Below are 112,633 nucleotides of genomic sequence, written 5' to 3' on the forward strand. Positions count from 1 at the left end.
ACTCGGCCCCATGCACGAGGGCCGGGTGAATGTGATCGGCGGCGGCTCGATCGTCGTCGAGGAATTGGCCCGTGAGTTGTCGCAGCGCGCCGGCATCAACGAACTGGTGGTCAGCGAGCACGACATCCTGGACGGCATCGCGCTGTCAGTTTGACCGGTGTGGTCAGACCTTGCAGTTGGGGCGGTTGTGGCAGTGGTGACCTCCGCGGCACGCGTTGCACTGACAGCCACAGGTGGACTGATTGTTGGACTTTTCAACTCGCATTGCAGAACCCCTCGTCTGGCATCGGTTGATCAACATATGACTACTTCACGATAGTTCGACCGCTGCACGTTGGGAACCGGTACCGGACCTGACTTGACCGCGTACACCGGTGGGTCGGCCTGTGGTGCGGCGTTCCCTGGAGCTGTCAGCTTGTGTTGACAATGTCAGCACAAGCTGACAGCTCGTGGCGTGAGTTGTGTCTGCACACCACGCTCGACGGGTTACCGCCAGCCAGCCGGCGTCAGGCGTCGGCCAGCTTGTTGCTGTTGGTCTTCTTGGCCTTGGTGGCGGCGGGCGTAGCAACCGCAGGCACCGCCTCTACCGGCGCCGCGGGCGTCACTGCCCGAGGCATCACGGCGATCGGTCGGGACATTTCGATGGCCTTCTCGGTGTACACCCGGTAACCGAAATCCGGGTTGTAGCCATGGATTTCGGGAGTGTCCAGATCGCGCAGGAAGGTCAGGATCTCGCGGCTGAACACCTGGCCGGGCACCAGCACCGGGAATCCCGGCGGATACGGCGTCACAAATGTCGCCGACACCACCTCGATGCCGTTGTCCAATTTCTCGAAAACCTCGTCGGTGGAAAGGTATTCGCAATTGGTATCGGTGTACGACAGGTAGAACGCCCGACGCACATCGCCTTCCGGGGTGTCCGTTCCGTCGCGGAATGCCGGGTGAAAGCCGCTGAAGTTCGGCAGTGAAGCGGAACTGGTGGTCAACTTCCGCACCTTCTGCTCGAACCGGCCGCGCTCGCCCAGACCCATTTCGGACACCGCTTCGTCGAGTTCGGCGGCGATCTTCACCAGCACCTCCACCAGGAACGCCACCGAACTGCGCGTGGTGCCGATATTGGTCATGAACAGCACGGTGTTCCGCGATGTCTTGTTGATCTGCACACCGTGGCGGTCCATCAGCTGTTCGCGTTTGAAGGTGTCGCCGTCGTAGCCGGTGCGTCCGATCGACAACGTGATGCGGGACGGGTCGAGCACGAATTCGTCTTTGTCCCAAGCAGTCATCATGTTGCGCAGGCCGGAGCGTAGCGGCTGCTCGATGTGGCTGGCGCGGTACTCATCGGGGATCAGATCCGAGGTGCGCAGGCACCGCACGTACTTGCTCAGCAGCGGGTGGTTGTCGATGGCATCGCGCAACTGCATGGCGTTCTCGATCTGGCGTTGCACCAGCTCCACACCTTCAAGTGCCACCTGGCGCCGGCCCAGGTCCAGCGACGCCAGGATCTGGTAGTTGGGCGAGGTCGACGTGTGCGCCATGTACGCCTCGTGGAAAGCCTCGGACACCTTCTGCTCGAAGTCCTGGTCGAAAACGTGGATCATCGAGCCCTGGCGCAGCGACGTCAATGTCTTGTGCGTCGACTGCGCCGCGTAGACCCGTACCCGAGCTTTCGCAGGGTCCGGCGTGAGGCGGCGGTTCAGCAATTCCTCGTCGGTGGGCGGCTTTTCGGCGTCGGCGGCCAGCTGCTTCTCGTACTCGGCGATGTACGCGGGGTCGGCCAGCTTCTCGCGCAGCCGGCGGGCCGTCGCCATCGCAGTGCGGTGCCGGTACACCGGGTGGAACCGCGCGAAGGCGAACCATGCCTCGTCCCAGAGGAACACCAGGTCCGGCTTGATGGCCAGGCATTCCTCCATCACCCGCTCGACGTCGTACACGATGCCGTCGAATGTGCAGTTGGTCAGCGAGATCATCTTGACCCGGTCGAGCTTGCCGGCGGCCCTGAGCGCCAACAACTTCGACTTGATTTCGCGCAGTGGCACCGCGCCGTACATGGTGTAGTCCGGGAGCGGGTAGGCCTCCAGATAGATCACGTTGGCGCCGGCGAGCATCATCCCGTAGTGGTGGGATTGGTGGCAGTTGCGGTCCAACAGCACGATGTCGCCGGGTGCCACGAGCGACTGGGTGATGATCTTGTTGGCCGTCGAGGTGCCGTTGGTGACGAAGTAGGTGTGCCGCGATCCGTAGGCCTCGGCTGCGAGCTGCTGGGCCTCACGCAAGGGACCGGTCGGCTCGAGCAGTGAGTCCAGCCCGCCGCAGGTGGCCGATGTCTCGGCCATGAACACGTCCAGCCCGTAGAAGCTGACCATGTCTTTGATCCAGTGCGAGTTGACAATTGACTTGCCCTGGCTGATCGGCAGCGCGTGAAACACCCCGGTGGGACGGTGGCTGTACTGCTTGAGTGCGCTGAAAAACGGTGTGCGGTAACGCTCGGCGACGCCGTGCAGGATCGACAGGTGCAACTCCAGCACGCCCTCGCGGGCATGGAAGACCCGCCGGAAATGCGGGCCCAGCCGGCCGGCGATATCCTCCACCTCGATTTCGGTCATCAGATACAGGTCGAGTTCAGGCCGTAGATCCTGCAGCGACTTGGCGAGGATCTGGGCGCGCTCATCCGGTGACTTGTGGTCCTCCAAGTCCGCGGACACTTTGGTGTCGACGAACTGTGCCAGCGCAGATAGGTCGCGTTCGGACTGGTGGCTGAACCGCCGCCGGATCACCACTGCCTGCAGGTTGACGTTGAGGCGGGCAGCGATCAACGCTTCGTCACCGCTGGCGACGACCACCAGCTCGTAGACGAATTCGTCGTCGGGCCGGCGCCAGCTGCGCACCTCTGCCCGCAACGCCTGTTCCTGCGACTCGGTCATCTTCTCGACGATCAGCACCTCGAAGTACAGCTGTTCCTTCCGGTTGGCCGGCTGCTGTTCCAGCGTGCGCGGGTCGGTGGGGAACATGTCGGTGTCGTCCATGCCCGCGTTGTCGATGTCACCGGTGCGGTAGGACTCGGTGGTCAGCGCCCGGTTGATGCGGGCGACCACCTTGGCGAACTTGTCGTAGCTCCCGGCATTGAAGAGGCGCTGCACCTTGGCGAACTGTGGTGAGCCCGGATAGGCCCAATACGGCTCGAGCGGAGTCAGGGTGGCGAGCAAGTCCCGGCAGATGCCGATGTACTGATCCTTGAGATCACCGGTGGTGGTGGTCCGGGTCAGCCGGTCGGCTGCCTCTTCCAATCGGCACCAGGAGTCCCCCCGTAGTTGCCAGACACTGTTGTAAGCACGCGAATTATCGACCATTTCCAGCCTTCTCACAGGGACTTTCGCACGGGTGGCATCGAAGTCCAGCCTTCCACCGTGGGTAGCCGGTGTCAGACGAACAACAGGAGAACTTCTGGGTCAGGGTCTCGCCGAGATCCGCGTTCTGGCTGCTTCTACTCGCACTCGGCGGCCCGTTTGTCCGGTTGGGCGGAGTGACGCTACTCCTGGAAGCGGTAGCCCATGCCGGTCTCGGTCAGCAGATGCTTGGGCCGCGACGGGTCGGCTTCCAATTTGCGCCGTAGCTGGGCCAGATACACCCGCAGGTAGTGGGTCTCTTTGGCGTACGCCGGGCCCCACACCTCTTTGAGCAGCTCTTCGCGGCCCACCAGCTTGCCGCGGTTGCGGACCAGCATTTCCAGCATGCCCCACTCGGTGGGTGTCAGGTGCACTTCGTCGCCGCCGCGGGTCACCTTCTTGGCGGCCAAATCGACAGTGAACGAGGAGGTTTCGATGACGGGCTCGTCAGTTTCGGAGGCCGCCGCGCCGCGCCGTACCGCGGCTCGTAGCCGGGCCAGGAACTCGTCCATACCGAATGGCTTGGTCACGTAGTCATCGGCGCCGGCATCGAGCGCCTCGACCTTGTCCATCGAGTCGGTGCGGGCCGACAGCACGATCACCGGCGCGGTCAGCCAGCCACGCAGTCCGGCCAGCACGTCGATGCCCGACATGTCGGGTAGGCCCAGATCCAGGATCACCACGTCAGGTTTGTGCTCGGCGGCCGTCTTCAGCGCCTCGGCGCCGGTGGCCGCGACGGCCACGTCGTACCCGCGCACCGACAGGTTGATCCGCAATGCCCGCAGGATCTGCGGTTCGTCGTCGATGACCAGAACCCGGGTCATGGCTGCTCCTTCGCGGGTGCGGCGAGGTCGACCACTACGGTCAGGCCACCGCCGGGGGTGTCAGTGGCCGAGATGGTCCCGCCCATGGCTTCGACGAAGCCGCGGGCCACCGAAAGACCAAGCCCCACACCGGTGGTGTTGTCGTGGTCGCCGAGCCGTTGGAACGGCGCGAAGAGTTGTTCCTCGGTGCCGCGCGGGATGCCGGGGCCTTCGTCGACGATGGTGATCAGCACGCGGTCGCCGACGTTGCCCGCGTTGACGCGAACCACGCTGTTCGGTGCGTACCGCAGCGCGTTGTCGATCAGGTTCACCAGCACGCGTTCGAGCAGGCCGGCGTCGGCGAGTGCCACGGCTTCGTCCACCTCGCACTTGACCCGGTCGGGCCAGCGGTGTTCGTAACCGGTTGCGCCGCGGCTGATTCCGAGTAGTGCGCGCTGCACGACCTCTTCGAGGTATACCCGCCGCAGTTCCGGCTTGACCACGCCGGCGGCCAGCCGCGAGGAGTCCAACAGGTTGCCGACCAGTGCGGTGAGCTGATCGACCGATTCTTCGACGGTGGCCAGCAGCTCGGCGGTGTCCTCGGGGGAGAAGCCGACGTCCTCGCTGCGCAGGCTCGATACCGCGGCCTTGGCGGCGGCCAGCGGGGTGCGCAGGTCGTGGCTGACCGCGGACAGTAGTTGGCGCCGCAGTTCGTCGGCTTTGGCGATGGCCTCGGCGCGGCCGGCTTCTTCGGTCAATTTGCGCTGGCGGACCAGCCCCGCGGCTTGCCTCGCGACGGCGCCGAGCACCCGGCGATCCCGGGCCTCGGTCTTGCGCCCGGCCATCAGGAGCCAGTACTCGTCGTCGCTGACCTCGATGGCCGTGTCAGCGGAATCGACTGTCACACAGGGGTCTTTGCCTATGCAGGCGACAATGCCGTCGCCTTCGTGCAGCAGGCTGACGGCGCGCTGGGAGTAGGTCTCCCGCACGCGTTCCAGCAGTGTGGTGAGGTCGGCGCCGCGCAGCACGCTGCCGGCGAACAGGGCGAGCAACTCGGCCTCCTGCGAGGCGTGCCTGGCCTCCCGGGAGCGCTTGGCGGCACCGTCGACGAGCGCGGCCACCGCCACCGCCACCGCCAGCAGCACCACGATGGTCAGGGCGCTGTCCGGGTCGGCGATGGTGAAGCTGTATCGCGGGTCGATGAAGAAGTAGTTGAGCAAGAGCCCGGACAGCACGGCCGACAGTGCCGCGGGTGCCACACCGCCGAGCAACGCGACGACCAGGACGCCGATGAAGTACACCGCGCTTTCGCCGCCCACATGCAGGAACGGGTCCAGCAGCAGCGCAGTGATGGCGGTGATGGCGCACGGCACGATGATCGCGGCCAGCCAGGAGGCCAGGTGGCGTTGTCCGCGGGTGGCGGTGGACCAGGACCAGCCTGGTTTGGACTGCTCATGGGTGACCATGTGCACGTCGATCTTGCCGGAGTGCTGGACGGTCTTCGCGCCGATACCCTCTTCGAAGACCCGGGCCCAGCGCGAGCGCCGCGAGGTGCCCAGCACCAGCTGGGTGGCGTTCATCTCGCGGGCGAAATCCAGTAGGGCGCTGGAGACGTCATCGCCGACGACGGTATGCAGCGTGGCGTCCAGGCTGGTGGTCAGCTCGCGCACCTTGCCCATCTGTGGGGCTGACACCCCGGACAGGCCGTCGCCGCGCACCACGTGCACCACCATCAGCTCGGCGCTGGATTTGGAGGCGATGCGCGACGCGCGTCGGACCAGGGTTTCTGATTCCGGGCCGCCGGTGACCGCCACCACGACCCGCTCGCGGGCCTCCCAGGTATCCGAGATCTTGTGTTCGGCGCGGTATTTGGCCAACGCCGCGTCGACCTGGTCGGCCAGCCACAGCAGCGCCAGCTCGCGCAGTGCGGTGAGGTTGCCCTGCCGGAAGTAGTTGGACAGGGCCGCGTCGACGCGCTCAGGTGCGTAGACGTTGCCGTGGGAAAGCCTGCGGCGCAACGCCTCCGGGGTGATATCGACCAGCTCGATCTGGGATGCGCTGCGCACCACCGAATCCGGGACGGTCTCTTGTTGTTCGATGCCGGTGATCTGGGCAACGACGTCGTTGAGGCTCTCTAGGTGTTGGACGTTGACCGTGGAGATGACGGTGATGCCGGCGGCCAGTAGTTCTTCGACGTCCTGCCAGCGCTTGGCGTTCTCGGATCCGGGGGTGTTGCTATGTGCCAGCTCATCGACCAGCACCACCTCGGGGTGGCGTTCCAGCACCGCCGGCACGTCCAGTTCGGCGAAGGTTCCGCCGCGGTAGTCGATGAATCGTGGCGGGATCGTTTCGATGCCGGCCAGTGCCTCGGCGGTTTTGCGGCGGCCGTGGGTTTCCACGACCGCCGCCACCACGTCGGTGCCTCGTTCCAGTCGGCGATGGGCCTCGCCGAGCATCGCGAAGGTCTTGCCTACGCCGGGCGCGGCGCCCAGGTAGATGCGCAGTTCGCCCCGTTTTCCGGTGCCCGGCGTTCCCATGTCTCCCATCATCCAGTAGGTCAGCTGCGCGCCGGATACTTCTGGTCCAACGCGAGGTTCAATTGCAGGACGTTGACCCGCGGCTCACCCATGAAGCCCAGGGTGCGGCCGGTGGTGTTGTCGGCCAGCAGGCTCCGGACCTGATCGGCGCTGATGTGCCGGGCCTTGGCGACGCGCGCCACCTGCAGGTCGGCGTAATCGACCGAGATGTCCGGGTCCAGGCCACTGCCGCTGGCGGTGACGGCGTCGGCCGGCACCTGTGGGTCGGCGGGTGCCGAGCCGCGGATCGCGACGATCTGCCCGGCGGTGTAATCCTCGCCGTACTTGGCACATTCGACGTGCACGCCCTCGTAGGTCGCCGCGAACGGTGCCTTGGTGGTTTCGCACGGCTGGTTCACGCTGACCACCTGGGTGGGGGCGAGCACGTTGCCGGTGTGGTCGCGGGGACCGATCACCGACAGCACCGCACCGACGCCGTCGGAGGTGCAGAACGGACGGGCTCCGACCGCGTGGTCCAGCCCCTCGGTGTCGGCGACCCCGTAGCTACGGGTGCACACCTGGGTCAGCAGGCTGGCCTTGAAGCCGGCGTCACTGGCCGACTTACCGGCCTTGATCTGAGCCGGGTCGCCGGGGGTGTCGACAATGCTCTCGGGGCCAAGGTTGCCGGCGCCGCTGGCGGTGGGGTCGTACCCGTTGGTGCCCGCGTTGGACGGCCGACTCTGGAAATACTGCGGCAGCACATTGCCTTTGGCGTCGGTGAACAGCTGGCCGATCAGCGAGCTGCCGACGATCTTGCCGTTGGCGGTGAGGATCGAGCCTTCGGCCTTGTCTTTCAGACCGGGGATCTGGGCGATACCCCAGATCACCGCCGGGTAGGCCAGGCCGGTGATGACGGTCAGCACCAACAGTGCACGCAGCGCTGCCCAGTGCAGGCGAATCAGATTGCCAATGTTCATGTTAGGACATCCCTGGGACGAACTGGATGATGAGGTCGATGAGCTTGATGCCGATGAACGGGGCGACGATGCCGCCAAGTCCATAGACGTACAGGTTGCGGCTCAACAGTTTTGACGCGCTGCTGGGGGTGTAGCGCACACCGCGCAGCGACAGTGGGATCAGCGCGACGATGACCAGCGCGTTGAAGATGACCGCGGACAGGATCGCCGACTGCGGGCTGTGCAGCCGCATGATGTTCAGCATGTCCAGGCCAGGGAACAGCGCCACGAACATCGCCGGGATGATCGCGAAGTACTTCGCGATGTCGTTGGCGATGGAGAACGTGGTCAATGCGCCGCGGGTGATCAGCAACTGCTTGCCGATCTCCACGATCTCGATCAACTTGGTCGGGTCCGAGTCCAGGTCGACCATGTTGCCGGCTTCCTTGGCCGCCGAGGTGCCGGTGTTCATCGCCACGCCCACGTCGGCCTGCGCCAGGGCGGGGGCGTCGTTGGTGCCGTCACCGGTCATCGCGACCAGCTTGCCGCCGGCCTGCTCCTTCTTGATCAGGGCCAGCTTGTCCTCGGGTGTGGCTTCGGCGAGGAAGTCGTCGACCCCGGCCTCGTCGGCAATTGCCTTGGCGGTCAATGGGTTGTCGCCGGTGATCATGACGGTGCGGATGCCCATCTTGCGCATCTCGTCGAATCGTTCCCGCATGCCCTGCTTGACGACGTCCTTGAGGTGGATGACGCCGAGCACTTCGGCGTTGCCATTCTTGATCCGGCCGACGACCAGCGGGGTGCCGCCGGCCGCGGAGATGCCGTCGACTGACTGGCCCAGCTCCGGCGGCACCTTGCCGCCGGCCGAGCGAATCCAGTCGGCCACCGAGCTGGCGGCGCCCTTGCGCAGCTGCTGCCCGTCCTCCAGGTCTACGCCGGACATCCGGGTCATCGCGGTGAACTCGACCCAGTGGGCGCCGGTCAGCTCGCCCGGCGTGCGGGCGCGCAGGCCGTGAGTGGTCTTGGCGTACACCACGATCGAGCGGCCTTCGGGGGTTTCGTCGGCCAGGCTGGACAGCTGCGCGGCGTCCGCGAGCTCGTCGTCACTGACGCCCGGCACCGGGATGAAGTTCGACGCCTGACGGTTGCCCAGGGTGATGGTGCCGGTCTTGTCCAGCAGCAGGGTGTTGACGTCGCCGGCGGCTTCGACGGCGCGACCGGACATGGCCAGCACGTTGCGCTGCACCAGACGGTCCATGCCGGCGATGCCGATGGCAGACAGCAGCGCGCCGATGGTGGTCGGGATCAGACAGACCAGCAGCGAGACCATCACGATGCCGGTGACGCCGAAAGCGTCCAGCGCCTGGGTGTCCGGGACACCCGGGTTGTTGGCCTTCGAGTAGATGGCCAGCGGCTGCAGGGTCGCCACCGCGAACACGAAGATGATGGTCAGTGCGGCCAGCAGGATGTTCAGCGCGATCTCGTTGGGGGTCTTCTGCCGGTTGGCGCCCTCGACCAGGGCGATCATCCGGTCGATGAAGCTCTCGCCCGGCTTCTGGGTGATCTGCACGACGATCCGGTCGGAGAGCACCGTGGTGCCACCGGTGACCGCGCTGCGGTCACCGCCGGACTCCCGGATCACCGGCGCGGACTCACCGGTGATGGCCGACTCGTCAACCGACGCAATGCCTTCCACCACATCACCGTCACCGGGGATGACCTGCCCTGCCTCGACTACGACGATGTCGCCTTGCTGCAGCAGCGGTGCGGCGACCTCTTCCTCGGTGCCGGCGCGGCCCGGCGCCCAGCCGACCAATTTGCGGGCGACGGCGTCGGACTTGGCCTTTCGCAGGCTGTCGGCCTGGGCCTTACCTCGGCCTTCGGCGACCGCCTCGGCCAAGTTGGCGAAAATGACCGTCAGCCAGAGCCAGAACACGATCAGCCAGGCGAACCAGCTGGAGTGCAGCACCGCCAGGACGGTCGACCACAAGGCGCCGATCTCGACGATGAACATCACCGGGTTGCGCCACAGCGTTCGGGGGTCGAGCTTGCGGACGGCGTCCGGCGTGGCCTTCCACAGAATCTTCGGGTCGAGCAGGCCACCCTGTACGCGGCCCTTGTTGGCCTCGTTGGAGGTGGCGGGGTGGTCCGGGTCGGCCACCCCGAGGGTTGCGGATTGCGTTGACATATCAGTGAATTCCTTCAGCAAGGGGGCCGAGCGCCAGCGCCGGCAGGAAGGTCAGGGCGACCAGGATCAGCGTCACGCCGGCGACCATGCCGACGAATTGCGGCCGGTGGGTAGGCAACGTGCCCAGCGACGGGGGAGTGGCGCCCTGCTTGGCCAGTGAACCGGCCAACGCCAGCACCAGGATCATCGGCAGGAAGCGGCCGATCAGCATGGCCAGGCCCAAAGCCGTGTTGTACCAAACGGTATTGACCGAGATACCGGCGAAGGCCGAGCCGTTGTTGTTGGCCGCTGAGGTGAAGGCGTACAGCACCTCGGACAGGCCGTGCGGGCCGACGTTCGCCATCGCGGCACGCTCGCCGGGCAGCGCCATCGCCACCGCGGTTCCGGTCAGCACGATCAGCGGGGTGACCAGGAAATAGCTTGCGGCCAGTTTGATTTCACGCGGGTTGATCTTCTTGCCCAGGTACTCGGGCGTGCGGCCGACCATCAGGCCGGCGACGAAGACCGTGATGACCGCGAGGACCAGCATGCCGTACAGGCCCGATCCGGTACCACCTGGTGCGACCTCGCCGAGCTGCATGTTGAACATCGTCATCATGCCGCCAAGACTGGTGTACGAGTCGTGTGCCGAATCGATTGCACCGGTGGAGGTCAGCGTGGTGGCGTCGGCGAAGACCGCCGAATCGGCAACACCGAAGCGCTGCTCGACGCCTTCCATCGCCGAGCCGATCGCGGACGGAACGGTGCCGTGGTGCTGGATCTGGAACAGCATCATGAAGCCCACGCTGATTGACGCCAGGGTGGCCATGACTGCCACGATCGCGTAGCCCTGCTTACGGCTGTCCACCATCCGGCCAAACGTGCGTGGCAGCGAGAACGAGATCACCAGCAGCAGGAATACCTGGACCCAGTTGGTCCACGCCGTCGGGTTCTCGAACGGGTGTGCCGAGTTGGCGTTGTAGAAACCGCCGCCGTTGGTACCCAGCATCTTGATGGCTTCCTGGCTCGCGACCGGACCACCGGTGATGGTCTGTTGTGTACCCGCCAGCGTGTTGGCAATCTGGTCGTGCAGGTGGAAGTTCTCGATGGCGCCACCGGCGATCAGAATCAGCGCGGCAATCATCGCGAGCGGCAACAGGATTCGGATGGTGCAGCGCACCAGGTCGACCCAGAAGTTGCCCAGCTCGCTGGCATGGCGGCGAGCGAACCCGCGAACCAGAGCCACCGCCACCGCGATGCCGACGGAAGCTGAGACGAAGTTCTGCACCGTCAGGCCGGCCATCTGCACCAGGTGGCCCATCGTGCTCTCACCGGAGTAGGCCTGCCAGTTGGTGTTGGTGATGAAGCTGACGGCAGTGTTCCACGCCAGATCGGCTGTCATCGGGGTAGCCGGATTGTTTAGGTGCAGCGGCAGTTTGTCCTGTACCAGCTGGAGGGTGAACAGAAACAGTACCGAGACGGCGGAGAAGGCCAGCACGCTGCGGGCGTAGGCACCCCAGTTCTGTTCCGACTCCGGATCGGCGCCGACAGTCTTGTAAATGAGACGCTCGGCGCGCGAATGTTTCTCGGAGTTGAATACGCGGTACATATAGTCGCCGAGCGGTACGTGGACCGCGGCGAGGGCAACCATCAGGGCGATCAGGAAGATGATTCCTGCGGTGGTGCTCACTAGAAGCGCTCCGGGAACAGCAGGGCAGCGACGAGGAACAGCGCGGTCACCACACACAAGATCAGACCGACGATGTTGGCGAGGTTCACAGCCGTTCCACCGCCTTCTGGATCAGGCCGAGCATCGCGAACAGTGCGATGGTCAGCACGACGAAAATCGCGACAGACATCTTTTGGCTCCGTTTCGGGCGGGTTCTCGGCCGCGTTTCGGCGACACCCACGTGCGGAAGTAAACGCTCGTGGGAAGGGGCCGCCGGTGATCTTGACGCTTTCCATACGGGCCCGGCGGTTTCATTTACGGAGTCCTTGCAGCCGGCGTGATGTGGGTCATATCCGGGTGGGATTTTGAGCGCCAAACGCAGTGACTTCACAGGAATTTGCGCAGGTCAAATACCACAAACTGTTTTCTGTCGCTCGACAGGTGGGGCTGGTGTGACGGGTCTTTACACCCCCGCAATTAGGTGGTCGCGCGGCGTCAAGAACCCGCAAGTTTTTCGGCTTGGGGCGTCAAGACTGCGGCAGCGCGGGCTTTGATCCCTGGTAACGCAGGTACACCTAAAAATAGGTACTGCACTGGGAGGTTGAGATGTTGTCGGCGACACTGGGTTCGTTGTTGTCGGGCGTTTCAATACCCGGGCATCTGAGGCATCCGGCGCGGTTGGTGACCGCGGGTCCGCAGCCTTTGACACGCAACCTGCCGGGCGTCGAAATAGTCTGTTCCGCAGCATCTTTGGATGCTCCTGAGCTGGCGCGTTGGGTGGTGCGCCACCGGCAGTCGGTCAGCGCTGCCGGTGGAAGTGAGCTCGACGCCGCGCTGGCCGCCGGCGTGCAGCCGGCCAACATCGGCGTGCACTGCGACGATCTGACCGACAATCAAATACTTTGGGCGGCAAGTATCGGCGTCGGGCGGCTGGTCGTTTCGTCGCGACACCAGGCGGATCTGGTGTCGTCGGTTCGGGCGCGCGGCCCGCTGAATGTCTGGCTGCAATCGGGATGTGGTTTTGCTGCAGTGCGCGGGCGTCCGAGTCTGCGCCTGGCTGGGCTCGACGCCCGTTACGACGGTCGCGACTATGCAGCTCTTGTCGACGACCTGATGGCCGAACTGGCCGACATTCGCCGGGAGAGCGGTGTTGTTGTTGGGTACCTTGGGATTTCCGGCGTACATACCGACAGCGACGCCGTCTGGGCGATCGACGATGCGGTGACCGACGGGTGCATCAGATACCGCGTACCCCGGCCTCAACTGATGCTGTGTGGCGGCCTGCTCATCGCCTGATCTGGGCCTGGAGAATCTTTTCTTGAGTCGATGTCGAAATCGGCCCCACCCGTTCGACGTGTGTGTGAAGGATTGACACAACGACGAAAGGTCACGGCAATGCGCTACATGGGTTTGGTCATCATGGATCCCAGCCAGGGTCCGCCCACGCAGGAATTGATCGAAGCGATGGACGCCCACGTCGCCAAGAATGCCGCTGACGGCATCTTTCTCGATGGCGGCGGCTTGGGGCAGGGCGAGAACCGGATCGGCTACCAGGTTCGTGCCGGGCAGGTGAGCACCACCGACGGACCGTTCACGGAGGCGAAGGAGATTATCGGCGGTTACGCCATCCTGGAGTTCCGCAACCATGCGGAGGCGTTCGAGGGGGCTCGGCAGATGGCCGAGATCCACCGGCAGTTCTGGCCCGGCTGGGAAGGTCGGGTTGAGGTGCACCTGATCGAAGGCGGCCCCGAACACGAAGCGGGTGCCTGATTTTCCGGTGACCACCGCCGAGGCAGTGACCGCCGCTTGGCGTGCCGAATCAGCACGCCTGGTGGCGGCACTTGCCCGCATGACCCACGACATCGACCTTGCCGAGGATGCTGCGCAAGACGCACTCGTTGTCGCCCTTGAGGAATGGCCCGCACGAGGGATTCCCACGAACCCCGCCGCGTGGCTGATGACCGCGGCCAAACGCCGGGCCATCGACCACATCCGTCGTGCGGAGACGTTGCGGACCAAGACCGAGGCCCTGGGACACCGCTTTGAGGAGGTCGACATGCCCGATTTTGATGCGCAGGTCGACTTCATCGAAGACGACGTGCTTCGCCTGATGTTCCTGACCTGCCATCCGGCGCTGACTCCGGCTTCGCGCGCCGCGCTTACGCTGCGACTGGTGTCGGGGTTGAGCACGGCGGAGATCGCCCGCGCTTTCTTGGTGCCGGAATCGACGATGGGCCAACGGATCAGCCGGGCCAAGAAGGCTCTCGTCGGTATCGACATGGAGTTGCCGGTTGGAGTCGAGCGCCTCGAACGAGTCGACGACGTTCTCGCTGCTATCTACCTGACCTTCAACGAAGGGTACGTGGCGACCTCGGGTTGCGACTGGACGCGGCCGGACCTCTGCTTTGAAGCGGTTCGCTTGGCGCGCATGGTAGCGGCGATGGTCTCTGACATCCCGGATGTCCTTGGGCTGCAAGCACTTCTCGAGATCCAGGCTTCGCGGATTCCCGCCCGGGTTGATCGCGACGGGTCGCCGGTGTTGCTCGACGATCAAGATCGGGCCCGGTGGGATCAATTGCTGAGGCGTCGAGGGCTTTCGGTGCTGGCTCGCGCCGAGGCGCTCGCGGCGGCGGGTGCGCCCGTCGGCACCTACTTTCTGCAGGCCGGCATAGCGGCCTGTCATGCCCGCGCAGGTCGATCCGAGGATACCGACTGGCGGCGAATCGCGGACCTGTACGACGTGCTTGCCTTGGTCGCACCCGGCCCGGTCATCGAAGTCAACCGAGCGGTGGCCCATGGACGTGCCCATGGACCCGAAGCAGGGCTGGCTGTGCTCGATGCGCTGGGCCCCGATCCGCTACCCGGATCGCCGCTGCCGTCCGCGGTCCGCGGAGATCTGTTGGCGCGCTTGGGGAGAGGCGGCGAGGCGTCGGCTGCCTTTGCTCACGCCGCCTCGCTGACGGCCAACGACGCGGAGCGCTCGCTGTTACTTCGTCGCGCCGACGTGTGACGGGCGGGAAGGCCGGTCGGGCCCACACGTCGGACCTCCGGCGTGGCATCTCGGCCGCAGAGGCTAACGTCATGTCGGCGCTGTCGCGGCAGTGCTCGCCCCCATAGCCCAATTGGCAGAGGCAGCGGACTTAAAATCCGCACAGTGTCGGTTCGAGTCCGACTGGGGGCACTGTGAAAGGCCTGCTTATGAGCTATTTTTGATAGCTAGCTGGGCTCGATGCCCACAAAAATACCGGCGGTTTGCCGGTGAGCTTGGCGGGCGCTAGCTAACTCAATGTCCCCTTGATCCCAAAGGTCACTTTCGCAACAGGGGTATCAAGTTAACCAGATTGCAGTCAAGAATTGGGGAGGTGGATTCGGCGTGTCGTTGCTCGGTATTGCTTCGCGCGGCCATAGTCTTCATTCGTGGCCAACCCAGCCGTCCTACTCTTCAACACACTCGTGGGGTGGAATCCCCCGAACGTGTCCGCGACCACTATCCCGGATCGGTACCGCAGTCTCGCGACGAATCGCGATCATGTGCTGCGGATGCACGAGATCGCTCTGGGATACATCGGTCAGATCCGTGAGCTGCTTGACACGCTGGAGCAAACATCGGCGTTCGACGTGGACGAATACCGCCGCGAACTGCCGAATTGGACCGCGATGGTGCTGTCCTACCCGAATGGCTGGAACCAGGCCCAGCCGTTCGACGAGACGTCGATGCGGTTTCTCAAAACTCTCGGCCCACTGGTGGACTCTCTCGTTCCGAAGTATGACGACGACGACGTAGCCGCTCTCTCGGGTGGTCTGACCGAACTCATGGAGTTGATCTCCAAGGAAAAGACGGTCAACAAGAACCTGACGGTCTATCTACTGACCCTGATCAATCATGTCCGATATGTGTTGCACGACTACCACATTCGTGGCGATTTTGAACTAGCGCGTGCGACGACGTTGCTCCGCGACGCAATCAGGACTGCAGACGACACGAGTACAGATCCTGAGCTCAAGCCTTGGTACAAGAAGCTACTAAGTCTGTTCTCTCAGAAGGAAGTCGTTACGGGCACCCTTCAACTGGGCACGGCTATGACTAAGGCACTTGAGGCGTCTCAGGGGATGCTCCCACCGGGCCACGGCGGCGGCTAGCTTCGATCATCCTGTTCCCGGCCCGACGAGGGCCCGGGAACGCGACGTTACGGGAACGGCAGACCCGCCCGCGCGTAGGCCAGGCACGCCTCGCAGCACTCGAAGACCAGCACGCACCCGGCGCGGTCGGGCAACAGTTGGGTCGGGCCGTCACAACTCCGGCTGACCTTGATGTTGCATTCGCGGGGCCAGACCGTGGACACCTCGCGCAGCTCGATCATTAACCGGAGCATGTCCGCGTAGTAGTCGACGCCACGTATCGGTTGGCCGGCCCCGACCGTCGCCCGGTCGAATGCGTCGACAGGCTTTGGTCCGCGGATGACGTGACCCAGGCTGCTATCCACGAACCACACATACACGGCGGGGTCATCGACGCTCAGCGGCGTGAACTCGTCACCCGGCCCTTCGTGGTGGTCGAACCGCACACGCTCTAATGGTGTGTCATCGAGACCAAAACACCGCATGCCCGTCGCCGGTCTCGGCGGGCTCACCCATCCGCGCATGGAGTTCTCGCAATGCGGCCTGGTCAACCTCGTTCATCTGCGGACTACGTACAGGGTCGAACAGCTCACCGGTGTCGCGAGTGAACAGACCGCCATACAGACGTTCAGCCGCCAGCACCCGATCCGCGACCGCGTTATTCGCTTGTGGCGGGGCGTCCATCTGGAACTTGCGGCGAAGCTCTGCGGCGTACTTTGGGTCAATGTTGTTGTAGGTCATCACACGGCCCACGGATCGTTAGAAGGCTTGTTGGCGGGCTTCTCACCAGCCTTGTTGTGCCCCATGATGTAGTCGAATAAGGCCTGCGAGCTGTAGTGCCGCGTGCCTTGGATCACCGCGTATGGGATGTCTCCGCTTCTACTCTTCTTCAGCACATAGTGAATCGCCCCGGCACATCCGGAGACTCCGGACATGCCGGGGCGATTCAGTCTGCTGCGATAGCGGGCGATGTGCCGGGGCTGCCCAAGTACCCGGTGTACGCGCTCATCGTCGAGTTCATGGCCTACAGCGGTCTGAGGGCGGGCGAAGTAACCGGCATGGAGGTCGGTGACCTTTGTGTTTGCGCCGGGGCCGAAGTGTTCGGTGAAAGTCGCCCGCACCAAGAAACGCAAAGGGTGGGCAGTGGGTTAGCGGCACACTCAAGAGCAAGCGGTCCCGGCGCACCGTGCCGCTCCCGCCCTGGCTCGCGGAGCGGTTGGCGGACTACCTGGCTGAAACGCACCCCCCGTGCGGCAGAACCGAGCGCCCCACTCTGGCCGAGCCGCAAGAATGGCGGCGGTTACCGAGCGAAGGAGGAGCGGTACGCGGTGCCGCTCGACTGGTCGCAGCCATTGGCCATGGGAGCGTTCTACGACACGATCTTCCGCCCGGTCCTGGAGGCGGTCGGCTTACCTGCGAGCCGACCCGTGATCGCCGATGCGCCTGCTGTACGCGGGGTACGGCTCCACGAACTCCGGCATACGTTCGCGGTCCTACAGCTCTCGTCGGGTAGCACTTCGTGCAGGTGTCAAAGTGGTTGGGGCACAGCACTTTTACCCTGACCATCGACACCTACGGCGACTACATCCCAGAACAGGATGGCGGCGCAATGAACACCCTTCCCGAGCCGTCCGCCCCGGTGAAGCAAGCCGCGCTACCGAACAACGTCATCAGTTTGTTTGGGCGGCAGACCAATTAGAAAGGTGGTTCGTCATCACTGGCGGGCGGATCGACGGACAGTCTTCTGATGGAGATTACTTCTGCTCGCTCGTTCTTATGACTCTTGGAGTCGGTCTTGATTTCGATAGTGGCGTCGGGCATCTCCCCACTCAAGCCAACGAGTTTGCCTTTAACCGCCCTACCACTCGAGAACACTGCTTCGATGGTCCGCCCTTTCGCCGCGACGAGGATTCTTAGGATGTCGCGATACGCCTCGTTTGGTGCATTATCGCCCAGCTCGTAGATACGTTTTTCAAAGTCAAGGCCGTTGTCCGGCGGGGGAACTGAGGCTGAGCGAGTAATCCTTTGCAGGCGAGCCTGAGTTGGACGGTCCATCATCGCGTCGAAGACACGCTCCGATAGGTATGCCTGCTGTTGAGTCGTGCGCTCCACCACCCGCACCCGCTCGAGAATCTCGGCCATAAGGTCGACGTCCTCTCGTCTTCTGCGAGTCTTCCCGGGTTGACCACCGATCATGGCGACGACCTCAGAGATCTTTTCCTCCAGTGCCGGCCATTCTCGGTTGAAGGTCGAATCGAGAATTGGGCCGGGAAGGCTGCGCGTACAACGTTCGTTGATGCTGTTTAACAGGCGTCGAACGTCGTCTTTGTCTGATGCTGAAGTGAGCTGGAACTCGGAAAGCGGGCCAGTCACGTCGCTCGGTGTGAGGTCAATCAAAAGCGGGCGTACCCGCGAATCAGTTGCTTTGGCGAGAGCACCAGCTTCGAAATTGAGCCACGGAGCATCTTGGTTCTCGCTGGTGACGCAGACTATGGCTTCGCCGGTTTCTTCGAGACGCTTTGAAATTTCGGGGCTCCAGCGAGCGCCCTTTTCAATGCTGTTGGTCGACATGAACGGATCGAGCTCTTGGATGACTTGCCGAAGCCAAGTCTGGAGGAAGTCGGCGAGTACCTGCGCGGGCTTGCCTGACCAGCTGACGAAAATCTGCACGAAAGAGCCGCCCGTCCTTACGGTCGTGTCAATTAGCATCGCAATGTTAGATGAGCGACCCCGTTCGGTGCGTGCGGTTTGGCCATCGGCGCGGCGCGTCTCCGGCTTGGCCAGTTGTTGGAGATTGAAACGCCGACCGCACCGGTCGCGCCGTGCGCGGACTGCACCGCTGGAATGCATAGCGGCGAAAGTGGGCTACCTGGCCCGGGCCAGCGTGTCGACCGACCGGAACCGGTAGCTCTCAGGGCTAGGCCTTGGCACCGCCAGCAAATCGAACGAGATGTGTCTTGGATCACGTTAACGCCTGTTCGGAGTGAATTCGCGATACCGATACCGCCGGTTTTAGTCATCGGACGGCGCACCTTGGCGACGGTCGGAATTTGTTTGCTGGAAGACATCGACTACCTATATAGATGACCTAAAAATCGGTCATTACCAGCAAAGTTTCAATCCTGTGGGACACCTGACCCAATAGCGGCAGTCGCTGGAATATATTCTCGGTTTCGTTGACCCGGATATTACTCACGGGTAGATTCTGCGACGCCCGGAGAACTGGGATAGCGACATTACCGAGAGGTCAATTGATGCAGTTAACGATGAAACCGTATGCCAAGGCGAGTGTGGCCTTGGTGGGCGCCAGTGTCATCACGGTGTCTGCGGTAGCACCGCAGCCCTCGGTTCATCTGTCGGCGCTGTCCGCCGCGCCGACGATGGCCGTCGAGGTGGCGCTCCGGGATCTGGTCAACCCGTTCGCCGCCCTGGGTGAGGTGCTGCAGACGACCATCCAGAACGTCGACCAGCTCGGGAGCACTATCCTGGCCAACCCCGCACCAATACTTGGCGGAGTGTTGACCGGCACGGCGTACACGGCCCGGGACACCCTCGGCTTTCTCAATGCCAACCTGCATACCGCGCTCACCGGCGGCCTGGGCACCGTGGTGAGTGGGGCCGTCTCCCATACCGGGGCGGCCCTCGGCGTGCTCGGTTCCAGTGCGGTCCAGGCGGTCCCGGGTGCGTTGGTCTCCACTGTTCAGCTGCTCAACACCCTGGGCGGGCTGGGTGCAGGCGTGGTGAGTGCGCTGCTCACCACCACTCCAGCGGACCTCAGCTCGGCGGTCCAGTCGATCCGGCAGGGTGACCTCGGTGATGCGCTGCAGAGCGTGATTGTCGCGCTGCTAATGGATCCGCTGCTGGGCCCTAACGGCAGTAACGCCAACCTGTTGAACACTCAGTTGAGCCTCGCTGCGGGACCGTTCACCACCGTGGCGAAAATCCTGCAGGCGGGCGGGCTCAACGCCCTGGCGGCGCCGTTCTCGACAATGGCGAACTTTCTCGAGAACGGTGCACCCTCGATCGTGTCCACCGCTATTCTCGGCGGAGTCGGGGTGCTGGCCGGCCTGGCCTACTCCGTGGGCGACGGCCTGCAAAAGATGGCCAACGGGGTGGCATCGCTCAACCTCGGCAAGATCTACAACGGTGTGGTCAACGGTCTGGCCGAGATCGGAACCGCGGTCTCGAACGCGCTGCTGAGCCCCAACCCCAACGTCGGGATTCCCGGCTTCTTGCTGAACGTCCGGAACGCCATTGCCGCGTGGCTACCCAAGACCAGCCCATATGCGACCACTAAAGCGCTGTCCGCGGCGAAGAGCTCGGCGGCGGCGATCCCGAGCACCACGGACTCCGGGGTGACTATCACCCCGACTTCCGCGACCAACACATCCATCGCATCCAACACATCCACCACTTCGACCAAGTCCACCACCGCGACCAAGTCGACCACCGAGCAGTCCGGCACCACGCCGGACACCGCAACGGGTGACGCCACCAAGTCGAGTGGTACCTCTTCGGGTTCGGATAAGGCGAGCGGTGCGGCGTCGGGTTCGGACAAGTCGAGCGGTACGGCGTCGGGTTCGGATAAGTCGGGCAGTGCGGCGTCGGGTTCGGACAAGTCGAGCGGTACGGCGTCGGGTTCGGACAAGTCGAGCGGGACCTCTTCGGGTTCCGATAAGTCGAGCGGTACGGCGTCGGGTTCGGACAAGTCGAGCGGTGCCACGTCGGGTTCCGATAAGTCGGGCAGCGCCAAGTCCGCGACCGGCAAGTCCGGCAGCGGGCACGGTGGGCATGACGGCCACAGCAGCAGCAGCGGTCACGGCGGCAAGTAAGCCGCAACCTCCGGCGCTATCGATGCCGGTGAGTGGGTCAGGCGGTCTGACCCACTCACCGGCATCGTCGTGATCCCAACCGGCACGGCCTCAGTGCGGCCGACGTTGAATGAGGCTGGGTAACGCCGCCCATCGAGGCGGATTCGTTCAAGCCGAGGTTCGCCATCCGTGCGGCGACCCGTCCTGAATTCGCCTGTGCAGCAAGAGTTATTTCTTCCGTCCGCGAATTGCGGCGCCGACGTTCCGAGTAGACCGCAGTGCTCACTCAAGCCGCAGGGCTGTGCGTATTCCCGGCCAAATCTTGCTCGGCCGGTTTGAGCTCACTCGTCGATCTTGCGTACCCGGGTGTCGTCGGCATGAATCGGACGCCCGTCGGGGGTGGTGTACACGAGCTTGGGTAGCGGCTCGTCGGTGGCTCGATCGACGAGCCGGACGTACTGGGCCCCGGGTTCGAAGGTGTGGTCTTGTCCCCATTGGCGCAGGCTGACGATCAGGTCGAACAGGTCTTTGCCTGCGTCGGTAAGGACGTATTCCTGGTAACTGCTGCCGTCCGATGCGGGCTCGATCTGCAGCACTCCGGCATCAACCAGATTGCGTAGCCGAGTACTGAGGATGTTCTTGGCCACCCCGAGGTTGCGCTGGAACTCCCCGAAGCGTCGAATGCCGTCGAACGCATCGCGAATGATCAGCAGCGACCAGCGATCCCCGACGATGTCGAGGGTGCGGGCCACGGGGCACTCACTCGTGAAGGCAGGCGTGCTCACGTGAATCTCCTTGCGTACAAACCCATTTCAAATGTGGTTGCAAACTGCAACCGCATTACCTAAGGTGGTTTCAGTTTACTACCACTTTGGGGACTGGTCGGCGCATACCGGCCGGCCAGGGATCAGGGGAGCGCCGTGAAGCCAGTCGATGGACCGAACGTGGTCGCCAATGCATCGCCGGAAGTGAAACCTGCGATGGCCATCTTCCTCGCGGTCGCGTGTGCGGTGTCGGTCGCAAACGTCTATTACGCCCAACCGCTCCTGGACGGGATCGGCCACACCCTGCGCATCGCCCCGGGTGAGCTCGGACTGGTGACCACTGTGACTCAGGCGGGCGTATTGGCCGGCCTGGTGCTGATCGTGCCGCTCGGGGATCTGGTCAACCGCCGGCGGCTGATCGTCACGCTGTCGGTGATCGCTGCGGTGGCGCTGGTCGTGGTCGCGCTGTCGACGACGGCGTTGGTGTTCTTCGTGGCCAGCGGGATCGTCGGGCTGGTCACGGGCGTCGTTCAGCTCATCACCGCCTACGCGGCCGGGCTGAGCGCCCCGGAAGCGCGAGGGCGCGTCGTGGGGATCGTGACCAGCGGGGTTGTCATCGGTATTCTGTTGGCGCGCACCGCATCTGGTCTACTTGCCGACGTGTACGGCTGGCGTTCGGTGTACGTCCTGTCTGCTCTGCTGATGGCTGTATTGGCGTTGGTGCTGGCGCGCGTGCTTCCCAACGATCGGGTAGCGCGAACCCGGCTGTCCTATGGCGCGCTGATCACCTCGGTGGTGACCCTCACGATCGGTGAGCGGGTATTCCGGACGCGCAGCCTCATCGCCCTGTTCATGTTCGGCGGATTCGGCGCTGTCTGGGGCTCCATGGCCCTTCCGCTCGCCGACGCACCGTGGCATCTGTCGAGCGGGCAGATCGGTTTGTTCGGGATTGTCGGCGCTGTCGGTGCGCTCGGCGCGGCCCGTGCGGGCCGTCTGGCCGACCGCGGTCTGGCTCAATGGGTCAGCGGCGCAACACTTGTCCTCTACACCGCATCGTGGGCCCTGATCGCGTACACGCCGCAATCACTCGTCTTGCTCACTGCCGGGGTCGTCATCCTCGACTTTGCCGGCCAAGCCCTCCACGTGACCAATCAGCACCTGATTGTGGACCTCGACCCCGACGCCGCCAGCCGCCTATTGGGCAGCTACATGGTCTATTACTCCCTCGGCACGGGTGCCGGTGCCATTGCCGCCACCAGCCTGTACAGCGCCGCCGGGTGGGGTGCGGTCAGTGTGCTGGGCACCGGACTGAGTGTGCTGGCACTGACGGTCTGGGCCGCGGATCGACTGCGTCATCAGCGCCGAGGACTCGACATTGCCTCGGCCACACTCCCGCTGTCGGCACCTGAAATCGCCAGTGCTACTTCACCTCTCAGCGAGTGCCGCTAAGGGTCTTCTGCTCAACGGACCCACTGCTTACTCGGCGTGCGCCGGCGTCGCCGACCCCTTGCCTGTCTTCGACGCCGCCGGTGACTTTGACTTCGCAGTCGGTGACGGCGACTGCGCCGTTGGTGAACCTGCCGTCGGACGGGCGCTGGCGCGTCCCTTCCGTCCGGAACCTGCTGTGCCAGTATCGGTTTTATCGGTCGCAGGCAGTGCAGTCGCTGTAGGAGGGGAGGCTGCTGCCACCGGCGCGCGGTGCGGGTTCTTGGCCGCGGCAGCGGCAACGGTGCTCGTCAGTGCCGAGGTGGCAACGGGTTTCGCCGCTGCCGCGGCTCGCGGCGCACGACTGGATATCGACGCGACTGCTGCCGCTCCGTTCCTGTTGAAGATGCGGTCGATGACGTTCTTGATGGCATTCACCGTGGCGGTGATGGCGTTGCCGATCACCCGGCCGATCGCCTGGGCGACGGCGACCCCGGCCTTGACCACCAGCTTCACGCCTGTAATCACGGCGTTCGCGATGTTGACCGCAGCGGTCGCGATCCAACTGACCACGTTCTGGATGGCGTTGCCCACCCACAGCAGTGCGTTGTCGATGGCAACCCTGAGTCTTTCGAGGAAGGTCGGCGGGGGTTGCCCGGGGCCGGGGTTCATGGTCAGCCAGTCGGCAATGGTCTGTACGGCCAGCTTGGGTGTCCAGTTGGTTTCCCAGATGCCGAAGTTGTTGCCATCACCGGGCGCTCCGGTGTTCAGGTCCCGGGTCGAGTAGATGAACATCGGGCCGTTTCCGGCTATCTGGCTCCAGGTGTTCAGGAAGTCCAGAATGTATTCGGCTTGCTGCGTTTGCGTGATACCCGCGTTGGCGCCGGTGGGGGGAGTCGGTAACCCGTATTCGGTGGCCCAGATCTGCTTGGCGCCATCGCCGTTCGCGTCCATGAGTGACCGCAACTCTTCGAGTTGGAGCAGCGGTGAATCCTTCTGGTTCCCTTGCTGCGAGAACGGGATGTCGTATTTGTAGGGGTGGAACGACAGCGCGTCGAAATATCCTTGGGCTCCGGCGGCGTACATCCCCTGCAGGAATTGAATCGGATTCATGGTGATGTTTCCGATCGTGCGACCGGAGCCGAGAACTCCGCCGATGACAGTCATCGATGGGTCGACCGACTTGATGGCCGTGTACGCGGCTTTGAGCAGCGCGGTGTAGTTCGCCGGGCTCACCGGGTTGAGGAAGAAGGCGGCGTTGGGCTCGTTCCATACCTCGACGGCCGAGACCTTGCCGGCATAGCGTTGTGCGACCGCTTGGGCGTACGCGGCGTAGTCGGCGGTGTCGGGCGTGCCGGAGCCGATCGGAGTGCCCGCCCACGCGGGGGTCTCATTGAGTACCGCCAAGACACCCATGCCGCGCTTGTTTGCCTGATCGATGATGTAGTCGGCCTTGGTCCAGTTGAAGACGCCCTGGAGTGGCTCGATCTGGGACCAGAACAACCCGATCCTGATGTCCTGGATGCCGATCGACTGCATCATGTCGAGTTCTTTGTCGATTTCAGCATCGCTGTTGAGCCGCAACAAGTTTGAATCCGCCAGCCCGAGGGTGTCCGATGACTCCACGATCGAGGCGGTGGGAGTGACGTCGTAGGTCCGGCTGACCGGCTGTGGATCGAAACTGCCGAAGGTGCAAGCCAGGGCGATGGCGGCGGAGCAAGCCACGACCGCCCGGCGCAGGATGAGCCGACGCATGTTGTGCCTCATCAAGACTCCTCAGCGATCTGAAATCATGAGTGTCAGCTGTGATGCAGTAATGCTGACGCTAGACCGAGGGGGGCACGGCGTGGCCGGTTTGCAGAAAATTTATTGACGGGACCGGTGATGCGTAGCCGTTCGCGTCGCTAGACGGGCCGCTTTGCGATGTCGGCGTTTTCGTCCTCCTGGATCGCCACGCCGTTGGTCTGCGAAGTGGATTCGACCGAGCCGATCGAAGAGTTCAGCGCGGTGAGGCCGCTGGCGTCGCCGCCTTTCAGCTTGTCGAACGCGGCCTGCACGGTGTTCCCGATGTTGTCCAGCGGCGCGATGATGGCCTTGCACAGCGCGGGGTCGGCTTGGACGTCACTTGTGGCGAGTCGGATTTCTCGTTTGACGAACAACGCGGCCACGCCGCCCTTGATGAATGCCTTGACGCGGCCGCTGGTGCCCTTGGTGAACGCACCGGCCTCGAATGGCCTCCACAACCAATGATGGAATGCGCCGAACGCCAGACCGCTGTGCGCGACGAACTTCGTCTTGGCGAATGACGTGGTGGCCTGGGCCGGGCAGGTCTGCGCGATCGGGGCCGCGTCGGCGGCATCGCCCGACGGGTCCGCGGGCAGGGACTCGGACGCGGCGGTGCCGTTGGTCGTCGGGGCGGCTTGTTTGTGGCCGCAACCGCCCACCAGCAGAACGACGGGGACGATGAGAATGGCGATCAGACGAACCAGCGTGCGCACGAGTTACCCTCCAGCAAAGTTGGCTGGCGCGAAGCTAACATCTCAAGCTGTGCGGTTGATAACGGCGCCGACGCCGCGCTGACTGGTTATTGCAGCGCGTGTGCCAGACCCATCTATCCGTGGGCGCCCGTGTGCCGTGATCGATGTGGTCGAGGGGCCGTGGTGAATGCCGCTGGGCCGATCCGCGCCGAATCTGCCAACTTCATCACACCGTCCACCAATGCCATTCGTAGCCAACGATCTTCGGTATCCACACTGCCGTCCTGTCGGACGTAGCGGAGGCGGGCTGTCACGCTGGAGGCATCCCGCGGGCTCACCGAGACCAGTGTCACGGACCGCAGCGAAGCCCAGAAGCTGCGATAGTCGTCCTGTCCGCCGGTGGTGTTCTGATACTGCGCATCGAGCTTCGCCCATGCGGCATCCGGATTGGCCGGAAGATCGTTGTAGTACGCGGTGACGAAGTCGCGCATGCCGTCGAACGTGATGGACGCGGCGGTCGCCGAGGTGGTCGGCACGCTCGATTGCGCCGGGGTCAGGCTGGACGAGCTCCGGTCCTTGGGCCACAGCGCATAGATCGTGACCGCGCTGAAGAACAGTGCGGCGAGCACCAGTGCTCCGATGGCCAAGGCCCATCGCCGGGCGGATCGCTTCGCCGGGTATCTGGGTTCTGGCAGTGGCATTGATTCCATTGGGACAGAGGGTGATTCGGGCATCTGTAGAGCCCGGGTCGGGGGGAGCGCCCGCGGTGGGATGTCGGCGGTCGGCGCGAACCGGGCGGCGGGCTGACTACGCGCTGTGCTCAGTGCAGTGGCGAAGTCCGAGCACCGGGCGAACCGGTTCTGCGGGTTCTTGGCCAGCGCGGTGGCGAAAACGGGGTCCAGCGGAGCGAGCTCGGGGCGCCGGTCGCTGATGCTTGGCGGCGGCGCGCTCAGGTGCTGGCCGATGACGACGGCAGGATTGGAACCCTGGAATGGCATCGCGCCGGTCAGCAGCTGGTAGGCGGTGACGGCCAGCGCGTACTGATCGGCACGACCATCGATGCGTTGGTCCTGCAACTGTTCGGGGGCAACGTAATTCACGGTGCCCACCACGAAATTGGTGGCGGTCAGCCCGCTGACATCCCCGGCACGCCGGGCTATGCCGAAGTCAGCCAACAGGATTCGCCGACTGCCGGATTGCGGAGCAGTCAGCAGAATGTTCGCGGGCTTGACGTCACGGTGCAGGAGGCCGCGCTGGTGGGCATAGTCCAGGGCGTCGGCGATCGCCGAGACGATGGCGAGGGCCTCCGTCTGCGGCAGTGCGGCCGGGTATCGCTCACGCAGCAGGCGGTTGCAGTCGGGGCCGTCGACATAGTCCATCGCGATCCACAACTGACCGTGAAATTCACCGCGGTCGTGCACGCCAACGATATTCGGGTGATACAGGCCTGCGGCCAGGTCGGCCTCACGCTCGAACCGACCCCGATACTCGTCGTCGGTCGACAGGTCGGTCGGCAGCACCTTCAACGCGTACAACCGCGGTAACCGCGGGTGTTGGGCCAGATACACCTGGCCCATACCGCCACTGCCGAGCGAGCGCAGAATGCGGTACTCCGCGAACACTGCGCCCTCGGTCAACGGCATGACAGATCACTTTAACGGGCTGCTCGGTCGGCGCCCTGGGCCGTCATGCAGACGTCGGGGCACCGCCACGAAAGTCTCGGCGCCCACACGAGCGCCGAGACTTTCGGTGGTCAGCAGGTCAGAAGTGTGAAAGCACTGTGCCGATGTTCTTCACCAGGTTCGTTCCGGCGGTCCCCAGATTCGTTCCTAGGTTGCTGGTGAACTTGCCCGTGTTCTGTTGGAAATTCGACGCCGCGGTGCCGCTGTTGATCAGCAGGTTGGTGCCCACGACGCCCGCGTTGTGTTCGGCGTTGGTGCCGACGACACCCACGTTGTGTTCGAGGTTCGTGCCGAACTTGCCGAGGTTCTGGATCAGGTTGTTGCCGAAATTGCCTGGATTCGCGGCCGCCGCCGGCTTGACCGACGTCTGAGTCGATGCAGCGGCCGGCTTCTGTGGCGCCGCCTTCGATGCCGCGGCAATGGTCGCGTGACCAGATGAGCTGTGCCCGGATTTTGCCGACGCCGTGCCGGCGGCGGCAAGTGACATCCCCGCCGTAACAGTGACGGCGCAGCCCGCGACGGCCGCGTTTCGAACAAGTTTGGACATGGTTGATCGCTGTAGTTGCGCCATGGATTCGTCTCCCCTTTAGCAAATTCCACTGACGAATTGAAGCTAACACGGTCAATATGCCAAAACCACCATTTCAAGAGCGCCTAATTAAATTCACGTTCGCGTTATTTTAGTTTATGCGAAAACGGCGAATTCTGGCAACAATTCGAATGCTGATCTTGAAATTCAATTCGCTATGACTTTGATTCTTCGGCGCCCGAGGCCGTTGATTGTGGCAAGCGCCATGTGAGTGGCGTCGACAGCTTCATCTGGGCTTTCGCTGCGATCGCGCGAGGGGAGCGCAGGCGTTCGGACTTGGTCCGGACGGGCGGGCGGCACGCGAAATGGTCACTCGTGTCAACGATGGCAAACCCGGCACGCGGCCGCTGGTCGTGGGGGCGGTGCGGGTATATCCGCGAATCCCGGCGTGCCGCCGGCATGTGCGTACCGGACGCCGCCGGCGGCTCGGATGGAACGGCTCGACCGACATTCCGGCGATATCCCGAAGGCGACTCAAGCAAATTCACGTGCGCGTCATTTAATAATGGCGTACGGCTGGGAAATGTTGGCAACGAACGGTATATGAATCTCTGCCCGGGGGTCCAGATGGGTTCGACGGCAGCCGCCGGAAATGGCAATTACTCAGCTCCGACGATGCCTCCCGATGATCTGCTATTTCGACGCGTCGGTTGAGAAATAGCATCGGGCGGGATTCCTCGTGCCCGGCGCAACGAATTGATGATCGACCGGCCACGTCGACTCTGGCAACGAAGCTCTCGGCTGACCGTGCTACGGAGCAGTCAGCGTGACCCTGGCGCCGATGAACGGGGTCCAGGTGATGTAACCATTTTCGAAGTTCACCCGGGTGACGCCGAATCCGGTCTCGTTACTGGTGGCCATCCCGAGTCGGGGCACCCAGGCCTTGGCGAATGGCTGGCTGGCCCAATGGGCGCCGGTGGTCGGCGAGTACCAGATTCTGATCGGTGTGCCACCGCCGAAATCCTGATAGCCATCGGCAAACGCCGACTTCGGCACCACGTTGCGGGCGATGGCCATCTCGCCGACCGGCAACGGCGACGACACGAATTGCGACCCGACCAGCCAGATCATCCATCCGGTGCGCTTCTGGGCATACGTCGTCGAGGACACCTTGAAAACGGGACTGAGCACTTCACCCAGGGCCGGGTCGCTGAGCGCCGAGAACTGCTGGAACATCGCCGAGGTACCGGGCGGATTCGTCACCACCTGGCGCGCCGCCTTGGGAGTCCAGTCGGAACGGTAGATGCCGAATCGGTCGTCATCAGATGAGCCGCGCGAGTTGAGATCCCGGGTCGTGTAGATCATCAGCGGTCCGGCGTAGGGCAATTCCTGCCAGGTGCTGATGACGTCCGAGATGTAGGCCGCCTGGGTGGCCTCGCTGACCTGGTTGGTCGGCACGCCGAACTCGGTGCCCCAGATCTTCTTGGCCGAATCACCATTGTTGATCATCAATTTGCGCATGCGTACCAGTTGGTCGACGGGCGAATCGGTGGTCGTCATGCCGCCGGAGAATTTCATGCTGTAGCTGTACGGGTGGTACGACAGCGCGTCGAAATACGGGCCGGCTCCAGCGGCGTACATGCTGGTGAGGTAGTTGACCGGATTGATGGTCCAGCTGCCCCAGGTCTTGCCGGAACCCAGTACACCGCCCACCACGATGGCGTTGGGATCGGCAGCCTTGATTTTCGGGTACGCGGCTTTGAGCATTGCGGTGTAGCCCTTGGCATCCGGGGCGGGCGAGTAGCCGATGACGCCGTTGGGCTCGTTCCAGACTTCGTAGGCGGCGATCTTGCCCCGGTACCGATCGGCGACCTTCGCGGTGAAGTTGGCGTACTGGTCGAACGACGCGGGCCGGCTGTTCGGCGGAATCCCGCCCGGGGCCATCGCCCACAGCGGTGAGGTGGTCATCGCGCAGATGATGGTGGCGTTCGCTGCGATTGCCGTGCCGACCACCCGGTCTGCGCGGCTCCAATCGTAATTGCCCGGAGTCGCCTCGACGCCCGCCCATGGGATCCCGATCCGGACGGTGTGGATGTTGTCCGCGACCCAATGCTGGCCGGTTTGCGTCACGACGTCGGGGGTGGCAAGGAAGGCCTGTGAATCAGCGAGCCCGAGTGTCACACCCGTGGCGGCAAGATTGGCAACGCGCGGGGACGCGAGATGAGGATGATCAGTCGTCGGCTTGCCGCCGAAGCACAGCATGCAGACGACACTCAGGATGCATAACAAACTCACGGACTTGACTGTTCGCCAATTCCGCTGCGCACCCCATACACCGGGCCTGCTGTGTATCCGCGTATTTGCCATGACGGCATCACAGTTACACGACTCCCAGCCGCTGACAGGCAGCTTTAAGGGCGGCGTTGGCAGAATGAGGCCGGCTCGTTTCCGAACTGAAATTCGGGCCCGGCGCTCCGTTGCGCGGCGAACCCGGAACGGCTACTTCGGGTTACTGCGGCTGCAGTTCGGCTCGGCTGGTTTGGCCGGCCACGCGCACACATTGACGTGGGTGCCGTCGCTCCAGCCGCCGCCGTCGAAGACGGCGTAGTTGTCGCCGTGGGTGCCGGTGTACGTCGCACCGCCACCACCGCCGGGACCACCGACGGACGACACGATGGTGGTCAGCGACCACCCCTTGGCCTGCAACGCAGCCTTGTAGGCGTCCATCACCTCGGCGGGTGCCCCGCCGACCGCAAAGTGGAGATGAATTCCGTTGTCGGCGACCGGGTCTGGGCCATCGGTGCGCTGGGTGCCGACGGGGGTGGGCACCAGGGACTGCAGCTGGGCGGCCCCACCGGCGGCCGCGGGTGCGGACGGGGATGGTGCGCTGGTCGCCGAACTGCCGCTGGGTGTGGATCCCGAATCGGCGGGATGGCTACAGCCGGACGCGATCAAGCTGACTGCGATTACTGCGCCGGCGCCGAAAAGGGTGGTGCGTCGCATGATTGCTCCCGTCGTCGATGGCAACGTAGCAGCGCGGTGTCCGGTAGGCCGGGAATCGGCAAAATAATTGACACATTTGAAATTTCGGATTGGTGCGGCCCGAATTCCGGCTATCTTCGCGTGCGATCGAAAGCCGGGTCGAATGGTCCTCCGGACAGCGAATTGAACAAACCGGTGACGTGGTTCGCGTTCTGGCGCAACATCTTTGCAGAGCTATCCGATGCCGAGGCCGGAGGAATGCCGACATGACACAACAAGCGCCACGTCGAGACCGCACGCACTGGCTGTACTTCGCGGTGATCGTTGCCGTTGTCGCGGGGGTGTGCCTCGGGTTGTTGGCGCCGGGAATCGGCAAGGACATCGCCGTGTTGGGCACCCTGTTCGTCAACCTGATCAAGATGATGATCGCCCCGGTCATCTTCTGCACCATCGTGTTGGGAATCGGATCGGTACGCAAAGCCGCGACCGTCGGCAAGATCGGCGGTCTGGCGCTCGGGTACTTCCTGATCATGTCGACCGTTGCGCTGGCGATCGGGTTGGTCGTCGGCAACCTGCTGCATCCCGGGTCAGGCATGCATCTGTCGGAGCAGGCGACCGGCCAGGGGGCGAAATACGCCGCGAAGGCGCACGAGGCGGGCGGCCTCATGGACTTCGTCGGCCACATCATCCCCGACACCATGTTCTCTGCGCTGACCAGTGGCAACGTACTGCAGGCACTGTTCATCGCGTTGCTCGCGGGTTTCGCCGTTCAGGTCATGGGAACCGCGGGTGAACCGATCCTGCGCGGCATCGAACACCTGCAGAAACTGGTGTTCCGGGTGCTGATCATGATCCTGTGGCTGGCGCCCATCGGTGCCTTCGGTGCGATGGCCGGTGTCGTCGGCCAGACGGGCTGGCGTGCGGTCACCCAGCTGTTGACGCTGATGCTCGGCTTTTACCTGACCTGTGCGGTGTTCGTATTCGGGGTGCTCGGACTGGTGTTGTGGACGGTCGCGCGGATGTCGATCTTTCGGCTGGTGCGGTACCTGGCGCGCGAGTACCTGCTGATCTTCTCCACGTCCTCGTCGGAATCGGCACTGCCCAGGCTGATCGCGAAGATGGAGCACCTCGGCGTCGACCGCAGCACCGTCGGCGTCGTGGTGCCGACCGGCTACTCCTTCAACCTCGACGGCACCGCGATCTACCTGACCATGGCGGCGTTGTTCATCGCCGATGCCATGGGGCGCCCGCTGACGATCGGGCAGCAACTGGCGCTGCTGGCGTTCATGATCGTGGCGTCCAAGGGGGCCGCCGGAGTCAGCGGAGCCGGCTTGGCGACACTGGCCGGAGGGCTGCAGAGCCATCGCCCGGATTTGCTCGACGGGATCGGGCTGATTGTCGGCATCGACCGGTTCATGTCCGAGGCGCGGGCCGTCACCAACTTCTCGGGTAACGCCGTGGCGACCGTGCTCATCGGTCAGTGGACCGGGACCATCGACCGGACCCAGGCAGACGCGGTGCTGCGTGGCGCGCGCCCCTTCGATGAGCTGACGATGGTGGATTCCGGAACCCTCGCGGACGTCGATCCGGATGCTGACGTGTTGACTCGCGCGACGACCTGACGGGTCTACAGAGGCTTTGCTGAGCGCTGCTTGTGACCGCTATCACACCTCGATGGGTAGTGTGAATTGGGCGATATCAGCGAATCAGTTGAATGTCTCGATTTCGTCACAGTTGGCCCGCCGGATGGCGCCGGATGCGTTTCGTCGGGCGGGTGAGGCGGATGGGAATTCGGGCTGCCGTGTCGGTCTGTGATGTTTCGCTCACTTTGGATAGGAATATCCGTATTTCCTTATCCCAGAAGCTGTGTACCAAGGTCAACCGGGCCTTGTCGAAAGCGGATTTTCACCACGTCATCGCAGGTCAGGCCGTTACGCGTATTCGATAACGAATGCATAACAATTCGTTATCAAAGCTCCATCGGAGCGCTTGTCGAAATGCGGGATGGGTCACTGCCGAAGTCGTCCGGAATGTCGGAGGGGGTCACTACACTCTTGTAAAGCAGCGCCCACCCGGGTGCACCCTCAGGGGAAATCGACTACCGGCGCAATGTAGTGCCGGCGGAGGTGCCTAGGATCGTGGCAAATAATAACGCCCGCGGAAATTCAAACCGATTTGGCGCGCCGATGCGCGATGCAGTTGATGTCGCACGAGTCGGCCGCGGTGCGGTCGGCGACTTGGCCCGCAGCGGCGGACTGCTGGTTGCAACCAGCTTCGCGGACAACATTGTTTCGCTGATCGACCCCGTCACCCGCACCATTCAGGACGTCACCGTCGACGGTGAACCTTTCGCCGTCGCCGTCACCGATGATCGCGCCTACGTCGCGATGTCGTCGGACCTTTTCGACGGCGTCGCCGTCATCGACTTGCAGAGCCGGACGGTCATCGCCGACTACACGCTCGCCGCAGGTGTGGTCGCGCTGGCTGTCAGCCCCGACGGCAAGCAGGTTTTTGCCGGCCACTCGGCCGAAGGCTCCGTCGATGTCGCCGTCATCGATGTCCCGGCAGAGCGGGTCAGCACCATCCACATCGCCTCCGGCGCCGCCATCAGCATCGACGCCCTGGCCGTCGATCACACAGGTCATCGCCTGTACGTGGCCACCACCGACGAGGTCGGTAGCCACCTGGTCGTCGTCGATACCGCGACCGCGCGCCTGCGTGGCAACGTCGTGATCGGCGCCCCCATCCGCAGCCTCGCGCTGGGACCGGACAACACCGCGTACGTGCTGACCTCGGACCTGTGCGACCGCGGCGAGCTTCACCTGGTCGACCTGGCTGCGCGCCGCGTCACCGGCCGGTACGCGATCGGTGACGCGCCGACCCAACTGGTGCTCAGCACCGACGGCGCGCGGGCCTACATCGTCGACTACGACCGGGTGACGGTGTTCTGCACGCTGAACAACCAGATCGTCGACACCATCTACACCAAGGTCCAGCCGTCCTGCCTCGCCGTCAGCGGCGACGGATCGCGGCTGTACGTGGCTGATTGCGCGGGCGACATCACCGCCGTGGCCGTCAGTGCGCCCAAGCCGCTGCTGTACTCGCAGTTCGAGGCGACCAGGTCGCTCGGCGTGGCCGAGACCCGTGCACTGGAGCCGGCCGGCGTCTGACGCCCGCCGCTTCTAGCGGGCGGTACCGCCGCCCGAGCAGTCCAACGATACGGAAACAGTGCGGTTGGACTGTGGCACGAGGAAGCTGCCGTTGCCGCGGTTGTTCGTACCGGGGCCGACGTATGGCACCAACTGGGTTGTGGTCTGCGGATTGCGGATGCTTGTGACGACGCACTGTGACATCGGCGCTGTGCCGATCCTGTCGATGGTGACGGTGTAGCCCGACGCCTGCAGTCGATTGATCGTCTCCTGTGCCGTCTCAGCCGCCGCGAAGGATGCGGGCGCGGCCATCGCAAGGGCCGCTCCGGCCAGTGCAATCGCGGTCGTTCGTGTCGTCTGCATAATCAGCTCTCCCGTCACATACACCTTCGATCATGCTCCAACCCGTTGACGCGTGTTGCGTCGGATAGCATCGCGACCAATCAACCGGTCGGCGAGTACAAAGGCTATTTGACGATGCTGAGCACCATGCAGGACGTTTCGTTGACGATCGGCACGATCATGCGGCATGCGTGCGGCATCAATGCCGACCGCGTCATCACCACTGCGGTCGGCGACGGGCAGTACCGCTCGATGACCTACGGCGAGCTCGGCGAGCAGGCCGGCCGATTGGCCAACGCGCTGCGCGGTCTCGGCATCACGGGGGACCAGCGGGTCGGCACCTTCATGTGGAACAACGCCGAGCACACCGTGGCCTACCTGGCCATCCCGTCGATGGGTGCAGTGCTGCACACCCTGAACATCCGACTGTCGCCCGAGCAGATCGCCTACATCGCCGACGAAGCGGAGGACCAGGTCATCATCGCGGACCTGTCGCTGACCGCCCAACTGACCCCGGTGCTGCCGCAGCTGACCACGGTACACACGGTGATTGCCGTTGGCGCAGGGGATTTGGCACCGCTGGAGGCCTCGGGCAAGACGATCTTGCGCTATGACGAGCTGCTGGCGGGCCAGTCCGCCGACTTCGACTGGCCAGAGCTGGACGAACGGTCAGCGGCCGCCATGTGCTACACCAGCGGTACCACCGGGAATCCGAAAGGCGTTGTCTACAGCCATCGTTCGAGCTTCCTGCATGCACTGGCGACGTGCAGCGGCAACACCCTGGGGGTCAGTAGCGACGATGTGGCCCTACCCATCGTCCCGATGTTCCATGCCAATGCCTGGGGGCTGCCGTACGCCGCGTTGATGGCCGGCGCCGACCTGGTCATGCCTGATCGCTTCCTGGACGGCCGCTCGCTGATCAATCTGATCGAGACCTGCCGGCCGACCGTCGCGGCCGCCGTCCCGACCATCTGGAACGACGTGCAGAACTGTCTGGAAAAGTCTCTGGGACATGATATTTCGTCGCTGCGGCTGGTGGCGTGCGGCGGTTCGGCGGTGCCGTTGTCGCTGATGCAGACCTTCCAGGAACGGCACGGCGTCTACATCCAGCAGTTGTGGGGGATGACCGAGACCTCACCGATGGCCACCACCGCCAAGCCGCTGCCGGGGGTGTCCGACGAACAGCACTGGGCGACCCGTGCCACCCAGGGCCGCGCGATGTGCGGAGTCGAGGTGCGGGTGGTCGATGATGCCGGGGCCGCGCTGCCGAACGACGGACAGGCCGTCGGCGAGATCGAAGTACGTGGGCCCTGGATCACCGGCGGCTACTACTTGGGCCGCGATGCCGAGAAGTTCGACAGTGGTTGGCTGCGCACCGGTGACGTCGGGCGCATCGACGAATGCGGATTCGTCACGCTCACCGACCGGGCCAAGGACGTGATCAAGTCTGGCGGGGAATGGATTTCGTCGGTCGAGCTGGAGAACCACCTGATCGCCCATCCGGCGGTGCTGGAAGCCGCGGTGGTCGGCGTACCCGATGAGCGTTGGCAGGAGCGGCCGCTGGTCGCGGTGGTGTTGCACGAGGGCGCCGCGGCGACGCCGCAAGCCCTACGAGAATTCTTGGCGGACAGGGTCGTTCGCTGGTGGCTGCCGGAACGGTGGACCTTCGTCGACCAGGTGCCGCGTACCAGCGTGGGCAAGTACGACAAGAAGGTGATCCGGGCCCGTTACGCCGAGGGCGACTACCAAGTAATCACCATCTAGTCAGGCCCGCACCGCGATGGTCGACAGCAGGTCGGCCAGCCGATCCGGGCGGTCGAGCATCGAGAACGTGCGGGCGCCATCGATCACCTCGAGGCGGGCATTCGGGATGATGCGCGCCAGCTTCTCGCCGTCGCCGAGTTCGAAGAACACGTCGTCGGCCGACCACGCGATGAGGGTCGGCTTGTCGAATTCGGGTAGTCGCGCTGCCACGCCGGTGGTCACCTCGGTGCGCAGGGACAGGGTGAACTGGCGGAGATCCTCGGCGATCGCCGGATCGGACTGCGGGCTGCGCACCCACTCTCGGGTCAGGGCGTCGATGTTCGAGTGGGCCAGTCCTGAGAAGGCTCGCTTGCGCACCAAGGGGATTCGCATCACCTGGGCGACCGCCCCGAACAGCGCCTTGGCTTGTGCTGCCCGGATGATCGGTTTGAGGATCGGTGGTGGAAAGTGTTCGAACGCATCGCAACTGGTCAGCACCAAGGCGCCGATGCGGTCCGGATGATGCACCGCGACCAACTGGGTGACCACCCCGCCGGTGTCGTTGCCGACCAGCACCACGTCCTGAAGATCCAATGCATCCAGGGTCTCGGCGACGATGCCCGCGACCCCCTGGATACTCCGGTCTGCGCCGGGTCGCAGCGGTTCGGGGTGCGCGCCCAATGGCCAGGTGGGCGCGATGCAGCGCAGGCCGCGGGCGGCAAGTCGCGCGCTGACCTGGCGCCACAGTTGACCACCCATCAGGTAGCCGTGCACGAAGACGACCGGTCTGCCGTCCTTCGGTCCGAATTCCTCGAAATGAATGGTTCCGGCGCTAATCTCGATGATCGACATGGATGACTCCTGGCTCGATACACATTTACAAACAGGCTGCCCGTAACTTACCAACAGGGTGTATGGAAAACAAGAGACGTACTCAAGAGGAGCGTTCCGCGGCCACCCGCGGGGTGCTGATCGCGGCCGCCCGTCGGTTGTGGGGCGAGCGCGGCTATGCCGAGGTGGGCACGCCTGAGATCACCACCGCCGCGGGCGTGACCCGCGGCGCGATGTATCACCAATTCACAGACAAGGCAGCACTTTTCGTGGCTGTCGTAGAAGTGGTGGAGCAGGACGTGATGGACCGGATGGCGGCCCTGGTGGTCGAATCGGGCGCGGTGACCCCGGCGGACGCGATCCGGGCCGCGGTCGACGCCTGGCTGGAGGTGTCCGCCGATCCGGAAGTCCGACAGCTGGTGCTGCTCGACGCCCCGAGCGTGCTCGGCTGGGCCGGCTTCCGCGACATCGCCCAGCGCTACAGCTTCGGTATGACAGAGCAACTGCTGACCGAGGCGATCAAGGCCGGCCAACTCGCGCGACAGCCGGTGCGGGCGCTGGCACACGTGCTGATCGGTGCGCTCGACGAGGCTGCGATGGCCATCGCCACCGCCGAAGATCCGAAACGTGCTCGGCGGGAGACGAGGCAGGTGCTACGCCGCCTGATCGACGCGATGCTCGACGGCTAGCTGCCAGCGCGAGCAGACGCAAATGTCGCCCAAAAGCACTGTTTGAGGGAACATTTGCGTCTGCTCGCGTGAGGGGTCTCAGCGCTCGGCGCGCTGGTACGCCGTCACCACCGCGGCACCACCGAGGCCGATGTTGTGCTGCAGCGCCGCGTTGACACCGTCCACCTGACGCTTGTCGGCCGTGCCGCGCAGCTGCCAGGTGAGTTCGGAGCACTGCGCCAGGCCGGTGGCCCCGAGCGGGTGACCCTTCGAGATCAGCCCGCCGGACGGGTTGACCACCCACCGGCCGCCGTACGTGGTGTCGTTGTTGTCGATGAGCCGCGGCGCCTCGCCCTCACCGCACAGGCCCAGGGCTTCGTACAGCAGCAGTTCGTTGGCGGAGAAGCAGTCGTGCAGCTCGATCACCTGGAAGTCTTCCGGTCCCAGGCCGGACTGGTGGTAAACCTGTTGGGCGGCTTGGACATTCATGTCGTAGCCGATGATGTTGGCGGCGCTGCCGTCGAACGTCGAGGCGAAGTCCGTGGTCATCGCCTGGCCGACGATCTCCACCGCCTGCCCGGCCAACCCGTGCTTGTCGACGAAGGCCTCGCTGGCCACGATCGCCGCCCCTGATCCGTCGGAGGTGGGGGAGCACTGCAGCTTGGTCAGTGGGTCGGAGATCATCTTGGCGGCCAGGATGTCGTCGAGGGTGTACTCGTCCTGGAACTGGGCGTACGGGTTGTTCACCGAGTGCTTGTGGTTCTTGTAGCCGATCTTCGCGAAGTGCTCGGCGGTGGTGCCGTACTTCTTCATGTGCTCACGGCCGGCCGCGCCGAACATCCACGGTGCCACCGGGAATCCGAACTCGTCGATCTCGGCCAATGCCTTCACATGCTTGCCCAGCGGCGACTCCCGGTCCTGGGCGCCGGCGCCGAGCGAACCGGGCTGCATCTTCTCGAAGCCCAGCGCCATCGCGCAGTCCGCCAGGCCGCCCCGAATCGCCTGTGCGGCAAGGTAAAGTGCGGTGGATCCGGTGGAACAGTTGTTGTTGACATTGACGATCGGGATGCCCGTCATGCCCAGCTCGTAGAGCGCGCGCTGACCCGAGGTCGAGTCACCGGAGCAGTAGCCGACGTAGCCCTGCTGCACCTCGGTGTAGTCGATGCCGGCATCGGACAGAGCGTTGGTGCCCGACTCCCGGGCCATATCCGGGTAGTCCCAGCCCTCACGGCTGCCCGGCTTCTCGAACTTCGTCATACCGACACCGATGACGAACACACGGTTCTTGGACATGGGATTCCCTTCGCTGCGCTGCGCGGACAACTGCAAGTAGTTCAGTCAGTGGGTCGGCGCTTAGTCAAGACCCAACGGGTCTGGTCCGTTCGCGACGCCGGTGGTATACAACCTAGAACGTGTTCTAATTCCGGTACTCGGGAGGTCCCAATGACGTTGCGTGTGGTGCAGTGGGCAACCGGTGGAGTCGGAGTCGCCGCAATCAAGGGCGTGCTGGAACACCCCGACCTCGAACTGGCCGGTTGCTGGGTGCATTCGGAGGCCAAGAACGGCAAGGACGTCGGCGAGATCATCGGTGTCGAACCGTTGGGTGTCGTCGCCACCAACAGCGTCGACGACATCCTGGCGCTGGACGCCGATGCCGTCATCTACGCCCCGCTGCTGCCCAACCCCGACGAGGTTGCAGCGTTACTGCGGTCCGGCAAGAACGTGGTGACCCCGGTCGGCTGGGTGTATCCGAGCGAGAAGCAGGGCGCGCCGCTGCGTGAGGCCGCGCTGGCGGGCGGCGCCACCCTGCATGGCACCGGCATCGCCCCCGGAGGGATCAGCGAGAAGTTCCCGCTGTTGGTCTCGGTGATGTCCACCGGTGTGACTTTCGTTCGGGCCGAAGAGTTTTCCGATTTGCGCACCTACGATGCCCCCGACGTGCTGCGGCATGTCATGGGCTTCGGTGAAACCCCGGACAAGGCGCTGACCGGCCCGATGCAGAAACTGCTCGACGGCGGGTTCATTCAAGCTGTGCGGATGTGCGTCGACGAGTTCGGTTTCAACGCCGACCCGAAAATCCGCGCCCGCCAGGAGATTGCAGTGGCGACCGCGCCGATCGAATCGCCCCTGGGACCGATCCGGCCGGGCCAGGTGGCCGGCCGCAAGTTTCACTGGGAGGCGCTGGTCGGCGACGAGGTCGTGGTCCGGGTGACCGTCAATTGGCTGATGGGTGAGGAAAACCTCGATCCGGCTTGGGATTTCGGCCCCGAAGGTCAGCGTTACGAGATGGAAGTCAAGGGCAATCCAGACTTCACCGTGGCCATCAAGGGCTTCCAGGGTGAGGTCGGCGAGGACGGGCCCGAGCCCGGCGTCGTCGCGACCGCCGCGCACTGCGTCAACTCGGTGCCCGCGGTGTGTGCCGCGGAACCGGGCATCGCGACGTACCTGGAGCTGCCGTTGTTCAGCGCCAAGGCTGCGCCGCGACTGCGGTAACCGTCAGGGCTGGATCAGGATGCGAATCGGATTGCCTTCGGCGCGATCGAGTTTCGCGATGCCCTCGGCGACATCCTCCAGGGGCACGATCTCGCTGATCGACCGGCTCAGGTCCAGGCGGCCGCGGGACACCAGCGTGGCCAGCGTCCCGATGTCGGCGTTCTGATACCCCAGGTGTCCCCGCACCTGCTTGCGGGTCAGATTGAAGAACGATGTCGGGCCGATCGACGGTGCGTCGGCGCTCATGCCGACCCCGACGAATCGCCCGCCAACCGTCAGGGCCCCCAATGCCTGGTCGAACGTCGACCCGCGGCCGACCGCGTCGAACGCGACGTCGAGCATCCGGCCGCCGGTGGCCTTGCCGATCCCGGCCATCAGTTCGGGGTCGCGCGCATCGAATGCGTAATCCGCGCCCACCGCCAGGGCGCGTTCCAGGACCGCGGGGTTGACGTCAACCGCGATGATCGGCGCCGCGCCGACCAGCCGAGCCAATTGCACGATGTGTGTGCCGAGTCCACCGACACCCCAGACACCCACCGATTCGCCGATGCCCACCTGGCCGGTGCGCACCACGGCACCGAACGGGGTGGACACCGCGTCGGCCAGGATCGCGGCCTGTTCCAGCGGCACGTTGTCGGGCACCCGGGTCAGCCCGAACGCCTGCGCGACGGTGTATTCCGCCCAGGCCCCGTCGTAGGCGAAGGCCATGAGCCGGATCCGCAGGCAGCTCGACATGTCGCCGCGCAGACAGTTCACGCAGGCCATGCACGGTTTGCCTGCCGCCACCACGACGCGGTCTCCCACTGTCCACTCGGTGACGCCCGGCCCCAGCTTGGCGATGGTGCCGGAAGCTTCGTGCCCCTGGGTCACCACCGGCAGCTGTGCCGGGAAAGTGCCGTTGATCAGGCTCAGATCCGAATGGCAGATGCCGCAGAACGCGACTTTGACCAGCACTTCACCCGGGCCCGGCTCGGGAATCGGAACATCCTCCACCACAACCTTTTTGGTATCGGAGTAGAAGCGTTCGGCGCGCATGGTGTCGGTCATTGGACTCCCTGTCGTCATCGTCGACGGTTACCATCGCCATCATGGCGCAGGCACTGGTGGTCGAGCAATCACGAACTGTTCCCGTGTCGGTGGCGGATGCGTTCAGCGGCACCGCACCGATCCCGCTCAATGAGTTGTTCTGTCGCTGGTACGGGCCGATTCCGCCGATCAGGGCGGTGCGCAACCAGACCGGCATCTGGGACGCGGTGGGCCAGACCCGAACCATCTTGTTGACCGGCGGCGGCAGCATGGCCGAAACCCTGACCTCGTTCGACGAGCCGCATTCGTTCAGCTACACCTTGTCCGATATCACCGGACCGATGGCCCCGCTGGTCAGTGGGGTCAACGGCGAGTGGGTTTTCGAGCCCGTCGGCACCGGTACCAAGATCACCTGGCGCTGGACCCTGCACCGGCGCTCCGCGGTCACCGCCCCGCTGCTGCCGGTGTTCGGCAAGCTGTGGAAGGGCTACGCAGCGCAGTCTTTGGAGCATCTTTCTGACCTCCTGGTGGGATGACCGTCCCACGCTGCGCGCCAAAGCATGTTAGATGGACTAATGACTAAGCGTGCACTGGTATTGGCAGGTGGCGGGATCGCCGGCGTCGCATGGGAGACCGGAATTCTCCGAGGCATTGCAGACGAATCCCCGCAGCTCGCTGCAGCGGTGCGGAATTCGGATGTGGTTTTGGGCACGTCGGCGGGCTCGACCGTGGGGGCCCAGCTGGGCAGCGACCTGAGCCTGGACGAGCTGTTCGCCCGCCAGATCGCCACCGAATCGGCGGAGATCAGTCCGGGCGTCAAGATCGACGACATCACGGCCCTGTTCCTGGAGACCATGCTGACCCCGAACACCACAAGGGAGCAGAAGCTGCAGCGGCTGGGGGCCGCGGCGGCGACCGCCGAGACGTTCAGCCCGGCGGTGCGCCGCAACGTGATCGAGCACCGGCTGCCGTCGCACGAGTGGCCCCAGCATGACCTGCGGATCACCGGGGTGGACATCGACGCGGGTGAATTGGTGGTTTTCACTCGGGAATCCGGCGTGTCCCTGGTGGACGCGGTGGAGGCCAGTTGTGCGGTGCCGGCCGCCTGGCCAACCGTGACGATCGGTGGTCATCGGTACATGGACGGTGGCATGGGCAGCAGCGTGAACATGATCGCCGTCGCCGACTGCACCTCGGCGGTGGTGCTGGTACCGGCGGCGGGGGACGGACCCTCACCCTTCGGTGCGGGCCCTGCCGCTGACATCAACAGCTTTGCCGGGGCCGCGTTCGCCATCTACGCGGACGCCGAGGCCCTGGCGGCCTTCGGTGCCGACCCATTGGACCCGGCCTGCCGGATTCCGTCGGCGCACGCCGGCCGGGCACAGGGCCGCCGGGTGGCGGCCGACCTGGCCGCCTTCCTAGCCGATACTCACTGAATCAAGTGCGGCACAAGCTAATTCGTGCCCGATTTCGATGACTTCAGAAGCCCGGTAGAACTCCAGGCTGCGGCACACCGTGCGGGGCACGTCGATCAGCAGATCCGGCGGGTAGGCCGCCAGGGTGTGCCGCATCAGGGCCGCCTGGGAGATCTCGATCGTCCGGTTCATCACCTCGAATCCGCCCAGCCGGGGAACCGATGTCTCTTCGGCGGGCTCGGCCGCCGGGTCGATGCCGTCGACGGCATTGCTGAACCGGCTCAGCACAGACCGTGCCGTGGGAGTGTCCAACAGCGTGCTCGCGGCGGCCCGATCGATCAAAGATGTTGTGCTGCGCCGCATTCGGTTCAACAGTTCGGCGGTGGGCCGGGGCTCGGTGGGCCGGAAGGCCGCAGGATCGTTGCCGTTGAGGCTGACCCCGATGGTCATATCGGCGTTCACCGCGGCGATGGGCGCCATCGGCAGCGGGTCGAGGATGCCGCCGTCGGCAAGTAACCGGCCGTCGAGCAGATACGGCGCGATGACGCCCGGGATGGCGATCGACGCCCTGATCGCCGCATCGACCGGCCCCCGCTGTAGCCACACCGATTTTCCAGCGATCAGGTCGGTCGAGACCGCGGTGTAGGGGATCGGCAGGTCCTCGATGTGCTGTGGGCCGAGGATCTCTCGCACGGTGTCCAGGATCTTCTCGGCGCGCAACACTCCGGCGGCGGTCAACGAAGGATCGAGCAGCCGCAGGACGGTGCGTTGCGTGAGGGCGCTTGCCCACGAGGTGAATTCGTCGAGTTTGCCCGCGGCTTGCAGGGCGCCGACGAGCGCACCCATCGAGGAGCCGGAAATGCCGACGATCTCGAAGTTGCGTTCCCGCAGTGCATCGATGACGCCGATGTGGGCGTAGCCGCGCGCGCCACCGCTACCGAGAACCAGTGCGACCCGCATGCGTCTCATTCTCGCGTGCGGGTGCGAGAAGTGCCGGGCGGGCTACCGCCTCAGCAACCCACCCGGGAGAAGAACGCGCCGGAGATCAGTCCGATGATCAAGGCGACGGTCGGCTGGCCGGTGCTCAGCGCGAACACGATGCCGCTGACCGCAGCGACTGCGATGAGCATGAGCACGATGCCCATGAGCAGCACCCGCTGTCCGTTGACCGCGCCGCTGTGGGTGAGGCGAGGCCGTAACGGTCCTTGCTGGCGAGCGGCCATGGGGCCCATCCCTTCAATAGTGAGTCGGAACACATTGTGCACCATCGTGTGAGTGAAAGCACAATTACTGGCCAGTACGCGGGATTGGTGTCGAAAGCATTAGTCGATCGTCTACGAAATTCGCCATATTGCCTGGTCAGCGCCAAAAAACTGATTAGATCAACTTAATTTATATTGAGGCTCAATTTTGTTTGATGGCCTTCATTAATTGATTAGATAGCCTCGGCTTTTGCGCCGTTTCGAGTCGCTCGGTGCCGCCGGGAACGCGTGCAGACCGGGTCCGACGACACCCCGGAGGTGGCAAGGTGGGCGTCATGGTCGATGGCGGGCGGTCAACGCTGGCGGTGGTCGTGAATCGGCTCGGTCGGCCCCGGCCGCGGGATGTGGTCGCCGGCCTGGCCACCGGATTGTTTTCGATACCGGAGGGGATGGCCTACGCCAGCATCGGTGGGTTCAATCCCGTAGCCGGTCTGTACTCGGGGATGGCCTCGACCGTCGTCGGCTCGCTGTTCTCCCGCACGGTGCTCATGGTGACGACATTGACCAGTGCGCTGGCGCTGTCGTCGCGCAGCGTGATGAAGGCCGCCGGTCTGGATCCCGCCGATCCGCGCAACGTCGCGGCGCTGGCGGTGGTGACCGGCGCGGTGATGTTGGCGTTCGGGCTGTTCAAATTCGGTTCCATCATGGATTTCGTCTCCAACGCCGTGATGACCGGCTTCACCACGGGCATCGCGGTGCAGATCATCGCCGGCGTCATCGGAGACGCCACCGGCTATAAGCCGCAGAGCCACAACACAATTCACAAGTTCATCGAAGCCTTCGGACACGTCGGCAGTTGGCAGCCCACGGCCTGTCTGGTCACGCTCGCCACCGTGGCGGTGTGGGCGGCATTCCGGGCGATCAAACGGCTTGAGGCATTCGCGACGCTCATCGCGCTGGTGGTGGTGACCGTCGTCGTGGCGGTGGCGCGGATCAGGGTCGAGACCGTCGGTGATATTGCGTCGATACCAAATGCCTTGCCGCCCTTCGTTGTACCGAGTCCTCATGCCGTGCTCGAGCTGCTCGCCGGCGGGCTGGCGGTGGCGCTGGTGGGTCTGGCACAAGCCGCCGGGATCGCCGCCGCAGTGCCCAACCCTGACGGCAGCAGATCCAACACCTCGGGGGACTTCACCGCCCAGGGCGCGGCCAACCTGGTCGGCGGATTGTTCGGCGCGCTGCCCACCGGAGGCTCGCTGTCGCGCACCGGAGTGGCCGTTTCTGCGGGCGCCCACAGCAGATGGGCCGGCATCTTCGCCGGCCTGTGGCTGCTGGCCCTGGTGCTCATCGCCGGCTCCGCGGCCGAAGTGATTCCGATGCCGGTGATCGGCGGCCTGATCCTGGTGATCGGCGCTGAGCTGGTCATCGGTCGGTGGGCGGACGTCACGTTGGTGCTGCGCACCGCTCCGCTGTCGGCGGTCGCCATGGTGCTGACCTTTGCCGCCACCACCGAACTGCCCCTGCACCAGGCGATTCTCATCGGTGCCGTGACCTCGCTGGTGCTCTACTGCGTCAAGGCATCGCGGTCGGCTCAGCTGGTGGCGCTGCGCCAGGGCCCGGGCGGCTGGGCCGTGACTACGGTTCCGGGCACCTTCCCGAGCGGCGAAGTCACCGTCTTGTTCTACGCCGGTGTCGGGTTGTTCGCCGAGGTACCGCGGCTGGCGGAGTACTGGCCGCGGGTCGGCGGCAGCAGTGATGCGGTCGTGGTGCTGGGCCTGCGCGGGCTACCAGATGTGCCATCCTCCAAGGTGATTCAGCTGTTCACTCGGTGGGCGGACGAAATCAAAGCGGCCGGCGGCCGGATGTACATCGCCGGCGCCAGCCCCGCCATCACCAAGGTGCTGGCGCGCGGTGGCATCACAGAACTGCTGGGACCCGACGGACTGGTTTCGGCTGACGAGCGGGTGTTCGGTGCCCTGGATGACGCCACCGAGCGTGGCCGGCGATGGATTGCCGAGCAGGGCAAGCAGAGCCGGCAGGACTAGTTGACGCAGGGGAGCGTGCTGCCGACCACTGGCGGCCCGGATTCGGGCGTCGGCGCGGTGGTGTCGTAATTGGTGCTCTGCGCGGCCGTCATTGAGGTGCTGTCCAGCGTGTCGGGCACCTGGTAGCCGTGGCCGAGGGTGATCCGGACATGACCGGGGGCCACCGCGGTATTGGGCCGCTGAGTGTCGATGCTCAGCAGCTCGGCCAACTGCTGGGCGTCGGCGCCGGCGCCGAAGCCGTAGTCGACAGCAGTCACGGTCAAATCGCTGTCCGACGCGGTGTGCGTCTTGCCCATCGAGTACCCGTGGCTGCTCAGCGCATCGGAGATCTCACTGCCCAGGCCTGAGACGTCCGAGGCGTTGACCACGTCCACAACGGCGTTCGAGGTGCTTGCCGAGGCCTTGTCGACCGTCGAGGCGCTGGTGGAGGTTGACGACTGGGCCGATGCGGTCGGGGAGGTGCTGGTCGAACTGGACAGCGGCTTGCCGCTGAACGCCGCGGCCACCTCGGCCTTGATGGCCACCGGGTCGACGATGTTCACGTCCTGGCCGTTGATGTTGTCGTAGCGGACCACCGGCAACGTCCGGTACTCGACGCTGGAACTGCCCGCGATCGACCCGAGCCGCTGGAACTGCTCCTCACTCCAACCGGCGGACAGCACGACGTCCTTCTGCGCGACGCCGATCAGTTGGCGCAGCTTGGTGACGTCGGTGAAGGAACCGCCCTGCTGCAGTTGGCGCATCACCGAGATCAGGAACGCCTGCTGCCGATGGGTCCGGTCCAGGTCACCGTTGTCCAGGCCATGGCGCTGACGCACGAACGCCACCGACTGCGAGGCGTCCAGGGTCTGCCGGCCTGCCGGGAAATCGGCCCCCGAGTAGTCATCGGAAACCGCGTGGTTCAGGCAGATCTCGACGCCGCCCAGGCTGGCCGCGATGTCGTAGAAGCCGGCCAGGTTGACCTCGGCGAAGTAGTCGATCGGCGCGCCGGTGAGGTTACGGACCGCGGCCAGGGTGGCGGCTCGCCCGGCCTCGCGGCTCTTGCGCTCCAACTCGGCCTGGTCGCTGATGCCCTTGTCCATCAACTTCTGCTCGACGTTGGCCTTGGTCAGGCCGTACGCCTCTTTGATCTTGATGTGGTCATAGCCCGGGATACCCGTCACCCGGACGTAATCGTCACGCGGGATCGAGAAGGCGACGACCTTGTTGTCCGCGGTGATGTGGGCAAGGATCAGCGTGTTGGTGTTGTACCCGCCGTTGTCGGAATCGCCGGCGTGCAGCTTGTCGAGCAGCTCCTGCGGCAGATCGTTGCCCTGCTGGTCCTTCCGCGAGTCGAGCCCGATGAGCAGGATGTTCATCGATCCGCCCGTCGACTTCGGTGCGTCGGCCTCAAGCGCTTGGCTGACCGTGATGCCGTGCAGCGCGCCGCGGATCGTCCACCAGCCCAATCCGGTGGTGGCGATCGTGGCGACCGCGATCACCGAGGCCACGGCGCGTCCGAGCAGACCCCATCGCCGGCTCCGGCTCTGCCGGGCTGGAAGTCGATGGCGGGCGGGACGCCCCAGGTCAGCAGCGCCGGCGAGTGCTGGAAGCAGATCGGTGCGCTGGCTGTCAGCGGTACTCAGACGCGACCCCACATGGGTGATGTCATGTCTCAGGACCTCGCGGGTGGTTTCAGGCCTGCTGGCCGTCATTTTTTTACGACGGTGGCAGGTTCGTGGTCATCCCGATCCGCGCAACAACAGCGTCGCAAAGCGGCCCGGCGGTTCCGTCGATTCTAGGTCAATCGGGCAATCTCAGCGACTTTCTGGTAATCGTCGCTGGTCAGCCACATTCTCCCCGAGAGGCTTGGTTGGCCGCCATGATGACCCCGGCCTGCTGCGCAGCGGTCAAGTCGACCCATGGTGTGTTGAAGGTGCCGGGGTTACTGACACCGGGCTGCTGCAGCGTCTTCAGATACGGCTCGACCAGCGTCTTCGGGTCGGCATGCTGGGCATCCATCCACTCACGGGCGGCGTGGCAGGCCTGTCCGTACTGCGACTCGGTGGCCTCGGACGGGACATCCACCTTGGTGGTCACCCCGCCCGGCGAGACGCCGATGGCGTTCGGTGGCGCGGGGTGGACATGTGGTGCCGCTGCAGGGCTGGTCGGCGTCGTCGAGGTGGGCGCAGTCGGCGCGTGGGCGCCGCACCCGGCCAGCGCCGCCGATCCGATACCCGCCAGCAGTGCGACATTGATGAACTGGATGCGCATGGCAGCCAATGTAGGCGCTGGCCGGGGGCAGCCAGAATCAGAGTGAGGCCAATCCTTTCGCCGGCTGCGGCGGGCAGGTAATCATGGGTGCATGCCACTGCAGAACGCGATGTGTTGTCGGGCCTGAGCCCACCCGTCGTTCGTATCTGCATTGGAGTTCTGTCATGTCCGTTACTTATCCGGCTGTCCTGGCGCCCACCCGGCTGCGCCTGCCCGATCTGTTGAACGCCACCGACCGCTGCGCCGACGACGTGCTGTCAGGCCGTTACGACGGCCTGTTGCCGCCCGGCGGACTGCCCCACGATGAGCGCTGGTATCTGCGCCTCTACGGCGACGACGAACTCGACATCTGGTTGATCAGCTGGGTGCCCGAACGCAGCACCGAGCTGCACGACCATGCCGGATCCCTGGGCGCCCTGACCGTGGTGTCCGGGGTCTTGACCGAGACGCGCTGGGACGGCCAGGAATTGCGGGAACGTCAGTTGATCGCCGGCGATCAGGCCGGCTTTCCGCTGGGCTGGGTGCACGACGTCGAATGGGCCCCGTCGCGGGAAACGGTGACGCTGAGCGTGCATGCCTATTCGCCGCCGCTGACCGCGATGTCCTACTACGACCTGACTGAACGCGACACCCTGCGGCGCACCCGTACCGAACTGACCGATGCTCCGGAGGGAAACTGAATGTCCAGGGCGAGCGAAGCGACGGGAAATCTGGCTAGGGCGAGCGAAGCGACGGGAAGTCGGACCAGGGCGAGCGAAGCGACGGGAAATCGGACCAGCCGAATCGACTCGCTGTTGCACGCAGCCCGCACTCGGCTGACCCGGCTGCCGGCCGCCGAGTTGCCCGCAGCGCTTAACCGGGGCGCCATCCTTGTCGACATCCGTCCAGCCGCCCAGCGCCTCATCGAGGGCGAAGTGCCCCAGGCCTTGGTGATCGAGCGCAACGTCCTGGAATGGCGGTGCGACCCGACCAGCGAGGCCCGGCTGCCGCAGGCCACCGGTGACGACGTCGAATGGGTGATTCTCTGCTCGGAGGGTTACACCTCGAGCCTGGCCGCCGCCGCGCTGCAGGATCTGGGCCTGCAGCGGGCCACCGACGTGATCGGCGGCTACCAGGCGCTGGCCGCCGAAGGCGTGCTGGGGGTCTCGGCGCAGGTGCTGCAGTGGCGCGCCGCGGCCGGGCTCTAGTGCCTCAGCTGGAGTAGCCGCGGGCCAGCAGCGGACGCAGTTGCTGGGTTTTCTCCGGAGTCCAGCCGGGCGGCTGCATGATTGCGGCCCAGGCGTTGGCCACGTCACGGATATAGACGTGACCGTGCCCGTCGGGCACGTCGACGGCCACTGCCATGTCGGCCGCCACCTGGAGGAAGGTGACCACCGGGATCCATTCCATCCGCGGTGATACGTCGTAGCCTCGGGGCTCGTTCAGCCAATCCGGCTTGTGGAACAGCAGATCAGGGTTGAACCAGGCGATGGGGTCGGACGGATGCTGCACGTACACCACGCGCGGGTGGTACCAGGTGGTGGCGGGACGATCCAGATCCGGCGGCCGCGCCGTGAACCGCACGCTCTCACCCTTGTCGTAGATCGGCAGCTTCTCCGGTGATCCCGGGTCACGGTTGGCGGTCAGGTTGGTCCAGATGGTGTTTTGAAATGTCGGGCCGGAGAACAACGCGCCGTCGGTGCGTGCCACCAGGTTGTTCAGCGACAGGAACGGCGCTTCGCCACCGAACGAGCCGAGGCTCTCGCCGAACACCACCAACTTGGGCCGCTTGCCTTCTGGCAGCTGCTTGACCATCTCGTCGACGGCCTCGAACAGCGCCTGCCCGGCCTGACGGGCGTTCTCCTTGTCCACCAGGAACGAGATCCAGCTGGGCAGGAACGAGTACTGCATGGACACGATCGCCGTGTCGCCGTTGTACATGTACTCCAACGCCGAGGCCTCGGCCGCGTTGATCCAACCGGTGCCGGTCGTGGTTGCCACCGCGACGACCTTGCGGTTCAGGCCGCCGGTGCGCTTGAGTTCCTCGGCGGCCAGCATGGCGGTCGCCCGGATCCCGTCTGCCGAATGCAGACCGGCATAGGCGCGAATCGGCTCGATTGCTTTGGTGCCGTTGAACTTTGACAGTTCATCGACGGTCGGGCCGCCCTTGACGAAGACCCGCCCTTGATGGCCCAGCGAATCCCAGGTGACCAGGGACTGCGGCCCGCCGGAACGCAGCGGTGTGCTCGGCGATGGATTGTCGACGTCATTGTTGGTGTTCTCGAAGATGTTGTTGATCGTCGACATGGCAAAGCGCACCACCACGCCGTTGAGGATCGCGATGAACAGCGCCAACACCAACATGACGGCAACCACACCCGAAACACGCGGCGGTGCAACGCGTTCCAGCTGCCGCATCAGGAACAGCACCAGCTTGCGGATCAACTGGCCGAGTTCGACGAAGACGAAGAGGAAGACGATCGACAGCACGGCCGTCAACGGGTGGTCCCAGAAGGTCAGGCGTGGCACACCCATCAGGTCCCGGACATCGTCCTGCCACATGTGGAACCAGATGATGGCGCAAATCTGACCGACGATGCCGATCCCGATGAGCCACAGCCATGCCTTCTTCGGGGCTTTCGGGCTGGTGTCCTGCGAGCGCATGTAGCGCACCAGCCAGACCCCGAAAACGCCGAAGCTGTAACCGATCGCGCCGGCCGAACCGCTGACCAAGCCCTGAAACAGGGGCCCGCGCGGGAGCAGGGATGGGGTCATCGACAGCCAGATGAACACCAGACCGGCGGCGGTGCCGCAGAAGGTGTAGTGCCGCACCCACCAGTCCGGCCTGTCAGTTGGGGCCGCCGGCTCAGCGGCAGCCGCCTCTGTTACGGAGTCTTCGCCGGTGTCTGTGGTGGTCTCGGGCACCGGCCGATTTTACCGGTGCGTGAAATTCGGCGGGCGCTTCTCGGTGAAGGCGGCCATGCCTTCGGTCTGATCGTCGGTGGCGAAAGCCGAGTGGAACAGTCGACGCTCGTAGAGCAGGCCCTCGGCGAGCGTGCCCTCGAACGCCCGGTTGACCGCCTCTTTGGCCATCCGAGAGGCCGAAAGTGACATGCCGGCAATGGTTTTGGCTACCGCATTGGCCTCTTCGAGCAGTTTGTCGGCCGGCACCACGCGCGACACCAGGCCACAGCGCTCGGCTTCGGTGGCATCCATGTTGCGGCCGGTCAGGATCAGGTCCATCGCCTTGGCCTTGCCGACCGCGCGGGTCAGTCGCTGGCTGCCGCCCATACCGGGCAGCACGCCCAGCTTGATCTCCGGCTGGCCGAACTTGGCGGTGTCCGCGGCGATCAGCAGATCGCACATCATCGCCAGTTCGCAGCCACCGCCCAGGGCGTAGCCCGCGACCGCGGCGATCGTGGGGGTACGGGTCGCGGCGAACTTGCTCCACAGCGCGAAGAAGTCGGCGGCGAACACCTCGGCGAAGGTCAGGTTAGCCATCTCCTTGATGTCGGCGCCTGCGGCGAAGGCCTTCTCGCTGCCGGTGACGATGATGGCGCCGATGCCGGGGTCGGCGTCGAGTTCGGCTGCGGCCGTGGTGACTTCGGCCATCACCTGGCTGTTGAGCGCGTTGAGTGCCTTGGGTCGGTTCAGGGTGATGGTGGCGACGCGGTCGTCGCGGGTCACCAGGATGGTCTCGAAGGTCATGTGGGTACTCCTAGAAGGTGATGTCGGGGGAGGCGGATACGAAGTAGGCGTCGACGGCTTCGGCGGTGCAGTCGTCGAGGTGGCCCGGAGACCACTGGGGGTTGCGGTCCTTGTCGACCAGCTGGGCGCGGATGCCCTCCACCAGGTCATGGGACTTCAGCGAGGCGACCGACACCCGGAACTCTTGACGCAGCACGTCTTCGAGGGTCGAGAGCTTGGCGGCGCGTCGCACGGCTTCCAGTGTGACGCTCAACGCGACGGGGGAGCGAGTGGCGATCAGGTTGGCCGCATCCTGTGCCGGACCGGCGGCGTGGCCGCGCAGGTTGGCCAGGATCTCGGTGACGGTGTCGGCGGTGTAGCACTCGTCGATCCAATGCTGTTGCACCACAAGATCACTGGCCGGAGGTTCGATCGCGTACGCGGCGACCGCAGCATCGACACCGTCGCTGATGACGGTGTCGCGGAAGGCCTGCAGATTCTCCTGCAACACGAAGTGATCGGCGAAACCCAGGGCGATGGCATCGGCGCCGGAGAACGGGGCGCCGGTCAGTGCGGCATGCAGGCCGAGGCGACCGGGCGCCCGGGACAACAGGTAGGTGCCGCCGACATCCGGGATGAAGCCGATGCCGACCTCGGGCATGCCCATCTTGGTCTTCTCGGTGACGACGCGAACGCTGCCGTGCGCCCCGACGCCGACGCCCCCGCCCATCACGATGCCGTCCATCAGTGAGACGTACGGCTTCGGATAGCGGCCGATGTGGGCGTTGAGCAGGTATTCGTCGTGCCAGAAATTGCGGGCGTCGTCGTCACCGGCCTTGGCGCTGTGATAGATCGCGACCACGTCGCCGCCGGCGCACAGGCCGCGCTCGCCGGCGCCGGTGAGCAGCACCGCGCGGATGTTGTCGTCGTGTTCCCAGGCGTTGAGGGCATCGGCCAGGCCGGTGACCATGACGTGGTTCAGGGAGTTGATGGCTTTCGGGCGGTTCAGCGTCACCACTCCGACGCCGTTCTCGACACTTACTAGGATGTCCTCGTTTTCTGCCACGACTATGCAATCTAGAACGTCACGCGGTGGTCGCGCCCGGCAGGTAACCTTTCCCAGGAAACGTCCAGCTTTCTTGTCTGGCTGGGAACTCTTACCCGATAGCCGTACGTTGAGTGAATGTTCGTCATGAGGCGAACCACGGCTTCACGAAAGGAATCCGACGGTGCGCGAGAGCAGCAACCCGGTATTTCGTTCCCTGCCCAAGTCGCAGGGTGGATATGCGCAATTCGGCAGCGGTGCTGCTGCATACGGCGCTCAACAGACCATGGCTCAGCCGTACACCGAGTATCCGGCGCAGCAGGCTGGTTTTTCCCGCCCACTGACCATTGATGACGTCGTCACCAAGACCGGCATCACGCTGGCCGTGCTGTCCGTGTCCGCGGTGATCTCCTACTTCTTGGTGGCCGGCAACCTCGCGTTGGCCGGACCGCTGACGATGATCGGCGCGATCGGTGGCCTGGTGATGGTGCTGATCGCCACCTTCGGTCGCAAGCAGGACAACCCCGCCATCGTGCTCAGCTACGCGGTGCTTGAGGGCCTGTTCCTGGGCGCCGCATCGTTCATCCTGTCCGAGCTGACCTCGGTCGGCGGGCCCTCGATGATCTTCCAGGCGGTCATCGGCACCATCGGCGTCTTCATCGGCATGCTGGTCGTCTACAAGACCGGCGCCATCCGCGTGACCCCCAAGTTCACCCGCATGCTGGTCGCCGCGATGTTCGGTGTGGTGCTGATGTCTTTGGCCAACCTGGTGCTCGGCATGTTCGGTGTCGGCGGTGGCGCAGGTATGGGTCTGCGCAGTGGCGGCGGCCTCGCCATCGGCTTCTCGCTGCTGTGCATCGCGTTGGCGGCGTTCAGCTTCCTGATCGACTTCGACGCGGCCGATCAGATGATCCGTGCCGGTGCTCCGGAGAAGGCCGCGTGGGGTATCGCTCTGGGCCTGACCGTCACGCTGGTCTGGCTGTACATCGAGATCCTGCGACTGCTGAGCTACTTCAACAACGATTAGCTTCTGTCCGAGAGAAGGGGCGTCCGCTTCGGCGGGCGCCCCTTCTGCGTCCTTCGGGGGTAAGACCTTGGGGGGTCAGACGGCGCGCGGCTTGACCCGGCTGGCCGCTTCGGCTGCATTGCGCCGGGCGATGTCGATGTCTTCGTCGCGCGCCAGGGCAACACCCATCCGGCGCGTGCGGAAGCTCTCCGGCTTGCCGAACAGTCGCAGGTCAGTGCGCGGCACCCGGAGGGCTTCGTCGACACCGTCAAACACGATGGCCTTGGCTTCGACGCCGCCGTAGATCACCGCGCTGGCACCAGGACTCTTGAGCGAGGTATCGACAGGCAGCCCCAGGATGGCGCGAGCGTGCAGCTCGAATTCGTTCTGCCACTGCGTGATCATGGTGGTCATGCCGGTGTCGTGGGGCCGCGGGCTGACCTCGCTGAACCACACCTGATCACCCTTGACGAACAGTTCGACACCGAAAACACCTTGTCCGCCAAGGTTTTCGGTGACGGTGCGCGCAATGTGCTGGGCGTTGCGCAGGGCGGCGGCCGACATCGGGTGCGGCTGCCAACTCTCGACGTAGTCGCCGCCGACCTGACGGTGCCCGATCGGTTCGCAGAACTGCGTCTCGATCTGGCCGTCGGTTAGGTTTCCTCCCGTCGCTTCGCTTGCCGCTGGGTTTCCTCCCGTCGCTTCGCTTGCCCAACTGCGGGCGCGAACGGTCAACAGCGTGATCTCGTAGTCGAAGTCGATGAAACCCTCGACGATGATGCGGGTATTGGTCACCCGGGCCCCGCCCATGGCGTAGTCCCAGCCTTTGGCCACGTCGTCGGGCCCGTCGAGCTTGCTCTGGCCCTTGCCGGAGCTGCTCATCACGGGCTTCACCACGCAGGGATAGCCGATGCCGCCGTCGATCGCGGCCTGCAGCTGCTCCTGCGAGTCGCAGAATTGATAAGGGCTGGTCGGCACGCCGAGATCCTCGGCGGCCAGCCGGCGGATGCCCTCCCGGTCCATGGTGAGCCGGGCTGCACGTGCCGTCGGGATCACGCGCACCACACCGGCGTCCTCAAGCTCCTGCAGTGCCCCGGTGGCGATGGCCTCGATCTCCGGCACGACCAGATCGGGCTTTTCGGCTTCGATCAGCGCCTTGAGCTGTTCGGGATCGGTCATCGCGACGGTCCGTGAATGGTGGGCGACCTGCTGGCCCGGCGCGTTCTCGTAGCGGTCGACGGCGATGGTCTCGACGCCCAAGCGCTGCAACGCGATCAGCACTTCGCGCCCCAGCTCTCCCGAGCCGAGCAGCATGACTTTGGTCGCGTTCGGCGACAGTGGGGTTCCGATGGTGGTCATCGGGTGAGCATCCTATTGCGTCGATCCTGTACTGAGGGCCTGAGCCACTCGAAGAAAAGCGCCGTGACTTCAGGATCGACTGGCGCTATCCACAGTTGGCGGTTCATCCACACACCAGAGCGTTGGCGGCAGCCGCTGCAACTCCGATGTCGGCGGGACACCGGACGGTGGCGTCATGGCCAGCGATTCGGAACCCTTCATCGGCAGCGATGCGCTTACCAACCGGATACTCACCCGGCACGAGTTGCGCCGCTACCACCGAGCGATCATGCCAAATGTATACCTGGACAGGCGAATTGGTCCGTCGCTGCGTCAGCGTACGAAGGCGGCGTGGTTGTGGTCTGGACGTGAAGCTGTCATCGCTGGAAGTGCCGCGGCCGCATTGCACGGTGCAAGATGGGTGCCTGATGCTGCGCCGGTAGAACTGATCTACGCCAACACCAGGCCGCCTCGGAACGTCATCGCCCGTGATGACCTGATCTTCGATGCTGAGATCCAACGCATCGACGGTCTGCCTGTTACCACTGCGGCGCGCACAGCCTTTGACATGGGTCGACGAGGGAGTCTCCACGATGCCATCGCCAGATTGGACGCACTCGGTGCGGCCACCGGGTTCACCGCCGCCGAGGTATTTGCCGTGGCTGGGCGTCATCGCCACACCCGCGGGCTGCGTCAACTGGAGCGAGCGCTGGATCTCGTTGATCCCGGCGCCCAATCGCCCAAGGAAACCTGGCTGCGGCTGCTGCTGATACGCGAGGGCTTCCCGCGACCGCAGACCCAGATCCCGGTGTTGGATCCCAGTGGGCATCCGAAGTGCTACTTGGACATGGGGTGGGAGGACCTCATGCTCGCAGTCGAGTACGACGGGGCTCAGCACGCTACTCAACTCGGCTACGACATCGCCCGGAACGAGTACATCGCCGATCTCGGGTGGACGGTCGTCAGGGTGGCCGCCGGGCACGGGAGGACCGACATCATTCTTTGGATGAACCGGGCCTGGGCGCGGGCCCTGGTATCGCAGCAACCCGGGAGCGCCCACCGCCCAGAAACACGTTGACCCTGTACCTGGGGCGCATGTCACTGGGACAAATGCGCCCTGAGTACAGGGTCAACGGAAAACGAAACTAGGAAAGCCGCTCGATGACCATGGCCATGCCCTGGCCACCACCGACACACATGGTCTCGATGCCGAACTGCTTGTCATGGGTCTGCAGGTTGTTGATCAGCGTCGCGGTGATGCGGGCGCCGGTCATACCGAACGGGTGGCCCAGAGCGATGGCGCCGCCGGAGACGTTCAGCCGGTCCTCATCCATGCCCAGGGCACGGGCCGAGCCCAGGACCTGCACGGCGAAGGCCTCGTTGATCTCGTAGAGGTCGACGTCACCGATGGTCATGTTGGCGTGGCCCAGAGCCTGCTTGACCGCCTCGATGGGGCCCAGGCCCATGATCTCCGGCGACAGACCCGACACACCGGTCGAGACGATGCGGGCCAGCGGGGTCAGGCCCAGCGCCTTGGCCTTGGTGTCGCTCATGATCACCACGGCGGCGGCGCCGTCGTTCAGCGGGCAGGCGTTACCGGCGGTGATGGTGCCGTTCGGCCGGAACACCGGCTGCAGCTGGCTGATCTTCTCGTAGCTGGTGCCGGCCCGCGGGCCGTCGTCCTTGGACACCACGGTGCCGTCGGGCAGGGTGACCGGGACGATCTCGCGCTCGAAGAAGCCCGCGTTGATGGCGGCCTCGGCGCGGTTCTGCGACCGGACGCCCCAGTGATCCTGGTCCTCACGGCTGACGCCGGTGTGGATGGCGACGTTCTCGGCGGTCTGACCCATGGCGATGTACACGTCGGGCAGCACGCCGGCCTCGCGCGGATCGGTCCATTCGGTGGCACCCTCGGCCTGCTTGGCGGTGCGGGCCTGGGCCTCGTCGAACACCGAGTTCTTGCTGTTCGGGGCGCCGTCGGCGGCACCGATGCCGAAGCGGGAGACGGTCTCGACGCCGGCGGAGATGAAGGCGTCGCCTTCGCCCGCCTTGATGGCGTGGAACGCCATGCGGGTGGTCTGCAGCGACGACGAGCAGTACCGGTTCACGGTCGTGCCCGGCATGAAGTCGTAGCCCAGCTCCACAGCGACGGCGCGGGCGATGTTGTAGCCGGCCTCACCGGCGGGCTGTGCGCAGCCCATCATCAGGTCGACGACGTCGCGCGGGTCCAGCGCGGGCACCTTGTCCAGTGCGGCGCGCACCATCTGGGCGGCGAGGTCGTCGGGCCGCATGCTGGCCAACGAGCCCTTGACGGCGCGGCCGATGGGAGAGCGCGCGGTGGCGACGATGACGGCTTCGGGCATGGCAGGGGCTCCTAGTCAGATCCAAAAAATCCAGGAATGGCTTCTTCCAGAATCTAACCCGTCACAGGTGCGATGATCGGCGCGGGTACGCCTGTGGTGCGACGCCACAAACGTGAGATCCCGGCCAGCCGCGCCAGGAGGCTGGTCACGTCGGCGCTCCGGGAAACCAGCGCAGATTTCGGTGGCGAGTCAGAGCCCAACTCTCCCAACGCTTCACACAGCGCCGGCAGCAACTGCTGGGCAGCCAGCGAGTACCCCGCCGCCGACGGATGGAACATGTCCGCTGAGAACAGCACCTCCGGTGCCTTGCGGAAGTCCGGGGCCAGCAGATCGGAGAACGGCACCGGGACTCCGCCGGCCGACCGCACCAGGCCGGCCTGCGCACGGGCCAGTCGCAACCCCCGGCGGCGGGCCACCCAGCGCAGCGGCTGGGGGATCGCCGAGATGGCGCCGAAATCCGGGCAGGTGCCGACCACGACCACCGCGCCGCTGTCCTCCAGACGGCGCACCGCGGTGCCCAGCCGTCGCGCGGACGGCCCGATGCCGTTGACCGCGGTGATGTCGTTCGCGCCGATCATGATGACCGCGGCGTCGGGCGGCCGGCCGGCCACGAACATGGCGTCGATCTGGCCGGACAAGCCCTTGGAGGTGGCACCGACGATGGCCTTGGTGGACAACCGGATCCGTTTGCCGGACTGCTCGGCCAGCCCGCGGGCCACCAGTACGCCCGGCACCTCGTCGGCGCTGTGGCAGCCGTAACCGGTGGCGGTCGAGTCGCCGAAGATCATCAGGTGCAGGTCGAACGGTACGCCGCGGGACCATTTCTCGACCTCGCCGCCGCCCGGGTGGTACACACCGTCGGCGCGGGGCGGGACGTCCCAGGATTTGGGGATCACTCGGCGGGCCTTGGCGGCCTGCCCACTCAGCAGGTTTCTCGCCCCGAGGTACGCCGAGCCCGTCGATGCGAGCGTGGCGGTAGCCGCCAGGGCGATGGTCGTCCGACGCGGTGCGCGTATGGCCACGTCAGCCAGTGTAAGTGGGTTTTTCAGATTCGCGCGGCGAGCAACGACTCGCGGCGGTCACATAAATATATCGAGTCTGGCATCAATTGGAACAAGTAGCTTGTTGTATTAATTGACGGTGGCAAGCTAAGTTACCAAGGTTGTCTGAAGTGACGCAGCGCACAAGTTTCACCGGTACTACAAAGGCGTAGGAGATGGTGGCGATGACCGCACCGAGTAAATTGACCAGCTCACATAGCATTCCTATAGGTGCAGCTAGGGCTCGGAAACAGCGTCGATATCCGGTCAGTGACGGGGCACCGCTCGAGATCGTCGAGGACGGCCCGAGCCTGGCCGGACGGCTGATGGCACTGACAGCTACATTGGCTATCAAGTCAACTCTGACCGTCGGCAGCTACGCTCCCAAGCTTCCGTGGCCGTTCGGGATCGTGGACTTTGTCGCCCGGATCATGCGTCCGGTTCCCGGTACTATCCGCGCCACCATCGGCCTGCCGAACTGCAACGCGCAACTGGTGCGGGCGCCTGGTGTGCTGCCGGCCGACGGCAAGCGCAGCATCATTCTGTACATGCACGGCGGGGCATTCCTGTCCTGCGGCGTCAACACGCACGGCCGGCTGATCGGCTCGTTGTCCGAGTATGCCGATGCGCCGGTCCTTGCCGTCGACTACCGGATGATTCCCAAGCACTCGATCGGCGAGGCCATCGACGACTGTCACGATGCCTACCGCTGGCTCCGCTTGAAGGGCTACGAGCCGGACCAGATCGTGCTCGCGGGCGATTCGGCAGGTGGCTATCTGTCGCTGGCGCTGGCCGAGCAGTTGCACGTCGAAGGCGAGCTGCCGGCCGCGGTGGTGACGCTGTCACCGCTGTTCGAGATCGACAACGACGGCCGTATGCAGCACCCCAACATGCATTCCGACGCGATGTTTCCGCCGCACGCGTTCGATGCCTTGGTCGAGCTGATCGAGGCCGCCAACGGCCGCCGCGGCGAGGGCATCTACGAGCCGCTCGACCACATCGAGCCGGGGCTTCCGCGCACCCTGATTCACGTGTCCGGGTCCGAGGTGCTGCTCAACGACGCCCGCAAGGCAGCGCACATGCTCGCCGCCTGTGGCGTACCGGTTGAGGTGCATGTCTGGCCCGGCCAGATGCATGTCTTCCAACTCGGTGCCCCGTTGGTCAAGGAAGCCGAGCGGTCGCTCAAGCAGATCGGCGACTACATCCGCGAGGCAACCTGGTAAGCCCGGCTGCGCGCGTGTGGTGCGGCCTGACAACATGTACCCATGCGCATCGCCCGCCACGTCAGTGAGCTCATCGGCAATACGCCTCTGGTGCAATTGAACTCCGTGGTCCCCGAGGGGTCCGGACTGGTTGCCGCCAAGGTTGAGTACCTCAATCCCGGCGGCAGCGCCAAGGACCGCATCGCGGTCAAGATGATCGACGCCGCCGAGCAGGCGGGCCTGTTGGGTCCGGGCGGGACCATCGTCGAACCCACGTCGGGCAATACCGGCGTCGGCCTGGCGATCGTCGCGCAGCAGCGTGGTTACAAGTGCATTTTCGTCTGTCCTGACAAGGTCAGCGAAGACAAACGGAATGTGTTGCGCGCCTACGGCGCCGAGGTCGTGGTGTGCCCGACGGCGGTCGCCCCCGATCATCCGGACAGCTACTACAGCGTGTCCAACCGGCTGGCCACCGACATCCCCGGTGCCTGGAAGCCGGATCAGTACTCCAACCCCAACGGACCGGCCAGCCACTACGAGACCACCGGGCCGGAGATCTGGGCCGACACCGAAGGCAAGATCACCCATTTCGTTGCCGGCGTCGGCACCGGCGGCACCATCACCGGCACCGGCCGCTATCTCAAGGAAATCTCGGGTGGGCGGGTCAAGGTGGTCGGCGTCGACCCTGAGGGCTCGGTCTACTCGGGTGGCACCGGGCGGCCGTATCTGGTCGAGGGTGTCGGCGAGGATTTCTGGCCGTCGGCCTATGACCCATCGGTTCCCGACGAGATCATCGCGGTGTCCGATGCCGACTCTTTCGACATGACCCGTCGACTGGCTCGTGAAGAGGCGCTGCTGGTCGGCGGCTCGTGCGGCATGGCCGCGGTCGCCGCGATCAAGGTCGCCGAACGGGAAGGTCCCGACGCGGTCGTCGTCGTCCTGTTGCCCGACGGCGGAAGAGGTTATCTGTCAAAGGTTTTCAACGACGCGTGGATGTCCTCTTACGGGTTCCTGCGGAGCCGGCTGGACGGCTCGGTGCAGGAGTCGACAGTGGGCGATGTGTTCCGGGCCAAGTCCGGTGCGCTGCCCGACCTGGTGCACACCCACCCCTCCGAAACGGTGCGCGACGCCATCGGCATCCTGCGCGAGTACGGCGTCTCCCAGATGCCGGTGGTCGGCGCCGAGCCGCCGGTGATGGCCGGTGAGGTGGCCGGCAGCGTGTCTGAACGGGACTTGCTCTCAGCGGTTTTCGAGGGCCGGGCCAAGCTGGCCGACGCGGTGTCACAACACATGGGTCCGCCGTTGCCGTTGATCGGTTCGGGGGAATTGGTGTCGGCGGCGGCCAAGTCGCTGCGCGAGGTCGACGCGGTCATGGTCGTCGAAGACGGCAAGCCGGTCGGTGTGCTGACCCGCCATGACCTGCTGGGTTTTCTGTCGCAGGGCTCTGGGAGGTAGCTCGCCGCGGGCGGTGACCAACGTGCGCGAATATCGTGGCTACCAGGTCATTCTCAGGTAATGTGAGGCCCCTCGTGACCAGCTGAACAGCATGGGAAGGCGTCGATGACCGAGTATCCTCCTCCACCGCCTGGTAATTTTCCGCCGCCGCCTCCCGGTGGCTACGCGCCGCCTCCCGGCGGCTATCCACCGGCTGGTCCCCCGGACAATAACCTGGTCTGGGGCATATTGGTGCTGATCTTCTGTTGTCTGCCATTCGGAATCGTGTCGATCGTCAAGGCCACGCAGGTCTCCGGGCTCTGGGCCCAGGGTCAGTATCAAGCCGCGCAGGCGGCGGCCGATGACGCCAAGAAATGGGCCATGTGGGGCGCCATCGCGGGCGTAGTGGTGGCCGTGCTGTACGTGATCCTGGTGTTCGGCTTCGGGGTGGCGATGTTCTCGACGAATACCCCACCGACGTCGTCGTATTCGGGATAGGTATGCAGCTGTTGCCGCGGGCCGGTGCGATGAGTCCTCTCGTCGCGCCGCTGGCGGTGGCAGTCGCGGCCGGTTCGGCGTGTTGTCTGGTGTGGGCCGGCAATCCGACGGTGCCGGGTGGTCCGATACCGGTATGCCCGACGAAGGCGCTGTTCGGAATCGATTGCCCGGGCTGCGGAAGCCTGCGGATGCTGTATTCGGTCATGCACGGCGATGTGCCAACTGCATTGAAATACAACGCAGTTGGCCTCGTGGCACTCGTACTGCTCGTTTGGGCGTATGGCGCTTGGGCATATGGGCGGATCGCCGGGCGACGAGTGCGGAGTTGGCAACAACATCGTTGGGCGGCGGCGTCGGTACTGGCGGTAGTCTGCGTTTGGTCGGTGATACGTAACCTGCCCATCGCTCCGTTCAATAGTTTGTACGTGTAGTTCCATACCGGGGCTGCAGTCCGGTAGATCGAACATCTTCAAAGGAGGACACGTTGACGGATCCAACTCCGGGCAACGGGCCGCAGTCGCCAGAGGGTGACGCGACTCAGCAGTTCGGCGGCTACCAGCCGCCCCCGCAGGGTGACGCGACTCAGCAGATAGGTGGCTACCCGCCGCCTCCGCCCCCACCTGGTGGTGCGTACCCGCCGCCCCCGCCGCCTCCCGGTGCCTACCCTCCGCCCCCGCAGGGTGGTTACCCGCCGCCCCCGCAGGGTGGTTACCCGCCACCGCCCCCGGGTGGTTTTCCGCCACCGCCCCCGCCCGGTGGTGCGTACCCGCCGCCCCCGCCCGGTGGTGCGTACCCGCCGCCCCCGCAGGGTGGTTTCGCGCCGCCGCCTCCGGGATATGCGCCGCAGTACCAGGGTTATGGCGCTCCGGGTTCGGCCGCGCCGTTCAGCGTCGGCGAAGCGTTTTCGTGGGCCTGGAACAAATTCACCAAACACCCGGCCGAGTTGCTCGTCCCGACCTTGGTCTTCGGTCTTGTCTATGGCTTGCTGGAGTTCATCATCCAGTTGATCGGCGGCATGTTCACGACGGTCGACACCACGTCGGACACCTCGTATGACTACTCGGCCAGCTTCTCGATGGGTACCGGCGGCATCATCGTCTCGATCGTCGGGTACCTGGTGATGCTGGTCGTGATGGGTGCGATCCAATCCGCCTACATCGGCGGCATGTTGGATGTTGCCAACGGACAGTCGGTGACCATCGGGTCCTTCTTCAAGCCGCGCAATGTCGGCAACGTCATTGTTGCGTCGTTCCTGTCGGGCATCATCATCGGAATCGGCTTCGTGTTGTGCATCGCACCGGGCGTGATCGCGGCAATCATGTTGATTTTCACCGCAACTGCCGTGGTTGACCGCAGCCTGCCTGGCCTCGACGGCATCGCCACGAGTTTCAACATCGCCAAGGCGAACTTCGGTCCGGTGGCCCTCACCTGGCTGGTGACCGTCGCCGTGATTCTGGTCGGTGCACTGCTGTGCGGCGTCGGTCTGCTGGTGGCGTACCCGGTGGCCACTCTGATCACGGTGTACGCCTACCGTCGGCTCAGTGGCGGAATTGTCGCGCCGCTGACGCCGTAGGGTGTTCGTCCTGTGGGAGACGTTCGGCGGTCTCCCACAGGACAGCGGTGAATCTCAGGATGTATCAGGCGAATTGAACTACGCATCGTGGTGGTCGCGCTTATTGGCGGGCCTTGTTGACCGGCTGATCCCGTTGGTGGTGGTCGTGGTCGGCGGACTGGCGGAATACGCGACGCGCGCAAATGACTGCGTAGCCGACAACGCGGACTACAGCATCGGTCCTTATTGTGCGACCGGCAATTCCGTTGTGGGTGTTGTCCTATGGGTCGGGTGCCTGTTCCTCGCGGTGCTGTTCGTCGTCTGGAATGTCGGCTATCTGCAGGGCCGCACCGGAGCCAGTGTCGGCAAGCGGGCCATGAGGATCCGGCTGATCGGGGAGAACTCCGGGCAGCCGGTAGGTTTCGCCCGCTCGCTGCTGCGCCTGGTCGCCCATATTGCCGACGCGTTGTTCTGCTACGTCGGCTACCTGTTCCCGCTGTGGGATCCGAAGAAGCAGACGCTCGCCGACAAGATCATGAAGACGGTCTGCGTACGGGCCGTCAGCGAAACGCGCTGACCCCGGTCAGTGCCTGCCCGATCACCAGTTGATGTACCTCTGAGGTGCCTTCGTAGGTCAGCACCGACTCCAAGTTGTTGGCGTGTCGAATCACCGGATATTCCAACGTGATTCCGTTGGCGCCCAACAGAGTTCGACACTGACGGGCGATCTTGATGGCTTCGCGCACGTTGTTGAGCTTGCCGATGCTGACCTGTTCGGCGGTGATCTTGCCGGCGTCCTTCAACCGGCCGAGCTGCAAGGCCAGCAGTTGGGCCTTGCCCAATTCCACTGCCATGTCGGCAATCTTGGTCTGGGTGATCTGATAGCCGGCCAGCGTCTTGTCGAACACCATCCGGGTGCCGACGTAATCCAGCGTCGCCTCGAGGCAGTCGCGAGCCGCGCCGACCGCACCGAACACGATGCCGAACCGCGCCTCCGACAAGCAGCTCAGTGGGCCGGAAAGTCCACGCGCACCGGGCAATTGAGCCGACGCCGGAAGCCGCACGTCGTCCAAGCTGAATTCCGAGGTGACGGACGCCCGCAATGACATCTTGCGCGTCATCTCCCGGGCGCTGAAACCCGCTGTGTCGGTGGGCACCACGAATCCGAGCACGCCTTCCTCGGCGCGGGCCCACACCACGGCGACGTCGGCCACCGACGCGTTGGTGATCCACATCTTCGAGCCGTTGAGAACCCAGTCGTCGCCGTCTCGGCGCGCGGCGGTGCGCATGCCACCCGGGTTGGAGCCGAAGTCCGGTTCGGTCAGCCCGAAGCAGCCGATCAGTTCACCCGCGGCCATACCCGGCAACCACTGCTCGCGCTGCTGCTCGCTGCCCCAGTGGTGAATGGCGAACATGGCCAGCGAGCCCTGCACCGAGACCAGCGATCGCAGTCCGCTGTCGACGGCTTCCAGCTCCTGGCACACCAGGCCATACGCGGTCGCACTCGAACCGCTGCAGCCGTACCCGGTCAGGTGCATGCCCAGCAGGCCCAATTTGCCGACTTCGGCGGCGATCTCACGGACCGGCACCGAGCCGGTGTCGAACCATTCGGCGACGTGAGGCCGCAATCGTTGCTCACCGAATTGCCGCACCATGGTCCGCAATTCGATGTCCTCGGCGCTCAGCAGGTCGTCGGTGCCGAGCAGATTGTCGATAGAGGCGGTCATGGTCATGTTCTACACCGCGGCTTTGCCCCGCGACGTGCCCCGTCTACTTCTATCGCTGGTCATCTGTCCACTCGCGTAGGGTTCCGGACAATCGCACTACTAGGACTCCGATTGGTGGACGATGGCCGAACACGACCAGGGCTGGGGCGGCCCGGTGCCGGAATTCCCACCACCAGTTCCCGGATATCCGGGGTACAACCCTGCTGGGCCGGGAGCGCAGTATCCCCTGCCGCCGCAGTATCCCGTTGGCGCGCCGGGGTTTGCGCCCTCCTATCCGGGAATGCCGATGGGATATCCACCGCCGCGACGGACGAACGGTTTGGCGATCGCATCACTGGCCTGCTCGATCTTCGGCGTGTTCTGTTGTCTCACCGCGCTGCCCGGCGTGGTCATGGGTCACATCGCGATGTCGCAGATCAAGCGGACCGGCGAAGACGGCAAGGGCTTGGCGCTCGCCGGACTGATCATCGGTTATGTGGCGATGGCGATCGTGGTGATCTTTTTCATCTTGGCGCTGATCTTCCCCGCCATCGTCACCATGATCGGCGTGCCGGATTCGCCCACCCCGACTTCGACTTACAGCGGGTGAGCGGGCAGCGGCGCCGGTCGAGGGAGCGTCGTTGCGTAGATTTGCGTTCACTCGATCGTCAGCATGAGAGGTAGCGCAGAAGCTATGTCGTATCCAGGTCAGCCCGGCGACGGGTCCGGGCAGCAACCGCCGCTCGGCCCGGGAAACCCCTACGGTCAGGGTGGCTGGCCGCCGAATATGCCGCCGCCGAATGTGCCGCCGGCACCCGGTTCACCGCCTCCGATGTATCCACCTGCAGGGCAACCGGGGTATCCGCCGCCATATCCCTACGGCGGCCTACCGCAATACTCCGCTGACCCGTCGGCACCCTACGGTCGTGACCCGATGACGGGGTTGCCGCTGTCGGACAAGTCCAAGCTCACCGCCGGGTTGCTGCAGATCTTCCTCGGGTGGCTCGGCATCGGCCGGTTTTACTTGGGATCCAACAACATCGCCATCGCTCAGGTGTGCATCGGCGCGGCCGGTTTGGTCCTGACTGCTCTGTGCGGGATCGGATTCCTCCTACTGACCGGCGTCGGCATCTGGGGCCTGGTGGACGGGATCCAGATTCTGAACGGCTCGGTCCCCGACCAGTACGGGCGCAAGCTCCGAGACTGATCCGGCGCACTAGGCTTGCTCATCGTGAGCGAGCATCGCAGCAAGGCCGACCACTACCGGGCCTACGGCCCGGCCACCCGGGCGATTCACGCCGGCTTTCGGCCCGACCCGGCCACCGGTGCGGTCAACACCCCGATCTACGCCAGCTCGACGTTCGCCCAGGACGGCGTCGGCGGTCTGCGTGGCGGATTCGAGTACGCCCGCACCGGCAACCCGACCCGTTCGGCGCTGGAGACCCTGCTGGCTGCGGTAGAGGGCGGCACGTACGGGCGGGCCTTCAGTTCCGGGATGGCGGCGACGGACTGCGCGCTGCGTTCGGTGCTGCGTCCCGGCGACCACATCGTCATCCCCGACGACGCCTATGGCGGCACCTTCCGGCTGATCGACAAGGTGTTCACGCAGTGGGGTATCAGCCACACCCCGGCGCAGCTGTCCAACCTCGACGAGGTGCGGGCGGCCATCACCGCCAAGACCCGGATGATCTGGGTGGAGACGCCGACCAATCCGTTGCTGTCCATCGCCGACATCGCCGGCATCGTGCAGCTCGCCTCGGTGTCGGGAGTAAAGGTGTTGGTGGACAACACCTTTGCCTCTCCCGCACTGCAGCAACCACTTTCTCTCGGTGCCGATATCGTGCTGCACTCCACCACGAAATACATCGGCGGGCACTCGGATGTGGTCGGTGGCGCGCTGGTCACCAACGACGAGGAACTCGACACCGCCTTTGCCTTCCTGCAGAACGGCGCGGGCGCGGTGCCCGGTCCGTTCGACGCCTACCTGACCTACCGCGGCCTCAAGACGCTGCCGCTGCGCATGCAACGACACTGCGAGAACGCTTTGGTCGTCGCGGAATACCTCAACGACCATCGGGCGGTGAGCACCGTGCTCTACCCGGGGCTGAGCAGCCACCCCGGTCACGAGGTCGCGGCCAGGCAGATGAGCGGCTTCGGTGGCATGGTGTCCGTTCGGCTGGCAGGCGGGCACCAGGCTGCGCGTGAATTGTGCTCTCGCACCGAGATTTTCATTCTTGCCGAGTCGCTGGGCGGGGTCGAGTCGCTGATCGAGCTGCCTGGTGCCATGACCCACGCGTCGACCGCAGGCTCTCAGCTGGAGGTGCCGGATGACCTGGTGCGGCTGTCGGTCGGCATCGAGGATGTCGCCGACCTGATCGGTGATCTGGAGCAGGCGCTCGGCTAACTCAGCGCGCTCCGCAGCGCGGACGCGGTGACGGCCAGGTTGAGCTCGGCGACCCCGGTCGGCGACTCGTGCACCCAACCGCCGCCGGCGATTTCGGCGGCGCGGGCGTGTACCCAGCGCCAGCCCCGGTCGTTGAGGCTCAGTACCGAGCCCAACCCGTCGATCGCATGGAGCAGCGTCACGATTCCGGCCGTCGCCGGTGTCGGTGGCTGCCGGTCGAACAACGCGGCCAACAGTGCCGCCCGGGCCTGACCTACTCTCGACCGATCGGTCAGTGGGTAGGTGACGCTGCGCCGCCATATCGGACCGACATCGACCCGACGCAATTGGCGGGCCTGCTCCAATGCCGCAAGCAGACCGGATTCGGTGCTGCGGCCCAGCTCGGACAGCGCCACCCGAACGGGCAGCGGCCGCTGCCGCACGAGCTGCAGTGCCGGCAGGCTCACCGCATCGACGGGTACCTCAGACGCCAACGCGATCAATTGCCCGTCGGGCACCGGATCGCCGGGACCGGCCGGCCGGAGGTGGGACGCGCAGGCGAGGTCGAGCAACACTGCGCCGGACAACACCTGGCGCAGGCGGGCACGATCCAGACCTGGCTGTGCCGACGGATTGTCCAGCAACAGCAGCAACAGGTCCTCGGCTATCCGGGCCATCAGGACCTCAGCTGACCCTCAGGAGTGGTACGGCTCCGCGCTGACCAGGGTGACCTCGACCGTGTTGCCGTTGGGCACGGTGTAGGTGCGGGTCTCGCCGACCTTGGCGTCGATCAGGGCACCGCCCAGCGGGGACGCGGGGGAGTAGACCTCGAGCTTGCCGTCGCTGACACCCTCCTGGCGGGTGGCGATCAGGAAGGTCTCGGTGTCGTTCTTGTCGCCGTCGTAGTAGACCTTGACCACCGAACCGGGCAGCGCGATGCCGGACTGCTTGGGCGCTTCGCCGACCTTGGCGTTGTTGAGTAGTTCCTGCAGCTGACGAATCCGGGCTTCCTGCTGGCCCTGCTCTTCGCGGGCCGCGTGGTAGCCACCGTTCTCGCGCAGATCGCCCTCTTCGCGACGGTCGTTGATTTCGGCAGCGATGATCGGCCGGTTGGCGATCAGCTGATCCAGCTCCGCCTTCAACCGTTCGAATGCCTCTTCGGTGAGCCAGGTGACCTGGGTATCGGTCATGTCTGCCGCGCTCCTGTCGTAATCCCGGGCAGAAAGTGCCCGCTAAAGCAGCAATACACGGCCCCAGCCGGAACCGTGTATGGGCACAAGCGTACCACCGCCGTGTCGGTGAATATTCAGGATTTGGCTGTTCTGAGTTCCTTGACTAGACGTCTGGTGGGGTCGTTCAGGGCGCCACCAGATACTTCGGGACGTCGGTGCCACACCCGTAAACATCGCCCACGACCGGCGGTTTTGTCGATTTGACGATGGTCGACACCTGCACCGTCGGCACCGACGACGGCGGCACCAACACCTCGCGGCGTCCGGTCTCGCTGCCGTCGAGCGCTCGGGCCCGCACGATGCATACGACGGGCTGTGCGGGGTCCTGGCGGGTGACCGAGATGGTCACTCCGACGGTCTCGTCGTCCAGCAGCTTGTAGGTGCTCAATTCACCTTTGACGGGCGCGGTACCCAGCCGTTGGAAAGCGACCAACGCAAGCGCGACGCCGGCCACCACGATCAGTATCGTCAGGCCGATGACCAGCCGCCGACGGCCGGGCGCGGACAGTCGCTGCTGCCCGTAGCGGGCGGTGGGACGCTCGATCATCGGCGGTTTGGGTGCCCCTTGGGTCGGATCGGAATGTCTGGACTGGAACTATAGGACCAAGGACGACGGTTAGACCGGGCAGAGTGGTCGGACCGGAACAGATAGAGGACATGTGAGCGAACTGCGGTTGATGGCGGTGCACGCCCACCCCGACGACGAGTCGAGCAAGGGCGCGGCGACCACCGCCAAGTATGCGGCCGAGGGCGTGCGCGTCATGGTGGTCACGCTGACCGGCGGCGAGCGGGGCGACATCCTCAATCCGGCGATGGACCTGCCCGAGGTGCACGGCCGGATCACCGAGGTGCGTCGCGACGAGATGGCCAGGGCTGCGGAGATCCTCGGCGTCGAGCATCACTGGCTGGGATTCATCGACTCGGGACTGCCCGAGGGCGACCCGCCGCCTCCACTGCCTGACGGCTGCTTCGGTGTGGTCCCGGTCGAACAGCCGGTCGAGCGCTTGGTCCGGGTGATCCGCGAGTTCCGTCCGCACGTGATGACCACCTATGACGAGAACGGCGGCTATCCGCATCCCGACCACATCCGCTGTCATCAGGTATCGATGGCGGCGTATGACGCCGCCGCCGACTACATGCAGTTCCGGGACGCGGGCGAGCCGTGGAGCGTCGCCAAGCTGTACTACAACCACGGTTTCCTGCGTCAGCGCATGCAACTGCTGCAGGACGAATTCGCCAAGCACGGCGAGGTCGGCCCGTTCGACAAGTGGCTGCAGCATTGGGATCCCGAGCACGATCCGTTCGCCAACCGGGTGACCAGCCGCATCGAATGCTCGAAGTACTTCCAGCAGCGCGACGACGCACTGCTGGCGCACGCCACCCAGATCGATCCCAACGGTGACTTCTTCCGCGCTCCGATCGAGTGGCAGCAACGGCTGTGGCCGACCGAGGAATACGAGCTTGCCCGGTCGCGCGTTCCGGTGACGCTGCCCGAGACCGACCTGTTCACGGGAGTTTCGCTGTGATGACCACATTGACGTTGACACTGTTGGCCGATGCCCCCCGGCAGAGCGGCCCGGACTTCGGCAAGGCCAGCCCGGCCGGGCTGGTGATCACGCTGATCCTGCTGATCGCGGTGCTGACGCTGGTCTGGTCGATGAACAGGCACCTGCGCAAGCTGCCCGAGTCTTTCGATCCCCAGCATCCCGAGCCGGATCAGGCGGTGGACGACGGGACTGTCGGCCCGGTCGAGGGTGAGCCTGGTGCGGCAGATGGTGTCGCACCAGAAGCTGGGTCAGACTCCAGGGATGGCTAACACCCTCGGCTCGTCCACCAGTCCGTACCTGCGCCAGCACGCCGACAACCCGGTGCACTGGCAGCAGTGGACACCCGAGGCGCTCGCCGAGGCCGCCGAGCGGGATGTGCCGATTCTGTTGTCGATCGGATACGCCGCGTGCCACTGGTGCCACGTGATGGCCCACGAGTCGTTCGAAGACGACCAGGTGGCTGGGGTCGCCAACGCAGATTTCGTCTGCATCAAGGTCGACCGGGAAGAACGGCCCGACCTCGACTCGATCTATATGAGTGCGACCGTCGCCATGACAGGCCAGGGCGGCTGGCCCATGACGTGCTTCCTGACTCCCGATGGCCGGCCCTTCTTCTGTGGCACCTACTACCCGAAAGCCGGCTTCCTGCAGTTGCTTTCGGCGGTCACCGAGACCTGGCGGCATCGTCGCGACGAGGTCGAGCAGGCGTCCGACCGGATCGCCGATGAGCTGCGCAAGATGTCTTCGGGACTGCCCGGGGGTGGGCAGGCGCCGACGAGCGAGCTGTGCGATCACGCGGTGGCGGGGGTATTGGGTGACGAGGACACGGTCCGCGGCGGTTTTGGCCGGGCACCCAAGTTCCCGCCGTCAGCATTACTGGAAGCGCTGTTGCGGCACCACGAGAGAACCGGCGCAGCGCTGGATTCGGTCGAGCGGACCGGTATCGCGATGGCCCGCGGTGGCATCTACGACCAGTTGGCCGGTGGCTTCGCCCGGTACAGCGTGGACGCGTCTTGGGTGGTGCCGCACTTCGAGAAGATGTTGTACGACAACGCCTTGCTGCTGCGGGTCTACGCGCATTGGTTCCGGGTCACCGGTAATCCGTTGGCGCGCAAGGTGGCAGACGAGACCGCCCGATTCATCATCGGAGATCTTGGATCGGGTGGCATGTTGGTGTCCTCGCTGGACGCAGACACTGCCGGCCGGGAAGGCCTGACGTACGTCTGGACACCCGCTGAGCTGACCGACGTCCTCGGTGTTGATGATGGTCCTTGGGCCGCTTCGGTTTTCGGGGTCACCGAGACGGGAACGTTCGAGCGCGGCAGCTCGGTGCTGCAGCTGCACAGCGACCCCGATGATTGGCAGCGCTTCGAGCAGGTCCGGGCGCGACTGTCGGCGGTGCGCGCCGCCCGCCCGCAACCGGGACGGGACGACAAGGTGATCACCGCCTGGAACGGCTTCGCCATCACCGCCCTGGCCGAGGCGTCGGTTGCGCTGGATGAACCCGAATTCCTTGACGCAGCAACGGTTTGCGCGCGCCGGCTGCTGGAACTACACCTGGTCGACGGCCGGCTGCGCCGGGCCAGTCTGGGCGGCGCGGTGGGCGACAGCGCGGGCATCCTGGAGGACTACGCCGCGCTCGCGACCGGACTGTTGACGCTGCATCAGATCACTGGCTCGTCGCAGTGGTTGGCGGCGGCGCTGGGCCTGCTGGACGTCGCGCTGGAGCATTTTGCCGACGGGCAGGCCGATGTCGATGGGCGGTGGTTCGACACCGCGGACGATGCCGAGGCGTTGGTGTTGCGTCCGTCCGATCCGGTCGACGGCGCGACCCCGTCCGGCGCTTCGCTGATCGCGGAGGCGCTCCAGGCCGCCGCACACCTGGCGGCTGAGCCGCAGCGATATGCGGCTGCCGCCGCGGCCACGCTGGCGTCGGCGACACCGATTCTGGCCCGCTCACCGCGCTCGGGCGGGCATTGGCTGGCCGTCGCCGAGGCCGCGGTGCGTGGACCGCTGCAGGTCGCGGTCGCCTGCTCCGCGCCGGACTCCGAATTGCTTTCTGCCGCACGTAAACTCGCGCCCGGCGGGGCGGTGGTGGTGGGCAGCGGATCGGTGCTGCTGCAGGGCCGTGGCCTGGTGGACGGGAAAGATGCGGCGTACGTCTGCCGCGGCTCGGTCTGTGACCTTCCGGTCACAACCGCTGGGGATCTCGCCGGCGCGTTGCGCGCCGCCGTGTAGCGTGCGGCCCATGCCCAGTGCCGAGCAGATCACCGCAACCGTCAACCGCTACCTGGATATGGTCGACATCGCCAACGCCGACGAGATCGCCCAGTTGTACGCCTCCGATGCCACCATCGAGGATCCGGTCGGTGGTGAGGTGCACATCGGGCGTCAGGTGATTCACGGGTTCTACTCGAACATCGCGGGGACCAAGAACAGCCACGAGGTTCACACGCTGCGGGTCTGCGGCCACGAGGCGGCGTTCTTCTGGAGCCTGACCGTCAACGGCGCCATGCGCATCGACATCATCAGCACGATGACCTTCGACTCCGAGGGTGAGATCACCTCGATGAAGGCCTTCTGGGGCCCGGAGAACATCACCCAGCTGTAGCGATTTCGGCGCGCTTCGTCTCGCCCCGCGTTACCGGCGCGCCCGAAATCACCCAGAGAAGACGGCGAACCACATCGCGATGTAGTGGCAGATCGCCGCGACCGCGGTGCACGCGTGGAAGAACTCGTGGTGCCCGAACGTCGTCGGCCACGGGTTGGGCCACTTCAGCCCGTACAGCACCCCGCCGATGCTGTACAGCGCACCGCCCACGATCAGCAGCACCACTGCGGCGACGCCCGCGCTGTGCATGATCGGCCCGATGAACCACACCGCAACCCAGCCCAACAGCAGGTAGAGCGGTACCCCGACCCAGCGTGGCGCCGTCGGCCAGAACATCTTGAGCAATACCCCGGCGAACGCTCCGCCCCAGACGATCCAGAACAGCGTCATGCCGCCGCCGGAGCGCAATGCCAGCAGTGCGAACGGGGTGTAGCTGCCGGCGATGAAGATGAAGATCATCGAATGGTCGAGGCGCTTCATCCAGGTGCGGGCGTTCTGCGACTTCCAGGTCACCCGGTGGTAGGTGCCGCTGACGGTGAACATCGCCACGATGGTCAAGGTGTACAGCAGCGTGGCCAGCCCGGCGCGGGTGCCCTGCATCGCCCACGACACCGAGACCAGGGTCGCTCCGGCGAAGAAGGCCACCACTGCCGAGTAGACGTGGATCCAGCCGCGGGCGCGTGGCTTGCCGAGGAACTGGGCCACCGCCTCGGGCAGCGTCTCCGGTGGATGGATCGCCGCGGCGGATCGATACGGCTTCAGCGCGGCGGCGGAAGGTGCAGCTGCCGGATCGGTGGAATCGATCGTCACGTTCCCTCCACTAACAGCCATGGGTTATCCAGTGGTCCACAGTAGTCTGGTTTCTCGTGGACATCATTCCTCCGCGGCTCAAGGAACCGGCCTATCGGCTCTACGAGATGCGACTGCGCCAGGAGCTTGCGCATGCCAAAGCGCAACTGCCACGCCATATTGCGGTGCTGTGCGATGGCAACCGGCGTTGGGCACGTGAGGCAGGTCACGACGACGTCAGCTACGGCTACCGCATGGGTGCGGCCAAAATCGCCGAGGTCTTGCGGTGGTGCCAGCAGGCCGGCGTCGAGATGGCCACCGTCTATCTGTTGTCGACCGAGAACCTGAGGCGCGATCCGCAGGAGCTGGCGCCGCTGATCGACATCATCACCGACGTCGTCGAGGAGATCTGCGCGCCCGAGAAACAGTGGACGGTACGCACCGTCGGCGATCTGGAACTGCTGGGGGAGGAGCCGGCGCGCCGGCTGCGCGATGCGGTCGAACCAACCCGGGAGCGCGCCGGGGAGGGCTCCTTCCACGTCAATGTCGCGGTCGGCTACGGCGGGCGCCAGGAGATCGCCGATGCTGTTCGTACCCTGCTGGGCAAGGAACTGGCCAACGGCGCCACCGCCGAGCAGCTCATCGAAGCCGTGACCGTCGACGGCATCTCGGAGAACCTGTACACCTCCGGCCAGCCCGATCCCGATCTGGTTATCCGCACCTCGGGGGAGCAGCGGTTGAGCGGATTCCTGTTGTGGCAGAGCGCATATTCGGAGATGTGGTTCACCGATGCGCACTGGCCGGCATTCCGGCGAGTCGATTTTCTGCGGGCCCTGCGCGACTACACGCTGCGCAATCGGCGGTACGGCAAATAGGCCATGGCTGCGCTGTCGGCAGTGGTGTTCGCCCTCAGTTGGTGGCTGGGGCTGTACCTGTTGGCGCGCGATCCACGTAAGCCGATCCTGGCGTGGTCCGCGGTCGGGCTGTGCAGTTTCGCGGTGGTGGTCGCGGTCGACGCGGTCCGGCTGGCCAGCGGCTCACCCACTGGCCTGCTCAGTCACGTCGAGGCCTATCTGTCGGTGCTGCCCGGCATTGCCTGGCTCACGGTGTTGCTCGAGTTGGCCCGTCCGGTCGATTCGGCGCGTGGGCGCTGGGGTGCAGTGGTGGTGACGGCCGTGGCGTTGGTCGCGTTCGTCGGTGCCGCGATTTCCGGTGGCGTACACCCGCCACTGCGGACCGGGCACTGGGTCATGGTCGGAGCCATTTCGTTGTCGGCATTCAGTGCGCTCGTCTTGGCGGTGCGACGGCTGCGTCGTGGCGCGTCCTCGCGCAGGATCATCGCGCCGGTGGTGGCGGCGACGTTGTTCTTCGGGCTGGGCAATGCGATTCTGCTCATCCCGCTGGGACTGCTGCCGAGTTGGGTGGTGTTGGCGTCCGCGGCGTTCGATGTCTTGCTGCTGGGGATCGCGGTGGCCTGGTGGGACGCCTTCGACGAGGGGCAAGCGCTGCGCGCGGGCATGCGGCGATCGTTGGTGGGCAGCATGGCAGTGGCGGCGCTGTTCGGCGGCCAGGTGCTGACCGGCCTGGCGGTGACCGGCGAACACCAGGCCCTGATGGTCTTGCTGTTCACCAGCCTGGCAGTGGCGATCGCGATCAATGTATTGGCCGACCCACTGTCCGGGCTGCTGGACCGATTGGCCTTCTCCGGCGCACCGGATCTGCGCGCCGACCGTGCGGCGCTGCGTCGCACCGAGGCGGCGTTGCCGTTGCGGGCCAGTAACCCGCTGGACCACATGGATGACGAGACCTTTGTGCGGTTGACCCGCCGCGCGCTCGGCCACTATGCCGACCTGTCGAAGCTCGTGGCATCGCCGCTGACGACGCTGCCGCTGATCGATGACCGATTGGCCCGCCGGGGTGCGCCCGATCAGCCGCTGGAACGCGCCAACGAGCTCAAGGCTTTGCTGGCCGATCGGATTGGCGCGCTCAAACCACGCGACGCCGGCGACTTCGGCACCACCGAGCAGTGGCGGCACTACAACTCGCTGTACTTCCCCTACGTGGTGGGTGTGCGGGCCTACGCGCAGAACGCCACCGCGGCCGGTCTGGACCCGGTGGCGCGGCAGGCGTGGCAGTGGTTCGTCACCGAGGTGCCCCAACGTTCCCTGCACAATTGGCAGAACGCAGCCGCGCGGGTGATCGCCGCCGACCTGCGTGGCACGGCGGTCACAACGTCTTGACGCGCGGCACCGCCGTGACCTGCCGTTGGCAGTGATTGGCAGCGTTTGGCGTCGATCTGGCAGCAGTCCTTGAGCAGTGTCATGGGTGTTCGTTCTTCCGACACCGGCACTCCCGAGGAGCAACTCTCATGGCCGTCATCACCATCAGGAGAACCACCCCCGCCCTATCCGACAGTTCCGATTCACTGCTGCGCTTCGCCCTTCGTGTCGACGGCACCTTGTGCGCGCTCGTCGGCCTGCTGGCCGCGATGGCCGCCGAGCCGCTGTCGAGGGTGTCGGGTCTGTCGTCCACGTCTGAATGGCTCACCGGGGCGTTGCTGGTGGGTTGGGGCTTTGCGCTCTACCTGCTGGCGCGGGCCCGCGGCATCCGCAGGGTCGGCATCGGTGTACTGGTCGGGAACCTGGTCGCCACGGTCGCGGTGGTCGGTGTGCTGGCCGCCGGCGTACTCCCGCTGACCCCGACCGGCAACGTCATGGTGCTGGCCGTGATGACCGTCGGGCTGGGTTGCGCCTGGCTGCAATACCTCGGAGTGCGCCGTCTGGCGTGACTCCCTCCCCGCCGGGCGGGGGCGTCGCTGACAGAGGTTGCAGTTGACGTCCCCGCGCCGGCCTTCCTTCCTGCCATCCGATAACCAACACGAGAGGAAACACCATGACCGCCATTGCTTCTGAGCCCAAGACCCGTTCCGACCGCCTGCTGCGGTTGGCCCTGCGCATCGATGCCACCTGCAGCGGCGTCAGCGGGGTCCTGCTGGCCGCCGCTGCCGGCTGGCTGTCGGACAGATCGGGCCTGCCACTGGCCGTCGAGTATGGATTGGCGGCCGTCCTCGTCGCCTATGCCGTGGCCGTCTTCGGGGTGTCACGCCTCGCGTCGGTGCGCCGGCCCGGGATCGTGGTGGTGGCCGCGAACCTGATCTTCACGGTGGCGGCGGTGCTGGTCATCGTCGACGACGTCTGGCCGCTGACAACGCTCGGCGTGACCTTGATGATCGTCAGCGCGGTGTACACGCTGGCGATGGCCGAGCTGCAGTACGCCGGCGTCCGCCGGGCCTGATCACAGCTTGCGCAGGCGCAACCGGTTGATCGAGTGGTCGGCGTCCTTGCGTAGCACCAGGGTGGCTCGCGGCCGGGTGGGCAGGATGTTGTTGATCAGGTTCGGCAGGTTGATCGACTGCCAGATGTCACGGGCGGCGAAGATCGCCTGCTCGTCGGTCAACGTCGAATAGTGATGGAAGTGCGACTGCGGGTTGGAGAAGGCTCCGGCCCGCATCGCCAAAAACCGGGACACGTACCAGTTCTCGATGTCCTCGATCCGGGCGTCGACGTATACGGAGAAGTCGAACAGGTCCGAGATCATCAGGGCCGGGCCCGTTTGCAGGACGTTGAGTCCCTCGATGATGAGGATGTCGGGATGCCGCACGACGACCTTCTCACCCGGCACGATGTCGTAGATCAGGTGCGAATACACCGGGGCGGTCACCTGATCGGCGCCGGACTTGACCGCGGTGACGAACCGCATCAACCCCCGGCGATCATAGCTCTCCGGAAAACCCTTGCGGTGCATGATGTTTCGACGCATCAGTTCGGCATTTGGGTACAGGAAGCCGTCGGTGGTGACCAGGTCGACGCGCGGGTGGTGGCCGAAACGGGCCAGCAGCGCCTGCAGCACACGGGCGGTGGTCGACTTGCCCACCGCGACGCTGCCGGCGACGCCGATGATGAACGGCACCGGCCGGTCCGGGTTCTGTTGTGGCTCTCCGAGGAATTCGGCGGTGGCGGCGAACAGTCGCTGTCTGGCGGCCACCTGTAGGTGGATCAACCGGGCCAGCGGCAGGTAGACCTCTTCGACCTCGAGAAGGTCGATCTGTTCGCCCAGACCACGCAGACCCAGCAGTTCGTTGGCGGTGAGCTTCAACGGAGTCGACATACGCAGGGCGCGCCACTGTCGGCGGTCGAATGCGACGTATGGACTCGGCTCAGTCGGCCGCGGCATGTGTTCAGTCTTGCAGTTATTGCGACGCAATGAACGCGGGGGTACCGGCTAACGTGGGCGACCATGAGCGCTGTGCCGGCCACCGATGGATTGATCCGCGAGTATCTGCTGCTCGGGTTGCGATTCGACCGGATCGAAGAGGGCTATGTCGACTCGTACACCGGCGACCACGCGGTGCGTCAGCAGGTGGCCGACGAGCCCGCGCCGGACCCGGCCGATCTGGCCCGTCAGGCCCGGCGGCTGTTGGGAGAGGTCGACGGCGCCGGGCTGACGCAGCAGCGTGCCGACTACCTGAAGGCCCACCTGCGTGCGCTGGAGTGTGCGGGCCGCAAGTTCGCGGGTGAGGACGTCGGATTCGTCGACGAGGTGCGGGCGTACTTCGACGTGTCGATCACCAAGGGGGACGAGGACCGCTACCGCGATGCGCATCGGCTGCTCGACGACGCGGTCGGCGGCTCCGGGCCGCTGGCCGAGCGGATGCAGGCCTACCGGGCCGGCGAGGAGATTGCGCCTGAGCGGCTCGAGGAGTGCATCCACGCGTTCTCGTCGGCGCTGCGTGACCGGGTGCGTGCGGAATTTCCGCTGCCCGAGACCGAGACCATCAACTACGAGGTGGTCACCGACAAGCCGTGGTCGGGTTTCAACTACTACGAGGGCAACTACCGCTCGACGGTCGCGGTCAATGCCGACCTCAAACAGCAGATGTCCAACCTCCCGAGGCTGGTCGCCCACGAGTCCTACCCGGGCCATCACACCGAGCACTGCCGCAAGGAGTCCGGGCTGGTCGAGCTGGGTGGGCAGGCCGAGCAGACCATCTTTCTGGTCAACACCCCGCAGTGCCTGATGGCCGAGGGTTTGGCGGACTTGGCGCTGTATGCCGTGGTCGGTGGCGAAGTGACGGGGAAGGGTCGTGGGGCGGCGGGGAACGGTGAAGGCTGGGGGTCCTGGGCTGCCGAAATCTACGCCGACCTGGGCCTGCGCTTCGATGGTGAACGCGCAGAAGCGATTTCGACCGCGAGCGCCGCGCTGGCCGATGTTCGTCAGGACGCCGCGCTGATGCTGCACGATGAGCATCGCGACGCCGACGAGGTGGTGGCGTTTCTGCAGCGCTGGACGCTGACCACCGAAGCCCGGGCGCGGCAGTCGATGCGGTTCCTGTCCTCGCCGCTGTGGCGGGCGTACACCTCGACCTATGTCGAGGGCTACCGGTTGCTGCGGGGCTGGCTCGACGCCCGGCCCGCCGACGTCTCGTTGACCGCGCGGTTCGGCCGGCTGCTCGATGAACCGCTGATGCCTTCGGCGCTCCGCGCCTGACTTTCACCCCGCACACGTGCGGGTCTGCGAAGGACACACCGTGCCGTGTGTGCACATTGCGAACGCCTGCGGCCGGCGGGCGTGCGCCGGTGGCCGATTCGGTGAGGAAACAGCCGCCGACTAGGCTGAACGCATGACCGCTGACGCTTCCGTGTCCAAGTCCGGCCTGGGTGCCGAGTACGCCGCTACATCCAGCGAGGCCTACCAGGCGGCCTTGCGGGTCATCGAGCAGGTAGAGCCGCGGATCGCTGACGCGACCCGCAAAGAGCTTGCCGACCAACGGGATTCGCTCAAACTGATCGCCTCGGAGAACTACGCTTCGCCGGCCGTGCTGCTGACCATGGGCACCTGGTTCTCCGACAAGTACGCCGAAGGCACTGTGGGGCACCGCTTCTACGCGGCCTGCCAAAACGTCGACACCGTCGAGGCGCTGGCCGCCGAGCACGCCCGCGAGCTGTTCGGGGCGCCGTACGCCTACGCCCAGCCGCACTCGGGCATCGACGCCAACCTGGTCGCTTTCTGGGCCATCCTGGCGACTCGTGTAGAAGCTCCGGGGCTCGCGGCCTTGGGTGCCAAGCACGTCAATGACCTGTCCGAGGCGGACTGGGAGACGCTGCGCAACAAGCTGGGCAACCAGCGCCTGCTGGGCATGTCGCTGGACACCGGCGGCCACCTCACGCACGGCTTTCGCCCGAACATCTCCGGCAAGATGTTCCACCAGCGCAGTTACGGTACCGACCCCGTCACTGGTCTGATCGACTACGACGCAGTCGCCGCCGCGGCCCGCGAGTTCAAGCCGCTGGTGCTGGTCGCCGGCTACTCGGCCTACCCCCGCCGGATCAACTTCGCCAAGATGCGGGAGATCGCCGACGAGGTCGGCGCCACCCTGATGGTCGACATGGCGCACTTCGCCGGACTGGTCGCCGGCAAGGTGTTCACCGGTGACGAGAACCCCGTCCCGCACGCCCACGTCACGACCACCACCACCCACAAGTCGCTGCGCGGCCCGCGTGGTGGTCTGGTGCTGGCCACCGAGGAGTACGCGCCGGCCGTCGACAAGGGTTGCCCGATGGTGCTCGGTGGTCCGCTGTCGCACGTCATGGCCGCCAAGGCCGTTGCGTTGGCCGAGGCCCGTCAGCCGGAGTTCCAGACCTATGCCCAGAATGTCGCCGACAACGCCAAGGTGCTGGCCGACGGTTTCTTGAAGCGGGGCGCGACACTGGTCACCGGTGGCACCGACAATCACCTGGTGCTGCTGGACGTGCAGTCGTTCGGGCTGACCGGACGCCAGGCCGAGTCGGCGCTGCTGGACGCGGGTGTGGTGACCAACCGCAACTCGATCCCGAATGACCCGAACGGCGCCTGGTACTCCAGCGGCATCCGCTTCGGTACCCCGGCGCTGACCACGCGTGGCTTTGGTGCTGACGAGTTCGACAAGGTCGCCGAACTGGTGGTCGACGTGCTGTCGAACACTCAGCCGACCGCAGCGTCGTCGGGCCCGTCCAAGGCCAAGTACACGATGACCGACGGCACCGCCGATCGGGTGCGTGCCGCGTCGGCCGAGATGCTGGACGCCAACCCGCTGTACCCGGGTCTTACGCTCTGACGCTCGGCGTTCAGCGGACATTTTCGTCGTCAAATCGGCGATACGTCCGCGTGAATTGGCACAAGCGTCAGATTCGGCGCGCCTGATTTCGGAAATGTGTGAATTCGGGTTACAGTTACTTTCATGGCTGAGAAACCGGTTGCCAACGCACTGACGCTCGAGCTCGAGCCGGTCGTCGACGAGAACCTCTCGCGGCACCTGAACTCCGAGGAAGCGTGGTACGCCCACGATTACGTGCCGTTTGACCAGGGCGAGAACTTCGCGTTCCTGGGTGGCACGGACTGGGATGCCTCCAGTGTCACGTTGCCGAAGTCGATCACCGACGCGCTGGAGATCCTGCAGATCACCAAGGACAACCTGGCCGGGTATCACCGTGAGCTGGTCGAGCACTTCATCCTGGAGGAGAAGTGGGGCCGCTGGCTGGGCCGGTGGACCGCCGAGGAGCACCTGCACGCCATCGCGATCCGTAACTACTTGGTGGTCACCCGCGAGATCGACCCCACGGCCAACGAGGACGTCCGCGTCGAGCACGTCATGAAGGGCTACCGGGCCGACAAGTTCAGCCAGATCGAGACCCTGGTCTTCATGGCCTACTTCGAGCGCGCGCACGCGGTGTTCACCCGCAATCTGCAGGCGCAGATCACCGAGCCGGTGCTGGCCGCCATGGCCGGCCGCATCGCCCGGGACGAGGAGCGGCACGAGGAATTCTTCGCCAACCTCGTCACGCATTGCCTGCAGACTCACCGCGACGAGACCGTCGCAGCCATCGGCGCCCGTGCCGCAGGCCTGGAGGTCATCGGTGCCGACATCGACGCCTACCAGGACAAGGTTCAGGTGGTCGCCGAGGCCGGAATCTTCGACGAGACCGCGCTCAAGGCCGTGGTCTCGGACCGCATCAAGGCATGGGGTCTGGCCGACGAAGCGTCATTGACACAATTCGTCATCTAGTAGTCACAGAACGGTCACGGCGCGCCGTCTGCGTGTAGTGGCGGCCAGGGGTAACGTCCCTGGTGATGGCTAGCGACACGCTCTGCTATCCGGGCGGTACCCGCAAAGTTCGAGAGAACGGGACCGGTCCCGGTCCAGGTTCCGCTGCGTCCCCCGAAAAGCTCGTGCGGGGCCGCGCGAGCCGAGGAGAGCCACGTGACTGATTCGTCTGTTCAAGCCGCAGTTCGTACTTATGTGCTCGACACCTCCGTGCTGTTGTCCGATCCCTGGGCCTGCACCCGGTTTGCCGAGCACGAAGTGGTTGTCCCGCTGGTGGTCATCAGCGAGTTGGAGGCTAAACGCCACCACCACGAACTGGGCTGGTTCGCACGCCAAGCGTTGCGACTGTTCGACGACCTTCGACTTGAACATGGACGACTAGATCAGCCGATTCCCGTTGGTACGCAAGGTGGTTCGCTGCAGGTTGAGCTGAACCACATCGATCAGTCGGTGCTGCCCACCGGCTTTCGGATGGACACCAACGACGCTCGTATCCTGGCCTGCGCTGTCAATCTGGCCGCCGAAGGCAAGCGAGTCACGTTGGTCAGCAAGGACATTCCGTTGCGCGTCAAGGCGGGCGCAGTCGGTCTGGCCGCCGACGAGTACCACGCCCAGGACGTCATCACCTCGGGTTGGACGGGCATGACCGAGATCGATGTGGCCAGCGACGCCATCGACACCCTGTTCGCCGACGGCGAGGTCGATTTGGAAGAGGCGCGGAATCTGCCGTGCCACACCGGAATTCGTCTGCTTGGTGGAAGCTCTCACGCGCTGGGCCGGGTCAACGCCGACAAGCGGGTGCAACTGGTCCGTGGTGATCGCGAGGTGTTCGGCCTCCGGGGAAGGTCAGCCGAACAGCGTGTGGCACTTGATCTTTTGCTCGACGAGTCGGTCGGCATCGTCTCGCTCGGCGGCAAGGCGGGTACCGGCAAGTCGGCGCTCGCGCTGTGCGCCGGCCTGGAAGCGGTGTTGGAGCGTCGCACCCAGCGCAAGGTCGTGGTGTTCCGGCCGCTGTACGCGGTAGGCGGTCAGGACTTGGGCTACCTGCCCGGCAGTGAGAGCGAGAAGATGGGCCCTTGGGCCCAGGCGGTTTTCGACACTCTCGAGGGGTTGGCAAGCCCGGCTGTGCTCGAAGAGGTGCAAGCCCGCGGCATGCTCGAAGTGTTGCCGCTCACACACATTCGCGGGCGCTCGCTGCACGACTCCTTCGTCATCGTCGATGAGGCTCAGTCGCTGGAACGCAACGTGCTGCTGACGGTGCTGTCGCGCCTGGGCGCCGGGTCGCGGGTGGTGCTCACTCACGACGTGGCTCAGCGCGACAACCTGCGGGTCGGCCGGCATGACGGCGTCGCCGCGGTCATCGAAAAGCTCAAGGGCCACCCGCTCTTCGCGCACATCACCTTGATGCGCAGCGAGCGGTCGCCGATCGCGGCACTGGTCACCGAGATGCTCGAGGAGATCAGCCCGAGCGCGCTGCCCTGATCTTCACCGGGATGTGGGCGCGTCTCGTCTCGCTCAGCGTGACGGAACGCGCCCACATCGCGCCGGTAAGCTGATCGGGTGCGATTGCGGCGTCCCGATACCCCTGCTTGGTCCTACTGGCGGACCGTGCTCGGCGTCTGCGCGGGCGTGGCGATCGTCATCATCGGCAGCATGACCGGTCACGTGGCCAAGGCCGACGAGGTGGACTGCAGCAAGTACAAGTGCATCGCGCTGACCTTCGACGACGGTCCCAGCCCGTACACCGATCGGCTGCTGCAGATCCTCAAGGACAACGACGCCAAGGCGACGTTCTTCGAGATCGGCAACAAGGTCGCCGCCAATCCTGAGGGTGCCAAACGGGTGGTCGAAGCGGGCATGGAGCTCGGTCAGCACACCTGGGAACACCCCAACATGACCACCATCCCGCCCGAGGACATCCCGTCGCAGCTGTCCAAGGCCAGTGACGCGATCGAGAAGGCAACGGGCCAGCGGCCCAAGCTGTTCCGCACCGCCGGTGGGCTGATCAATGACGCGGTGCTGGCTGAGGCCCGCAAGCAGGGGCTCGCCGACATCAACTGGGACGTCATCCCGTTCGACTGGGCCAACGACGCCAACACCGCAGCCACCCGCTACATGCTGATGACGCAGATCAAACCCAATTCGGTGGTGCTGTTTCACGACACCTATTCGTCCACGGTCGATCTGGTGCAGCAGTTCATCCCGGTGCTGAAAGCCAACGGCTACCACATGGTGACGGTCACCCAGATGGTCGGTGAGCGCCAACCCGGTACCAGCTACGGCAGCCGGGACAACGGCCCGCCGGTCAACGGGCTCAACGACATTCCGCCGGCCGAGATCCCGACGTTGCCCAACACCTTGTCGCCGGCACCGATGCCCAACTTCCGGATCACCGACATCCCCGGTGCCAATTCCGGCGGAGTCAACAACGGCCAATAGGCCTTCAGGATGCGTGCAGTCCGCACTCGGACTTGCCGCGGCCCTGCCAGCGACCACTGCGCAGGTCAGTGCCGGCCGTGGGCCGGGAGGTACACGGCGCGCAGCCGATCGACGGATAACCCTCGTACACAAGCGGATTGATCAACACGCCGAATTCTTCGACGTACGAATCGATGTCGTCGTCGGTCCACCGAGCCAGCGGGTTGACCTTGACGATGCCGAACTTCTCGTCGAAAGCGATCACCGGAGTCTGAGCGCGTTTTGGGGAGTCCGCACGACGGACCCCGGTCACCCAGCCGCAGTAGCCACGCAGCATCCGGGACAGCGGCTGTACCTTACGCAGACGGCAGCAGGCATCTGGATCGCTCGCGAACAGGTCGGTGCCAGACCGTGAATTTTGTTCGGCAACACTGTATTCGGGCCTGACGTTGATGAGGTTGATGTCGTAGGTGGCTTCCACCGCGTCGCGGGTGCCGATGGTCTCGGCGAAGTGATAGCCGGTGTCGAGGAACATGACGTCGACCCCGGGGCGTACCCGCGAGGCCAGATGTACCAGCACGGCGTCCTGCATGCTGGAGGCAATCACGTAGCTGCCGGCGAGATGCTCGTCCGTCCACCGCAGGATGTCGATGGCGTCGGCGCCTGCCAGGTCGGCCGCGCCTTGCACGGCCAATGCCCGGTAGTTGTCGGTGATCTTCTCTCGGGCGTCCGCCAGCCCCATCTCTGTCATCGCAGCTCCTGTACGTCTCGTGTTTCCAGCCTGTCGGCCGGCGGATCGGCTGTCGTCGCGGTTGGCCCCAGACTCCTGGTGGGGATAACCGCAGTAACTGCGACACGACGAGACACGGGCGCAAAGTTCGACGAGAATTCACCGTGGTGGGGATGCGCTGGACGCATCCCGCGATCCATGCTGGGGTGTGGTACTGCGAGGTCAACCCGTGCGGTGTGTGCTAGTCGATGACAACGACCAATTCCTTGATGTCGCGCGGCGACTTTTGGAGCGTGGTGGATTCGCGGTGGTCGGTACCGCGTCGACGTCAGCTGATGCGCTGCGTTCCGTCCGTGACCTGCGACCGGACGTGACGGTCGTCGACGTTCATCTGGGCAGCGAGAGCGGTTTCGACCTGGCCGAGCAACTCCGCCGGGACGCCGAAGACGGCGATTCCGCGGTCATCCTCACCTCGGCCACGCCGGAGCAAGAGTTCATCGAGCGCATCGAATCCAGTCCGGCGCTGGGATTTCTGCGCAAGTCGGCGCTGTCCGCGCAGGCTATTGCGCACCTGCTCGACCCGGAATGATCAGCGATCTGCCAGGAAGGTGATGGCGGCCAGTACCCGCCGGTGATCCTCCTCGGTATCAGGCAGGTTCAGCTTGGTCATCACACTGCGGATGTGCTTTTCCACCGTGCTTTCGGTGATCCACAGCCGTCGGCCGATCCCGGTGTTCGACCGTCCCTCGGCCATCAGTGCCAGCACCTCGCGTTCGCGTGTGGTGAGCTGCGCCAGCGGATCGTTGCGCCGCCGGGTGTTGACGAGTTCGGCCACCACGCCCGGGTCGACCACCACCGCGCCGCGTGAAATCTGTTGCAGCGCATCGACAAAATCTGCCACGTCGGCAACTCGACTCTTGAGCAGATAACCCAGACCCTCGCCGCGGGACACCAGCTCCAGGGCGAATTCGGTGTCCAGATGAGCCGAGAGCACCAGCACGCCGGTACCCGGTACCTCGTGCCGGATCGTCCGCGCCGCATCGAGTCCCTCGGTGGTGTGAGTCGGTGGCATCCGGATGTCCACCACCACCACGTCGGGCCGCTCGGCCTTGACGGTGTCGATGAGGGTTTCGGCATCGCGGGCCAGGCCGACGACCTCGAAACCCGATCGGCCCAGCAAGCTGGCCAGGCCTTCGCGGTAGAGCACATCGTCCTCGGCAACGACGACGCGCAGTGCCGCGGCCGGCTGATTCTCGTTGTCGTCGTGCCGGATCGGACTCTCTGTGCCGATCATCGGCTTGCCGGGTGTTGACAACGACACCGGCGTGATTCAACCCGTCGCATAGCGCCAGAGTACCCACGTGATCGGTGGTTGACGGTTCACAGCTCGCACTCACAGCCGAGAAACTCCATTGCACAACGAAACTCGCAGGATTCGCGGTTACCATCGGCCGCACCGATCGGCGGCCCCAATATTCTTGGTCTGTTCACCGCCTCGACGTCGGACGGAATCGATGAACCTGCCCAGACTTGAGCTCACTTCGCTGCTCAATCCCACCACCCCGCCGGCCTGGCTCGGCGCGCTGGTTGCGGTGGCATTCATCGGGGTCGAATCCGCGCTGGTGTACCTGCTCGGATTGGCCGACCCCGCTGAGCACTTGGGTGCGCTCTACGTCGTCGGCATCCTGGTTGTCGCCACCTTCTGGCGGCTGCCGCTGGCGATACTGACCGCAGCCTTCAGCGCCGTTGCCTTCGATGGCATGCGGGCCTTCGAGACCGGCGATACCGGCCATTTCATCCCGACAGAGAAGCACCACCTCGTGATGCACGCGAGCATGTTGCTGGTCGCGTTGGTGGCCAATGGCCTGGCCCACGGCGCCCGCGCGCGGGCCGAGGAAGCCGACCAGCGGCGGCGTGAAGCCGATCTGTCGGCGGAGCTGGCGCGGGTGATGCTGGGCGGCGTCGACCTGGACACCGGCCTGGATCTGGCGGCCCGGCGACTGGCCCAGGTGTTGCAGTTGCCCTGGGCCCGCATCGAGCGGGGCAAGGTCCGTGCCGGCGAGGGGCAGGTCGCGATCCTGCTGTGTGATCGGGATCAGGTGTTGGGCACTCTGTTGGCGCCCCGTCAGGTTCCCCACCGGACACTGCGCCGCCTGCGGGAACGGATCGTGCCGTCCCTGGAAGCGCTGCTGCGGGCTGCCTGCGACCGCGAGCGGATCAACAGCGCCATAGAGGCCAGTAACGACAAGCTGAGTGACCTGGCGGATCAACAGGCCGCGTTGCGACGGATCGCCACCCTGGTCGCCGAAGGTGTGCGGCCCACAAACGTTTTCGCGGCAGTGGTCGACGAGATCGCCCGGTGCCTGCACGTCGAAGGTGCCGCGCTGGTGCGGGACCGGCCTGACGGTGAGCCGGCACTGGTTGCGGGTCTGAGTGTGGTCGTGGAAGGCAGTTCAGATGCGGTGCAGGCTCCGATCATGGTCGACGGCCGATCGTGGGGCCGGCTGATCCTGGGGTCACCGCAGGCCTCGATGCCCGCCGACGCCGCGGACCGGGTCCGCGATTTTGCGGACCTGGCCGCCACCGCCATCGCCAATGCTGCGGCGCGCCAGGAACTTACCGCGTCGCGGGCCCGTATCGTCGCGGCCTCCGATGATGCGCGGCGCCGGCTGGAACGTGACCTGCACGACGGTGCGCAGCAGCGGTTGGAGACCCTCAAACTCGAGGTGCGGCTGGCCGAGGACTCGGTGCCCGACGGCTTGGCTGATCTGCGTGAGCAGATGGACCGGATAATCCGCGGGCTCACGGACGTGTCCGACGACCTGCACGAATTCTCTCGAGGCATCCACCCGGCGGTGCTCTCCAGCGGGCTGGCCGCGGCGCTGCGGACCTTGGCCCGGCGCTGCACCATCCCGGTCACGCTGGACGTCGACGTGCCGGGCCGTTTACCCGAGTTCGTCGAGGTCACCGCGTACTACGTTGTGGCCGAATCGCTTACCAATACCGTCAAGCACGCGCAGGCCGAGGAGGTGACGGCTTCGGCGCACCTGGACGGTGACAATCTGTATCTGGTGATCCAGGACGACGGGGTCGGTGGGGCCGACCCCGACAAGGGTTCTGGCTTGACCGGGCTCACCGACCGGGTGGAGGCCGTCGGCGGGCGGTTGCAGGTGGCCAGCCCTTACGGTGCGGGGACCACACTCTGGGTTACCTTGCCGCTGGCCGGGCACTGACCCAATAGCCCAACCACCGAACATGATTGGCGGATAACCGCCATCGACGGTGGGGAGTTCCGCACCCCGAGATGGGTTGCCAGCCGCGATGAATTCGTACTGCCGCTGGCGGACCGTGGACTGTGTGATCGCTGAAAGTTCCTGGGGGAGTCGCTCTCAGGGGCTGGTGGTCACGCGTGACGATGGTTCGCGAGAGGAAGCGTGATGAGAGCAAGTGCGTTGGCCGTGCTGGTATTGGCCTCGACGGTGGCGGGGGCAATCGCGTTGGCCCCGCTGTCTTCCGCGGCGGCGCTGTCGAAACACCCGGCAGAATCGAGCAGTTCGCAATCGAACGATCGGTCCCGGTCCGATGCCGGTCCGGCGTCGACCACTCCGGTGGTCAGCCCGCCATCGAGCCTGTTGAGCGGCCTGCACCACAATGCCTGACCTTCGCCCAGCCCTGTGGGGTGTGGTTGTCCGCTATCGGGTGGTGGGGATGGCCGCATGTCGGGGTTGGATGCCAGCAACGATGAATTAGCCACTCCAGCAAGGCAATCTGATTTCAGACTCCAGCGGTCGAAGGCGGCCGCCGAGCCGACGGCGAAAGTCGAGTGAAAGGACTTCAGTTGAGAATCAACAAGATTGCCATCGCGTCGCTATTGACGGGCGGTGCTGCCCTGGTCGCCATCGCGGCTGCGCCGTTGGCTCTCGCCGCGCCGCCGGCCGTCGGCCCCGGCTCGGGCAACGGTGGTTCTGTCATCCTGCCCCCGGGTGGACCGGCGGCTGTGTACCCACGCGATCAGCGCGTCGGGGGTGCTGATCCGTACACACCGTTCGGCAGCGATCCGTTCGTTCCGTTCGGTACCTGGACGCCCTGAGCCGGCGTCCGGGCCCGCAGGTTGGGTGGTGGACTGCGGTCCACCACCCACCTGCACTTCTGCCGTGAGTGTGTAGCGTCGTAACCCTTACGGGTGAGCACACACTCAACGGAAGAAGGTGGGATGCGTCCGGCGGAGCTACGAGAGCGGACGCTGAACTGGCTGATCGGCTCAGATCCGGGTCTGTTGCGCCTGCACACCACCATTCGCACCACGGTGACGCTGGTGGCCGTGTTGGTGGCGCTGACACTGCTCACCAAGGTGACCGGAGGGCCGGTGACCGTGGCGATGCTCGGGGTGGTCATCGCGATGCAGGCCGCGATGGCCGTCAACGATCCCGATCCGCGGCAGCAGAAGATCACCATGCTGCTGCTGCCCGTGTCGGCAAGTGCCGCGGTGACTGTCGCGGCGCTTCTGGCTTCCCACAAAACCGTCAGCGAGGTCGCCTTCGTAGCGGTGATCTTCGTCGCTGCGTACGTGCGCCGGTTCGGCAGTCGCGGGATGGCGCTGGGCATGGTGGCTTTCATGGCGTACTTTTTCGCGCTGTTCCTCGGCGCACAGGTTGCCGAAGTGCCGAAGCTGGTGTGCGCCATCGTGATCGGGACAGCGGGCAGCCTGCTGATCAGGTCCTATCTGATGCCGGATCGTCCTGATCGGGTGCTGCGGTACACCGTGTGGGCGTTGTGGCTGCGGATCGCAGCGGTCATCGATCTCAGTGCCGAAGCGTTGCGGTCGGGCGGCTATGACGACCGGCTGCGGCGCCGAATGCGCAGGCGGATAACGCAACTCAACGAAACCGTGGTGATGGTCGAGGATCAGCTTGCCAGCGGTGTGGAGGGGCTGTGGCCCGGCATCGATGACGACGTGCTGATCCTGCGGCTCTTCGATGCCGAACTCGGCGTCGAACGCTTGGCCGTGGCATGCGCGCGGGCGGGTGTGGTGGATGCGGGCGCACGTGCGCTGTTGACGGCGTCGCTGACCGAGCTGTCCGCGGCATCCAGCGGTCCGTCGGATGAGAACCTGGCCCGGTCGATCGCCCTGGCCGAAGAGGTCATGCACCGCACCGTCGACACCTCGGCCGAGGTCCGCTCGGTGGCGTTCGCGGTGCTCGGCATGGGCACGGCCATCACCGAGATGCGAGCGCTGGTGCGCGAGATCGACACGGCTTCCCCAGATGCGGTGGCCGACGATGATGCCACCGAGCCGTTCGGCATCGGTGATGACCCGGGTTCCGACGACGACGCCCAGGAGGCGGACCAGGGCTTGAATCCGGCCACCCGGCAGGCGATCCAAGCGTCCATCGCCGGCGGTCTGGCGATCGTCGCCGGCGAACTGGTATCGCCGGCTCGCTGGTATTGGGCGGTGATAACGGCGTTCGTGGTGTTCGCTGGAACCACCTCGCGGGGCGAAATCCTGACCCGGGGCTGGCAACGACTGTTCGGCACCATTTTGGGCGTGCCGGCCGGTGTTCTGGTGGCCGCCTTGGTATCCGGCCACCAGGTGGTCGCCCTGGTGCTCATCTTCGCCTGCCTGTTCCTCGGCTTCTACTTCCAGAAGGTTTCCTACGGCGTGATGATGTTCTGCATCACCACGATGCTGGCGTTGTTGTACGGCTTGATGGGGCAGTTCAGCGTGGGCGTGCTGGTGTTGCGTCTCGAGGAGACCGCGGTCGGCACAGTGATCGGTGTTGCGGTGGCGGCGTTGGTGCTGCCGACCAAGACCCTGGCAACGGCCCGGATCGGCGCTGAGACTTTTCTCGGCACGTTGTCAGAGGTCGTCGCCGCCTCGATAGCCGGCGACGGATCGGGCGCAACCGAATTGGCCCGGCGGCTGCACCGGGAGCTGCATGCGCTGCGGCTCAGCGCAAAACCGTTGACCGCGGGCATATTCGGGATCGGCGGGCGTGGCAGCGTACAACGGGCGATGCGGCTTTTGACGGTGTGCGACCATCACGCCCGGGTGTTGGCGCGGGCCGCCGACACTGCGCCGGGTCCGATGCCGCCGCGGCTGACCGAGTTTTTGGGCCAGGCGGGAACCGTCATCGGGCACAACATCGCGGCATTGCTGGAGAGCGAATCAGCAATCATGGTCGCGGCCATCGAATCTCTGGACGCCGCAGAGGTTTTGGTCTCCGGCCCGCGTCAGCATCGAGCGCTGCACGCGCTGCGTACGATCGATGGCGCGGTGTTCAACCTGGCGATGGAGGCGGGCCAGACTGCGGTCGCCTGATCGCGGCGGTGAGCCGGGCTGTCATGTGCAGCCAAAGACGAAGTGCCCCTTCCCAAAAGGAAAGGGGCACTTCGGTGCAGTAAAGAGGACTACGAGCCCGGCTTGACCTTGGCCATGGCCAGCACGTCCAGGCGCTTGTCCAGCTCGGCCTCGGAGAGCTTGTCGCCGATCAGGCCACGGTCGATCACCGTCTGCCGAATGGTCTTGCGCTCCTTGAGGGCTTCCTTGGCGACCTTGGCGGCCTCCTCGTAGCCGATCGCGGAGTTCAGCGGCGTCACGATGGACGGAGACGACTCGGCGAGCGTACGCAGATGTGCCTCGTTGGCGACCAGGCCGTCGATGCACTTCTCGGCGAACAGTCGGGACACGTTGGACAGCAGCGTGAAGGACTCGAGCACGTTGCGGGCCATCATCGGGATGTAGACGTTCAGCTCGAAGGCGCCGGACAGGCCGCCGACGGTGACCGCCGCGTCGTTACCGATCACCTGTGCGGCGACCTGGGTAACCGCTTCCGGCAGAACGGGATTCACCTTGCCCGGCATGATCGAGCTGCCCGGCTGCAGGTCCGGCAGCTGGATCTCGCCCAGGCCGGTCAGCGGGCCCGAACCCATCCAGCGCACATCATTGGCGATCTTGGTCAGCGAGACCGCGATGGTCTTCAGCGCGCCGGACGCCTCGACCAGCCCGTCACGGGCGGCCTGCGCCTCGAAAGAGTCGGTGGCGGTGCGCAGTTCGGCGATACCGGTGGTGACCACCAACACCTCGACCACCTTGGCGCCGAAGCCGTCGGGCGCGTTCAGGCCGGTGCCGACGGCGGTGCCGCCGATGGCCAGCTCGCCCAGGCGGGGCAGCGTGGCGCGGACCCGTTCGATGCCGGCCTCGACCTGGCGGGCGTAGCCGCCGAACTCCTGGCCCAGGGTCACCGGGACGGCGTCCATCAGGTGGGTGCGGCCGGACTTGACCACGGTCCGCCACTGGCGGGCCTTGACGGCCAACGCCTCGTGCAGCACCTCAAGGGCCGGAATCAAGTGGCGCACAGCGGCTTCCGTCGCAGCAATGTGCGTCGCGGTGGGGAAGGTGTCGTTCGAGCTCTGCGACATGTTGACGTCGTCGTTGGGGTGCACCGTCACGCCGTCACGGGCGGCGATCGAGGCGATCACCTCGTTGGCGTTCATGTTCGAGCTGGTGCCCGAACCGGTCTGGAACACATCGATCGGGAACTGGTCGTCGTGCTTACCGTCGGCGATCTCACCGGCGGCGGCGATGATGGCGTCAGCCTTCTCCGGGCCCAGCAGGCCCAGGTCCTTGTTGACCTGAGCGCAAGCGGCTTTGAGCAGTCCCAGTGCGCGGATCTGGGTGCGCTCCAGGCCGCGGAACGAGATGGGGAAGTTCTCCACTGCGCGCTGGGTCTGGGCCCGCCATAGGGCGTTGATCGGCACCCGGACCTCGCCCATGGTGTCGTGCTCGATCCGGTACTCACCTTCGACAGCGTTGTCGGCCATGTGCTCCCTTTGTTTTCGTAGTGCGTGTGATGACGGAAGAGAATTACGGAAGGGGGTGTGCTGCAGAGAGATCCCCGGTGAAGTCCACCGCGGAATACTCGTTGAGCTTTGACAGACGGTGGTATGCCTCGATCATCCGGACGGTGCCGGACTTGGAGCGCATGACGATCGAGTGGGTGGTGCAGCCGCCGCCGAAGTAACGCACACCGCGCAGCAGGTCGCCGTCGGTGACGCCGGTGGCGCAGAAGAAGACATTGTCGCCGGAGACCAGGTCCTCGGTGGTCAGCACCCGGTCCAAGTCGTATCCGCGGTCGAGCGCCCGCTGCCGCTCGTCATCGGTGGTGGGGGCAAGGGTGGCCTGGATTTCACCGCCCATACAGCGGATGGCCGCGGCGGCGATGATGCCCTCGGGGGTGCCGCCGATGCCGACCAGCATGTCGGTGCCCGAGTTCGGCCGACAGGCCGAGATGGCGCCGGCGACGTCACCGTCGGAGATCAGCCGGAGCCGGGCACCGGTGGAACGGACCTCGGCCATCAGTTCCTGGTGGCGCGGACGGTCCAGGATGCACACGGTCAGGTCGGCGACCGACGAGTTCTTGGCCTGAGCCACCTTGCGGATGTTCTCGGCGATGGGGGCGGTGATGTCCAGCACGTCGGCCGCGTCCGGGCCGACGGCGATCTTGTTCATGTAGAACACCGCCGAGGGGTCGAACATGCTGCCGCGCTCGGCTACCGCCAGCACCGAGATGGCGTTGGGCATGCCCTTGCTCATCAGGGTGGTGCCGTCCACCGGGTCGACCGCAAAGTCGCAGTCGGGGCCGTCGCCGTTGCCGACTTCCTCGCCGTTGTAGAGCATCGGGGCGTTGTCCTTCTCGCCCTCACCGATGACCACGACGCCGCGCATCGACACCGAATTGACCAGCTCACGCATTGCGTCGACTGCAGCGCCGTCGCCGCCTTCCTTATCGCCACGGCCCACCCAGCGGCCGGCGGCCATGGCGCCGGCTTCGGTGACTCGGACCAGTTCAAGGGCGAGGTTGCGGTCGGGGGCTTCGCGGCGCGATGGCGTCATGCGCAGATTGTCCCATTAGTCGGCTCGGCTCGGGGAGCTGGGATACTGAGCACTGTGACGTCATCATCGCCGGGGTCTGCGGAGCCGCAGCCCGGACCCATCGGGGCTGGTCAGTCGGTTCCGGTACCGCGCCCGGCCAAGGACCGCCTGCTGCAGGACGGCCGCGATATGTTCTGGTCGATGGCGCCTTTGGTGCTGGCCTGCATCGCGCTGGCCGGGCTGCTCGGTATGTGTTCTTTCGCGCCCGCCGGGCCCGGTCGGGGGCCGATCCCGCAGTACGACGCCCCGGCGGCGCTGAAGGCTGATGCAGCGGCGCTGCACCTGCCGATCCGGGTGCCGGTCCTGCCGGATGGTTGGCATGCCAACTCCGGCTCCCGCCGCAGCATCGATGCGGGCCGAACGGACGCGGCGACCCATCAGCCGATGCCGGCGGTGTCCTCGACGGTCGGCTACCTGACCCCGGCCGGGATGTACCTGGCGCTGATTCAGAGCAACGCGGACGAAGAGAAGCTGGTGGCCTCGATCCACGCCGGCATGTACCCGACCGGCGCCAAGGACATCGACGGTGTGCACTGGGTGGTGTACGAGGGCGCAGGCGACAGTCAGCAGGGCGCCGAGCCGGTCTGGACGGCCCGGCTGAACAGTGCCAAGGGGCCGTCGCAGGTGGCCCTTACGGGGCCGGCCGGCGAAGGAGACTTCCAGACGTTGGCGCAGGCGACGCAGAAAGCACCGCCGATCTAGCGCAACCTATTGTGCGCCTGCCAGTTTCATCACGTGGCCGATGATGTCCGGATACCGCTTCATATGGGCACCACCGTTGAGGTCGAGTACCTCGCCGGTCATCCAGGACGCCTGCTCCGAGCACAGGAACAGCACGGCGTTGGCGATGTCTTCGGGTGTGCCGGCCCGGCCGAGTGCGGTGTTCTCGATGTACTCCTCGACCACGCCCGGGATCATCGCGGCGGCTTCGGTCAGCGGGGTGTGTACGAAGCCCGGCGCCACTGCGTTGACCCGAATGCCCTTGGGTGCCATCTCCAATGCCGCGACCTGGGTCAGCATCGACAAGCCGGCCTTGGCCGCACAGTAGGCGCTCATCCCGATGGCCGGCTGCCGGCCGTTGAGTGAGGAGATCGACACCAGTGACCCGCCTTCGCGCAGCTGCCGCCCGGCGTATTTGGCAACGGTGAAGCCACCGATCAGACAGCACTCGATCACCGACCGGAAGTCGTCCACCGCGAGGTCGACGATCAGCCCGATGTTCGAGAATCCGGCGCAGCTGACGACCGCGTCCAGCTCACCGGCGGCTTCGAAAGCCGCTGCGACAGAGGCTTCGTCGGTCACATCGACGCGAACTGCGGTGTGCGGGGCACCCAGCTCGGCGGCGCGGGCCGCGGCGCCGTCGGCGTTCAGGTCGGCGATGGTGACCCGGTAGCCCTGGGCGGCCAGGCCGCGGGCCGAAGCCCAGCCGATGCCGGATGCTCCGCCGACCACGATGGCATTGCGTTGTGTGCTCACTGGATTCTCCTGGCGCGATCGAAGGCAGTCCCGTGCCCCGACCATCGGGCCCCAGGTGTAGACAGATTACATAATCTGTCTACAGCTGGGGATGATATGCGCGTTCACTTCGTATCTCCATCCGGCCCGGGCTCGCCCCACTTGTCGCGGATGGTGTTCCAGATGTCCGCATAGGGGCCCGGAACACCTTGGTACACATTGTTTTTGGTGAAGTAGAAGCGGGCCAGCGGGGCGGCCAGCAACATCGGCCACCGCTTCCAGCCGATGAATGCCGCGGTGTCGGCGAGGGTCTGCGGCCACGAATGATGCTGGTGGCCAAGGATTTCCTGTGCGGTCGCCGAGTCCATCCAGTCGGTGGCGAACCAATCGGTGTCGCTGTCCGGGTTGCCGGGCCGGCCGGTCGGCGTCAGTTGGCCTACGCCCATGGCGGCGGTGGTCTCGCGCGCGATCTCGCCCTGGAGTTGGCGGTGGCTGTCGTCGCCGCCGATCAGCAGCACGCGTCCGGTGACGTCGACGGTGGTGGCCGCGGCGAACGCGGACGCCACGTCGCGCACATCGACGGTCTGCAACCGACCGTCTGCGGGGAGCACGCCCTCGAAGAACAGCAGATCGCGGTCCATGCCGAAGCCTGGTTCGGAGGTCAGCACCCCGCCCAGTCGCAGGATCAGCCAATCCAGGCCGGAGGCGCGCACCAGGGCCTCGGCCTCGACCTTGTGCTGGCCGTAGATGTCGGTCGGGTTCACCGGCGTCTCGGCGGTCAGCACATCACTGATCTTGTGCGGGTTGCGGGCGCCGTAGACCGCGATGCTGGAGGCCTGGACGAACCTCGGGGGAGCAGGCTGGCGGGCGGCCGCGGCCAGCAATGACGCGGTGGCCCCGACGTTGACCTTGCGAGCCAGCCCGCGCCGGGCGTAGCAGAACGGCGGGATGATGGCGGCCAGGTGGATGATCGCGGCCGGTGCGATCTCGCTGACCAACGTGTCGACGGCCTTCGGGTCGGTCAGATCGGCGTAGCGCATCTGTACGCCCGCCGGCAGTTTCTCGGCAGCCGAGCGGTTGGCCGGGGTGTCCAGATCGGTGGCCACCACCCGGCGGCCATCAGCGGCCAAGCGTTTGACGGTTTGTGTGCCGACCATGCCGAATGCTCCGGTTACCAGTACCGCGTCGCTCACTGCAGCTCCCAACTAGGCGCGTAGATACCGTCATCCTTACCAGATGGTCTACGGGAAGGTCTGGGCTCACCCTGCCTGTGCACACCGGAAGCCGATGTGGCTCATTCCAGTGTCGATCGCCTGAGGGCGCCGCGCTGCCGGCCGGTAGCGCAGGCAGTAGCTGTCGGCGCACAGGAACGACCCGCCCTTGATCACCCGCCGGGGTACGGGTGTCCCGGGTTGCGTGGAGTCGTAACTGTCTGCGGCACAACATGGTTGGGTATCTCGGAGGTCGCCGTAGAAGTCGGTGGTCCATTCCCAGACGTTGCCCGCCATGTCGAACAGCCCGTAGCCGTTGGGCTCGAAACTGCCGACCGGCGCGCTCTGCCCGTAGCCGGTGTCGGGCAGGTACGGGAACTCGCCGTGCCAGTAGTTCGCCATCTGCCGCCCTGCCGGTTCGGGCTCGTTGCCCCAGGTGTACGTGGCGCGGTCCAGACCGCCGCGGGCCGCCAGCTCCCATTGCGCCTCGGTGGGCAACGCCAGCCCCGCCCAGTCCGAGTACGCCGCGGCGTCGTCGAACGCCACGTGTACCACCGGATGCTGCTCGCGGTTGCGCAGCGATGACCGTGGGCCGCGGGGGTGGTTCCAGCAGGCCCCGGGCGTCCAGGTCCACCACTGGCTCAGGTGGCGCAGGTCGACCGGCCCCGGGGTGCGCTGGAAGACCATGGAGCCGGGTTGCAGATTCTCCGGCGGGGCGTCCGGGTAGTCGGCGGGATCCAGCGGCCGCTCGGCCACCGTCCGGTACCCGGTGGCCGCGACGAAGGCTCCGAACTCGGCGTTGGTCACCTGGTGCCGCTGGATCCAGAAGCCATCGACGGTCACCTGGTGGGCCGGCGCTTCCTCTGGGTAGTGGTCATCGGAGCCGAGCACAGTGGTCTGCGCGGGGATCCAGACCAGGTCAGGCGTCAAAGACAGTGGCCCAATCAGTGCGCATGCTCGCCACCGTCCACGACCGCTCGCCGGCCAACTCCAGCGCCCGCTCGGCGCCTGCGACATAAGCGAATTCGCGGTCGGCGTCGTCGTGCCGCACCAACAGCTGGAAGCCCCGGGCGTACTCGAGCATCTCGATGTCGCCGTTGGAGTTGCCGGCCGCGAAGATCGGCCGTCGTCCGGTGCGGCTCCAGATCCGTGCCGGCTTGATCGGCCCGTCGGACAGAAACTCCGGCTGAGCGGTGGTGAACAGGTCTCCGTCGCGGTACTGCACGGCTGTCGAGCTGCCGATTACTCGCTCTGGCGCAATGCCATACATCGAGCCGGTGACCGGTCGCATGAAGTCGCGGCCTCCGCCGGAGACGATGTAGCAGGTGAACCCGGCCGACTCCAGGTACCGCAGCAACTCGACCATCGGCGCGTAGCCGCATGCGGTGTACGGACGGTGCAGGGTGGGGTGCTGGGCGCCTGCGAAGAAGTCTGCAACGTGCTGCGCGTGGTCTTCGACGAGCAACCCCTGATATGCCGAGAGGGCGCCACCGGCAAGGATTTTCAAGTCGGAGTCATCGCCGTTGTAATGCTTGGTGACGGCGTCGCCGAACCACGCCAGATCTCCGGCCGTCGCGGCAGCGTAGGGCTGACGGTCCGCCAGCGTCGGGTCAGCGGCGGCCTGCTCGGCCATCCGGCGCACCAGAAAATCCAATTGGATGTATGCCGGCTTCTCGCACCACAGCGTGCCGTCATTGTCGAAAACCGCGATACGGTCTTGGGGCGCAACGAAATCCGGCCCCGCTGTGGTGATATGTCCGACGAAGTCGACGATCGCCGACTTCGTCGGACCGTCGTTCCAGGATTGCAGCACCTAATCGGCCGCCAAGAACTCGTGGAGCTTCTCGACGATCTGATCGATGCTGAAGCTGGCCGGTGGGTGCCGGGGCGGGAACTCCTTGAACGTGTCGAGGAAGGCCGCGGCCATCGCGGTGGCGTAGAAGGCGAAGAAGTCCCGTCGCAGGAACCATTCGTAGTAGGTGTTCGACGTGATGTCGGCGTACTCGAACGGGTCGGTGCGCAGGTTGAACAGCTTGGGTACCCGCAGCGGGGTGAACGGTTCGGCCCAGATCCGCAGTGTGCCTTGGCAACGCTGCTCGGCGAAGACGATCTTCCAGTTCTCGAACCGCATCGCGACCAGCTCTGCGTCGTCGTTGAAGTAGAAGAAGCCACGGCGCGGGCTGTGTTCGGCCTCGCCCGTCAGGTATGGCAGCAGGTTGTACCCGTCGATGTGCACCTTGTACTCGGTCTGCCCGTCGGCACCTGCCTGATGGCCCTTCTTGAGCTTCTCTGCGACGTCGGGGTCACCGGCGGCGGCCAGCAGCGTCGGCAGCCAGTCGTGGTGCTGGATGATGTCGTTGGATACGCTGCCCGCCTTGATCTTTCCGGGCCAGCGGATCAGCTCCGGCACGCGGAATGCGCCCTCCCAGTTGGTGTTCTTCTCGCTGCGGAACGGGGTGGTGCCGCCGTCGGGCCAGGTGTTGCGGTGCGGGCCGTTGTCGGTGGAGTAGATGACGATGGTGTCCTCGGCGATGTCCAATTCGTCCAGGACGTCGAGCACCGTGCCCACGTTCTTGTCGTGGTCGATCATCGCGTCGTGGTACTCGGACTGCCATATCCCGGCCTGTCCGCGACTTTCCGGCTTGACGTGGGTGTACAGGTGCATGTGGGTGAAGTTGCACCACACGAAGAACGGATTGCCTTCGGAGTGTTGCCGTTTGATGTAGTCGACGGTGCGCTCGGCGACGTCGTCGTCGATGGTCTCCATCCGCTTGGCGGTCAGCGGGCCGGTGTCCTCGATGGTCTGCTTGCCCACTGGACCGAACTTCGGATCGTCGGGCTCGGTGGAGACCTCGGCGGTGGCCTTGCAGTTCATCACGCCGCGCGGCAATGCCTTCTCGTACAGGAGGGGGAACTGGTCCTTGTGCGGGTAGTCGAAGTTCTCCGGCTCCTCCTCGGCGTTGAGGTGGTACAGGTTGCCGTAGAACTCATCGAATCCGTGCACTGTCGGCAGGTACTTGTTCAGGTCGCCGAAGTGGTTCTTGCCGAATTGTCCGGTGGCGTAGCCCATCGGCTTGAGCAGTTCGGCGATGGTGGGATCCTCTGCGGCCCAACCGATATCGACACCGGGGACGCCCACTTTGCTCATCCCCGTGCGGTACACGCTTTGGCCACTGATGAAGGCAGCGCGGCCGGCGGTGCAGCTTTGCTCACCGTAGGAATCGGTGAAGCGCATGCCCTCGGTGGCGATGCGGTCGATGTTCGGGGTGCGATACCCCATCAGGCCGTCGCTGTAGCAGCTGAGGTTGCTGATGCCGATGTCGTCGCCCCAGATCACCAGGATGTTGGGCTTGCCGTCGGGCATGGCAGAACTCCTCGGTCGAATGGAAAATCCTGTGCCCGTTCGACATTACGTGTGCGTCAGCGATTCCGGAGTGCGTTCGGCGGGTGCGCGAAATCAGTGCTGGTCATCGAGCGGCGCAAGGAGCACGCTTAGGGCAGGGAAGATGATCGACATGTACGACAAAGATCTGACCAACACGTGGCACGTCGAGATCGAGTTCTTCGAAGACGATGTCCATACCCACGCCTCCGCACACGCCAGGCTCCGCGATGACACCATGGCCACCACGGGGGATGCCTATCGAAATCCGAGAGACCGCAGTGCACCGATGATCGGCGAGGAGATTGCCGCAGCCCGAGCGCTCATCGCCCTCGGTACCGATCTGCTCGCCGCGGCCTCGGCGAGCATCGAACAGTCAACCCATCGGCCCGCGGCACTGTACCGCTGACCGCGCCCGTCCTGGCTGGCTACTTGGCTTCTGATTCCATCTGGCGGAACAGGTCCACGTAGTACGGCAGGCATTCCTTCACTGCCTGCTCGGTGGTGAACAGTGGCTGATAGCCCAGGTCGCGCTTGGCCTTGGCCACCGAGAAGTAGTTGTTCAGGTAGAGCCGTTCCACGGCCAGCGGCTCGATCAGCGGCTCGGGGATGCCGAACTTGAAGTGCAGCCACTGCCACACCATCATCGCGCGGTGCACCAGCTTGCCCGAGACCCGGGTGTTGGGCAGCTTGCGGCCGCAGGCGGCGACCACCGGACGGGCGAACTCGAACATGTTGATCGGGTCGGCGTCGTTGATGAAATAGGCCTGTCCGGGTGCGGTACCGCCCGGCACCAGGTGTTCGCCGGCCAGGATGAAGCCGTGAATCAGGTTGTGTACGTAGGAATTGTCCAGCTTGATGTTCTTGTTGCCCACCAACACCTTGACGTGACCGGCCAGGATGTTCTCGAACACCTTGCGGAACATGGTCTGATCGCCGCGGCCCCAGATGCCGCTCGGGCGGATGGAGCACGTGAGCATGCCGTTGACGCCGTTCTGTGACAGCACGTACTTCTCGGCCTCGACCTTGGTCTCGGTGTAGAGGTCGTTGAACCGGGCGGTGTACGGCATGGTCTCGTCGCCGTTCTGAATGTCCTGCCCGCCCATGACGACGCTGTTGGATGCGGTGTAGACGAAGCGCTTCACGCCCGCGGCGCGGCCCGCCTCCACCAGGTTCTTGGTGCCGCCGACGTTGACGCTGAAGCTGCGCGTGCGGTACTCCTCGGTGACCGAGGCGCCGCCCATCAGATCGATGATCGCGGCAGTGTGGATGATGGTGTCGATACCGGCGACCGCGGCAGCCACGTCGTCGGGGTTGGTGATGTCGCCGACGACGGTCTGTAGCCGTGGGTTCGCCGGCAGCGGCGAGGGGACCCGGTCGAAGGACCGCACCTCGTGGCCGCGGTCCAGCAGTTCGGTCACCAGATTCGCGCCGACGAAGCCGGAGCCGCCGGTTACCAGCACTCGGCCGAGGTCGGTCGTCAAGGAAGCGTCACCCATGACAGAGCAGCCTAACTGAAACGTGTTTCAGTTTCGACCTCTTTGTCCGGATCGGCCGGTCTGGTCAGCTTTCCTCGTCGGTCCCCGCGGCCAGTGCCTCCTCGACCCTCTTGCGTGCGCCGGCCAGATGCTCTTCGCATCGTTTTGCCAGCTGCTCGCCCCTTTCCCAGAGCTGCAGCGAGGTGTCCAGGTCCAGCCCACCCTCTTCGAGGCGGCGTACCACCTCGATCAGTTCGTCGCGCGCATCCTCGTAGCCCAACTCACTAATGTTCTTCATCAATACCTTCGCTCACAGTGCTGATGGCGCCGTCGGCCAGTCGGATTCGCAGCTTGGTCCCCGCGGGTGCGTCCTGCACCGACCGAAGGACCGCGCCGTCGGAGGACGTGTGTTGCACCACCGCGTACCCGCGGGCCAGGGTGGCGGCCGGGCCCAAGGTGGACAGTCGCGCGGTCAGATGGCCCACGTGGTTGGACTCGGAGGCAATCAGTCGTTTGATGTCGCGGCGCGCCGCGGTCACTGCGCGGTGGATCTCCTCGGCGCGCACCGTGAGCCCCTGCAGGGGTTGGGCCAGCACCGGACGGCTGTGCAGCTGCGCGACGACGCGCTGCTCGCGATGCACCCAGTTGCGCAGGGCCTGCGCGCTGCGCCGCCGCAGATCGGCCACCCGGGCCTGCTCGGCGGCGGCGTCGGGAACGATGCGTTTGGCGGCATCGGTGGGAGTTGCCGCCCGCAGATCGGCGACCAGGTCGCACAACGGATTGTCGGGTTCGTGGCCGATGGCGCTGACCACCGGCGTCGTGCACTTGGCGATCTCCCGGCACAACGTCTCGTCGGAGAACGGCAGCAGATCCTCGACGCTGCCGCCGCCGCGCGCGATCACGATGACATCGACCGTCGGGTTGGAGTCCAGCGCGCGCAACGCTTCCACGATCTGTGCCACCGCGTTGGCGCCCTGCACCGCGGTGTTGCAAACCTCGAAGCGCACCGCGGGCCACCGGCCGCTGGCCACGCTCATGACGTCTCGCTCGGCCGCCGACGCCCGGCCGGTGATGAGCCCAATGGTGTTGGGCAGGAAGGGGATCGGCCGTTTCAGGCGTGGGTCGAACAGGCCCTCGGCGTCCAGTAGGCGGCGCAGCCGATCGATCCGGGCCAGCAGCTCGCCGAGCCCGACTGCGCGAATCTGACTGATCCGCAACGAGAATGAGCCGTTGCGGGTGTAGAACTGCGGCTTGCCCAGCATGATCACCTGGGTACCCTCGGCGAGCGGGACCGGGGCGTCCTCGACCAGCGCGCGAGGACAGCTGACCGACAAAGACATGTCAGCGGCCGGGTCGCGCAACACCATCCAGGCCGTGGACTGCCGCAGCTTGAGTTCGGTGAGCTGACCCTCGATCCAAATGGTGCCGAGCCGGTCGATGTACTTGGCGACCCGGGTGCTCACCGCCCTTACCGGCCAAGGGTTTTCGGCCGAATTCGGTATGTCGGCCGTGCTCACCGCCGGATCACTTTGCGGTCGCGCGGGTGATCCTGTTGGACAGCAGCGTCTGGAATGGGGCGCGCGCCTTGGTGAGGTTCTCGTAGGTCAACAGGGCCTCGAGGTCCGCCAACTTCAGCGAGGTCAGCCTGGCGCGCAGCTGGGCCAGCGTCAGTGATGCGTAGTCCAGCTCCTCGGCGATCTCGGGAACCTCGGCGGTGATCGTCGTGCCGTTGTTCTGCGCGGTGGCTTTTCCCGTCGCTCCGCTCGCCCCGGTGGCATTTCCCGTCGCTCCACTCACCCCGGTGGTGTTTCCCGTCGCTTCGCTCGCCCCGGCCTGGGTGTTGATCGGAATGTCGCTGTACAGCGCGAAGCGTCCCTCGGTCAGCCGGGTCCCGTCGGTGGGCAAGGCGGCAGTCGGAACGTCGACGTCGCCCTGATCCTCGTCGAAGGTGGCCCACTCGGGCTGCTCGTCTTTGGGCGGGAACAGGGTTTCCAGGGTCTCGTCGCCTTTGATCACCAGATCGGCCAGATCTTGCTGCATCTTCATCACCATCGAGGCGAGCTGGCTGACCACCGTCATCGGGAACGCCAGGATGGTCTGCGGAAGCCGGAGGGTCTCCTCGACGGCCGTCGCCGTCGCGCCGACGATCAGGCGGACGCCATAGGGTGCACTAGACATGGCAGCCAGCCTACGGCTGGCCCCGCTCGGTTGTCGGTAAGTACCCTTGACGCATGCCGCCGACTATCAACATGGGCATTCCCGGAGCCGTCAGTTCGATTGTCGAACCGGCGACGGGAAAGCGCGTCCTGCTCGCTGAACCGCGAGGCTACTGTGCCGGCGTCGACCGGGCGGTCGAGACCGTGGAACGGGCCCTGGAGAAGCATGGCGCACCGGTCTACGTGCGGCACGAGATCGTCCACAACCGCCACGTGGTGGAGACGCTGGCCAAGGCCGGCGCGGTGTTCGTGGCCGAGACCGACGAGGTGCCCGAAGGGGCCATCGTGGTGTTCTCCGCGCACGGTGTCGCCCCGACCGTGCACGAGACCGCTGCCGCGCGCGACCTGAAGGTCATCGACGCGACCTGCCCGCTGGTCACCAAGGTGCACAACGAGGCCAAGCGCTTCGCCCGCGACGACTACGACATCCTGCTGATCGGCCACGAAGGCCATGAAGAGGTGGTCGGTACCGCCGGCGAGGCGCCCGACCACGTGCAGCTGGTCGACGGGCCGGACGCGGTCGACAACGTGACCGTCCGCGACGTGAACAAGGTGATCTGGCTGTCCCAGACCACGTTGAGTGTCGACGAGACCATGGAGACCGTCCGCCGGCTGCGGGAGAAGTTCCCGACGCTGCAGGACCCGCCCAGCGACGACATCTGCTACGCCACCCAGAACCGGCAGGTTGCCGTCAAGGCGATGGCGCCGGAGTGCGAACTGGTGATCGTGGTCGGCTCAAGCAATTCGTCGAACTCGGTGCGACTGGTCGAGGTGGCCTTGAACGCGGGGTCGCAGGCCTCGCACTTGGTCGACTACGCCGAGGACATCGACCCGACTTGGCTCGAAGGCGTGAGGACGGTCGGGGTGACCTCGGGCGCGTCGGTGCCGGAGGTATTGGTGCGGGGTGTGCTGGAGCGGCTGGCCGAGTTCGGTTACGGCACAGTGCAATCGGTCACCACGGCCAACGAGACACTGGTGTTCGCGTTGCCGCGAGAGATTCGTCCGGCCCGGCGGTAGCCTGCCAGCCCGCAAGCGGGCTGGCGGTAGGCGGACCTAGATGTCGTACTCCCAGGAGTCGGCTTCCCAGTTGCGCGGTTGACGTTCCCGCGGGCGCTCGGTCCTGGGGGACGGGTCGTCGCCGCGATACCGGACGCGCGATACCGGATGCCGGGCACCGTTGGCCGCCTGGCCGCCGGTCTGCCGCGGCTGGTGGCCGTAGGGCTCGTACCCGTCGTCGTCGGCGTAGCGGTGCCGGCGCATCGGCCGTTCGCCGGGCTCCGGTCGCTGTGGCCGGCCATCACGCAGGTCTCGGGTCTCGCGCCGGTCCGGCGGCGGGGTGGCGCGCCGGGGATCGCGGGGCGCGGCCGCACGGGGGCGCCGAGGTGGCACGGCGGAGGAGTCCATCGCTTCGGCCGGACGCGGGCGGCTGGGCCGCGCCGTGCGTGGCGCGCGGACGGGGGAGTCGATGAATTCGGTGTCGGCGGGACGGCCGGCGTGACCGCGAGGCGTTCCCGCCCGCGAGGTGGCTGCGGTGGCCGGGCGCGCGCGCCGCGGTGGGTCTGATTCCGGGTTACGCGGCTGGCGTCGGCTGGCTGTGGTGCGGGTGCTGCGCGGTGTCTGGCCGGTGGTGAGCTTGGTCAGTTTGGCGGACAGCATGGCCGCGATACCGCCGGCCGCTGCTGCGGTCTCGCCCTCGTGTTTGCGCGGCGCCTTGGTCCGGTGGCTGGTCGGCTCGTCCTCGTCGTCGGACACGGGCAGCTTGAGGATCGGCGGCATGATGTAGTGCCGGACCAACCCGACCACCAGGACCGTCGCTGATGTGAAGAACATCAGGGGGAACCGCTCGATGAGCGGATAGCCACACGTGATCGCCAGGTCTTTGAGACCGTGAATCTTGTCGTTGTGGAACAGGAAGTAGGCACCGGGCACTGTGACGAACAGGATCAGCGGCGGCTGGATGGTGGCGGTGAATACGCCGGCCGGTCGTACGGCGAGCACTGCCATGATGCAACCGATCACATAACAGATCCCGAAGACGATGCTGAGTTCTCGGTCACCGGTGCCTGCGTCGTACGCGAAGCCGATGGCGGACGCTGTGACCGCCAACACAATGGCCCCCCACCAGGGGATTCCCGGAATATTAGGCAGCGCGGAAGCATGATCGGGCGAAGTCTCCGACCCAGCGCGCAGTCCTGACACCCCTAGACCGTACCGGGAATTGAGGCCATAGCCCCGCCAGGTGGCGTTTGCAACAGTGTGGCGTCTCCTAAACTGTCCAACTCGTGGGTCTGAACCTGGGAATCGTCGGTCTGCCGAACGTCGGAAAGTCAACGTTGTTCAACGCGTTGACGCGTAATGATGTGCTCGCCGCCAACTATCCATTCGCGACGATCGAGCCGAATGAGGGCGTGGTGCCGCTGCCCGACCCGCGGCTGGACAAGCTGGCCGAGATCTTCGCGTCGGAGAAGATCGTCCCGGCGCCGGTGACGTTCGTCGACATCGCCGGCATCGTCAAGGGCGCCTCCGAAGGCGCCGGGCTGGGCAACAAGTTCCTGGCCAACATCCGCGAGGCCGACGCCATCTGTCAGGTGGTGCGGGCCTTCGCCGACGACGACGTGGTGCACGTCGACGGCCGGGTTGATCCCAAGTCGGACATCGAGGTCATCGAGACCGAGCTGATCCTCGCGGACATGCAGACGCTGGAGAAGGCCGTACCGCGCCTGGAAAAGGAAGCCCGCACGAACAAGGACCGCAAGCCGGTGCTTGAGGCGGCCGTCGCGGCGCAGGCCTTATTCGATGACGGTAAGACTCTGTTCTCGACCGGCAAGGACTGGTCGGTGCTGCGCGAGCTGAACCTGATGACGGTCAAGCCGTTCCTGTACGTCTTCAACGCCGACGAGTCTGTGCTGACCGATGAGGCGCGCAAGGCCGAGCTGCGCGAGCTGGTCGCTCCGGCCGAGGCGGTGTTCTTGGACGCCAAGATCGAGTCCGAGCTGCTGGAGCTGGACGACGAGTCCGCCGCCGAACTGCTGGAGTCGATCGGCCAGACCGAGCGTGGCTTGGATGCGTTGGCGCGCGCAGGTTTTCGGACGCTTCGGTTGCAGACGTACCTGACCGCCGGTCCGAAGGAAGCGCGGGCGTGGACCATCCACCAGGGCGACACCGCACCGAAGGCCGCCGGGGTCATCCACACCGATTTCGAGAAGGGCTTCATCAAGGCCGAGATCGTGTCCTTCGCCGATCTGGTCGAGGCCGGGTCGATGGCGGCGGCCAAGTCCGCAGGCAAGGTGCGGATGGAAGGCAAGGACTACGTCATGGTCGACGGCGACGTGGTGGAGTTCCGCTTCAACGTCTGAGCAGCCCAAGAAGTAAGGGTCTGTGTATCGCTTCGAATTCGTGGCCGGTATGCGCCTCGCCTGTGACCTAAGCGCTACTGCCGCAAAGGACGCTCGTTGTCATGGCGGCGTTCGAGGTGGTCTATGTCGTGGCGGCGTCACTATGGATTTTCGTGGTACTAGCGGCCGTGGGCATTGGCTGTCGCTTCATGGTGAAGTTCCGCAAGAGGCGGCGCAGGATGAACCTGCTGTTCGAGGTAGCGCGGGTACCCATTCACTTCGGAACGCAAGGTGTCTTGTTGCTGCGGCGGTGTGAGTACGTGGGCCGGACTTACGGTGCGATGGCATGCAACAAAGTCGCGCTTGGACTACAGATGCCGATCGGCGAGTCGCGTTCAGGTCGTCGGGCGACACTTTCCCCCGGGAGCAGACGGCGGTAGCGGACGTGGTGGAGTTCTGCTTCGACGTCTAGCCGGCAGTGTCGGTGCCGACTCGTAGGGTGAGCCCATGGCGCCACATGACGGGCGAACGACCTGGGTGGTCGTCGCATCCCGCGACCATGCCGGCCGCGGACTCCGGGAGGGGTTCATCATGGCGAACCATGGCAAGCGAGCTCCGTTGGCCCGCATGAACATCGGTGACGGCATTTTCGTCTACTCACCGAAGACGGCCTTTCCTGACGGCGAGCCATTCCGTGCGATTGCCATCGTGGGCGAGATAACCGGTGAAGCACCAGAACCCAGCGTCGCTATCCCGGGCGGTTTCCGGTTGGCTGCCTCCCTGCGTGAGATCAGCCCACTTCCACTCAGCCGCATTCGCGAACATCTTCCGGTCAGCCGCCTGCGCCTCGGCAGCTTCGCGTTGTCGCCTGAGCAGGGCGCGGCGATCTGGGCGCTTGTCGAGGACTGAGGAGGTCTGCTCGGTATGGGAACTCTTGGGTATATCAGCGGTGGCTGACGCGGAAGGGGACTACGCCAGCCTGCCCGCGGCGGCGGCTGCTGCCCCGGTGACCATGCCGTTGAAGGTATAGAGGCCATGTGCCAGCGGCGAGAGCAGCGAAGCCGGCGAACCATCGCAGATGCTGTCGGCGGGTGCACACAGGTCCAGCGACTTACCCGTGTACAGCGGTGAGATGTTCGCGGCCGGGGCCCCGAACTGGGACAGCAGCGCCGGCGTCGGTTTACCGAACAGCACCAGCCCGGCGACGTGGTCATGCACCTCGGCGGGGATGTCTGCCGTGGTGGCGTAGGCGGCAACCGCCGCGCCCTGGGAGTACCCGCCGAGGATGACCTTGGTGTTCGGGCAGTTAGCGGCCGTTGCCTGAAGTCGTGAGGTGGCATCGTGGACACCGTCGAACATCGTGGACGGGAAGACCGCTCGATTCCCGAAGTCACTGGTGGCCGGATAGTTCACCGGGTAGACGCCGATTGACTTACCGGGGCTCTGTGCGCGCAGGGCATCGATGAATGCCTGACCGGGGACGCCGACGCCGGGCGGCTCGCCGCTGCCGCGGGCGAACACAACCTCGGCATCGGGGCACGGTTCGGCGGAGGCAGCAGGCGTGGCGCCGGTTGCCAGTGTCGAAGCGACCAGCGCGCCGACACCGACCAACCCGCGCAAATGGCGAAAGCCCATGTGTTTGATGCTAGCGGCGGGTGGTAGCTGATGTCCGAAAAGAGGTTTGCTGAAACTCCTTGGCCGCGACATGCACTTTGTTTTCCGGGGGAGCATCCGCCAGTGGTCGACACTCGAGGCGCCGATGCGGTGCGCGCCCAGTTGCTCTGTCGACTCCCGAATTCCGGTCTGGAACAACGTCAGTTCGAAGTCGTGGGCAGCATCAGCCGCCGTTGACACCGTTGCGGCAGCGCGTAAAAATCGCGTGATGGTTGGCGAACCGGATGGATGGCCGACGGTAATTCCGCGAATCTTCGTCGATGACCCGCAGGCTCTGACCGACTTCATGCGGGACGTGTTCGGGGCGGAAGGGGAGTTGCCTCCAGATCGCCCAGCGGAGATGCGGATCGGCACATCGATCGTGATGATCTCGGGAACGGCAGAACGGCCGCCCGCCAACGCAGTGCTATATGTTTACGTGCCAGATGTGGACGCCGCATACGGGCGAGCGATCACCCGCGGCGCCGTTTCGGTGGAGGAACCAACCAATCAGCCCTACGGTGACCGACGTGCCATGGTGCGCGACCGATGGGATAACTCGTGGCAGATCGCTACCCGATATCGGTGAGCCAGGTGACCGCGACATGGTGAGTTCCGATTCAACGTCGAGGTCGATATTGGAGGTAGTGCTCAATGTCCGTAGCGCAGTTGCGTGACTGCGTGGGGGAAGCCGAATATCCACGGCTGGTGGCGATTTGGCGCAGTGCGGTCGACGCGACGCACCATTTCCTTACCGATGGCGACCGCTCGGAGATCGAAGGCCAGCTGGCCCAGGTGTACTTCCCGCAGGTTCGCCTGACCGTCGCCGAGATCGGTGGACAGCCCGTCGGCTTTGCCGGTACTGCGGGCGAAAGCTTGGAAATGCTTTTCGTCGATGCCCCGACACGGGGGCACGGTGTCGGCAGCCTGCTGCTCGAACACGTCGTGAGGGTCTGCGGCATCCGGGCGGTCGATGTCAACGAGCAGAACGACCAGGCGGTCGGGTTCTACCTGCGGCACGACTTCGTCGTGTGCAGTCGTAGTGACGTCGATGAGGCGGGCCGGCCCTACCCTCTGTTGCACCTGAAACGCGACTGATTCCGGTAACGAGGATCGATATTGCGTCCTCTCCCAACAACTTCGATCCCAGCCCGTCAACTTTCCTTGACGGTCAACGAAAGTTGACGAGCTGGGATCGGCGGCGCGCCAGCACGTGCGCCGCCCAGCTTGTCGGGGGTGGCGTCTAGTGTGCGCGACATGAAGCTTGTATCTACCCGCATCATCACCGCTGATGTGAAGGGTCTCGTCGCGTTCTACGAGTTGGTCACCGGAGTGGACGCCGTCTGGGCCAATGAACTGTTCGCCGAGATTCCCACTGCGGTCGCCACGTTGGCCATCGGCAGCGACAAGACCGTCGCGATGTTCGGGGCAGGTTCTGCAGAGCCGGCCGCTAACCGCAGCGCCATCATCGAGTTCATCGTGGACGATGTGGACGCTGACTATGAGCGCCTACGAGGGCAGCTCTATTCGGTTGTCACCGAGCCGACCACCATGCCGTGGGGTAACCGGACGCTGTTGTTTCGGGACCCTGACGGCAACTTGGTCAATTTGTTCACTCCGGTCAGCGACGAGGCCCGAGTCAAGTTCGGGGACTAGACCGCCCGTCAGTTCATCTGTTCGACCCACTGGGCGCGGGAAGGTCCCGGTTCGAAACCGTCAGCGAAATACTGTGTTTCCCTGACGATTACGCCGTCTTCGAATTCAGCGATGCTCACCACGTAGTACGGCTGGCTGTCGTAGGTCATGACGAGCTCGCTGATCCACAGGTCGCCGGTACCGACGATCCTGCGCACGGTGAAGCGCTTGGCATTCGGCTGCGCCTCACGCGATGCCTGAATGTTGGCGCGGCTGCGGATTCGTTCACCGGACTGGGGGTATTCGAGGACGGCGTCGGATCGGTAAATACGATGTTCGGCGTCGAAGTCGTTCACGTCGGAGGCCGCCCAGTGTGCTTCGAGTGCGTCGCGCACGTCGCTGTCGGTCATGGCTGCCTTTCTTGATGGGATGCATCAAGTGTCCTGACGTCAGCCTGACTTGGCGGGACGCTTTCGGCAAGACAAGGGTCCCGGCTCGCGGTAGTTGGGGCGCTCGGCTCGATCAAGCAGCGTCAGGCGGCGGTGTAGCCGCCATCGACGGGCAGCGCGACACCGACCACGAAGCTGGCGCCGGGGCTGCACAACCAGAGCACGGCCGTGGCGATCTCTGCTGCGCTGCCGAGACGTCCGATGGGTTGGGCGGCGGCTGCCCAGTCGTGGTCGAGGTTCCCGGACTCGATCATCTGGGTGACCATCGGAGTTTCGATGGTGCCCGGGCAAATGGCGTTGATGCGAATGCCGCGGGGCGCGTATTCCAGTGCGGCGCTACGAGTCAGGCCGATGACGCCGTGTTTGGACGCATGGTAGGCGGCTCGACCGGGCAGTCCGACCAGCCCGCCCAGCGACGAACAGTTGACGATGGCGCCTGAGCCCTGCGCGCGCATCTGCGCCAGCTCATGTTTCATGCTGGCCCACACGCCGCGCAGATTGACGGCGTTGACCCGGTCGAACGCCTCGGCGGTCTCGTCGGCGGCATCGGTCACCGGGGCTTGGACGCCGGCATTGTTGTAGGCCAGGTCCAGGCTGCCGAAGGTCTGCACTGTCGCGCGCACGGCGTGTGCGACCTGGTCCTCGTCGGCCACGTCGCAGCGCACGGCCAGTACCCGGTGTCCGGCGTCGCGCAGCTCGCACTCGGCGGTGCCCAGGTGATCGTCGTTGACGTCGGTAAGCGCCACCGCCGCACCGGCTTCGGCGAAGGCCCGGGCGGTGGCCAGGCCCAAGCCCGAGCCGGCGCCGGTGACGAAGGCGACGCGTCCGGTGAAGTCGTAGGTGGGGTTCACTGCAGCTGTCCATCTGACGGTGCCCCGAAGACCTGCTTGGCTACGCCCATCGCGGACATGGCGCGCGGCCATCCCGCATAGAAGGCGATGTGGGTGATGGCTTCCTTGAGCTCGTCCTCGGTGTTGCCGTTCTGCTTGGCGTAGGCGAGGTGGAAAACGAGTTGCTCGGTGGCGCCCAGAGCGGCCAGCACCGAGACGGTGACCAGGCTACGTTCCTTGGCCGACAGCTCGTCGCGTGGCCAGACCTCGCCGAACAACACGTCGTCGGTGAAATGAACGAAGGCGGGCGCGAATTCGCCGAACACCTGCTGCGCACCGGGTTTCATCTCGTTGCTCATGTCAGTGGGTTCCCTTCAATCGGTGGTGTGGTGCTTCTCGGTGGTAGGCAGAAAAATGGCCAGTGCGGCGGCGACGGCGAGCACCGCGGCAGCGATCAGCAAGCTGGTGTGGGCGCCGCGTACGAATGTGTCGGGGTGGGCGAGCAGGCTGCCGAACACGGCGACGGCGAGTGCGCCACCGACCTGACGGCTGGTGTTGAACACCCCGGACGCCACCCCGGCCTGGTGTTCGGGCACGGCGTCGAGCAGCACGGCGGTGATCGGCGGGGACACAGCCGGGCCGGCCAGGCCGACCAGCGTCATCAGTAGGCTCAGCAGCCACAGCGGTGCCGCCGACGGCAATAGTCCGATCGCAGCGAGGCCGCCGGTCATCAGCGCCAGGCCGCCCACGATCAGCGTCCTGCGCCCGATGCGTTCGCCGATGCGGGCGGAGAACGGGGTCAGCACCGCCCCGATGATCATCATCGGAACGAAGACGAAGCCGGTCTGCAGCGCGGTCAGGCCGCGAATCTGCTGCAAGAAGAGGCTGATGACGAATGGCAGGCCGAAGTAGCCGAACATGAATGCAAAGCCGCCGACCATCGTGATGACCACGGTGCGCGATCTCAACAGCTCCAGCGGCATCATTGGGTGCCGCACCGCCCGCTGCACCCGCAGGAACCCGACCAGCGCAAGCGCGGCGACGCCGAACGCGGTCAGCACCATGGGGCTGGTGACCCCGCGTGCTCCGGCTTCAATGGCGCCGAAGACCAAGGCGCCCATTGCGATCACGATGGCGACCTGCCCGGTCAGATCGAACGGCACGACCCGCGGCTGCGAGGGCTCGATACGGGTAAGCAACAGCAGAGCGATCACACCGACCGGGACGTTGATGAGGAAGATCAGGCGCCAGTCGATCAGGTTGAGCACCCCGCCGAGCACGGGGCCGGACATGGACGCCAGGGCAGCGCCCATTGCCCAGATGCTGACTGCGCGGCCGCGGGCCCTGGGCTCGGGGAAGGCCTGTCGGATCAGCGCCATCGATGACGGCATCATGGCCGCGGCGGCGGAGCCCTGTGCGAACCGGGCGAAGATGAGTACGCCCAGGCTGGGCGCCGCCCCGCAGGCGACCGACGCCAGCACGAACGCAACCATTCCGCCGGCGAAGGCGCGACGCGCGCCGATGCGGTCGCTGAGCGAGCCGGCTGACAGCAGCAGTGCGGCGAACATCAGCGTGTAGCCGTCGACCACCCACTGCAGTCCGGCGATCCCGCCGCCGAATTCGGCCCGGATGGTCGGCAGTGTCACGTTGACCACGACCGCGTCCAGCGTCACGACGAAGAACCCCACGACCGCCGCCGCCAGGGCGAAACGGGCAGGCCGTTCCGTGGCGAGCACCGGCGGCTGATCAGACGCGGTGGAAACGGCATCGGGTGCGGTCATGTCCTCCAGAAAACCCGGGTTCACGCCTGGGCGGGAGGTCGCGTTAACGGGGGTACAAGCTCGCCCTCCCTATCTGCGTTGTCGCTCGTAACGTGGGTCCCGTGGACAACCGCAGCGAGATACGAGACT

114 protein-coding genes and 1 tRNA gene (2 of these 115 cut by a window edge) are annotated in these 112,633 nt (G+C 65.4%); 57 read left to right on the forward strand and 58 right to left on the reverse strand.

Annotated elements, in window-relative coordinates:
* Positions 1-154: the 3' portion of an exopolyphosphatase gene (locus ABIA30_RS12480; protein ID WP_370065668.1), read on the forward strand. The gene continues 797 nt to the left of window position 1, outside the view; only the last 154 of its 951 coding nucleotides appear in the window; its start codon lies off the left edge, out of view; its stop codon occupies positions 152-154.
* A gap of 352 nt (positions 155-506) precedes the next feature.
* Here the strand turns inward: ABIA30_RS12480 and ABIA30_RS12485 are convergent, their stop codons facing one another.
* The 8 genes from ABIA30_RS12485 to ABIA30_RS12520 all read right to left on the reverse strand — a co-directional run bounded on the left by ABIA30_RS12485 (position 507) and on the right by ABIA30_RS12520 (position 11,735).
* Positions 507-3,347, reverse strand: coding sequence for an aminotransferase class I/II-fold pyridoxal phosphate-dependent enzyme (locus tag ABIA30_RS12485; RefSeq protein WP_370065670.1), 2,841 nt, complete (start codon positions 3,345-3,347; stop codon positions 507-509).
* Positions 3,348-3,526: 179 nt separating this feature from the next.
* On the reverse strand, positions 3,527-4,207 hold the full coding sequence (locus ABIA30_RS12490; RefSeq protein WP_370065672.1) for a response regulator: 681 nt from the start codon (positions 4,205-4,207) through the stop codon (positions 3,527-3,529).
* Positions 4,204-6,732: a DUF4118 domain-containing protein gene (locus ABIA30_RS12495; RefSeq protein ID WP_370065674.1), complete on the reverse strand. Its 2,529-nt coding sequence runs from the start codon at positions 6,730-6,732 to the stop codon at positions 4,204-4,206. The genes ABIA30_RS12490 and ABIA30_RS12495 overlap by 4 nt, the downstream gene beginning before the upstream one ends.
* 11 nt (positions 6,733-6,743) lie before the next feature.
* Positions 6,744-7,679, reverse strand: a complete 936-nt coding sequence (locus ABIA30_RS12500; RefSeq protein WP_370065676.1) for a potassium-transporting ATPase subunit C — start codon at positions 7,677-7,679, stop codon at positions 6,744-6,746.
* A 1-nt stretch (position 7,680) separates the two neighbouring features.
* Entirely contained in the window at positions 7,681-9,846 is a 2,166-nt protein-coding gene (gene kdpB / locus ABIA30_RS12505) for a potassium-transporting ATPase subunit KdpB (protein ID WP_370065678.1), read from the reverse strand.
* Position 9,847: 1 nt separating this feature from the next.
* Positions 9,848-11,515: a potassium-transporting ATPase subunit KdpA gene (kdpA, locus tag ABIA30_RS12510; RefSeq protein ID WP_370065680.1), complete on the reverse strand. Its 1,668-nt coding sequence runs from the start codon at positions 11,513-11,515 to the stop codon at positions 9,848-9,850.
* Positions 11,515-11,604: a potassium-transporting ATPase subunit F gene (locus ABIA30_RS12515; RefSeq protein WP_370065682.1), complete on the reverse strand. Its 90-nt coding sequence runs from the start codon at positions 11,602-11,604 to the stop codon at positions 11,515-11,517. Before ABIA30_RS12515 ends, kdpA begins: the two co-directional genes overlap by 1 nt.
* Positions 11,601-11,735: a hypothetical protein gene (locus ABIA30_RS12520; protein ID WP_370065684.1), complete on the reverse strand. Its 135-nt coding sequence runs from the start codon at positions 11,733-11,735 to the stop codon at positions 11,601-11,603. The genes ABIA30_RS12515 and ABIA30_RS12520 overlap by 4 nt, the downstream gene beginning before the upstream one ends.
* 509 nt (positions 11,736-12,244) lie before the next feature.
* Here ABIA30_RS12520 and ABIA30_RS12525 point away from each other — a divergent pair.
* The 5 genes from ABIA30_RS12525 to ABIA30_RS12545 all read left to right on the forward strand — a co-directional run bounded on the left by ABIA30_RS12525 (position 12,245) and on the right by ABIA30_RS12545 (position 15,634).
* A complete protein-coding gene (locus ABIA30_RS12525) occupies positions 12,245-12,790 on the forward strand; it encodes a hypothetical protein (protein WP_370065686.1) in 546 nt (181 codons plus the stop codon).
* 99 nt (positions 12,791-12,889) lie between these two features.
* Entirely contained in the window at positions 12,890-13,264 is a 375-nt protein-coding gene (locus ABIA30_RS12530) for a YciI family protein (protein WP_370065688.1), read from the forward strand.
* Positions 13,257-14,504 (forward strand): RNA polymerase sigma factor, encoded by a 1,248-nt coding sequence (locus ABIA30_RS12535; protein WP_370065690.1) that lies wholly within the window; start codon positions 13,257-13,259, stop codon positions 14,502-14,504. The genes ABIA30_RS12530 and ABIA30_RS12535 overlap by 8 nt, the downstream gene beginning before the upstream one ends.
* A gap of 97 nt (positions 14,505-14,601) precedes the next feature.
* A tRNA-Leu gene (locus ABIA30_RS12540) sits at positions 14,602-14,675 on the forward strand.
* Positions 14,676-14,911: 236 nt separating this feature from the next.
* On the forward strand, positions 14,912-15,634 hold the full coding sequence (locus tag ABIA30_RS12545; protein WP_370065692.1) for a hypothetical protein: 723 nt from the start codon (positions 14,912-14,914) through the stop codon (positions 15,632-15,634).
* 47 nt (positions 15,635-15,681) lie between these two features.
* Here ABIA30_RS12545 and ABIA30_RS12550 read toward each other — a convergent pair whose 3' ends face one another.
* Genes ABIA30_RS12550 through ABIA30_RS12560 form a run of 3 tightly spaced genes read right to left on the reverse strand, consistent with a single transcriptional unit; the run spans position 15,682 to position 16,734 of the window.
* Positions 15,682-16,059 (reverse strand): hypothetical protein, encoded by a 378-nt coding sequence (locus ABIA30_RS12550; protein ID WP_370065694.1) that lies wholly within the window; start codon positions 16,057-16,059, stop codon positions 15,682-15,684.
* Positions 16,060-16,075: 16 nt separating this feature from the next.
* On the reverse strand, positions 16,076-16,354 hold the full coding sequence (locus ABIA30_RS12555) for a hypothetical protein (RefSeq protein WP_370065696.1): 279 nt from the start codon (positions 16,352-16,354) through the stop codon (positions 16,076-16,078).
* The gene (locus tag ABIA30_RS12560) at positions 16,354-16,734 is read right to left on the reverse strand and encodes a hypothetical protein (RefSeq protein WP_370065698.1); all 381 of its coding nucleotides are present in this window, start codon (positions 16,732-16,734) and stop codon (positions 16,354-16,356) included. The genes ABIA30_RS12555 and ABIA30_RS12560 overlap by 1 nt, the downstream gene beginning before the upstream one ends.
* A gap of 398 nt (positions 16,735-17,132) precedes the next feature.
* Between ABIA30_RS12560 and ABIA30_RS12565 the strand changes: the two genes are divergently transcribed.
* Positions 17,133-17,312: a hypothetical protein gene (locus ABIA30_RS12565; RefSeq protein WP_370065700.1), complete on the forward strand. Its 180-nt coding sequence runs from the start codon at positions 17,133-17,135 to the stop codon at positions 17,310-17,312.
* Here ABIA30_RS12565 and ABIA30_RS12570 read toward each other — a convergent pair.
* Complete coding sequence (locus ABIA30_RS12570; RefSeq protein ID WP_370065702.1) at positions 17,309-18,463, reverse strand: TIR domain-containing protein; 1,155 nt, start codon at positions 18,461-18,463, stop codon at positions 17,309-17,311. The genes ABIA30_RS12565 and ABIA30_RS12570 overlap by 4 nt on opposite strands.
* Before the next feature lie 416 nt (positions 18,464-18,879).
* Between ABIA30_RS12570 and ABIA30_RS12575 the strand changes: the two genes are divergently transcribed.
* Positions 18,880-20,445 (forward strand): hypothetical protein, encoded by a 1,566-nt coding sequence (locus ABIA30_RS12575; RefSeq protein ID WP_370065704.1) that lies wholly within the window; start codon positions 18,880-18,882, stop codon positions 20,443-20,445.
* Between the two features lie 320 nt (positions 20,446-20,765).
* Here ABIA30_RS12575 and ABIA30_RS12580 read toward each other — a convergent pair whose 3' ends face one another.
* A complete protein-coding gene (locus ABIA30_RS12580) occupies positions 20,766-21,209 on the reverse strand; it encodes a winged helix-turn-helix transcriptional regulator (RefSeq protein WP_370065706.1) in 444 nt (147 codons plus the stop codon).
* 135 nt (positions 21,210-21,344) lie between these two features.
* Between ABIA30_RS12580 and ABIA30_RS12585 the strand changes: the two genes are divergently transcribed.
* Positions 21,345-22,637 carry an MFS transporter gene (locus ABIA30_RS12585; RefSeq protein ID WP_370065708.1) on the forward strand — a complete coding sequence of 431 codons (1,293 nt, stop codon included), beginning with the start codon at positions 21,345-21,347 and terminating at the stop codon, positions 22,635-22,637.
* Between the two features lie 27 nt (positions 22,638-22,664).
* Here the strand turns inward: ABIA30_RS12585 and ABIA30_RS12590 are convergent, their stop codons facing one another.
* From ABIA30_RS12590 to ABIA30_RS12615, 6 genes are all read right to left on the reverse strand, one after another.
* Complete coding sequence (locus ABIA30_RS12590) at positions 22,665-24,380, reverse strand: beta-galactosidase (protein ID WP_370065710.1); 1,716 nt, start codon at positions 24,378-24,380, stop codon at positions 22,665-22,667.
* Positions 24,381-24,517: 137 nt separating this feature from the next.
* Complete coding sequence (locus ABIA30_RS12595) at positions 24,518-25,111, reverse strand: hypothetical protein (RefSeq protein WP_370065712.1); 594 nt, start codon at positions 25,109-25,111, stop codon at positions 24,518-24,520.
* A 113-nt stretch (positions 25,112-25,224) separates the two neighbouring features.
* Positions 25,225-26,733, reverse strand: coding sequence for a protein kinase (locus ABIA30_RS12600; protein ID WP_370065714.1), 1,509 nt, complete (start codon positions 26,731-26,733; stop codon positions 25,225-25,227).
* Positions 26,734-26,851: 118 nt separating this feature from the next.
* On the reverse strand, positions 26,852-27,319 hold the full coding sequence (locus ABIA30_RS12605) for a hypothetical protein (protein ID WP_370065716.1): 468 nt from the start codon (positions 27,317-27,319) through the stop codon (positions 26,852-26,854).
* 792 nt (positions 27,320-28,111) lie between these two features.
* A complete protein-coding gene (locus ABIA30_RS12610) occupies positions 28,112-29,596 on the reverse strand; it encodes a hypothetical protein (RefSeq protein WP_370065718.1) in 1,485 nt (494 codons plus the stop codon).
* A 204-nt stretch (positions 29,597-29,800) separates the two neighbouring features.
* Positions 29,801-30,304, reverse strand: coding sequence for a hypothetical protein (locus ABIA30_RS12615; RefSeq protein ID WP_370065720.1), 504 nt, complete (start codon positions 30,302-30,304; stop codon positions 29,801-29,803).
* A gap of 245 nt (positions 30,305-30,549) precedes the next feature.
* Here ABIA30_RS12615 and ABIA30_RS12620 point away from each other — a divergent pair, with 245 nt between their 5' ends.
* Positions 30,550-31,905 carry a cation:dicarboxylate symporter family transporter gene (locus ABIA30_RS12620; RefSeq protein ID WP_370065722.1) on the forward strand — a complete coding sequence of 452 codons (1,356 nt, stop codon included), beginning with the start codon at positions 30,550-30,552 and terminating at the stop codon, positions 31,903-31,905.
* Between the two features lie 564 nt (positions 31,906-32,469).
* Complete coding sequence (locus ABIA30_RS12625; RefSeq protein ID WP_370065724.1) at positions 32,470-33,453, forward strand: hypothetical protein; 984 nt, start codon at positions 32,470-32,472, stop codon at positions 33,451-33,453.
* Between the two features lie 12 nt (positions 33,454-33,465).
* Here the strand turns inward: ABIA30_RS12625 and ABIA30_RS12630 are convergent, their stop codons facing one another.
* On the reverse strand, positions 33,466-33,795 hold the full coding sequence (locus ABIA30_RS12630) for a hypothetical protein (protein ID WP_370065726.1): 330 nt from the start codon (positions 33,793-33,795) through the stop codon (positions 33,466-33,468).
* 114 nt (positions 33,796-33,909) lie between these two features.
* Between ABIA30_RS12630 and ABIA30_RS12635 the strand changes: the two genes are divergently transcribed.
* Positions 33,910-35,538, forward strand: coding sequence for a fatty acid--CoA ligase (locus ABIA30_RS12635; RefSeq protein ID WP_370066304.1), 1,629 nt, complete (start codon positions 33,910-33,912; stop codon positions 35,536-35,538).
* Here ABIA30_RS12635 and ABIA30_RS12640 read toward each other — a convergent pair whose 3' ends face one another.
* Entirely contained in the window at positions 35,539-36,369 is an 831-nt protein-coding gene (locus ABIA30_RS12640; protein ID WP_370065728.1) for an alpha/beta fold hydrolase, read from the reverse strand.
* Positions 36,370-36,431: 62 nt separating this feature from the next.
* Between ABIA30_RS12640 and ABIA30_RS12645 the strand changes: the two genes are divergently transcribed.
* Complete coding sequence (locus ABIA30_RS12645; protein ID WP_370065730.1) at positions 36,432-37,037, forward strand: TetR/AcrR family transcriptional regulator; 606 nt, start codon at positions 36,432-36,434, stop codon at positions 37,035-37,037.
* Between the two features lie 78 nt (positions 37,038-37,115).
* Here the strand turns inward: ABIA30_RS12645 and ABIA30_RS12650 are convergent, their stop codons facing one another.
* Positions 37,116-38,309 (reverse strand): lipid-transfer protein, encoded by a 1,194-nt coding sequence (locus tag ABIA30_RS12650; RefSeq protein ID WP_370065732.1) that lies wholly within the window; start codon positions 38,307-38,309, stop codon positions 37,116-37,118.
* Positions 38,310-38,459: 150 nt separating this feature from the next.
* Here ABIA30_RS12650 and ABIA30_RS12655 point away from each other — a divergent pair, with 150 nt between their 5' ends.
* Positions 38,460-39,509 (forward strand): dihydrodipicolinate reductase, encoded by a 1,050-nt coding sequence (locus ABIA30_RS12655; protein ID WP_370065734.1) that lies wholly within the window; start codon positions 38,460-38,462, stop codon positions 39,507-39,509.
* 3 nt (positions 39,510-39,512) lie between these two features.
* On the opposite strand, the gene ABIA30_RS12660 is transcribed toward ABIA30_RS12655, so the two are convergent.
* Positions 39,513-40,556, reverse strand: a complete 1,044-nt coding sequence (locus tag ABIA30_RS12660; RefSeq protein WP_370065736.1) for a zinc-binding dehydrogenase — start codon at positions 40,554-40,556, stop codon at positions 39,513-39,515.
* Between the two features lie 41 nt (positions 40,557-40,597).
* Here ABIA30_RS12660 and ABIA30_RS12665 point away from each other — a divergent pair, with 41 nt between their 5' ends.
* Together ABIA30_RS12665 and ABIA30_RS12670 are read left to right on the forward strand one after the other, a co-directional pair.
* Positions 40,598-41,071 (forward strand): SRPBCC family protein, encoded by a 474-nt coding sequence (locus ABIA30_RS12665; protein ID WP_370065738.1) that lies wholly within the window; start codon positions 40,598-40,600, stop codon positions 41,069-41,071.
* Between the two features lie 39 nt (positions 41,072-41,110).
* Entirely contained in the window at positions 41,111-41,971 is an 861-nt protein-coding gene (locus tag ABIA30_RS12670; protein ID WP_370065740.1) for a patatin-like phospholipase family protein, read from the forward strand.
* On the opposite strand, the gene ABIA30_RS12675 is transcribed toward ABIA30_RS12670, so the two are convergent.
* Together ABIA30_RS12675 and ABIA30_RS12680 are read right to left on the reverse strand one after the other, a co-directional pair.
* Positions 41,954-42,910: a patatin-like phospholipase family protein gene (locus ABIA30_RS12675; RefSeq protein ID WP_370065742.1), complete on the reverse strand. Its 957-nt coding sequence runs from the start codon at positions 42,908-42,910 to the stop codon at positions 41,954-41,956. The genes ABIA30_RS12670 and ABIA30_RS12675 overlap by 18 nt on opposite strands.
* Positions 42,911-42,960: 50 nt before the next feature.
* A complete protein-coding gene (locus ABIA30_RS12680) occupies positions 42,961-43,173 on the reverse strand; it encodes a hypothetical protein (protein ID WP_370065744.1) in 213 nt (70 codons plus the stop codon).
* A 314-nt stretch (positions 43,174-43,487) separates the two neighbouring features.
* Between ABIA30_RS12680 and ABIA30_RS12685 the strand changes: the two genes are divergently transcribed.
* Positions 43,488-45,194: a SulP family inorganic anion transporter gene (locus ABIA30_RS12685; protein WP_370065746.1), complete on the forward strand. Its 1,707-nt coding sequence runs from the start codon at positions 43,488-43,490 to the stop codon at positions 45,192-45,194.
* Here ABIA30_RS12685 and ABIA30_RS12690 read toward each other — a convergent pair.
* Positions 45,191-46,759: an LCP family protein gene (locus ABIA30_RS12690; RefSeq protein WP_370066306.1), complete on the reverse strand. Its 1,569-nt coding sequence runs from the start codon at positions 46,757-46,759 to the stop codon at positions 45,191-45,193. The genes ABIA30_RS12685 and ABIA30_RS12690 overlap by 4 nt on opposite strands.
* Before the next feature lie 259 nt (positions 46,760-47,018).
* On the reverse strand, positions 47,019-47,447 hold the full coding sequence (locus tag ABIA30_RS12695; RefSeq protein WP_370065748.1) for a lipoprotein LpqV: 429 nt from the start codon (positions 47,445-47,447) through the stop codon (positions 47,019-47,021).
* A 164-nt stretch (positions 47,448-47,611) separates the two neighbouring features.
* Between ABIA30_RS12695 and ABIA30_RS12700 the strand changes: the two genes are divergently transcribed.
* Positions 47,612-48,127, forward strand: a complete 516-nt coding sequence (locus tag ABIA30_RS12700; protein ID WP_370065750.1) for a cysteine dioxygenase family protein — start codon at positions 47,612-47,614, stop codon at positions 48,125-48,127.
* Between the two features lie 114 nt (positions 48,128-48,241).
* Entirely contained in the window at positions 48,242-48,634 is a 393-nt protein-coding gene (locus ABIA30_RS12705) for a rhodanese-like domain-containing protein (RefSeq protein WP_370065752.1), read from the forward strand.
* 4 nt (positions 48,635-48,638) lie between these two features.
* Here the strand turns inward: ABIA30_RS12705 and ABIA30_RS12710 are convergent, their stop codons facing one another.
* Genes ABIA30_RS12710 through ABIA30_RS12720 form a run of 3 tightly spaced genes read right to left on the reverse strand, consistent with a single transcriptional unit; the run spans position 48,639 to position 52,179 of the window.
* The gene (locus ABIA30_RS12710; protein WP_370065754.1) at positions 48,639-50,351 is read right to left on the reverse strand and encodes an alpha/beta hydrolase; all 1,713 of its coding nucleotides are present in this window, start codon (positions 50,349-50,351) and stop codon (positions 48,639-48,641) included.
* 9 nt (positions 50,352-50,360) lie between these two features.
* A complete protein-coding gene (locus ABIA30_RS12715) occupies positions 50,361-51,134 on the reverse strand; it encodes an enoyl-CoA hydratase (RefSeq protein WP_370065756.1) in 774 nt (257 codons plus the stop codon).
* A gap of 10 nt (positions 51,135-51,144) precedes the next feature.
* The gene (locus tag ABIA30_RS12720; RefSeq protein ID WP_370065758.1) at positions 51,145-52,179 is read right to left on the reverse strand and encodes an enoyl-CoA hydratase/isomerase family protein; all 1,035 of its coding nucleotides are present in this window, start codon (positions 52,177-52,179) and stop codon (positions 51,145-51,147) included.
* Between the two features lie 163 nt (positions 52,180-52,342).
* On the opposite strand from ABIA30_RS12720, the gene ABIA30_RS12725 reads away from it, so the two are divergent.
* Positions 52,343-53,185, forward strand: coding sequence for a Bax inhibitor-1/YccA family protein (locus ABIA30_RS12725; protein WP_370065760.1), 843 nt, complete (start codon positions 52,343-52,345; stop codon positions 53,183-53,185).
* Between the two features lie 75 nt (positions 53,186-53,260).
* On the opposite strand, the gene purT is transcribed toward ABIA30_RS12725, so the two are convergent.
* On the reverse strand, positions 53,261-54,523 hold the full coding sequence (gene purT, locus ABIA30_RS12730) for a formate-dependent phosphoribosylglycinamide formyltransferase (protein ID WP_370065762.1): 1,263 nt from the start codon (positions 54,521-54,523) through the stop codon (positions 53,261-53,263).
* Positions 54,524-54,698: 175 nt separating this feature from the next.
* Between purT and ABIA30_RS12735 the strand changes: the two genes are divergently transcribed.
* A complete protein-coding gene (locus ABIA30_RS12735) occupies positions 54,699-55,580 on the forward strand; it encodes a DUF559 domain-containing protein (RefSeq protein ID WP_370065764.1) in 882 nt (293 codons plus the stop codon).
* Between the two features lie 67 nt (positions 55,581-55,647).
* Here the strand turns inward: ABIA30_RS12735 and ABIA30_RS12740 are convergent, their stop codons facing one another.
* Both ABIA30_RS12740 and ABIA30_RS12745 read right to left on the reverse strand, forming a co-directional pair.
* Positions 55,648-56,865 (reverse strand): acetyl-CoA C-acetyltransferase, encoded by a 1,218-nt coding sequence (locus tag ABIA30_RS12740; protein ID WP_370065766.1) that lies wholly within the window; start codon positions 56,863-56,865, stop codon positions 55,648-55,650.
* A gap of 53 nt (positions 56,866-56,918) precedes the next feature.
* Complete coding sequence (locus tag ABIA30_RS12745; protein ID WP_370065768.1) at positions 56,919-57,887, reverse strand: SGNH/GDSL hydrolase family protein; 969 nt, start codon at positions 57,885-57,887, stop codon at positions 56,919-56,921.
* A 203-nt stretch (positions 57,888-58,090) separates the two neighbouring features.
* Here ABIA30_RS12745 and ABIA30_RS12750 point away from each other — a divergent pair, with 203 nt between their 5' ends.
* The 6 genes from ABIA30_RS12750 to ABIA30_RS12775 all read left to right on the forward strand — a co-directional run bounded on the left by ABIA30_RS12750 (position 58,091) and on the right by ABIA30_RS12775 (position 63,168).
* Positions 58,091-59,128 (forward strand): alpha/beta hydrolase, encoded by a 1,038-nt coding sequence (locus ABIA30_RS12750; RefSeq protein WP_370065770.1) that lies wholly within the window; start codon positions 58,091-58,093, stop codon positions 59,126-59,128.
* 42 nt (positions 59,129-59,170) lie between these two features.
* Positions 59,171-60,562, forward strand: coding sequence for a cystathionine beta-synthase (locus tag ABIA30_RS12755; RefSeq protein WP_370065772.1), 1,392 nt, complete (start codon positions 59,171-59,173; stop codon positions 60,560-60,562).
* Positions 60,563-60,667: 105 nt separating this feature from the next.
* The gene (locus ABIA30_RS12760) at positions 60,668-61,039 is read left to right on the forward strand and encodes a CD225/dispanin family protein (RefSeq protein ID WP_370065774.1); all 372 of its coding nucleotides are present in this window, start codon (positions 60,668-60,670) and stop codon (positions 61,037-61,039) included.
* Positions 61,040-61,041: 2 nt separating this feature from the next.
* Positions 61,042-61,470, forward strand: a complete 429-nt coding sequence (locus ABIA30_RS12765; RefSeq protein ID WP_370065776.1) for a DUF2752 domain-containing protein — start codon at positions 61,042-61,044, stop codon at positions 61,468-61,470.
* Between the two features lie 53 nt (positions 61,471-61,523).
* A complete protein-coding gene (locus ABIA30_RS12770; protein WP_370065778.1) occupies positions 61,524-62,612 on the forward strand; it encodes a hypothetical protein in 1,089 nt (362 codons plus the stop codon).
* Position 62,613: 1 nt separating this feature from the next.
* Positions 62,614-63,168 (forward strand): RDD family protein, encoded by a 555-nt coding sequence (locus ABIA30_RS12775; protein WP_370065780.1) that lies wholly within the window; start codon positions 62,614-62,616, stop codon positions 63,166-63,168.
* Here the strand turns inward: ABIA30_RS12775 and ABIA30_RS12780 are convergent.
* Entirely contained in the window at positions 63,152-64,318 is a 1,167-nt protein-coding gene (locus tag ABIA30_RS12780; protein WP_370065782.1) for an acyl-CoA dehydrogenase family protein, read from the reverse strand. The genes ABIA30_RS12775 and ABIA30_RS12780 overlap by 17 nt on opposite strands.
* A 121-nt stretch (positions 64,319-64,439) precedes the next feature.
* On the opposite strand from ABIA30_RS12780, the gene ABIA30_RS12785 reads away from it, so the two are divergent.
* From ABIA30_RS12785 to ABIA30_RS12795, 3 genes are all read left to right on the forward strand, one after another.
* Complete coding sequence (locus ABIA30_RS12785; protein WP_370065784.1) at positions 64,440-64,907, forward strand: DUF4190 domain-containing protein; 468 nt, start codon at positions 64,440-64,442, stop codon at positions 64,905-64,907.
* Between the two features lie 84 nt (positions 64,908-64,991).
* Positions 64,992-65,504, forward strand: coding sequence for a TM2 domain-containing protein (locus ABIA30_RS12790; RefSeq protein ID WP_370065786.1), 513 nt, complete (start codon positions 64,992-64,994; stop codon positions 65,502-65,504).
* A gap of 24 nt (positions 65,505-65,528) precedes the next feature.
* Positions 65,529-66,701: a cystathionine gamma-synthase gene (locus ABIA30_RS12795; protein ID WP_370065788.1), complete on the forward strand. Its 1,173-nt coding sequence runs from the start codon at positions 65,529-65,531 to the stop codon at positions 66,699-66,701.
* Here ABIA30_RS12795 and ABIA30_RS12800 read toward each other — a convergent pair.
* The 3 genes from ABIA30_RS12800 to ABIA30_RS12810 form a co-directional block, all read right to left on the reverse strand.
* A complete protein-coding gene (locus ABIA30_RS12800; RefSeq protein WP_370065790.1) occupies positions 66,698-67,357 on the reverse strand; it encodes a GPP34 family phosphoprotein in 660 nt (219 codons plus the stop codon). The two genes, ABIA30_RS12795 and ABIA30_RS12800, sit on opposite strands and share 4 nt — an antisense overlap.
* Before the next feature lie 18 nt (positions 67,358-67,375).
* A complete protein-coding gene (gene greA / locus ABIA30_RS12805; protein ID WP_370065792.1) occupies positions 67,376-67,870 on the reverse strand; it encodes a transcription elongation factor GreA in 495 nt (164 codons plus the stop codon).
* Positions 67,871-68,036: 166 nt separating this feature from the next.
* On the reverse strand, positions 68,037-68,459 hold the full coding sequence (locus tag ABIA30_RS12810) for a DUF4307 domain-containing protein (RefSeq protein ID WP_370065794.1): 423 nt from the start codon (positions 68,457-68,459) through the stop codon (positions 68,037-68,039).
* 112 nt (positions 68,460-68,571) lie between these two features.
* Between ABIA30_RS12810 and mca the strand changes: the two genes are divergently transcribed.
* From mca to ABIA30_RS12830, 4 genes are read left to right on the forward strand one after another with little or no spacing between them, the layout of a single operon-like run.
* Positions 68,572-69,438, forward strand: a complete 867-nt coding sequence (gene mca / locus ABIA30_RS12815; RefSeq protein WP_370065796.1) for a mycothiol conjugate amidase Mca — start codon at positions 68,572-68,574, stop codon at positions 69,436-69,438.
* Positions 69,438-69,728, forward strand: coding sequence for a hypothetical protein (locus ABIA30_RS12820; protein WP_370065798.1), 291 nt, complete (start codon positions 69,438-69,440; stop codon positions 69,726-69,728). Before mca ends, ABIA30_RS12820 begins: the two co-directional genes overlap by 1 nt.
* Entirely contained in the window at positions 69,721-71,697 is a 1,977-nt protein-coding gene (locus ABIA30_RS12825; protein ID WP_370065800.1) for a thioredoxin domain-containing protein, read from the forward strand. The genes ABIA30_RS12820 and ABIA30_RS12825 overlap by 8 nt, the downstream gene beginning before the upstream one ends.
* Positions 71,698-71,707: 10 nt before the next feature.
* Positions 71,708-72,070 (forward strand): nuclear transport factor 2 family protein, encoded by a 363-nt coding sequence (locus tag ABIA30_RS12830; RefSeq protein WP_370065802.1) that lies wholly within the window; start codon positions 71,708-71,710, stop codon positions 72,068-72,070.
* 48 nt (positions 72,071-72,118) lie between these two features.
* Here the strand turns inward: ABIA30_RS12830 and ABIA30_RS12835 are convergent, their stop codons facing one another.
* Positions 72,119-72,832 (reverse strand): hemolysin III family protein, encoded by a 714-nt coding sequence (locus tag ABIA30_RS12835; protein WP_370066308.1) that lies wholly within the window; start codon positions 72,830-72,832, stop codon positions 72,119-72,121.
* A gap of 104 nt (positions 72,833-72,936) precedes the next feature.
* On the opposite strand from ABIA30_RS12835, the gene ABIA30_RS12840 reads away from it, so the two are divergent.
* The 4 genes from ABIA30_RS12840 to ABIA30_RS12855 all read left to right on the forward strand — a co-directional run bounded on the left by ABIA30_RS12840 (position 72,937) and on the right by ABIA30_RS12855 (position 76,153).
* Entirely contained in the window at positions 72,937-73,734 is a 798-nt protein-coding gene (locus tag ABIA30_RS12840) for a (2Z,6E)-farnesyl diphosphate synthase (RefSeq protein WP_370065805.1), read from the forward strand.
* Positions 73,735-73,737: 3 nt separating this feature from the next.
* On the forward strand, positions 73,738-75,099 hold the full coding sequence (locus ABIA30_RS12845) for a hypothetical protein (RefSeq protein WP_370065807.1): 1,362 nt from the start codon (positions 73,738-73,740) through the stop codon (positions 75,097-75,099).
* A 128-nt stretch (positions 75,100-75,227) separates the two neighbouring features.
* Positions 75,228-75,647, forward strand: coding sequence for a hypothetical protein (locus ABIA30_RS12850; RefSeq protein WP_370065809.1), 420 nt, complete (start codon positions 75,228-75,230; stop codon positions 75,645-75,647).
* Positions 75,648-75,751: 104 nt separating this feature from the next.
* Positions 75,752-76,153 carry a hypothetical protein gene (locus tag ABIA30_RS12855; RefSeq protein ID WP_370065811.1) on the forward strand — a complete coding sequence of 134 codons (402 nt, stop codon included), beginning with the start codon at positions 75,752-75,754 and terminating at the stop codon, positions 76,151-76,153.
* Here the strand turns inward: ABIA30_RS12855 and coaA are convergent, their stop codons facing one another.
* Positions 76,154-77,092, reverse strand: coding sequence for a type I pantothenate kinase (coaA, locus tag ABIA30_RS12860; RefSeq protein ID WP_370065813.1), 939 nt, complete (start codon positions 77,090-77,092; stop codon positions 76,154-76,156).
* Positions 77,093-77,155: 63 nt separating this feature from the next.
* On the opposite strand from coaA, the gene ABIA30_RS12865 reads away from it, so the two are divergent.
* From ABIA30_RS12865 to ABIA30_RS12885, 5 genes are all read left to right on the forward strand, one after another.
* Complete coding sequence (locus tag ABIA30_RS12865) at positions 77,156-78,406, forward strand: DUF885 domain-containing protein (RefSeq protein ID WP_370065815.1); 1,251 nt, start codon at positions 77,156-77,158, stop codon at positions 78,404-78,406.
* 133 nt (positions 78,407-78,539) lie between these two features.
* On the forward strand, positions 78,540-80,012 hold the full coding sequence (locus tag ABIA30_RS12870; protein ID WP_370065817.1) for a glycine hydroxymethyltransferase: 1,473 nt from the start codon (positions 78,540-78,542) through the stop codon (positions 80,010-80,012).
* Between the two features lie 123 nt (positions 80,013-80,135).
* Complete coding sequence (locus ABIA30_RS12875; RefSeq protein WP_370065819.1) at positions 80,136-80,960, forward strand: acyl-ACP desaturase; 825 nt, start codon at positions 80,136-80,138, stop codon at positions 80,958-80,960.
* 195 nt (positions 80,961-81,155) lie between these two features.
* Positions 81,156-82,481: a PhoH family protein gene (locus ABIA30_RS12880; RefSeq protein WP_370065821.1), complete on the forward strand. Its 1,326-nt coding sequence runs from the start codon at positions 81,156-81,158 to the stop codon at positions 82,479-82,481.
* Positions 82,482-82,565: 84 nt separating this feature from the next.
* Entirely contained in the window at positions 82,566-83,438 is an 873-nt protein-coding gene (locus ABIA30_RS12885; protein ID WP_370066310.1) for a polysaccharide deacetylase family protein, read from the forward strand.
* Between the two features lie 4 nt (positions 83,439-83,442).
* On the opposite strand, the gene ABIA30_RS12890 is transcribed toward ABIA30_RS12885, so the two are convergent.
* Complete coding sequence (locus tag ABIA30_RS12890) at positions 83,443-84,159, reverse strand: phosphoadenylyl-sulfate reductase (RefSeq protein ID WP_370066312.1); 717 nt, start codon at positions 84,157-84,159, stop codon at positions 83,443-83,445.
* A 217-nt stretch (positions 84,160-84,376) separates the two neighbouring features.
* Between ABIA30_RS12890 and ABIA30_RS12895 the strand changes: the two genes are divergently transcribed.
* A complete protein-coding gene (locus tag ABIA30_RS12895) occupies positions 84,377-84,736 on the forward strand; it encodes a response regulator (RefSeq protein WP_370065823.1) in 360 nt (119 codons plus the stop codon).
* Here ABIA30_RS12895 and ABIA30_RS12900 read toward each other — a convergent pair whose 3' ends face one another.
* Positions 84,737-85,441: a response regulator gene (locus ABIA30_RS12900; RefSeq protein ID WP_370066314.1), complete on the reverse strand. Its 705-nt coding sequence runs from the start codon at positions 85,439-85,441 to the stop codon at positions 84,737-84,739.
* 220 nt (positions 85,442-85,661) lie between these two features.
* Between ABIA30_RS12900 and ABIA30_RS12905 the strand changes: the two genes are divergently transcribed.
* The 4 genes from ABIA30_RS12905 to ABIA30_RS12920 all read left to right on the forward strand — a co-directional run bounded on the left by ABIA30_RS12905 (position 85,662) and on the right by ABIA30_RS12920 (position 90,466).
* On the forward strand, positions 85,662-87,380 hold the full coding sequence (locus ABIA30_RS12905; RefSeq protein ID WP_370065825.1) for an ATP-binding protein: 1,719 nt from the start codon (positions 85,662-85,664) through the stop codon (positions 87,378-87,380).
* 204 nt (positions 87,381-87,584) lie between these two features.
* Positions 87,585-87,806, forward strand: coding sequence for a hypothetical protein (locus ABIA30_RS12910; RefSeq protein ID WP_370065827.1), 222 nt, complete (start codon positions 87,585-87,587; stop codon positions 87,804-87,806).
* 179 nt (positions 87,807-87,985) lie between these two features.
* Positions 87,986-88,237 carry a hypothetical protein gene (locus ABIA30_RS12915; protein ID WP_370065829.1) on the forward strand — a complete coding sequence of 84 codons (252 nt, stop codon included), beginning with the start codon at positions 87,986-87,988 and terminating at the stop codon, positions 88,235-88,237.
* A 93-nt stretch (positions 88,238-88,330) separates the two neighbouring features.
* A complete protein-coding gene (locus tag ABIA30_RS12920; protein WP_370065831.1) occupies positions 88,331-90,466 on the forward strand; it encodes an FUSC family protein in 2,136 nt (711 codons plus the stop codon).
* A gap of 89 nt (positions 90,467-90,555) precedes the next feature.
* Here the strand turns inward: ABIA30_RS12920 and ABIA30_RS12925 are convergent, their stop codons facing one another.
* Positions 90,556-91,968, reverse strand: coding sequence for a class II fumarate hydratase (locus ABIA30_RS12925; RefSeq protein WP_370065833.1), 1,413 nt, complete (start codon positions 91,966-91,968; stop codon positions 90,556-90,558).
* A 43-nt stretch (positions 91,969-92,011) separates the two neighbouring features.
* Complete coding sequence (gene glpX, locus ABIA30_RS12930; RefSeq protein WP_370065835.1) at positions 92,012-93,040, reverse strand: class II fructose-bisphosphatase; 1,029 nt, start codon at positions 93,038-93,040, stop codon at positions 92,012-92,014.
* A 54-nt stretch (positions 93,041-93,094) separates the two neighbouring features.
* Here glpX and ABIA30_RS12935 point away from each other — a divergent pair, with 54 nt between their 5' ends.
* The gene (locus tag ABIA30_RS12935; RefSeq protein WP_370065837.1) at positions 93,095-93,781 is read left to right on the forward strand and encodes a DUF4245 domain-containing protein; all 687 of its coding nucleotides are present in this window, start codon (positions 93,095-93,097) and stop codon (positions 93,779-93,781) included.
* A 6-nt stretch (positions 93,782-93,787) separates the two neighbouring features.
* On the opposite strand, the gene ABIA30_RS12940 is transcribed toward ABIA30_RS12935, so the two are convergent.
* The 5 genes from ABIA30_RS12940 to ABIA30_RS12960 all read right to left on the reverse strand — a co-directional run bounded on the left by ABIA30_RS12940 (position 93,788) and on the right by ABIA30_RS12960 (position 99,109).
* On the reverse strand, positions 93,788-94,555 hold the full coding sequence (locus ABIA30_RS12940) for an SDR family NAD(P)-dependent oxidoreductase (RefSeq protein WP_370065839.1): 768 nt from the start codon (positions 94,553-94,555) through the stop codon (positions 93,788-93,790).
* A gap of 104 nt (positions 94,556-94,659) precedes the next feature.
* Entirely contained in the window at positions 94,660-95,727 is a 1,068-nt protein-coding gene (locus tag ABIA30_RS12945) for an NAD-dependent epimerase/dehydratase family protein (RefSeq protein ID WP_370065841.1), read from the reverse strand.
* 66 nt (positions 95,728-95,793) lie between these two features.
* Positions 95,794-96,675, reverse strand: coding sequence for a formylglycine-generating enzyme family protein (locus ABIA30_RS12950; protein ID WP_370065844.1), 882 nt, complete (start codon positions 96,673-96,675; stop codon positions 95,794-95,796).
* A complete protein-coding gene (locus ABIA30_RS12955) occupies positions 96,665-97,558 on the reverse strand; it encodes an HAD family hydrolase (RefSeq protein WP_370065846.1) in 894 nt (297 codons plus the stop codon). Before ABIA30_RS12955 ends, ABIA30_RS12950 begins: the two co-directional genes overlap by 11 nt.
* Positions 97,559-99,109, reverse strand: coding sequence for an arylsulfatase (locus ABIA30_RS12960; RefSeq protein WP_370065848.1), 1,551 nt, complete (start codon positions 99,107-99,109; stop codon positions 97,559-97,561).
* Between the two features lie 151 nt (positions 99,110-99,260).
* Between ABIA30_RS12960 and ABIA30_RS12965 the strand changes: the two genes are divergently transcribed.
* Entirely contained in the window at positions 99,261-99,536 is a 276-nt protein-coding gene (locus ABIA30_RS12965; RefSeq protein WP_370065850.1) for a dsRBD fold-containing protein, read from the forward strand.
* Between the two features lie 19 nt (positions 99,537-99,555).
* Here ABIA30_RS12965 and ABIA30_RS12970 read toward each other — a convergent pair whose 3' ends face one another.
* The 4 genes from ABIA30_RS12970 to ABIA30_RS12985 all read right to left on the reverse strand — a co-directional run bounded on the left by ABIA30_RS12970 (position 99,556) and on the right by ABIA30_RS12985 (position 102,783).
* Positions 99,556-100,626 (reverse strand): NAD-dependent epimerase/dehydratase family protein, encoded by a 1,071-nt coding sequence (locus ABIA30_RS12970; RefSeq protein WP_370065852.1) that lies wholly within the window; start codon positions 100,624-100,626, stop codon positions 99,556-99,558.
* A 64-nt stretch (positions 100,627-100,690) separates the two neighbouring features.
* Positions 100,691-100,903, reverse strand: a complete 213-nt coding sequence (locus tag ABIA30_RS12975; protein ID WP_370065854.1) for an exodeoxyribonuclease VII small subunit — start codon at positions 100,901-100,903, stop codon at positions 100,691-100,693.
* Positions 100,890-102,122 carry an exodeoxyribonuclease VII large subunit gene (gene xseA / locus ABIA30_RS12980; protein ID WP_370065856.1) on the reverse strand — a complete coding sequence of 411 codons (1,233 nt, stop codon included), beginning with the start codon at positions 102,120-102,122 and terminating at the stop codon, positions 100,890-100,892. Before xseA ends, ABIA30_RS12975 begins: the two co-directional genes overlap by 14 nt.
* Before the next feature lie 7 nt (positions 102,123-102,129).
* On the reverse strand, positions 102,130-102,783 hold the full coding sequence (locus ABIA30_RS12985; protein ID WP_370065858.1) for a lipid droplet-associated protein: 654 nt from the start codon (positions 102,781-102,783) through the stop codon (positions 102,130-102,132).
* A gap of 53 nt (positions 102,784-102,836) precedes the next feature.
* On the opposite strand from ABIA30_RS12985, the gene ABIA30_RS12990 reads away from it, so the two are divergent.
* The gene (locus ABIA30_RS12990; protein WP_370065860.1) at positions 102,837-103,838 is read left to right on the forward strand and encodes a 4-hydroxy-3-methylbut-2-enyl diphosphate reductase; all 1,002 of its coding nucleotides are present in this window, start codon (positions 102,837-102,839) and stop codon (positions 103,836-103,838) included.
* A gap of 36 nt (positions 103,839-103,874) precedes the next feature.
* Here the strand turns inward: ABIA30_RS12990 and ABIA30_RS12995 are convergent, their stop codons facing one another.
* Positions 103,875-105,020, reverse strand: coding sequence for a DUF6542 domain-containing protein (locus tag ABIA30_RS12995; protein WP_370065862.1), 1,146 nt, complete (start codon positions 105,018-105,020; stop codon positions 103,875-103,877).
* Between the two features lie 83 nt (positions 105,021-105,103).
* Here ABIA30_RS12995 and ychF point away from each other — a divergent pair, with 83 nt between their 5' ends.
* Both ychF and ABIA30_RS13005 read left to right on the forward strand, forming a co-directional pair.
* A complete protein-coding gene (gene ychF / locus ABIA30_RS13000) occupies positions 105,104-106,177 on the forward strand; it encodes a redox-regulated ATPase YchF (RefSeq protein WP_370065864.1) in 1,074 nt (357 codons plus the stop codon).
* Between the two features lie 486 nt (positions 106,178-106,663).
* Entirely contained in the window at positions 106,664-107,065 is a 402-nt protein-coding gene (locus tag ABIA30_RS13005; RefSeq protein ID WP_370065866.1) for a hypothetical protein, read from the forward strand.
* Between the two features lie 60 nt (positions 107,066-107,125).
* On the opposite strand, the gene ABIA30_RS13010 is transcribed toward ABIA30_RS13005, so the two are convergent.
* Complete coding sequence (locus ABIA30_RS13010; RefSeq protein ID WP_370065868.1) at positions 107,126-107,791, reverse strand: cutinase family protein; 666 nt, start codon at positions 107,789-107,791, stop codon at positions 107,126-107,128.
* A gap of 46 nt (positions 107,792-107,837) precedes the next feature.
* Between ABIA30_RS13010 and ABIA30_RS13015 the strand changes: the two genes are divergently transcribed.
* The 3 genes from ABIA30_RS13015 to ABIA30_RS13025 all read left to right on the forward strand — a co-directional run bounded on the left by ABIA30_RS13015 (position 107,838) and on the right by ABIA30_RS13025 (position 109,465).
* Positions 107,838-108,398, forward strand: a complete 561-nt coding sequence (locus tag ABIA30_RS13015) for a VOC family protein (RefSeq protein WP_370065870.1) — start codon at positions 107,838-107,840, stop codon at positions 108,396-108,398.
* 65 nt (positions 108,399-108,463) lie between these two features.
* Positions 108,464-108,907, forward strand: coding sequence for an acetyltransferase (locus ABIA30_RS13020; protein WP_370065872.1), 444 nt, complete (start codon positions 108,464-108,466; stop codon positions 108,905-108,907).
* Positions 108,908-109,066: 159 nt separating this feature from the next.
* A complete protein-coding gene (locus ABIA30_RS13025; RefSeq protein ID WP_370065874.1) occupies positions 109,067-109,465 on the forward strand; it encodes a VOC family protein in 399 nt (132 codons plus the stop codon).
* 8 nt (positions 109,466-109,473) lie between these two features.
* On the opposite strand, the gene ABIA30_RS13030 is transcribed toward ABIA30_RS13025, so the two are convergent.
* The 4 genes from ABIA30_RS13030 to ABIA30_RS13045 all read right to left on the reverse strand — a co-directional run bounded on the left by ABIA30_RS13030 (position 109,474) and on the right by ABIA30_RS13045 (position 112,504).
* The gene (locus ABIA30_RS13030; RefSeq protein ID WP_370065876.1) at positions 109,474-109,854 is read right to left on the reverse strand and encodes a nuclear transport factor 2 family protein; all 381 of its coding nucleotides are present in this window, start codon (positions 109,852-109,854) and stop codon (positions 109,474-109,476) included.
* 122 nt (positions 109,855-109,976) lie between these two features.
* Positions 109,977-110,744 (reverse strand): glucose 1-dehydrogenase, encoded by a 768-nt coding sequence (locus ABIA30_RS13035; protein WP_370065878.1) that lies wholly within the window; start codon positions 110,742-110,744, stop codon positions 109,977-109,979.
* On the reverse strand, positions 110,741-111,082 hold the full coding sequence (locus ABIA30_RS13040; RefSeq protein ID WP_370065880.1) for a carboxymuconolactone decarboxylase family protein: 342 nt from the start codon (positions 111,080-111,082) through the stop codon (positions 110,741-110,743). Before ABIA30_RS13040 ends, ABIA30_RS13035 begins: the two co-directional genes overlap by 4 nt.
* Before the next feature lie 15 nt (positions 111,083-111,097).
* A complete protein-coding gene (locus tag ABIA30_RS13045) occupies positions 111,098-112,504 on the reverse strand; it encodes an MFS transporter (RefSeq protein WP_370065882.1) in 1,407 nt (468 codons plus the stop codon).
* Positions 112,505-112,605: 101 nt separating this feature from the next.
* Between ABIA30_RS13045 and ABIA30_RS13050 the strand changes: the two genes are divergently transcribed.
* Positions 112,606-112,633: the beginning of a helix-turn-helix transcriptional regulator gene (locus ABIA30_RS13050; protein WP_370065884.1), read on the forward strand. It continues 872 nt past the right edge of the window; the window shows 28 of its 900 coding nt (coding positions 1-28); the start codon lies at positions 112,606-112,608; its stop codon lies beyond the right edge, outside the window.

The sequence above is a fragment of the Mycobacterium sp. MAA66 genome, from assembly GCF_041261665.1.
Lineage (GTDB): Bacteria > Actinomycetota > Actinomycetes > Mycobacteriales > Mycobacteriaceae > Mycobacterium.

Bases quoted from the DNA above. Each gene is read 5' to 3' on its own strand.
- ABIA30_RS12695 (WP_370065748.1), bottom strand. From the start codon at position 47,447: ATGCGCATCCAGTTCATCAATGTCGCACTGCTGGCGGGTATCGGATCG.
- ABIA30_RS13045 (WP_370065882.1), bottom strand. From the start codon at position 112,504: ATGACCGCACCCGATGCCGTTTCCACCGCGTCTGATCAGCCGCCGGTG.
- ABIA30_RS12985 (WP_370065858.1), bottom strand. From the start codon at position 102,783: ATGTCTAGTGCACCCTATGGCGTCCGCCTGATCGTCGGCGCGACGGCG.
- ABIA30_RS12615 (WP_370065720.1), bottom strand. From the start codon at position 30,304: ATGCGACGCACCACCCTTTTCGGCGCCGGCGCAGTAATCGCAGTCAGC.
- ABIA30_RS12975 (WP_370065854.1), bottom strand. From the start codon at position 100,903: ATGAAGAACATTAGTGAGTTGGGCTACGAGGATGCGCGCGACGAACTG.
- ABIA30_RS12735 (WP_370065764.1), top strand. From the start codon at position 54,699: ATGGCCAGCGATTCGGAACCCTTCATCGGCAGCGATGCGCTTACCAAC.
- ABIA30_RS13010 (WP_370065868.1), bottom strand. From the start codon at position 107,791: ATGGGCTTTCGCCATTTGCGCGGGTTGGTCGGTGTCGGCGCGCTGGTC.
- kdpB (WP_370065678.1), bottom strand. From the start codon at position 9,846: ATGTCAACGCAATCCGCAACCCTCGGGGTGGCCGACCCGGACCACCCC.
- ABIA30_RS12640 (WP_370065728.1), bottom strand. From the start codon at position 36,369: ATGTCGATCATCGAGATTAGCGCCGGAACCATTCATTTCGAGGAATTC.
- ABIA30_RS12530 (WP_370065688.1), top strand. From the start codon at position 12,890: ATGCGCTACATGGGTTTGGTCATCATGGATCCCAGCCAGGGTCCGCCC.
- ABIA30_RS12820 (WP_370065798.1), top strand. From the start codon at position 69,438: ATGACCACATTGACGTTGACACTGTTGGCCGATGCCCCCCGGCAGAGC.
- ABIA30_RS12485 (WP_370065670.1), bottom strand. From the start codon at position 3,347: ATGGTCGATAATTCGCGTGCTTACAACAGTGTCTGGCAACTACGGGGG.
- ABIA30_RS12605 (WP_370065716.1), bottom strand. From the start codon at position 27,319: ATGTCCAAACTTGTTCGAAACGCGGCCGTCGCGGGCTGCGCCGTCACT.
- ABIA30_RS12970 (WP_370065852.1), bottom strand. From the start codon at position 100,626: ATGGGTGACGCTTCCTTGACGACCGACCTCGGCCGAGTGCTGGTAACC.
- ABIA30_RS12990 (WP_370065860.1), top strand. From the start codon at position 102,837: ATGCCGCCGACTATCAACATGGGCATTCCCGGAGCCGTCAGTTCGATT.
- ABIA30_RS12570 (WP_370065702.1), bottom strand. From the start codon at position 18,463: ATGCATTCCAGCGGTGCAGTCCGCGCACGGCGCGACCGGTGCGGTCGG.
- ABIA30_RS12675 (WP_370065742.1), bottom strand. From the start codon at position 42,910: ATGCGGGTCGCACTGGTTCTCGGTAGCGGTGGCGCGCGCGGCTACGCC.
- ABIA30_RS12750 (WP_370065770.1), top strand. From the start codon at position 58,091: ATGACCGCACCGAGTAAATTGACCAGCTCACATAGCATTCCTATAGGT.
- ABIA30_RS12660 (WP_370065736.1), bottom strand. From the start codon at position 40,556: ATGACCGACACCATGCGCGCCGAACGCTTCTACTCCGATACCAAAAAG.
- ABIA30_RS12590 (WP_370065710.1), bottom strand. From the start codon at position 24,380: ATGAGGCACAACATGCGTCGGCTCATCCTGCGCCGGGCGGTCGTGGCT.
- ABIA30_RS12760 (WP_370065774.1), top strand. From the start codon at position 60,668: ATGACCGAGTATCCTCCTCCACCGCCTGGTAATTTTCCGCCGCCGCCT.
- ABIA30_RS13025 (WP_370065874.1), top strand. From the start codon at position 109,067: ATGAAGCTTGTATCTACCCGCATCATCACCGCTGATGTGAAGGGTCTC.
- ABIA30_RS12910 (WP_370065827.1), top strand. From the start codon at position 87,585: ATGAGAGCAAGTGCGTTGGCCGTGCTGGTATTGGCCTCGACGGTGGCG.
- ABIA30_RS12755 (WP_370065772.1), top strand. From the start codon at position 59,171: ATGCGCATCGCCCGCCACGTCAGTGAGCTCATCGGCAATACGCCTCTG.
- ABIA30_RS12905 (WP_370065825.1), top strand. From the start codon at position 85,662: ATGAACCTGCCCAGACTTGAGCTCACTTCGCTGCTCAATCCCACCACC.
- ABIA30_RS12780 (WP_370065782.1), bottom strand. From the start codon at position 64,318: ATGACCGCCTCTATCGACAATCTGCTCGGCACCGACGACCTGCTGAGC.
- ABIA30_RS12575 (WP_370065704.1), top strand. From the start codon at position 18,880: ATGAAACCGTATGCCAAGGCGAGTGTGGCCTTGGTGGGCGCCAGTGTC.
- ABIA30_RS12665 (WP_370065738.1), top strand. From the start codon at position 40,598: ATGGCGCAGGCACTGGTGGTCGAGCAATCACGAACTGTTCCCGTGTCG.
- coaA (WP_370065813.1), bottom strand. From the start codon at position 77,092: ATGCCGCGGCCGACTGAGCCGAGTCCATACGTCGCATTCGACCGCCGA.
- ABIA30_RS12845 (WP_370065807.1), top strand. From the start codon at position 73,738: ATGGCTGCGCTGTCGGCAGTGGTGTTCGCCCTCAGTTGGTGGCTGGGG.
- ABIA30_RS12825 (WP_370065800.1), top strand. From the start codon at position 69,721: ATGGCTAACACCCTCGGCTCGTCCACCAGTCCGTACCTGCGCCAGCAC.
- ABIA30_RS12850 (WP_370065809.1), top strand. From the start codon at position 75,228: ATGGCCGTCATCACCATCAGGAGAACCACCCCCGCCCTATCCGACAGT.
- ABIA30_RS13040 (WP_370065880.1), bottom strand. From the start codon at position 111,082: ATGAGCAACGAGATGAAACCCGGTGCGCAGCAGGTGTTCGGCGAATTC.
- ABIA30_RS12555 (WP_370065696.1), bottom strand. From the start codon at position 16,354: ATGACCTACAACAACATTGACCCAAAGTACGCCGCAGAGCTTCGCCGC.
- glpX (WP_370065835.1), bottom strand. From the start codon at position 93,040: ATGACGCCATCGCGCCGCGAAGCCCCCGACCGCAACCTCGCCCTTGAA.
- ABIA30_RS12965 (WP_370065850.1), top strand. From the start codon at position 99,261: ATGTACGACAAAGATCTGACCAACACGTGGCACGTCGAGATCGAGTTC.
- ABIA30_RS12625 (WP_370065724.1), top strand. From the start codon at position 32,470: ATGCGCGATGCAGTTGATGTCGCACGAGTCGGCCGCGGTGCGGTCGGC.
- ABIA30_RS12715 (WP_370065756.1), bottom strand. From the start codon at position 51,134: ATGACCTTCGAGACCATCCTGGTGACCCGCGACGACCGCGTCGCCACC.
- ABIA30_RS12670 (WP_370065740.1), top strand. From the start codon at position 41,111: ATGACTAAGCGTGCACTGGTATTGGCAGGTGGCGGGATCGCCGGCGTC.
- ABIA30_RS12680 (WP_370065744.1), bottom strand. From the start codon at position 43,173: ATGGCCGCTCGCCAGCAAGGACCGTTACGGCCTCGCCTCACCCACAGC.
- ABIA30_RS13020 (WP_370065872.1), top strand. From the start codon at position 108,464: ATGTCCGTAGCGCAGTTGCGTGACTGCGTGGGGGAAGCCGAATATCCA.
- ABIA30_RS12960 (WP_370065848.1), bottom strand. From the start codon at position 99,109: ATGCCCGACGGCAAGCCCAACATCCTGGTGATCTGGGGCGACGACATC.
- ABIA30_RS12490 (WP_370065672.1), bottom strand. From the start codon at position 4,207: ATGACCCGGGTTCTGGTCATCGACGACGAACCGCAGATCCTGCGGGCA.
- ABIA30_RS12890 (WP_370066312.1), bottom strand. From the start codon at position 84,159: ATGGGGCTGGCGGACGCCCGAGAGAAGATCACCGACAACTACCGGGCA.
- ABIA30_RS12630 (WP_370065726.1), bottom strand. From the start codon at position 33,795: ATGCAGACGACACGAACGACCGCGATTGCACTGGCCGGAGCGGCCCTT.
- ABIA30_RS12495 (WP_370065674.1), bottom strand. From the start codon at position 6,732: ATGGGAGACATGGGAACGCCGGGCACCGGAAAACGGGGCGAACTGCGC.
- purT (WP_370065762.1), bottom strand. From the start codon at position 54,523: ATGACCACCATCGGAACCCCACTGTCGCCGAACGCGACCAAAGTCATG.
- ABIA30_RS12765 (WP_370065776.1), top strand. From the start codon at position 61,042: ATGCAGCTGTTGCCGCGGGCCGGTGCGATGAGTCCTCTCGTCGCGCCG.
- ABIA30_RS12635 (WP_370066304.1), top strand. From the start codon at position 33,910: ATGCTGAGCACCATGCAGGACGTTTCGTTGACGATCGGCACGATCATG.
- ABIA30_RS12925 (WP_370065833.1), bottom strand. From the start codon at position 91,968: ATGGCCGACAACGCTGTCGAAGGTGAGTACCGGATCGAGCACGACACC.
- ABIA30_RS12785 (WP_370065784.1), top strand. From the start codon at position 64,440: ATGGCCGAACACGACCAGGGCTGGGGCGGCCCGGTGCCGGAATTCCCA.
- ABIA30_RS12655 (WP_370065734.1), top strand. From the start codon at position 38,460: ATGACGTTGCGTGTGGTGCAGTGGGCAACCGGTGGAGTCGGAGTCGCC.
- ABIA30_RS12865 (WP_370065815.1), top strand. From the start codon at position 77,156: ATGAGCGCTGTGCCGGCCACCGATGGATTGATCCGCGAGTATCTGCTG.
- ABIA30_RS12645 (WP_370065730.1), top strand. From the start codon at position 36,432: ATGGAAAACAAGAGACGTACTCAAGAGGAGCGTTCCGCGGCCACCCGC.
- ABIA30_RS12800 (WP_370065790.1), bottom strand. From the start codon at position 67,357: ATGGCCCGGATAGCCGAGGACCTGTTGCTGCTGTTGCTGGACAATCCG.
- ABIA30_RS12685 (WP_370065746.1), top strand. From the start codon at position 43,488: ATGGTCGATGGCGGGCGGTCAACGCTGGCGGTGGTCGTGAATCGGCTC.
- ABIA30_RS12870 (WP_370065817.1), top strand. From the start codon at position 78,540: ATGACCGCTGACGCTTCCGTGTCCAAGTCCGGCCTGGGTGCCGAGTAC.
- ABIA30_RS12855 (WP_370065811.1), top strand. From the start codon at position 75,752: ATGACCGCCATTGCTTCTGAGCCCAAGACCCGTTCCGACCGCCTGCTG.
- ABIA30_RS12600 (WP_370065714.1), bottom strand. From the start codon at position 26,733: ATGCCGTTGACCGAGGGCGCAGTGTTCGCGGAGTACCGCATTCTGCGC.
- ABIA30_RS12700 (WP_370065750.1), top strand. From the start codon at position 47,612: ATGTCCGTTACTTATCCGGCTGTCCTGGCGCCCACCCGGCTGCGCCTG.
- ABIA30_RS12790 (WP_370065786.1), top strand. From the start codon at position 64,992: ATGTCGTATCCAGGTCAGCCCGGCGACGGGTCCGGGCAGCAACCGCCG.
- ABIA30_RS12830 (WP_370065802.1), top strand. From the start codon at position 71,708: ATGCCCAGTGCCGAGCAGATCACCGCAACCGTCAACCGCTACCTGGAT.
- ABIA30_RS13030 (WP_370065876.1), bottom strand. From the start codon at position 109,854: ATGACCGACAGCGACGTGCGCGACGCACTCGAAGCACACTGGGCGGCC.
- ABIA30_RS12875 (WP_370065819.1), top strand. From the start codon at position 80,136: ATGGCTGAGAAACCGGTTGCCAACGCACTGACGCTCGAGCTCGAGCCG.
- ABIA30_RS12500 (WP_370065676.1), bottom strand. From the start codon at position 7,679: ATGAACATTGGCAATCTGATTCGCCTGCACTGGGCAGCGCTGCGTGCA.
- greA (WP_370065792.1), bottom strand. From the start codon at position 67,870: ATGACCGATACCCAGGTCACCTGGCTCACCGAAGAGGCATTCGAACGG.
- ABIA30_RS12810 (WP_370065794.1), bottom strand. From the start codon at position 68,459: ATGATCGAGCGTCCCACCGCCCGCTACGGGCAGCAGCGACTGTCCGCG.
- ABIA30_RS12740 (WP_370065766.1), bottom strand. From the start codon at position 56,865: ATGCCCGAAGCCGTCATCGTCGCCACCGCGCGCTCTCCCATCGGCCGC.
- ABIA30_RS12900 (WP_370066314.1), bottom strand. From the start codon at position 85,441: ATGATCGGCACAGAGAGTCCGATCCGGCACGACGACAACGAGAATCAG.
- ABIA30_RS12650 (WP_370065732.1), bottom strand. From the start codon at position 38,309: ATGTCCAAGAACCGTGTGTTCGTCATCGGTGTCGGTATGACGAAGTTC.
- ABIA30_RS12620 (WP_370065722.1), top strand. From the start codon at position 30,550: ATGACACAACAAGCGCCACGTCGAGACCGCACGCACTGGCTGTACTTC.
- ABIA30_RS13005 (WP_370065866.1), top strand. From the start codon at position 106,664: ATGGCGCCACATGACGGGCGAACGACCTGGGTGGTCGTCGCATCCCGC.